The organism is Saccharophagus degradans 2-40, from assembly GCF_000013665.1.
Lineage (GTDB): Bacteria > Pseudomonadota > Gammaproteobacteria > Pseudomonadales > Cellvibrionaceae > Saccharophagus > Saccharophagus degradans.
Window position 1 is genome coordinate 4,947,646 of record NC_007912.1, and the last position, 109,886, is coordinate 5,057,531.

The window sequence follows — 109,886 nt, forward strand, 5'->3', positions numbered from 1 at the left end:
GAGAATTTTTTCGCTAACAACGGCGTGCAACTAGAGAATACAACCGATAGCGGTGGCGGCCAAAACGTAGGTTGGATTGATGCTAACGATTGGATGGCTTTCAGCAACATTACCATTCCAACCACCGGTAACTACCGTATCGAATACCGCGTTGCAGGTTTTGGTGGCACGCTTTCGCTCGACTTAAATGGCGGCGCTATAGTGCTAGGCCAAATTAATTTACCCAATACCAATGGCTGGCAGAATTGGCAAACCGCATCGCACACTGTACACATTAATGCTGGCACTTATAATTTCGGTATTTTTGCTAACGCACCCGGCTGGAATATCAATTGGTTCCGTATAGTACAGCTTTAATATTTTTTAAATTCGTGAACGTTATTTTATGTAAATAGTTCATAGCGTGGCGATATACAATGCGTATACCGCCACTTTTATTTATTAAAAATATTTTTAAATAGAGAATAAAAATGAAAAAACTACCTATATACTTAGGCGGAGCTTTATTCGTTACAGCTTCTCTTGTTTATATCACCCAACTAAAAAGTAGTGAGCAACAAGTAGAGGTTGCAGAGCCGACTATGAGCTTCAATCCAGAAAAATTGCCAACTAATGTACCCGTAAATGCAGCGCCTAAACAAAAAGAAAAAAACAACACTGTGGATAATAATTTTAATCGCGAAAAGTATGCGCATATTGCAGACCGTTTAGATGCAATGATTACCCGCAGGCCAAATAAAAGCTTTAACCCAGAATTAGTAGCCGCCGCGGTTAAACGCGATACAGCTTGGCAAACCACCGAAGATATTCCCACGAGCTTACCGCTCGACAAAGAACGCCTAAACGATGGTCGACAATTTATAAAACTAGATGATTTAAAAATTGAAACACTCATACCCGGCGATACTGTAAATATTGATATTAGTGAAGCAAACGAAAACTACCAAATAATTGTAGATAGCGTTGAGAAACACGATTACGCCAGCATAAGTTGGTACGGGCATATAGAGGGCAGCGATGGCCAGACCTACGATGTACACTTCACTCGCGGCGAAAGCCTCACGGTGGGCGGCATAAACACGCCAGAAGGACACTTCGTATTACAAGGCCACAACAAAGACGGCTGGGTAGCCTCCAGCGGCAAACTTTTCAAAATAGACCCAGATCAACCAGATGCTATTTATCCGGAAGACATTTAGGCTTTAGTTAATAGGGGACAGTTTACAACTATAGAATCGGTAACAACGTACAAATACACCACACCAGTGAACGGCGCTAGTTTAACTGTAGGTTGTTCCCTGTTCCCAGTTCGCTATCCCCTAACCCTTGTATCTATCTCTGTTTGCCAATAGCATAGCCGCACTTTTATGGTGCATACATTCTATAACAAGGGCAAAATATGAGTTCTCACTCGCTGTTAGGTGTTTTACGCCAGTACATTGGCTTAGGTCATAACACTACTAGCCATGGCGAAAAGCTTATTTCCACGCTGGGCGGGTGTTTTGGGGTTGCCGCTGTATTTATTATTACTTCCGCCATTGTGGCTGCAGGCCTTCTGCAATCTACTACCGGCTACTTGGTCGTATCCTCCATGGGGGCAAGTGCGGTGCTGTTGTTTGCGGTACCTCACGGCGCACTGTCGCAACCTTGGGCTGTGTGTGGTGGCCACCTAATTTCTGCGTTTATTGGCGTTACTATTGCTCAGTTTTTAGGTACTAGCGCTATTTTTGCAGGCCTTGCTGTAGGCTTGGCTATTGGCGCGATGTATTACGCACGCTGCATTCACCCCCCTGGCGGCGCAACCGCACTTACAGCGGTTGTTGGCGGCAGCAGCGTTACCCAACTGGGCTACGACTTTTTGCTCGTTCCCATTTTTATTAATGTGCTCGCCATATTATTTATAGCGGTTTTATTTAATAGTGTTTTTCGTTGGCGGCGCTACCCAGCGCACTGGGCGCACATTACTAAACCAGCCGCTGCAACATCATCTAATGCAAGTGATAGACAATTTGAACTTACACAAGAAGATTTTGCCGCAGCCATGCAGCAACTCGATTCTTTTGTAGATATCACCACCGATGGCCTAATCGATTTATTAGAACTTGCGAAAATTCACGCAGAAAAAAATATCACGCACCCCGATCAAATTATTGCAGGCCACATTTATAGCAACGGCAAACTCGGCCAACTTTGGAGCATCCGCCAAGTAGTAGACGCCGGCGATGAAACCGACCCAGCTAAAGATCGCATTATTTATAAAGTACTCGCCGGAGCCGGCAACTACGAAACCGGTATTTGCCTGCGCAGTGAATTTAAACAATGGGCGAGGTTTGAAGTTGAGAAGAAAAATAATCAATGGGTGAAAGTTAGCGACTAGTTACTAGGCATTGAGCGCTAGCTTAGGGGCGATAAGAAAGGTTTTTTAGGGAGAATGAACAGTAGCCAACCCACAGTTTACAGCTAAGCGAAAAACACAATGTTAAATTTACCATCTGTAAGCTGTGGGCTATCTACTGTTAGCTATTCCTCAAACCTTAACCAGTTCTCAAATATGGGCAAAATTACTTTTACATGGCGCCTTAGCAAACATACACCCATGATTCATATTGTTTTCTAGTTTAACATCCCGCGCTCATATGGATTTTTATCATTACTAAAAGGATATTGTAATGACCCCCGACTACAAACCCCTCATCATAGCTGGCCAAAATTCAGGCACTCCTGTACAACTTAATAGAGTTTACGCGCAGTTTTACAACAACCTAGAGCCCATGGCTCGGGCCGGTAACTACTGGGCTAATTTAATAATCAAAGAATTGCAATCGCTCTCATCCGGGCATATTAAACGCAATGTATTTGTTAGTAATACACCAAAAAACGCAAACTTTACTCACTTCCAAATGCTCTTACCGGGCTGCCGAGCATATGTGCTTAAATGTAGTAGTGGTAAGTATTTAGTGTATAAAATGAAGTTAGATGAGAAATTTCCTTTACTACAAGGAAAAGGTGAAAAGCCTGGCTTACATCATATTTCAAACAGCAGAGGAGAGTGGGAAGCAAGTTTTAGGAGCAGCGGTCAAATAACTCGTAGCCCCAATCCCGTCGTAGCCGTTAGCGATGGTATAGACGATATTGCAGCGGCTATAGACAGTTGTTCAAATCATATTTCAGATTCCCCTTTATTCAGTAGTTACATTCTCAAGCGCCAAGGATTTGATATGCATTATACTCCTGGGCGAAAGATTGGAGGGTTAACTCAAATCAATCAAGCAATCAATGCTGCAACAGATCGTTCTCTAATTGAGTCTGCCACGCTCCTTGCTAAAACGATGGAATTGTCTAAAGATACAAAAGATGTTGTTTGGTTAACGCAAAGGGGCGGAGTAGGGATTTTTACACAAGCCATGAGTATTTTGAAATCGCGCGGCATAGACTTTGATGGACAAAAACACCACGTTTTCTTTAGCCATCCAACCACGAATTTTGCAAAGGCCCAAACGCTTGCAATGGAAATAGGTATGAATTTTGAGCGCGATAATCTCAGTATCCAACCGCTGAACCCTAACGAATTGGTTGGTGGATTAAATTTCGGTGGAGATTTTATTGCAGGATACCAAAGAGTACGACACGATCCAGAGTATACCGCGCTGAATTACGGAGTAGACGCCCTTAAAGGTATAAATCGTAATTGGAAAGCAATTAGTGTCTCCGCAGGGTGCGGTGTAGCTGTATCAGCGGCAGTAGGATTGGGAGCGCCAACTATCGCGATACCAGCCGTAATCACTGTTGCTAGTGCTATGACGGGCTTAGGCAATACATTATTTCAGTCTTGGCTACCAGAAAAGCATAGACGACTTAAAAACAAACTTTAGCAGGCTACAACAAAAATGTTCTCATTGAATGCTTTAAAGCTTCGCCAAATTAATACTAAATGTAGTCTAGTTGGCCCAACAATATCTAAAAGTAGGCGATATAGCTTTAACGTAGACAATTCTCAGATTAGTCTACGTATTCCGGATCATAAATCTACTAGAAGTTCGCCAACTGCGTGTAACCCCGAAAAACACTATTCTATTGAAAATACCTCATTACCAAATACCTCACTCTCAAAAGACGGATGGGGAAGCAGAATTTGCGCCGCACGTGCTTGGGATTTTTATGGACCTATTTTTACCGGAAAATTGGGTACTACAACAATGGTAATCACCATTGATCGCCCCGATGAAATAAACCCCAATATTTCACTTTTTCATCCACGTGCTTTTGAACAAACTATAGGCGACTTTCTTACCTTTCTTAGGGGTGATGTGGTAAGCAGCGATATGCAGGAATGGCACGCGCCGGTACAGTGGCAACCAATACCTAGAATAAATAATATTTGCGCGAAATTTCAAATACGCTCTGCCTATAATGCTAACAGATACGAACGCTGGATAGTAACGCCAATTTCCAGCACGCATCTTTTATCCATTAGTTTTAAATTAAGCTGGAGTCACGTACACCATAAAATGGGTGGAATAAATAGTGAAGAGCAACACGACATATCCAACATGGAGAAACTCTGCGACGACATAATGGATAGCCTAGAGGTCAAACTCTCAACTAAAGCATTGGCGCAACAACAAGCAGCGTTGCGTGGGCTTGAGGACACGTCTTTGGTTTCCGAGTACCCGCCTTTAAAGTGGGAGCAAAACAAAGAACTAACGCTATAAATAGAAAAGAAAGCAAATATCAATACAACCAGCCCACAGCCAACAGCTCACAAAGCTTTTTAACAAACATAGCTCATCACAAACTGTCAGCTGTGAACTGTAGACTGTAGGCTGTTAGCTGTTATCTGTTATCTATCAACCAACATTATTCAACACCCATGCCACCGCAATTACCTGCGGTACAGTAAACAGCGGTAAGTACAACGCCATCTTCCACGATTTAGTGGTGTCTTTTATTACCATTATTTCTGTGTAATCTGTGGATACACCCGTCATAAGAAATGCAAAGCTATTGCCCGGTGCACCTGCGCGGGTGAGTAGGTCGGCAGCGATTGGGGTGGAGCCTTCTGAGCACACTTCTATTATTGTTGCGGCAATAATTGTTAAGCCTAAGCCAATTAAACTTGGGCCGAAGTAGGTGCCGAAATGTTCGGGCGATACAAACGCGCGAATGGCGCTTGCCAACAGCACGCCAAAAAATATCCAGCGCAGCACCATGCGCGACTCGACAACACTGCCTACCAATATTTCTTTTATCCAAGTGGGTGTAATTTTTATTGCGCTTAATTGCTTTTTGGCTTCGGGGAAAAATTTAAAATCTTCTGGTAAGTCTTCTTGATTGGGGTTCGCAGGTAACACACCTTTTGCTACGCAGTGATCAAATATCACGCCCACAATAATGGCGACGATGGCCGACAACACAATAAAGGCGAGCGTCCACGGCAAGCCTATTAGTGCCACCAAAATAAAAGTAAGCGATAGCGAATTCCACGGGCTAGCAATAAGGAACGCCATAAGCTGGCCGGCGCTGGCACCGCGTTCATATAGCTTTGCTCCCACCATTAAAATGCCGTGGTTACATAAATCGAGTAATACGCCCGCTGCAGTAGCCCTTAAAATACCCACAAAACCACTGCGGGTACCCAAAATACTCATTACGAATTCGCGCGGCACTTTCACTAATACCGCAACCATTAATAACCCCAGTAACAAGCCCCACCACATGGTGTTCATTAATTCGAATACACCGGTTGCGAGGTGCTGGTACCAAGCATAAGCGGGTGTTAACTGCTCTAAAAATAAACCTTGTACATAGAGCAATGCACACAGAAATAAAGACCCCCAAAGCATCCAGTCGGGTCGGCCTTTGGCTGTGCTACAACTGCCCCCTTGGCTGGGCGCAGGGCCACAACAACTGCTACTCGCAGCGGCACTGGCTTCATTTTCGCTGCAACTTGGTTTGGGCTCTGGCGTGCCGCAACAACTGGACATATAAAACCTATACTTAAATTTACTTGCTTATGATGCTATTTAATGTGAAGCACTGACAAAGCGCTATCTGTAAAACTGCTGTTAAATACCTACCAAAAGTGCATGCTCTAAGGGGCAAGCTTACAACACTCTGTAGCGCTCAATGCTACTCTCACAATTAACTAAATAACAGGCGAGCGCAGCACCAACAGCATCCGGTATTGGTTAATTTGCCGGCATTTTCATATTTATTGCAAATTTCGCCTATTTAAACAGTTCACAATAGAGTGTTTATCAGCTGTTATTTATACATACGCCGCACCACGCTTCCGCCCAGTTACTCACCACGTACCATAAATGTTCATAAATTGGGCAATCTGTGTTAGCGTCCGAAGATCTTTGGTTATACACATTGGTTAATCATTCGGCTTTAAACATAAAGGATTGGTAATTTTGAATACTACCTTACAACGCCCCTTACCCGCGCTTTCTACACTGTTAATTTGTGCTGCAATAGTGGCCGCCAGCGCCTTAGTTGTATTTTTAATTAATAGTACAGAACCCAAAGCAGAGCGCGAAGCCGCTACCCGTAATGCCGCCATGCCGGTTGAAGTAATCCAAGCAGACTACGGCACCTTTCAACCCACAATTATTGCCATGGGCACGGTAAAGGCAGATGAAGACTTGCTTTTGCGGCCTCGCGTTAGCGGCCAAGTCATTGAACGCGCACCGCAGTTCGTACCCGGCGGCTATGTTAAAAAGGGGGATGTGCTGCTGCGCATAGACCCTACCGACTATAAACACGCGCTGGATTTGCGTCACAGCGAGCTCATAAAAGCGCAAAGTACCTACCAGTTAGAGCAAGGTGAGCAATCCATAGCCGAGCGCGACTACAAACAATTGAACAAGAATCTCGACCCGATGCAGCGCTCGCTGGTTTTGCGCGAACCGCAATTAAAAGCTGCCGAAGCCGCAGTTAAAGCTGCGCAGGCAAATTTGGCACAGGCGCAGTTGGACCTAGACCGCACCACAATCCGCGCCCCATTCGATGCCCAAATACTCTCGCGCGAGGTGAGCGTAGGTAGCGAGGTTTCCCCAAGCGACACGCTAGCACACCTTATAGGCCTGCGAAGCTATTGGGTGGAAGCATCTGTACCCAGCGATAAAGTGCGTTGGTTGCCGCCCGCTAATGCCACCAAAGTAAACGTTCGCCGTCGCGACTGGCCAACACCACGGGTTGGCGAGCTGCGCAGTGTTATAGGTGCGCTGGAAGAAAATACGCGCATGGCACGGGTGTTAATAGAAGTTGCCGACCCCTTGGCCCTTACCAATAGTAACGAGCTAGCACTTGCAGTAGGCACCTATGTTGAATGTGAGCTGCCCGCGCGCACATTAACCGGAGTGGTAAGGCTTAACCGCGATTATTTGCGCAAAGGCGACACCACCTGGGTATTCGAAAACAACACGTTAAGCATCCGCAAACTGGAAATACTCTTTCTCGATGCCGAATTCGCCTATGTAGGCGATGGTCTAGCCGAAGGCGACATGATCGTCACCACCTCGCTTTCCAGCATAAAGGAAGGCGCTGAACTGCAACTAAAAAGTAACGCAGACGCAGTAGGTGCAACTAGCCATGAGTAATTCAGAACCCACCAATAACCCTTTGCGCGAAGGCCCAGTCGCATGGATGGCGCGCAACGATATTGCCGCAAATTTATTAATGATTATTTTGCTGGTGGGCGGCGTCGCTATGGCGCTGAACATGCAAAAACAAGTGTTTCCCGAATTTGAGCTAGACGTAGTTGAAGTTTACGTAAGTTACCCAGGCGCCTCACCGGAAGAAGTTGAGCAGGGGATATTACAACCCGTAGAGGATGCCGTGCGCGGGGTACAAGGTATTAAAGAAATGACTTCGTCGGCGCGCGAAGGGGGCGGCAGTGTTAGCCTAGAGCTAGTCACCGGCACCGATCGCATGAAAGCCTTTCAGGAAATAGACCAAGCGGTAAACCGCGTGCGCACCTTCCCGATTGATGCCGAAGACCCAGAAGTAAGTATTCGCGCAAACCAACGCCAAGTAATGGAAATTGGTTTATATGGCGACGTAGATGTATGGACCCTTCGCCGCTTGGCAGAGCAACTGCGCGACCGCTTGCTTGTAGAAGACAATATCACCCAAGTGTCGCTGGGCAACACCCCTGCTTACATTACCCACGTAGAAGTCCCACAGGAACAGCTGCGACGTTATAACCTAACACTTGGCGATATAGCCCAACGTATAGAAGCATCTGCACGCGATGTGCCCGCAGGCGCAATAGAAACCAGCCGCGGCGAAATTTTGCTGCGCTTGAATGAGCGCAAACAGTGGGCGAACGAGTTTGCCAATATCCCCATTGTTACAGGTGACAACGGCGCACGTGTGTTATTAGGTGAAATAGCCACACTGCGCGACGGCTTCGAAGAGGCGCGCTTCCACTCGCGCTTTAATCGCTACCCCTCGGTAGAGGTAGAAATATTCCGCGTAGGTAAACAATCGCCTTTAGATATAGCCAAAGCGGTAGACACCGTATTAGCGGAACTCGACAACACCCTGCCAGAGGGCGTTAAGTACCGCATAGATAGCAACGACGCAGAAAACTTTAGCGATCGCTTAATGCTGCTACTAGAAAACGGCGGCGTTGCAATTTTAATTGTGCTGGGCATATTGGCTATTTTCTTAGAGCTGCGCCTAGCATTTTGGATAATGATGGGCATGTGCATATCGTTTGTTGGGGGCATTTTATTTTTACCCTTCCTCGATATAAGCATCAACATGATTTCTATGTTTGCGTTTTTGGTGGTGCTTGGCATAGTTGTAGACGATGCCATTGTAGTGGGCGAAAACGTGCACGAATACCGGCAACGCGGTTACAACGATCTCGATGCCGCCATTAAAGGTACACAAGATATTGCCGCACCGGTTACCTTCACCATATTAACAACCATTGTTGCTTTTGTGCCGGTGATGTTTATCCCGGGTACTACCGGCAACTTTTGGTGGCCTTTTCCCGTAGTGGTTATTGTTGTATTGCTGCTTTCGCTGGTAGAAGCCCTATTTATTCTGCCTGCTCACTTAGCTCACAACACCGTGCGCAAGCGTTCCAAATTAAGTGCAGCCATTCACGCTCGCCAGCAAAAAGTAGCAGCGCGTTTTAATAAGTTTGTAAACGTTACTTACAAACCATTTATCGAAATGTGCCTTGTGCATCGCTACATTACTATTAGCTCTGCATTATCGCTGCTTATTATTGCTGGGGCATATGGCGTGAGTGATCATATGGGTATGATAATGATGCCGCGCGTCGCTGCCGACGAAATAGAAGCAGGTGTGCGCCTGCCCGTGGGTACCACCCAAGAGCAAGCGGCGCGCGTAGCTAACGAAGTTACCGAAGCCACTCACAAAATGTTTGAAGAATACAACCTGCACGAAGTTGCCGAAGGCATAAAAACCAATGTGCGCGGCAAAAATTTTGTGGATGTTGAAATAGTGATGCGCCCACCGGACGAGCGCGATATGAGTGCCGCACAGGTCATTGAGCTGTGGCGTCAACAGATAGGTGATATTGACGGTGTAGACCAAATTACCTTCGAAGCTGAACGCGGCCCAGGCGGCTGGCGCGACGATATTAGCGTGGACCTAAGCCACACCAACACCGACATGCTGGCTGAAGCAAGCCAAGTATTTAAAGCGCGCATGGCGGAGTTTTCCAACACGCGCAACCTTAACGACAATTTTAACAAGGGCAAACTGCAATACAATTTTACCCTGTTACCCGAAGGCGAATTGCAGGGCTTAACCCCACAGGATTTAGGCAGGCAAGTACGCGATGCTTTTTACGGCGCGGTGGCCATGCGCCAATTGCGTGGCACCAACGAAATTGAAGTGCGGGTGAAATTACCGCTTGAAGAACGCCAAGATCAACACACCCTCGACGAACTCATAGTGCGCACGCCCAGCAATAACGAAGTGCCACTTAAAGATGTAGCCAATTACGAATTAAGCGAAGCGTTCAGTTCCCTTAGCCGGCGCAACGGTAGACGCGTAATAAACGTGGGCATGGATGTAGAACCACAAAGCGCCATCAATCGGGTTGCTGCAGTTATGGATAACGAAGTGCTGCCGCAATTGCGCACAGAGTTTCCCGGTTTAACCTGGAGCAAGCGCGGCAGCGAATCCGAAATGCGCGAATCTACGCGTGTGCTTTGGGGCGGATTTACCATGGCCATGTTTGTTATTTATTCACTGTTGGCGGTGGCATTTAAAAGCTATACCCAACCGCTTATTGTGATGATATCAATTCCGTTCGGCATTATAGGCGTAGTAATTGGGCACCTAATAATAGGCTACGATTTATCTATTGTGAGCTTAATGGGAGTTGTGGCTCTATCGGGGGTTGTGGTTAACGGCGCACTTATTATGGTGGACTACGCCAACAAACGGCGCGGCGAATTAAGCGCACTAGATGCCATACGCGACGCAAGTGTACGCCGCTTTAGACCAATATTTTTAACCACGCTCACCACCTTTGGTGGCTTGGCACCCATTATTTTAGAAACCTCTCGCCAAGCGGCACAACTTATACCAATGGCCATATCACTTGGCTTTGGTATTGTGTTTGCCAGTACCATTATTTTAATCATTGTGCCGTGTTTTTATATGGTGCTAGAAGATATAAAACAGGGTAAGCGCGCAACCGGCGATGGCTGGGGCGCTAGAACCCAATAGCAATAAATAGAAATAGAGCAATTAAGAAAACTATAAATAGCGCTAAGCATTAATGAGTATTTAATAACAGCTTAGTTCTAACTCAAGGCGAGCATTTATGTCGCCTTGAGTTATTACTCGTTTACACCTCATTCTTTTGCTGCGCAACCACCATAAAATATAGTGCGGGCAATACCAGCAGCGTTAGCAATACAGCACTCACCATGCCACCCACCATGGGTGCGGCGAGCCTGCTCATAATTTCCGAGCCGGTACCATCGCCTAGCATAATAGGTACCAAGCCAATAATAGTTGCACCGGCGGTCATTACTACTGGTCTTACACGCTTAGCTGCGCCTTGTAGCAGGGCCTGTTGTAATTGCAGTTTGGTTGGCGCTTTGTGGGCAATCAATAAATCCCTATAGGCGTGATCTAAATACACCAACATAATAACCCCTGTTTCGGCGGCAACCCCAGCCAGTGCAATAAAGCCCACACCCACCGCAATAGAAAAATCAAAATTCAGCCAATACATTAGCCACACACTGCCAACTAACGAAAGCGGCAGCGTAACAACCAGCATAGCAACCGGTGCTACTCGCCTAAAATTTAAATACAACAGCACAATAATTATGGCGAGCGTAAGTGGAATTACGTAACTTAGCTTCTCTTTAGCGCGCTCCATATATTCATATTGGCCAGCCCATGTAATGGTATAGCCCGCGGGTAAATCTAACTGCTGCGTCACTATTTTTTTTGCTTGCGCAACGTAACTTCCCACATCTACTTTTTCTATATCTACATATACCCAACCGTTTATGCGCGCGTTTTCACTTTTAATGCTGGGTGCGCCATCCTCTATTTTTACGTGCGCTACATCGCCCAGGGCAATACGCTGGCCATTAGGTGTAACAATTGGCAATAGCGCAAGCTGCTCGGGGGATGCACGATAGGATTGCGGGTAGCGGATATTTACGGGGTAACGCTCCAACCCTTCTACCGTATAAGTCACATTGGTGCCGCCAATAGCGGACGCTATCACCTGTTGTACATCGGCAATATTTAAACCAAAGCGCGCGGCTTTTTCACGCTGTATATCCACTTTTATATAACGCCCACCAGCAACCCGCTCGGAATACACCGAAGCGGTACCCTGTACTTGTGGCAATATATTTTCTAGTTGCTCACCAATACTTTGTATAGTTGCAAGCTTAGGCCCTGCCACTTTAATACCCACTGGGGTTTTAATGCCTGTTGCTAACATATCTATGCGCGTTTTTATTGGCATAACCCATGTATTACTTACACCCGGCAGCGTTACCAAACTATTTAGCTCTTTCTGCAAACTTTCTGGGGTTACACCTGCGCGCCATTCACTGCGGGGCTTTAACTGAATAAAGGTTTCTATCATAGATAGCGGCGCAGGATCGGTGGCAGTTTCTGCACGACCTATTTTGCCAAATACATTTTTTACTTCTGGTACGGTGGCAATAAGCTTGTCGGTTTGTTGTAGTATTTCGCGCGCTTTACCAATAGAAATACCGGGGTAGGTAGTAGGCATATACATCATATCGCCTTCGTCCAACTGCGGCATAAACTCACTGCCAATACGCTGCACAGGGTACCAACTGCTTACCAATACTATTAGCGCCACCAACAAGGTGCTTTTAGGAAAGCGCAATACGCCCGATAAAAGTGGCGTATAGGCAGCAATTAATAACCGATTAACCGGGTTTTTATTCTCGGCAATAATATTACCGCGTATAAAATACCCCATTAACACCGGCACAAGTGTAATGGCTAAGCCAGCAGCAGCAGCCATTGCGTAGGTTTTGGTGTAGGCCAAGGGCGAAAACATACGCCCCTCTTGGGCCTCTAAGGTAAATACTGGAATAAAGCTTACGGTAATAATTAACAAACTAAAAAATAAAGCGGGGCCAACTTCAGTGGCAGCGGCGCCCACAACATGCCAGCGATTTTTATCGGTTAGCTCACCGCCTTCGGCTTTGAGTTTTTCTATATGCTTGTGCATATTTTCTATCAGTACTATGGCCCCATCTACCATTGCGCCAATGGCAATAGCTATACCACCCAAGCTCATTATGTTGGCATTTAAACCCTGAAAATACATAACGCTAAATGCGGCTAAAATACCGATGGGTAAACTTACTATGGCCACTAGAGAAGAGCGAATGTGAAATAGAAATACAATACATACCAACGCTACCATCACCAGCTCTTCGACTAGCTTGTGCCATAAATTATTAATAGCGCGCTCTATTAAACCCGAGCGATCGTAAACGGTAACTATTTCTACCCCATCGGGCAGGCCTTGTTTAATACTGGTTAATTTTTCTTTTACTGCGCGAATGGTAGATTGCGCGTTTTCTCCAAAACGCATTACCACCACGCCACCCACGGTTTCGCCTTGGCCATTTAGCTCGCCAATACCGCGACGCATTTGAGGGCCAAAACCTATATTGGCAACATCTTTTAACAAAATAGGCGTGCCACTTACGTTCACACCTAGAGGAATGGTTTCTAGATCTTTTTGGCTTTTAATGTAGCCCGTGGCGCGTACCATATATTCCGCTTCGGCCATTTCAATTACCGATGCGCCCACTTCTTGGTTTGCGCGCTTTATAGCATTTTGTATATGCGCAAGGGGTATTCCAAAGGCGCGCAATTTTTCTGGGTTAACTGTTACTTGATACTGTTTTACCATGCCGCCAATAGCGGCTACTTCACTTACACCCTCTACGGTTTGCAGTTCATATTTTAAAAACCAATCCTGCAGGCTGCGCAGCTGGCTAATATCGTGCTTACCGGTTTTATCTACCAGCGCATATACATACACCCAACCAACGCCTGTAGCATCTGGCCCCAATTGCGGTGTAGCTTCTGCAGGTAATGAAGGCGCCACTTGGCTTAAGTATTCCAATACGCGACTGCGCGCCCAATACAAATCGGTTTTTTCGTTAAAAATTACGTAAACGTAAGAATCGCCAAAAAATGAATAACCCCGCACTGTGCGCGCACCGGGTACAGAAAGCATGGCAGTAGTAAGCGGGTAGGTCACTTGGTCTTCTACTACTTGCGGTGCTTGGCCAGGGTAGCTGGTTTTTATTATTACTTGCACATCGGATAAATCGGGTATGGCATCGACCGGTGTGTTGCGAATAGAAAAAATACCAACCCCCACCAGTATTGCAGTGGCGAGTAAAACAAAAAAGCGGTTGTGTATAGCCCAACGAATAATGGCAACAATCATGTTGTTATTTTGCACCTCCGCTTGCATGCGGCGCGGTGCCATTGGGTATATGCACCTGGGTAATTACATAATCTTCATCGGCATCTTTTTCTATTTGTACATGCAGCGTTAAGCCTGTTTCAAATTGGCCCATGTCTATGCTGTCGTCTACAAAAAACATCATGGTCATTACCGGCCAGTCCCATTCAGGAATAGGCTCATGGGTAAGCTTAACCATATTCATGACCGCCATTACTTGCTCTACTTTTGCCTCTACCCAGACTGGCGCCAATAAATTTTGGCTGTGATCCATACGTTTAAAATCGGAGGTTTTGCTCGATTCGGAATCAAGTAAAAACTGGGCGGATGTAACAATGCGTTCGTTTTCTTCTAGGCCTTCCAATATTTCGACAAAGTTGTCGTCCATGCGGCCCAATTCGACGGCTACGGATTTAAATTGTCCGTCACCCAAAGCCAGCACTACACGGTCTTGGCTGCCGGTGCGAATAACCGCCTCGCGCGGTATTACTAAAGCGTTTTCAGCATTTGCTACATGAATAATCACTTCGGCAAACATATTTGGCTTGAGTAAATGGTCGGCATTTTTAAAGCGTAAACGCACACGGGCTGTGCGCGTTTTGGCATCGAGTGATGGGTACACATAATCTACTTTGCCTGCCCACTGTTTATTTGGCAGGTAATCTAAATACATGGTTACCGGCTGGCCCACTTGTACCAGCGACGCCTGACGTTCAAACACTTCCGCCACCACCCACACCTCGTCGAGCGTGCCAATAGACATTAACGTAGTGCCCGGTGTGACATAAAACCCTTCGCGAATATTTAAATTATCCACCACACCGTTTTGCGGCGAGGGGAACATTACCGCTTGCTGAACTTTGCGGGTATGGGTGAGCTCCGCAATTTCTTTAGCGGGAAAATGCAGCGCTTTTAAGCGGCTTTCTACCGATTTAACGAGCTTGGTGTTACCAGTATTTAATGCGAGGATAAGCTCCTCTTGAGCGCTTACAAGCTCTGGGGAATAAAGCGAGTAAAGGGGCTGCCCCTTTTGTACAGGGTCGCCGGCAGATTTAACGTATAGTTTTTCTATCCAACCGGAAACCCGCGGGTGAGCATGTACTAGGTTGTCTTGATCGTACTGCACATAGCCCACGGTTTTAATTTGGGTGTGCAATGGCTGCAATTGCACTTTGGCAGTACGCACGCCCAAATTATTTTCGACATTGGGCGAAATAATAACGGTACCCGCAGCACCACTGGATGCATCGTTGTTATACACGGGTATCAAATCCATACCCATGGGCGACTTACCCGGTTTATCGCGGCGATAGTTTGGGTCCATAGGCGCCACCCAATACAAAGGCTTTGCCTCCGCCGCTTCATTTATTTGCCCGCGGTCGGTTATTAAACTCGTTAAAGCCCATAGCGCCCCAGCACCCAAAGCAAACCCAACCACACCACCCAATACAACATTCTTCATCGACTTATCCACCCACTGTAACCTGCCAACTTACACCTGTAAGCTCCTCTAATATTGCTCTTTCGCTGCCTCTACCTTGGCATACACTTCGCTGCTGCCATCTTTTTTAAGCAAAATTACTTCATAGGCACTAAAGCGATCGCCTACTTCCATTCCGGGGCTGCCCATTGGCATACCTGGCACAGCTAAACCAAGCGCATCTTTTGGTGGGGAGTTTAAAAACTTCAACACAATATTGGCTGGAATATGGCCTTCAAACACGTAGCCTTCTTTAGATACACCGGTGTGACAGGATTGAAACTCGGGCGCTATGCCTAATTCCTTTTTAACCTGCGCGAGATCAGCCGGGTGGTTAACTGTGGCAGCAAAGCCACGCTCTTCAACGTGCTCTATCCACGCAGCGCAACAGCCGCAGGTAGGGCTTTTAAATACATCTAGTTGAATGGCATTAGCTGCTGGCGTAGCTTGCGCTACTGCCGGTGATTCTTCTGCATCTGCATGTTGGCCAAGTGCTAGTAGCCAAATAAACGACAGCAATAATGAAAACTGTTTCATGGAATAATCCTTAATGTAAATAATTGGTTACAACCGCACAGATAAAACTGTGCCTGCTGTATGCGAAATTAAAAGCCTAAAAATGCTCAAGTTATTGAGGCATAACTTTTAAAAGGCGTAACGTTATTACGACATAGCGTTGCCTTTTTACAGACGCAACTATGCTAGGGCGTTATACGATGGGAGGGCGGTAGAGGTTACTGGGGGAACTAGAAGGGCTGCGAATAGTTTCGCTGTTGCTATAAACGCTTGTTAACGGGAATAACGCGGTTAACAAGTAAGAGCCAACAAACAACACAGTGCCTATGCAATGATCCATGCTGCACTCGCCGCTTTCACAGCAAGTCATATCCATTAGCATATCTTGCTGCATCTCGGCCATAGCTGCCATATGCTTGCAGTGCTCTGTTTGCATTTGCACGGCGGTTTGGCAGTGGTCATTTACCATTGCTGTGTTTGCATTGGCATAGGCAAACGGCTGGCTAGCGGCTAATACCACCAGTACCGAAAACATATACGCAATGTAGTGTTTAACACGCAACATAAATGGGCCAATTGGTTGTTTTATTGCTAGCGTTTAATAGCTAGAGCTAGCTTCTATAGCAAAGATAACTGAGCAGCAATCGCTAATGTGTCGTTTAGCTAGTCTATAAACGTTCGGAGTAGTACAAAACTAGAACGCTAAAAAATAGTATGTCTTATCTAGCGTGAAAGCAAGGTAGCCAGCCGCAAAAGCAGAGGGTTGTCACAGGGGGTTGTCGTCCTTATACACCACAACTTTATCTCTGCCTGTCTTTTTAGCTTCGTACAGCGCAGTATCGGCATTATCGATAAAAGCGATTATTTGCTTAGTCGAATTGGGCACAGCCGTGTAACAGCCTATGCTACACGTTACATTAATAGTATTTGCTGCGGCGTAAATAGGCGTATTGCGCACCATGTCTAACAGCCTATTTGCTACGTGTAATGCGCCTTCTACATCTGTTTCGGGTAATACAATGCAAAACTCTTCACCACCGTAGCGGGCAACTAGGTCCGATGGCTGGCGGTTTGACTCCAACAATACTTTGGCAATAGCCTGAATACAGGTATCCCCAACGGTGTGCCCATAGTTATCGTTAATATGCTTAAATTTATCTATATCTACCAAAAGAATGCTCATGCGATGGCCATAACGGCAACTGCGCGCAAATTCGTCTTCTAGGTAGTGGTTTAAAAAGCGACGATTCTTTAAACCCGTAAGCTGGTCTGTATCGCTAAGTTCGCGCAGTTTTTCATTGGCTAGCTCCAATTCTTCGGTTCTATCTATTACACGCTTTTCTAATTCTATTTTGGCTTGATACTCAATATCGTAGGCGCGCTTTTGAGCGTCTAGCCGCAATGCACGCTCGATGTTCATACGCTCCGCCAATGCAAAACTAAGTAGCACAGCTTCTATTAGCGAACCGAACTGCAACGCATTTTCAGAAAAAATAGTTTGCTCAATAATTGCGAGCTTAGTAAGTGCCAACACTATGCCGCCACTGTAAAACAGCGCCCAAGCTACGGTGTAATATTTTGCCGAGGGGCGCCCTTCTAGCCATGCAATTATGCCTGCAGCAAACCCCAAACCGCATGCCAACACACCAAACAAAATTAGCAGTTTTATCATTATGTAATACGGGAAAATAAACACCCCGACGATAAGCAACGGCAAAACAACAAAGTAGAATTGGAAGCAGTAAATGACGAACTTTTGCCTAAATGTTTTTACATCTAAAAACACCCAACAAAATATACTGGCAAACAGCACCAAACCGGCAAGCGAAAACAAAATTGATATATCGTTCCACAGTGTTGCATTGGGCCATAGGTAACGAAAGCTCAAACCACTTAAACTCGCCGCAAACGCTGTTAGGCAAGTAATATAGGCCACATAGTAAATATAAGCGCGCTGGCGCAGTACCGTAAAAACTAGAAAGTTATAGAGCGCGATAACAAACAAACCACCAAATAAAAAACCATGCAGTAAGTATTCGTTGGAGTGAAATTCGGAAAAGCGCTTCGGCTCCCACAATACTAACGGAAACTGGACAGAGCTACTGGAAGCGACCCGAATATAAATAGTTACTGGCTCGCGCTTAGTTAAATCCAGCGGCACCAAAAAGTTGCGATGTTTAATTGGCCGAGAATCAAACGGCAGCTTATCGCCCATTTCTACTTTGGTGTATACCCCTTGCGGGTTGCCAACATATACGGTTACGTAATCTAGAATGGGGTAGGCCACCTCTAACAGCCAGATATTCGCCTGCTGAGTATTTAGCAATTCAAACTTAAGCCACCAAGCGGAACGGTTATACCCCTGCGAGAAATTCCCCGATGCTTGTAACTGCCAATCACCACGCGTTTGAACATCCTCAAAGCTTAGTGCGCCGCTTTTATCTTCTAAAAAAGCTAGCCCCTGCTGAATAACTAACTTGCCATCTGCCGGTGTTTTTACTTGAGCCACAGCCATTTGCACGCTAAAAAACATGAAAAGCGCTAAAATGTAGCGAAATAGGGCCAAAACGGCGGTTGAATACAAAAGCTAACCCCAATTAAATAATGCACACGACATTAGCTAACTATAGTCGTTTTTTGGGTTTTAACTTGCTTATTAGTCCTAATGGCAGGCCTTACCATATTTCTTTAAACGCCAGTAGTTATAAGGCCAAGGCGCTATAAAACCCGCGGCCAAGCTAGGCAGAACCGACCACCAAGTAAGCGCCGCCGCACCCACCAAGGCGTAGTCGGTAAGGTTCATGGCCAGCTCCATCGCAATCATGCTCACTAGGCTCATACCTATCGCCGTTTTAAACGCTATTCCCCAAGTCATGGAGCGACGCAATAATAGGGTTTCCAACATAATGCTGGTAAGCAGCCCGTTCATCATCGCTAAGCCCATCACCAAGATAGCGGGGGTTGTAGGTGACCACAGCTGAAAAGCTAATATGGTGCCAAAGTCACCAATAGCACAGCCAAGCAAACACCAACCTGTGTTGTATGCCGAGCGCTGCCAAACTTTTTTATCGCGCCAGAACCCGCCAGAAGGTTGCGTATTCTTGTTACAGCAAGGTGCTGTGGCACCTAAATGTTGAGTAGCCATAATGTTCTCCTGCTTGTTTTTAAGCAGTAAACACCTAGAGTCAACTCCAGAGGCACGCGGTGTGTTACAAACGGGGTTATTTTTTATTGAAATTATCGAGAATAGGGCAGTTGTCTTCCGTTATTTCACAGGCAGCAGTAAGCGCCGTTAGCTCATCGCGCAGGGCGCTTAGCTCTTGAAGCTGATGATTAATTTCTGTGACCTTTTCTGCCACCATATTGCGCACCATGGGTTTACTTTGCGCAGGCGCATCCCTAAAAGCCAGTAGGCTGGCTATATCGTCTAAACTAAAACCCATTTTCTGAGCGCGCTTTATAAACCTTACGCGCGCCATATCGGCAGCGGTATATTCGCGCTGCCCAGCCGCACCGCGCTTAATATTTGTTAGTAGATTTATTTTTTCGTAATAGCGTAATGTATCTACGCTTATACCTAGCTCTGCGGTTACTTCGCCAATTTTCATAACTAAACCTTTGTAGTAATAGAACAGGGCACTGATTTAGCCTTGGTAGTGTATAGCTTAACACCTAACAAAAATATTACTTATGTGGTTTATTACTTGCAACACCGCGACGCTCGTAAATTTACTATTCTTGTCTGCTTTAAAAATACTAGATGCTTCACACCTCTAAAAAAGTATTTGCTTTGGCAGCCAATGCGCTATATTAATGTAAGCGCTACCATAACATGTTAATAAGATAATAAAAAATGAATTAGCGCACCAGTTTTATACTTGGCGTCGCCACTGGCGCCTGCATCGTTTTTGCTGTTTTTTCGTTGAATACTACTTCTTCAACAAGTAAGCCCCTACCACAAAAAAATAACGCTGAGCTGCAACTAACAGACGCGTTAGCAAAAATAGCATTGCTAGAAAAACAGAATATCGCCCTACAAAACTCAGTAAATCAATTAGACATAAAAGCTGTTAGTCCTGCTTCAGATACCACAACTTACATTACCGAACAACCAGCTTCTAAAGCGGATACCCCTAATTTAGAGCGCCTACAAGCGATGGAAGCAGAGTATCAATTTAATCATGGCGAAAAGAAATTAGAGCGTCTTAAACAAAAACATCAGCTAGATACTAAAGCGGCTATTACTGCAGAGTTTGATGAAGAACCCGTAGACGAAAGCTGGGCTTATCAATGGCAAACAGAACTCGATAAGCAACTAGCCGAAAACGATGCACTTGCGCAGCTATCGGTTGTAGCCAGCGAATGCAAAACTACGCAGTGCAAAATTTCTTTATTGCACTCGCAAAGCTCAGATCAAACGCTTACCACTTACGAAATTTTTAGCAACCTAAACAACAACCAGCAGTGGGGCGCATATATCGTTACTGCCGACCCAGACACAGGCATAACCGACATCTATTTTCAGAAAGAGGAACACACGGCGGAACAATACTAACCATATCAATAGCCGCCAACAGAATTTTGGCTAACCCCAAAATACACCGAGTAATCGGACTATAACAATGAGTAATTAACTCTTACATGAAATACAAAAGGACTAAGAAATGAAAGTATTTGCTAAAAAAATATTAAAGCATTAGTTGCCGGTACATTAGCTTTAGCAGCTGTGAGTGCCAGCGCCGCTAGCTGGACCCTGTACTACAAAACACATTACAACTATGCGCCTTCGCCCTACGAATTTACCAATGTTCGTGGTTGTAGCTGGAACTACGTTACTTCCTATGGCGGCAGCTGGGGCGTTCAGCATTTGTATACCGCTAATGGTAGCTGCGCGTACGGCGAACAACAGGTTAATTACAGTACTAGCGGTGGGTATAACAACACTTCTGTTTATCATCGTTAGTCCTGCTAATCTTAGCTAGGCCAGTTCTCCGTGAACTGGCTCTAGCCAGTATAAATATGTGATTTAAATTGCTAACCACTGTTCTCCGCCCCGAATCTCCAATATTTAACCAACCCAACCCCCAATTACTTCACAAATTATTAATCCAAATAAATCTCTCCTGCGTATACTCTTGTTAGCAAGTTTTATCTTTCTGCCACTTAATTCCATTTGGAGCTTTCAATGCCACTAAAACTAACCGCAGCAGTTGCACTCGCCACCGCCAGTGTAAGTGCCAATGCGCTAGATATTAGCGATTTTAAATTCGGCGCAGAGGTTAGGGGGCATTATAGAATTAGCGACTCGAACCGCTTTGCTACTCAGTTTCCTTTTCCGCCAGAAGCACTACCAGAAGGGGAAACCAGCGCATTTGTCGAAACCGTAGATGCCGGCGAGCATGTCGAGTTGTCGATGATAGCCCTATTCGCACGCTGGAACATTAGCGAAGACTGGTTAGCTCAGGTACGCATAGAAGGCATAGATAAATACGAACGCAACCCAACCTCTACCGATCGCACTTTGAGTGTAGACACCGCATTTATTCGCTATGGCCAGCGCATACCCGCACTGCGATTAGCCGAGCGAAATACCTTTTACGCGCAAGTGGGAAAATTCGCCAAGATGGAGCGGCAAGTTGCGCGTCGCACAGAAAGCTATGGGCTTGTATCCACCGCCTTTAACCGCTTTGAAGATACAGGCTTAGAAGCAGGCTTCGACTTACAATCGGGCTGGTACGGCAAATTTAGCCATACCGTAGGTAACCCCGTATTTATGCGTGACCCCAATGTATTGGCGGGCGATAACGGCACCAACCCAACCCCGCCCCCAAACCATAACCCTGAGCTTAAAAGTGGTATTGTTATTTTGTACGATGCCGAAGTAGAAGGTTTGGATATTAGCGAAGCCCCCGAAACCGGCGCCGCTTTAGGATATCGCTGGAACAGTAAGGATCAAAATCAACGCTTTAGCGCAATGGCGTTTACTAACAAGCGCCAACTCACAACCGACAATAGCCTTCACGGTACATTTTACGGCACCGATATTGATTTGTTTGACCTAGGCGAAGTACCCGGCGCTGGAGGCATACGCTTGCCCTACGAGGGTGACAACAAAACGGAGACTGGTTTAAATATTTGGTACGAATACGGCAATTTTGCCGCATTTGGCCAGTGGGTAGAGCAAGACATGGCAAACCTAGGCCGTTCGGGGCAAGAAGTTGAATTGAGTTACGTATTTCAATCGACGTTTTTCTTCGACCAGCCTATTCATATTACACCGGTAATTCGCTACTCCCAAATTGATCACGATTTTGTTGGCACACCCAATTACCCAGCGCCGAGCGTATGGTGGGATTGGCAAAAAGTAGATTACGCTTTAAATGTAGATGTCACCAGTAACTGGCGCGTAACATTAGAATACACCGACAACCAATTCGAACGCGCGGGTAAAACAGAAAACAACAATGAAACACTTTTAAGCGTACGCTGGCTTTTTGACTAAAATATTTTAGTTTTTTCTTCTACGTTTCTTAATAGTCACGTCTAAATATATTGATTTAAAAAGCCCCTGTGAGCAATGCTGCACAGGGGCTTTTTAAAGACCGGAATTTTTAGCGCCGAGTATTTTAGCAATTAGGCCAGTATCGCTAAGTCATCAAGAATCTCGCGTACTGTTTGATAGCGTGTTTCTGGTTGTTTAGCTAAACACTTGTGAATAATTGCTCGCAAACCACCAGAAAGCTGCGCTCCTTTACCTTCCATTTCTGGGACAGGGCTATTAAAGTGCTGTTTCGCTAACGCCTCGTAACCCTTGTTATTGAACGGCGGCTTACCATTAAAAATGGCATATAAGATAATACCAATAGCATAAATATCTGTGCGTTGATCCAGCTCGCCATCGGTAAATTGTTCTGGCGCCATATAGCGCGGTGTGCCTGCTACCATTGTTTTCGTGTCTGCGGTATTGCCCTTACTCGGTTCACCGCTATCTTGCTTACCCACCTTCATCGCCAAACCAAAATCCATTATTTTTAACACACCTTGGCGATTTATAATCATATTGGTTGGTTTTAAATCGCGGTGGATAATGCCTTGCTCATGCGCGGCATTCATAGCCGAACAAATTTGCTTGGCCATAACTACACCCACATTACTTTCGAACGCGCCTTTTATTCTTAGTAAATCACTCAAATCGTAGCCAGAAATAAACTCCATAGTGATGTAGTAATAGTTCTTCCAGGCACCAAAATCGAAAATTCTTAAAATATTTCGGTGAGTGATTTGCCGCGCTAAGCGAATTTCTTCTTTGTAATTAATACCCGTGTGCTGATCAATTAATGATTTTGGCATCATTTTGATGGCAACTTTTTCATCTAGCTCTATATCTAACGCTAAAAACACTGTGCCCATCGCGCCCGCACCCAGTTTTTCAATAATTTTGTAGCGCTCATCAACAATAATATTTTGTAAGGGCGGCTTTGATTTTTTTGCGGTTAGCACTGGTGCTTGTTCAGACAGCTCCGTTACTTCGCCGTCTGCCTCTGCATCTAAATTAATTTTTTCGTTAACCGCTAACTCATCGGATACTAAAGCGAGGTAGTCTTCCAGCTCTGTTTTCTCCTGTAGCGATTTACCCATGGTGAATACGGCATCGTACAGCAACCCTACCTCGTCGTTGCCTATCGATTTGCGCCTAGCTGCGTCGAATTGGCCCTCACGAATACTGTTGGTAACGGTTACCAACTCCACTATTGGGCGGCTTAACCGCAGGGCAAACAACCAAGCCAACACACTAGCCAGTAGCAAACATATGCCGCCCACTATTAATACACGACGTTGTATTGCAACAAAGGGCTGCATTAGTTCTGAGCGAGAGCGCAACACCATAACAAAACCTAAGGGCTGGTCGGTGCTGTTACCTAATATTTGAGTTACCGCCAAGTATTCTTCTTCGCCAATAATTAATTGCGTTTCTTTAAAGTTTACCCCTGCGGTGGCAATGTTTTGCCACAGGTTATTATCTGCGGTTAACCTTTGTGCCAAAGCATTGCCCAGCACTAAGTTAGTGTTATAAGTACTGGATACCCCGTTAATTTCTCTTTGGTTGTTGCGGGTAAATACAAAAAAGCCAACTTCACTTGCGGTGAGTGCGTTAATTTCTTGCGCCAGCTCTTGCGAAAGCTCGTAGGCTAGGGCGATGGTGCCGCGAATGATATCTTGGGCTACGTTATCAAATACTGGCACTACCACCATTTGCATTAACTTACCCTGGCTTACAAAAATACCTGTGCTGGTTTCGCCAGTGAGGGCTTTGTCAAACAATTCGCCTTTGCCTGCTAAGTTTGCACCTATCGCTTCTGGCCTGTCTGACCTAGCTAAAATAGTGCCGCTAGCGTCGGTGAAAAATAAAATATTAAAGCCCAATGCACGCTGAAATTCTAAGCTTAAATCTTGTAGCGTAGCCGATTCACTTTCATACACTAATGGCAGTACGCGCCCATCTCGCGCTAGTCCTATTGCCACATCGCGAATTGTTTCGAAGCGACTAATAATTTTAGTATTTAAAATTACACTCGACTGCGCCAAAGATTTAGACACAGTTTGGGTGGAAACGCGCTTCGCTTGCTCACCAATTTGCCACGAAATGGCTACAATCATTACACTAAAAGCAATAAGCACTAAAAAGAATATTTTGTTGCGAATACTAAACGATATTTTTTGGCTTATTCGACTCATTAGTAAAACTCATCTTCAAAGAGGGCGGTATTTTGTTTGTAGCGATTGCCAAATTTGTTTTTTCGTTCGGCAGGCTGATAACTAGCCGTATCTAGAGTAAGTTGTATATTTCGATAATTACTGCTGGTAACCAGCACAGTGCGGGTAACTTCACCACGTATATTCCACACCCTAATTTCATATTTACCTAAGGGCATATCTGCAACCATAAAACGCCCCGTTTTACTATCGCTCACGGTAGAAATTGTGTTGTTATTAACGGCAATAAAAGAAGCCATTTCGGGGTGAATATTGCAGTAAACCTTTACAATACCCTCAGCTTGAAGCTGCACCTCTCGACGAAGCTTGGGGCCATAGGTACCCAAATCGAACGCATTTTTCCCCGTAGACGAAAATACGTTATGTTTAATTTCATCTTTGTTTACAAAACTCACACTATCGCGTGCGTTAATGGCTAAAAAACGCGGTTGGTAGGTTTTATCTTGCATACCTACTTCGTGGTATGCACTTTGAGCCATTGCAGGTAAACGCTGATCGTCCAACGGCTTAAATGTAACAATCGTGCCTTCTACCTCAATCGGTTCACCATTTTTACCCAGTACTTTTATGTTGCCTAGCAGGTTAAACCTTGGCGTCACCTTTGCCGGTGGCTGTTGATAATCGTCAATAATTTCTACTTCGGCCTTGAGCTTTAGCTCTTCTTTTAATAGTGAAGCTTGTTTAACGCTGATAATTTGCTGGGGGTTTGTTTGAACTGCTTGCTTGGCATTCTCTTGCGCACGAGGGACGGGCGGCGAGGTAATTTTGGTTGGTATCGTTTGTTCTACAGGGGTATCTACTTGCGGTGGGGTTGCAATATTCAATGCTAAGGGGGGTTCGTCTATTTTTAACAGCGGCCCTACATAAGCTAAGCTTTCTGGTGTAATAACACGCTGTTCTGGTGCGTTACTGGCGCAACCAAAACTTACTATCGCCACAACAATGCCAACAAGCTGCCATCGAAATTTTTTCGTCATATCGCTTCCATGTTCATTGTTTAGGCCCCTAGCTTCGGCCATAAGGCTAGCACGTTAGGCGAGAAGGTACAGAGCATTACCTCTAATGTGGTACTTACGCAACGTAACCGCAACTGGATGACAAAACGGCTCACTTGTAGCCGATAAAACAAAATGGGTTACTTTAGAAAAATGTTTTAGCTAGGCTACACATCAAATACGCTTTACTAACACCACTCTAAGTCAGTTCTACCCATAGCACACAACAACCACCCATAAAATTACCTACAAACTATTACTTTATATACAATTTGACTATATGATTGCAGTAAATACATATCTCTGGTGAATAATAATGCTCACATACACCATCACTACTAAGCGGTTGAAGCTTTACTTAGCTCTGCCTTTAGCTAGCCTTCTATTGTTAATACCACTGGCACGCGCCAATACCAATCAAACACAAGCCCTTGAATTAGGCTTCAAAGTAGCCGATTACCAACTGCAACAATTGGATTATTTAGAATCAAGTTCGCCTACTCCCGAGCCCAAATCTCATTCAAAATCGTGGGAGATAGGCGCATTTTGGCTAGGTTTAACCCAATTTACCGACCTAACTCAACACAAACCATACCAGCAAGCGCTTATAAAGCAGGGTGAAAATAACCAGTGGCAGCTAGGGCCATGGTTGGAATTCGCTGATGATCACATTATTGGGCAAAGCTACCTGTGGGCGGCAAAGAACGGTGTGAGTAAAACCACAGCCTTAAGCCCCATGCGTAAAAGCTTCGACAAAATATTGGCTAACCCGCCGAATGTACATTTGAGCTTTTATTTTGGTGAACAGGGCTATGGTTCGGCTGAGTGTTTAATGCGTTGGTGCTGGTGCGATGCGCTATTTATGGCGCCACAAGCGTTCATAGGGCTTAGCCAAGCCACTGGTGATATGCGCTATGCCAATTACGCCTTTAAGGAATTTTGGGCCACCACCGACTTTTTATACGACCCCGCAGAAAAGCTCTATTTTCGCGATAGCCGCTTTTTTGAAAAACGCGACCACAAGCAACGAAAACTATTTTGGAGCCGCGGAAATGGCTGGGTTTTTGGTGGCATAGTGAATATTTTAAAACTCCTGCCGCAAGATCACCCACAACGCCCTAGGTTAGAAACACTCTACTTAGAAATGGCAGCACGCTTAATTCAATTGCAAAAACCCGATGGTTACTGGCCCCCATCGTTGCTTGCACCCAAAAATTCACCGCCCGAAACCAGCGGCACAGCATTTTTTACTTACGGTTTAGCCTACGGAATAAACACAGGCCTGTTAGATAAAAAACGTTACTTGCCCGCCGTAACGCAAGGCTGGCAAGCACTTACTCAAGCGGTAAATAAAAACGGCGAACTCGGTTGGGTGCAGCAAGTTTCTGACCGCCCGGAGAGCGTAGCCAAAACCGATACACACTATTACGGCGTGGGGGCTTTTTTGCTTGCCGCCACAGAAGTGGCCCAATTAAATAATAAATAACAACCCGAAAGTAATTACCCCTACAAGTAAGGATAAATAATGAAAAGACGCGATTTTTTAAACGCCGCTGCATTGGGCGGTGCCGCATATATGACGGGTTTACCGCAATTTGCCAATGCTAAAACGCTTACTACCGGTCAACAGGATCACACCTACTTTGCAAATTTATTAGAGAAAATTTGTTCGCCTATTTTGCATTTAATGGCTAACGAACAATTCCATGCAAAGTTCCCATTAGAGGTAGGAGCCAACAGTGATGGACGCGACCATCGCGTTGCCTACCTTGAATGTTTTGGCCGCACCATTGCTGGCGCTGCACCTTGGTTAGCACTTGATACACCCGGCCCAGAAAAAGCCACACGCAGCAAGCTAAGAGACCAAGCCATTGCGGCCTATGAAAATTCCGTGAACCCCAAAAGCCCCGATTACCTCGACTGGCAAGTAGGCCACGGCCAAATGTTGGTGGACTCTGCCTACTACACCCAAGCACTTATACGTGCGCCTATTTTGTGGCAAAAGCTTACCCGTAAAACTCAGCAGCGTATTGTAAAAGAGATAAAGGCGTTGCGAAAAATTCCACCGCCCTACACCAATTGGCTGCTATTCGCCGCCATGAACGAAGCATTTTTAATGCAAGTAGGGGAAGAGTACGACCCCATTCGACTCGATCTAGCACTGCGAAAATTTTTAGAGTGGTACGTAGGCGACGGATGGTTTGCAGATGGCGAGCACTTCGCGTTTGACTACTACGGCTCTTACGTTATTCACCCCATGCTGTTAGATATATTAGAAGTGATGGCTGCCCACAACACCTACTTTTGGCACGGGGACATCAAAGACGTACTGGCAACTCATTTAAAACGCAATCAACGCTTCGCCGAACATTTAGAGCGCTTGATTTCACCTACGGGTACCTACCCACCTATAGGGCGCTCATTTACCTATCGCACCGCGGCTTTTCAACCACTCGCGCAACTAGCACTAAAACACAAGCTGCCCGATAGCTTACCGCAAGGCAGAGTGCGCGCAGCAATGCGCGCCGTTCACGAAGCCATTTTCAGCAACCCTTCAAACTTTAGCAAAGAGGGGTTTTTAAAAATTGGTTTTGCAGGCGCCGACCTTTCGCTTGCCGATTGGTATTCCAACAATGGCAGCATGTACATAACAACCGCAAGCTTTTTACCCCTTGGGCTACCACTTAGCGACCCCTACTGGCAGGTACCAGGCGAAGATTGGACACAAAAACTGGCGTTTAGCGGGCAGAAATTTAAGAAGGATTATTCAGTTTCTTATTAAACTAAATAAGACAACTTCGCGTTTCCGGTCTACATCGAGCTTACGTAGGTCGGATAAGCATAGCGCCATCCGACATGGCTATCTTATCGATTGCTTATAACTTAAATAAGAAATGTAAATTGGGTTTTCTATACGGCAGTGTTTATTCACGCTCGAACTTTTTTGCCACAGTGTATATCGTAATTGCCGGATGGCGCTTTGCTTATCCGGCCTACATTGACCACGCATAGGTTGTGTAAACTCGATGCTAACCTACTTGCTACAAAAAAGGCCGCTGGATAAATCCTAGCGGCCTTTTCATTAGTCGAATGATTAGTTTTATGAAAAACGATTATTCAACCGTAACAGATTTTGCCAAGTTGCGCGGTTGGTCTACATCTGTACCTTTAATAATTGCCACATAGTAAGACAACAACTGCAAAGGCAATGTGTATACGATTGGGGCTAGTAGGGGGTGTACGTGCGGTACGTTTATTACGCGCATGGTGTCGTCGCTTTCGAAGTGGGCGTTTACGTCGGCGAATACATAAAGTATACCCCCGCGTGCGCGTACTTCCTCTACGTTAGATTTTAATTTTTCTAACAGGTCGTTGTTTGGTGCAACAACAATGATTGGCATGTCGGCATCAATTAACGCAAGTGGGCCGTGCTTTAATTCACCGGCAGCATAGGCTTCTGCGTGTATGTAAGAAATTTCTTTCAGTTTTAGTGCGCCTTCCATTGCGATGGGGTATTGGTCGCCACGACCTAAAAACAATGCGTTGTGTTTATCGGCAAATTCTTCGGCTAGGCCTTCAATTTGACTGGCTAGCTCTAGGGTTTCTTCTAGTTTGCCTGGCAACAGTTTAAGCGCTTGCGTTAATTCTGCTTGGTCCGCTTCACTCATGCCGTTGTATTTGCCTAATGCCAATACCAACATGGCAAAGCCCACTAACTGGGTAGTAAATGCTTTGGTAGAAGCCACACCAATTTCGGCGCCCGCGCGGGTCATAAATGCGAGATCCGATTCGCGTACTAATGACGAGCCGGCAACGTTACAAATAGTTAAGCTACCCAAATAACCTAAATCTTTTGCTAAGCGCAATGCGGCAAGGGTATCGGCAGTTTCGCCAGATTGAGAAATAGTTACAAGCAAGCTATTAGGCTGGACAAACGATTTGCGATAGCGGAATTCGGAAGCGATTTCTACGTTACAAGATATTCCCGCAACGGATTCCAACCAGTAGCGCGCAACCATACCCGAGTGGTAACTGGTACCGCAGGCAACAATTTGTACGTGCTTCACTTTTTTAAATAATTCTGCCGCGCCGTTGCCGAAAGTTTCGTCCAATACGGTGCCACTGCCTAAACGACCATCTAAGGTGTTGGTAATGGCTGTTGGCTGCTCGTAAGTTTCTTTTAACATAAAGTGGCGATATTCGCCTTTGTCGCCGGCGTCGTAACTGGCGGTAGATTCGCTTACTTCGCGCTCTACGGCGTTGCCGTCTTTATCGAATACATTTACGGATGTGCGAGTAATTTCTGCTACGTCGCCTTCTTCTAAAAACATAAAGCGGCGCGTTACTGGCAATAACGCAAGTTGGTCGGATGCAATAAAGTTTTCACCAATACCTAAACCAATTACCAATGGGCTGCCAGAGCGCGCAACTATCACTCGACTTGGATCGCGGCTATCCATAATAACGGTACCGTAGGCACCTTCTAATTTGCTTACGGTGTTTTGCACTGCTTCTAGCAAGCTAGCATCGCCAGCGTCTAAACGAGTTTGTACAAAGTGGGCAATCACTTCGGTATCGGTATCGGAGCTGAATTCACAGCCTTCGCCTTTAAGCATGGTGCGCAACTCGGCGTGGTTTTCGATAATACCGTTGTGCACTACAGAGATAGTTTTGTTGGAAACGTGTGGGTGAGCGTTGCGCTCGCTTGGCTCGCCGTGGGTGGCCCAACGAGTGTGAGCAATACCGGTACCGCCCAATACGGGGCTTTCTGCTACGGCGTCGGCCAGCTCTTTTACTTTACCTAAACGACGCAAACGGCTTAGTTCGCCTTCGGCATTAAGTACGGCAACACCTGCCGAATCGTAACCGCGGTATTCTAAGCGGCGAAGGCCTTCTACTAATATATCTACTACATCTCGCTGCGCTACTGCACCAACAATGCCACACATAACTTTCTCCTTGAAAAATCTTTCTTAACTTAAGTTAAATTTGTAATTCGGTTTAATTTTTTATTTAGCTTAATTCGTAAGCTGGTTTAATTAGGTTCCTGCGCACACAACGCGTACGCCGTGGGATTCTATGGTCGCCTTTGCTTCTGCGGTGAGTGCGGCATCGGTTACTAGTACATCTACCATTTCCCACGGCAACTCTAAATTGTGAATTTTGCGGCCAAACTTTTCCGATTCCGCCATAACCACTACTTCGCGTGCAACCTCTGCCATTACGCGGCTTAAGCTGTAAAGTTCGTTGAACGTGGTGGTTCCGCGATCTAAATCTATGCCATCTGCGCCAATAAACAACTGGTCGAAGTCGTAAGCGCGCAGCACCTGCTCGGCTAGCTGGCCCTGAAAGGCTTCGGAATGGGGGTCCCATGTGCCGCCGGTCATCAACAGGGTAGGTTCGTTTTCTAGCTCGCGCAAAGCATTGGCAATGGATAGGGAATTTGTCATTACCACCAAGCCATTTTTATTGGAAAGCTCGGGTAGCAGGGCGGCAGTGGTGCGGCCACTGTCGATAATAATGCGGTTGTGGTCGCGGATAAGCGCAGCAGCGGCGTGGGCAAGGGCGAGTTTATTGGCAGATATTTTACTGGCTACAGGCTCTTGCAGAAGCTCCTGTGGCACAGACACTGCACCGCCGTAACGACGCAATAGCAGGCCGTTATCTTCTAGCGCGGCCAGGTCTTTGCGTATGGTCACCTCAGAGGTGGCCAGGGCGCTCGCTAACTCTTCTACGCTTACTTCGCCTTGGGCGGCGAGCGTATCTAGTATAAGGCGGCGTCTTTGCTGGGTATTTCGTTTGGTCATAAAACGAAAGCTATTGCTTATCCATAAGTTTCGAAACGAAAGGCATTTTAACGAATCGAAAGAGAAAGGCAAGGTTAATTGTGATTTAGGCGAAATTGGCAGCGTTGGGTGTGGGGTTGATCCATATAAAGACCTAAAGCCAAAGGGCTAAACCCTATGCGAAGTAGCTCTATTTCCGCCCAGAAAAGAGGTGTTTAGTGGACCATAGGGAAATGGCGCTTATGCTGAGCCATTACTACAGCAGTACTCAGTGATACACGTTTTAGAGGGCAGAAGCAGATAAAACCGAGGGAGCACTTGTATCAATTGCCTATATGCATTCGCCACTAAAAACGTAAGCCCGCCTCCAGCCTAATACTATGGTTGGAATCCCATTTGCTGTAGCTAGTGGCTGCATAAAGTTCAGTGCTAATGAAATGTTTAGCCCGTACAACGCCCTCGCTGTAATACGAACTTTCTCTTAGCTCCATGCCAACGCTGGTAGTATGGGTAAAATAAAAATCGGTCGCGAATGCCATGGCGTAGACCCCATCCTCGCCATCGTAGCCACTGGGGAACCTCTGATTAACCCCCCTCTAATGCATAGTACGAACGCGCATATAAATTAGTGGCTTTACTTAAAAACGCCGCTTCTGCCCACGGTTTATTTTCGGTGTTTACTTCATTTAAATAGAATTGAATACCTCAATTAAAAAGAGGGTCTGCTGCGTTGGCATCTGCTGCTCCAATCGTTATTTCGGTTTGATATGGAGTAGCAAATAATTTTGAACAGTAAAACCCCACGAGTAAGGTAACAATTAACACTCTAACCACTAAATAATTCCTATTGTGTTTACGTTGGGCCGCGATTATAGGTACATGGTTTGCGTCAGACTAGTTTCAAGTAGTTAATTTATTGCAGGGCGGAGGACACAAAGCAAAAAAGGGAGCCGAAGCTCCCTTTTTATAAACACTCAACAACTAACGATTAGAAACGTAGACCTGCTTCTAGCGCAATAGTGTCGTTGTTGTCTGCTGCAGTGAAGCTAGCACCAGCGAAAAACTCGTTGCTGAAGAAATGGCGGCCACGTACAGTCACATCTGTATCGTTACCGGTATAATCGGAAAAAGCTAAACCGAGGCTAGTATTGTTGCTTAGGTAGTAATCACCACCTAGAGACCACAAAACGTCCTCTTCACCGTCAATTACATTCGCTTCTAAATTAATTGCATGACCATTGCCCAACGTAGTCACGTACTTAGCATCTAAGTTAAGGTCGTAATCAACATCTTCTTCATAAGAAGTGGTAACCAATAAACCATCAATAGGTGTTACACCTAATGTTGCAGTCCAAGAAGTGTTGTCGTCAGTTTTAGTTACATCGAAACCACCGTAGAACATGGTGTTTGGTAAGTAAAACTCAACACCAGCTGTAGTTGCTGTATCGCCATCACCTGCAATATTGGCAGTTTTGGCGTAAACATTTGATGATTTATTTAAAAATGCTGCTTCGGCTAAGGGCTTACCTGAAGTGTCTACTTCTTGAAAGTGGTAGCGAATACCTAAGTCCAAGCTTGTATCAGTTGCATCGCTGTCGGTAGCGCCAGCAGTAATTTCTGTTCTGTATGAGTCAGCAATAGCGGCATTAGAAACAACCAAAGCAACCGCTACGCCAAGAATTTTTTTAATCATGTGTATTACTCCATTAAGATTATGTATAGAAGGAAAATTGGTTAGGCCGTTTGCCGTTAACTGTTTATTTTCCTGTGCACTTCAATTGTGCGGCGCGCATTGTAGGCAGAGTTGAATAAAAATTCACTCTTTTTACCTAATAAATGTTGCGCCAGTTCTCGTTTAGTTGTGGTAAGTACTCCTTAGAACAACATAAAAAAGATGTTACGTTCAAATTGGGTGAGTTGAATGCAAATTAACTCGTTATTGTGTGCCGCTTTAATGGCCGAGTTAACGCGTTTAATACGTCTGTTATTCTCAAATCGCTGTGCTATACGCACCATGCGTTGTTTGCGCGTTTGTGTACTACCTTGTGCCTTAACTTTTTTAATCAAGTGCTTGTTGTATAAATTTGCGCCTTTAATCGGGTCGTCTGTTAGCGCGCCAGGCAAGGCAAAATATTTGCCCGATAAAACAAAACGACTGCCATAAGCAACGTAATCTTTTGGTGTAGCCAGTTGTAGTGCTGTCATCGCTGTTCTCCTTGTTTGGCTGTATGGGGCTATTTAAACCCCGCGAACCTGAACAGCGTATTAATGTTTAGCAAGCAACCCGTTTTACCAGCAATTCGTGACATTTATTCCAAAGAGTTAAACTATTTAGCCTGTTTTTTAAACAACCGAATGCACAGATACTTCCTTCGCCAAATAACAACCCGCAAGGAAATACCTATGAATGTTTTTACTGCGCTAGAAACCCGCCGCTCGATTCGCCAATACACATCGAATAACCCCATACCGCAAGCGCATTTCGATGCACTCATTAACGCGGTACGTGTTTCGCCCACCTCTTTTAATATTCAACACTGGCGTATTGTAAGGGTGCTAGACAGCGCCTTGCGCCACCAACTGCAAGAAGCAGCATGGGGGCAAGAACAAATAACAGGTGCCCAAGAGCTACTTATTCTGTGCGGCGACATAGACGCTTGGCAGAAAAATCCTGAGCGCTATTGGCGAAATTTAGAAACCGATAAACAGAACTATATAGTGAATATGCTAAAAGATTTTTACAGCAGTAAGAGCCAGCTACAACGAGACGAAGCCATTCGCAGTTGCGCCATAGCAGCACAAAGTTTAATGCTGGCCGCCAAAGCGCTAGGTTACGACAGCAACCCGATGATTGGATTCGACGCCGACGACGTTGGCAAAATTATAAACCTGCCCAACCAACACGTTGTAACCATGATGATTACCCTAGGCAAGGCAAATGAAGCAGCAGGTGTTAGAGGAGGGGATATCCCTTTAAATGAATTGCTTGTAATGAATACATTTAGCTAAGCCGCTAACATACCTTATGCCTTTAGCCCTTCATGCTCTGCCAGCTAAACACAACCTTGTTTAGTGAGTAAAAATCTCTGCGCTGTTTTGTAATACACTGTATGGAATTAGCCTTTAAGTTCGCAAACATTATCAGGTGCACTCGGCGTACATTGGTTGCCAAGGAGGACAGCGCATGAACAAAACCCTAACACTAGCCATTTATCGCGACCGTATTTTAGCGGTAGTAGATTACATATGGCGCAATATTGAACGCGATGTAGAGCTAAACACCTTAGCCGACGTTGCGCACTTTTCGCCTTATCATTTTCATCGCATCTACCGTGAAATGATGCATGAAACGGTAAGTACTACTGTTAGACGCTTGCGATTGCACTATGCCGCCTGCCAACTGCTGCGCACCAATCACAGCGTAGAAACCATTGCCACTACTTTAGGGTATGGCAGCGGTGAGGCTTTTAGCCGCGCGTTTAGTCGCGCCTACACTGTTACCCCCTCGGCCTACCGCCAACAGCGCAGCCCTTTACCCGAAGCCAAGATGGCTTTACCCAGTAGGAGGTTTTACGCAATGAAACACACTGTAGACATTGAAAAGTTTAATAAAGTTGAACTCGGCGGCTTAGCACACCAAGGCGACTACTTGGATATTGGCGCTGTTTTCGAGAAGGTATTTGTATCTGCTGGCAGCAAGCAATTTTTAAATGAGCATTCGCGCTCGTTTGGAATTTATTACGACGACCCAACCAGTAAAGATAAAAGCGCACTGCGCTCGCACGCTTGCGTAACCCTTAACCCGCAACAGGTAAAAGAAGCCGGCTTAGACTATTTAACTTTAGAAGCGGGCAACCATGCAGTACTTACGTTTACGGGGCCCTATTCCGAATTAGAACAAGCCTATGAATGGTTTTACGGTGAATGGTTACCGCAATCGGGGTATCAACTTGCCGACCGCCCACCATTCGAAGAATACTTAAACGACCCCAAAACTGTGCCGCCCAGTGAATTACTAACAAAAATATATTTACCCCTAGCAGAATAAATACTGTTTAGTTAAGCGGCACATATAGTGTGCCGCTTTAATTATTTGCCAAGCTTAGAATGCTTTACTAGAAAAACGACTGTATTGTAAAACGTCGGCCACTTCTTTCGCTTTGCTTTCCGAGCTCAATAATTTAAGCAGTGTTAACGCGGCTTGGTAACTCACTAAACTGCCGTTAGAGGTAACGATGTTGCCGTCGACCACAACGTTAGTGTCTACCTGAACGTTTACTTTTGGGAATTGCTTCTGCAAGTCTTTTTCACCACCTGCCCACGTGGTTGCTTTTTTGCCATCTAACACACCCGCCTGCGCCAATAAAAAAGCGCCTGAGCAATTGCTTGCCAAATACCCGCCTTTAGCCGCGGTTTTTTGTATAAGCGTCATCAGCGCTTGGCTGGCATTGGGGGCATCCATATCGTAGGCCGAGGTGGTAATTATTGCATCTAGCTCTGGGGTTGCCCCCACCCAGGTATCTACCCCCAACACCAAACCTTCTTCTGTTTTAATGGTTTTGGCGGGGGTTAAGCCAATGGTTATTACTTGGTAATCGGTAAACCACGATTTGCGGCTAGCAATGCCAAATACCTCTAGCGGCGCAGTCACATCCGACGTTAGCACCCCGTCGTACACCAAAATACCTATACGCTTATCGGCATGGGCGCTGCCTGCCCATGTAAGTAACACTAAACACAATGCTGCTAATGGCTTAAACATATTGCTCTCCTTAATACACGTTTAAAAAATAGGCTAAACAGAGTATATAACGGAATCTATGGCCACATTCAGGCGATATGTTCTGTATATTAATGAATACTATTCACGAATAAATATGCGAATCTAGTTAAATGGATAAACTAACCGCTCTTAAATTTTTTATAGCGACTGCCGATTGCGGTAGCTTTTCGGGTGCAGCCAAGCAATTTGGCAGCGACCCTTCCACCATAAGTAAAGCCGTAAGGCGTTTAGAAACCGAACTGGGCGTACTGCTTTTTCACCGCACCACACGTTCATTAGCGCTTACCGAAGCGGGCCACCAATATTTAGGTACGGCAAAATCAGTAACCGAAAGTTTAAATAACACTGAGTTTGAACTGGCCGACAAAAGCAACGAGCCGCGCGGTACTTTGCGCATAAACGCGCCTTTTACCTATGGCCGCCGCTACTTAGTGCCAGCCATTCAAAGCTTTAGGGAGAAATACCCCCAAGTAAAATTCGACCTGCAATTTAACGATGCCTATATAGACATAATTGAAAACCGGTTTGATATAGCCCTGCGCAGTGGCTCGCTTAAAGATAGCCGCCTAATTGCCCGCCAGTTAAGCCCAATGGACTTTGTTGTGTGCGCCTCGCCCGACGTGGCGGCTTCCCTGCCCGCCGACTTTAGCCCCATGCATTTTAATCAGGTACCTTGGGTGCGCTTTCGCTTTAAGCAAACGGGCAAACTTATGCCCATATTATTCAAAGTGGACGGCATAATCGCCGAAATGGAATGCAACGCAGACTTAGTTGTAGACGATGGTGAATCCATGACTGAACTGTGCGTGCAAGGTGCAGGGCTGGCGCAACTACCCCACTTTGCCCTCAAAGCCGATTTAGACGCTGGCAGATTAGTGCCACTGTTCCCAAGCTGCACCTATAGCAGCTTTGGTATTCACATAATTTACCCCAAACGCGAATACCTGCCCCTAAAAACACGCTTGTTTATAGATCATATGCAACGTTTTGTGGAAGACCTAGGGGAGACACCGCAGAGTACCTGGGCGAGAGAGCTTAGAAGATAGCTGAAGGCATAGCTTCCAGTTAACAGTGGACAGGTTACAGTAAGTTCTTACTGTTCACTGAGAGCTGTTAACTGCGAGCTCCTAATTACTAGACACTTTTTTACATTACTTGTTTGTTAATACAATGCGGTAATGGGCTTTACCTTCGCGCAATTTAGTGAGAGCTTCATTTATTTGATCGAAACGAAAATATTCAGTAACGGGCTGAATATTGTGGAGCGCAGCAAAATCTAACATTTGGCTTATGGTACCCGGGCTGCCAACCGGCGAGCCTGAGATTTCGCGCTGGCTGCCGATAAGCTGAAATACATTAATATCCAGCGGCGCCAAGGTTGCGCCTACAAAATGTAAACGCCCTTTGGGCGCAAGGGTAGCTAAATATTCGTTCCAATCTAGCTTTACGTTAACAGTAGAAATAATAAAATCAAAACGCCCAGCAGCTGCTTCTAGTTGTGCAGCATCGCTGCTGTTTAGCACATGGTGCGCGCCTAACTTTAGCGCTTCTTCTTTTTTGCTTTCACTGGAGGTAAACGCCGTTACCTCGCAGCCCCACGCATTTAAAAATTGCAGTGCAATATGCCCTAAACCACCAATACCTATTACGCCCACTTTCGATGTAGGTTTAATACCAAACTGCACTAACGGGTTAAATACGGTAATGCCACCGCAAAACAATGGCCCAGCGGAGTCTGGGTTTACCCCCTCTGGCAAGGCCACAACCGCATTTGCATCTGCGCGTACCTTATCGGCAAAACCACCATGGTGGCCAGCAATAGTAGGCTGGGCAGAATTGCATAGGTTTTGATCCCCCGATTGACACGAAGCGCAGGTATTACAGTAACCCGAATGCCAACCAAGGCCCACGCGTTGGCCCACTGCCACGTTATTTACGCTGCTACCCACCGCCTCCACTATGCCTATCACTTCGTGGCCACCCACAAAGGGGTACTGGGTAAAACCCCATTCGTTATCGAGCATACTTAAGTCGCTGTGACATATGCCGCACGACTCTACCTTAAGTTCTACCTCGTTATTCGCCAACGGGCCTGGTTCGTATTCAAAAGGCACAAGGGCTGCACCCGGCTCCATGGCGGCATAAGCTTTAATCATGATTCACTCCAAAAAGTAGATAGGTAAGTGGCAACGGGCTAACGCGTTGTTTATTAATGCTTGTTAAATTATCAAGAAAGCGCAAAACTAAAACAATAAGCACATTTGAAACCGATTGTTATGCAAAAAGAAACAATAGACCTGAAGTTACTCCACTATTTTGTCACCATTGCCGAATCACTCAGCTTTACCGCTGCGAGTGAATCCCTAAATATTGCTAAATCTGCGCTTAGCAAAGGCATTAGCAAGCTGGAGGATGAACTCGGCACAAAGGTGTTTGAACGCTCTTCAAGGGTAGTACGGTTAACCGAGGCGGGTCAGATTTTGTACCACCGCGCTGAGGTGTTACTTGAAGACGCAGACCACCTAGTAAGCGATATTAAAACACTGCAAAACAGTGTATCCGGCCATTTAAAAATTGCCGCACCGCCCACGTTGGGCCGCATGCTGGCGGCAGAAATTATTCCGCCTTTTTTAAAACAATGGCCCGACGTGTCTATATCGTTAAAGCTCTCTTACGATTACGAAGACCTGTTTAAAGAAGGGTTGGATTTAGCCTTTCGCATGGGCGTTAATCGCGACCAAAACTTAATTGAGCGCCCGTTAGGCCGAGCAAACCGTGTAGTGGTAGCAGCGCCCGATTACCTCGCACAACACGCCCCCATCCGCACACCCCACGATTTACTACCACACAAAAGCTTGCAGTTTAGTAACCACATACCGCAGGAGTGGACACTACAAAACCGGGCTAAGGTTGAGCATGTAACGCTTAGCGTGGCACTGCAATGCTCAGATTTAGCCGCCTTACGCAACGCCGCCCGCGCAGGCCTAGGTGTAGCCCAATTGCCCTGGATGCTAGTAAGAGACGATATTAACAACGGCCACCTAACACACGTACTGCCACAATGGCTAAGCACGGGTTTACCCATAGCGCTGGTGTATAAAGAAGGGCACAGAAAAGCCGCAAAGCTAGCGGAATTTTTGAAGTTTGTGGAAGCTTATAAACAATTATTTGAGCTTAGATTTGGCGAATAGGTTTTTGTAATTACTAAGTGGTAACTGCTATATTCTGGTGGTGAATTAGTTGCTTTGTGGCAGCGAATCAAGAGGGGAATTGCAATAAGGCTAGGTTTATTTCTAGCCTTATTGCATTGTGTTTGTAACCGTTGGACGTTATTTTTGGTTACTCGAAATATGCAATATCTTCACATTGCGCTTCAAAGCAGTGTAATAACACAAATGCTCTCAGCGCAGCATAGTCATACACTTCACTATTGCTTGCATGAAGCCTTATATTAAAGTCTATACCAGCACTAAAATCCGGTTGAATAATATTTGGGAAGTAGGGGATAGTAATAGCTCCTGTATTAGGGGCATATATCTCCCAGCGAAAGTGCTCACCACTTAGTGTTTCACCAGCAATAGTTATATTCACACTATCATAACCATCTAACTCTTCGCCAAGCCAAACCACATCCATTTGTTCGCCATAATTTATTACAATATCCGTAAACGCACCTGTTGCTACTTTTACGTCCATCTCTGTTGGTATAGTTTCCGAGGCAATATTAGCAAAATACCACTGAAATCGATCATAAGAGTCACCAACTTGAAACCAGGACACATTGGAATTATATTTATCCGCTTCCAAGTTAATTACATTCATATTAGTAGTCTGGTCAGCCTCACTTTGATAACCACCGATTCTAAATGATGACCTCAAGGGATCGTTATTAATCGCCCAAATATCAAAGACGACACTACGAGAAGTTGGATTTATAATCGATACTTGAATAAATTCGGTAAGCAAAGACTCTAAGTAAATTCTCGTATTGTCTAAGTAGTCATCACTGGTTAGAAACGTATAACCAATTGTATGCCCATCTCTACCTTCAACTACAGCCAGAATATTGTCGTTGGCCCCTACATAATCAGGGTACGTTCTACTAATACTGTTATAGCTAGTAGAACGAGACCAACTTCGATCGCATGCACTTAAGCCTGAAACTCCAACACCCTCTACATCGTCGCCATAATTGATTTCGCCAGTTAATTGCGAAGCATCAAATGTAAGCTCCTTACACCCCTCAGACTCGTCTCGGGTATAATAATCAATAGGTGAAGAATCGAGGTATATTTTTTCCTCAGAACCCACAAAAAAAGAGGTGAATATATTTATGAAAACATGGTCTTCTACTATGGTTTCAAATGACGCTGTATAAGCTTCGGGTTCCTCCTCTGGGAATTCAAAGCGATTTCCTTCGAAGCCTGAAATTGAAGCAACGTTTTCGCCGCTAACGCTATGAGTATAAAATTCAGCTATAGGCGCGACAACATCGTCTTCTGTCTGCTCAAAGTCTTCACCTATGTAGAAAAATTCTACACTGGATAATACTGGCGAACTGATTGGAGGGTCAGATGGGTCTATAACTGGGTTGCTTACCGGATCGGTTTTGGTGCTATTACCGCCACCGCAAGCAGCTACAATTAACGCTGGCAGTATTATCGTTAAGTTTTTTATATTCATTTATATTTCCCTATTCTAAGTAACACAGACTGTTGTGTTTAACTCATCCGTGTAAATACTATTTACTTTATAGTTAATAAACACTTAATTAAATAAGCATTGATTATGAATTTAGATGGTAATACCTAGCTCACAAGTAGGATGAACGTTAGCGAATTTTGGTTACCAACGCACACCCAACGTTTACTTGCGAAAAATTGTAGATATTAACTAGTTACTAGCGATTAGCATTTCCCAACTATTTTTTTACCGGCCTAGCCCAACCTTTAATATTACTTTGTTTTGCGCGGGCAATAATTAAATCACCTTCTTCAGAGTTTTTGGTCACAATCGACCCTGCACCCACAGTCGCATTTTTACCTACGGTTACAGGCGCGACTAAAGCAGAGTTACTGCCTATAAATGCGCCGTCTTCGATTGTTGTTTTAGATTTGTTTACGCCATCGTAATTACAAGTAATGGTACCGGCGCCGATATTTACACCTGCACCAATTTCCGCATCGCCTACGTAGCTTAAATGGTTAACTTTACTGCCTTCGCCTATAACTGCCTTTTTGGTTTCTACAAAGTTGCCAATTTTGGCTTTGCTGGCAAGTTGGCTGCCAGGGCGCAAGCGCGCGAAGGGGCCGATGTTACAGTTTTCCGCTAGAGTAGATTCTTCTAGAATACTGTTAGCTAAAATAACGGTGCCATCGCCAATGGTGCTATCGCTTATTACGCAATTAGGGCCGATGTGTACGTTGTTGCCCAACACCACTTTACCTTCAAAAACACAGTTCACATCTATTACGCAATCGCGACCTACTTCGATACTGCCGCGACAATCTAAGCGGGCGGGGTCGAGTAGGGTAGCGCCGGCCACCATTAATTCTTCGGCAACTTGGCGTTGAAAAATGCGCTCTAGCTCGGCTTGTTGCAGGCGGTTATTTACACCTAATACTTCGTATTCGTCTTTTGGTTGGGCGGTTTCTATTGCAATGTCATCTGCACTGCTCATAGCAATAATATCGGTTAGGTAGTACTCACCCTGGGCATTGTCATTCGACAGTGCCGGTAGCCATTTGGCTAAGTGGGCGCTTTTTACTGCCATTACGCCGGTGTTTACTTCGTCTATTTTAAGCTGCTCTGGGTTAGCGTCTTTTTGCTCAACAATTGCTGTTACGCTGCCGTTAGTGCGCACAATGCGGCCATAGCCATTAGGGTCGGCTAGGTTAACCGTTAACAAACCCATAGAGCTGTCACTTACTTTAGCGCGCAGCTCTGCAAGGGTATCTGTTTTGGTAAGCGGTACATCGCCATACAGTATTAGCGTGTCTGACTCTGGGTTAAGGTGAGGCAGCACCTGCAAAACCGCGTGGCCAGTGCCCAATTGTTCGGTTTGCTCCACAAAGTTTACATCGCGGCCTGCCAATGCCTCACGCACCATATCGGCACCGTGGCCAATAATTACGTGTACCTTATCGGCGTTAAGCTCTGCAGATCGATCTAGCACATGCTCTAGGAAAGGTTTACCCGCTAAGGTGTGCAGTACTTTGGGTTTATCTGAACGCATGCGCGTGCCTTTACCGGCCGCAAGAATGATGATTTCTAGCATAGTGCCCTCTAAGCGAAGAAGTTATCCATTGTTTAGGGGCGTAAGTATACAGGGTTCGCTTTGCAGTTCTGCGAATTTTTAGCTCACAATATTGTCTATTTGCCGCTATCTAGTAGAAACTACCAATGTGTTTGTGCTGCAGCAAGGAAGGCGTATTTGCAACAATTGCGGTCTTATGCGCTCATTCAGCCACATGGTAATAGATCTTGTTATACTCAGTAATATACTTCGATTTCGACAGCAGAAGGTTTCCTCGTGTCTAAGCCAACCAAAAAGCCCACACCACAAATGTCTGATATTGCTCGCCTTGCCGGTGTATCTAAATCGACAGTATCGCGGGCGCTGGCTAATTCACCACTGGTAAATCAAGAAACAAAAGACTTAGTACAAAAAATTGCTCGCGAGCAGAATTATCGCCTGAACACAGTAGCGCGTAACTTTAGGCTGAAAGAGTCGCTTACCATTGCTGTACTTATTCCCTCCGCAGGTAACGCTGGCTGGCGCCTATCAGACCCATTCTTTCTTGAGTTACTTGGCTCAATTGCAGAAGCGGTAGATCGCCACGACCATCAACTACTACTTTCGCGTACATCTGCGCAAGATAGCGATTGGATTGAAGACTTTGTTAATAAACGCAGGGCCGACGGCATAATATTGATTGGTCAGGGCTCGCAACACGAGGCAATTAATAAGCTAGCCGCAACATTTAAAGCTATTTCAGTTTGGGGCGCTAAAATAGATGAGCACCAGCACTACCCGGTAGTGGGTAGCGATAATGTATTGGGCGGCCATAGGGCTACCGCACATTTAATTGAGCGCGGGCGTAAGCGTATTTTATTTTTAGGCTATAACACGCTGCCCGAAGTATCGCAGCGTTATAGAGGCTATTGCGATGCTCATGCCAGCGCAAATCTCGCCATTGACCCTAAACTGCAAGTAGCGACGGGTTCAGACGAATCTGATGGCTACCTCGCGGTTATCAACGCTATTGAATCCAATATTGACTTTGACGGCGTGTTTGCTGTGAGTGATGTACTGGCTATGTCGGCAATTCGGGCACTGCAGGAACGAAAAATATCAGTCCCTAAAGATGTTTCTGTTGTGGGTTACGATGATATTGCCTTAGCAAGCTACTACAACCCGCCAATTACCACCATCCACCAGAACCGCTCTGCGGGCGGAAAAATTTTAGTGGATAACTTACTAGAAGCAATAGAAGGGCATAAGCCAGAAATGATAAGCTTGAACCCTGAACTTATTATTCGGGGCTCAAGCTAAGTGCTTATTAAAACTAAATTGTTTGTAAGCCTTTTAGTAAACAGGTTTGGCAGAAATTTTTTGCAACCTGCCTATCTCATTCAAATCTATTTTAACTATTGGCGCAAAAGATAATATCTGCTCGGGGGCTGTCGCTTCAGTGTACGGAGCCATGCAGTAGAGTGTATCGTTTTCGAAATCCGCTTTTAAAACAGTCATACCAAATAAACTCTCTAAGCCGTCCACTTCGCTAGTTTGCGTACCGGCCTTTTGCCAAGGGCCAGTTAAACTTGGCGCAGTATATAAGCGTATACGTTTATCCACTTCACTTTCGCTTTGCGCTTCGCTTGTTCGCGTAGTAGTCGCTGCGATGAGAACATAGCGTTTGTTTAGTTCGTCCACATAGATTTGCGGTAACTCTAATTGAGTAAACTCGTCATCATCTGGCAATGTTGTAGGGCCAAACAACTGGGTTGCCGATATATCTTCGTTACTTAGATTTATACTCGCAGCACCAAAAGCGCATTGAGTGGCGGATTTTTTTGCCGCCCACACGAGTTTATATGGTTGCTTTTCATCGAGTGTATCTGCAATTAAAAATGGATCGCGCCACGCTGTAATTGGGCCATTATTTTCGCCACCAGCCAAACCGATTTTGTCTTTTTCAGCAAAGAAATAACCCGCTGCTCGTAGAGAAGCTTCGTGTAACTCTGGGCAAAACAACACCTTACCGCTTTTATCCCCCATTGTTTGCGCGCTATCTGCAATTCCAATTGCTAAGTTTTGTACAAAAGGTTTTTCTTTACCGCGCTCACGTATACCGGTATACGCTACTGCTAGTCTACCATCAGAAAGGGGCAATACAGACCCACTCCATACATTGCGAGCATCGTGTCCGTCACTAGCATTGTTAGGCTGTTGAAAAACGCCTTTATCTAACCACGTTTTGCCTAAATTTTCTGAATAAAAATGGCGAACATGAAAGGGATAATTATTTCTCTGGCTTGCAGCAACAGGTGAGCCATCTATCGCTTTTTTAGGCACAGCTAAACAGTACAAGTGCAACTCGTCGGCAACACTAAAACCCCAGGCATCCCACAGGTAAAGTTCTGGATGGATAATTTCACCATCGAATGCTTCTGGCCAAGGAGCCGGTGCCTCTATTAATTTACTCATTAATATTTTCCCTTGCTAGTAGAAATGCGCCAGCTAAGCCAGCACCAGTGGAATAGGAAGACGCCTTAATAAAACTATCTAAATTCTGTGGCACTGCTTTCGCTGGCAGGTATCCACCTGCAAGATGAGCAAAATATTTATGTACCATCGGAATAATAAAAGTATTTTGCAGCACCCCACCGCCAAGAATAATGTTGTTGGGTGAGTAGGCTAAAGTAGCCGTATAACAAAGGCGCGCCAAATGAAAACCGACCGATTCCCACATAATGTGATCGCTCTCGGCCTCTTCTGGTAATATTTTCCATCGCTGCTTTAACGCTGGGCCAGAGATTAACCCTTCAACACAATCGCCGTGCCTAATGCAAACTCCTTTTGGTTCTATTGCCAATCGTTCGCTGTAGCAATGGCCTAGCTCTGGGTGTAACTCACCCGTAAGCGTTGCGCCATTTATAACCACGCCTACACCTACGCCTGTACCTACCGTAATATATACAGAATTGCAGTTACTCTTTTCTAATCGCTGATGCTCTGCGTAAGCTGCCGCGTTTACGTCGGTGTCCAATGCTATGGGGCAATCAAATACGTTAAATGCTTCTAGAATATTCTGATCGCACCATGCTAATTTCGGGCTATTTAAAATGGTGCCATAGCTAGCTGATTGCTTGTCTATATCTACCGGCCCAAAGCTTGCTATACCCAATGCTTTAATAGCACCTAATTTGTTCTGTGCCGTTTGTAAAAAATCGACACAAGCTGGCAAAGTATCACTTGGTGTATGGGTAGGAATACGGGTAGCCATAAGTGGTTCATCTACCGTATAACCAACGCTTATATTAATTTTTGTACCGCCCGCTTCTATGGCAGCAATTAAAGTATTACTCATAATCTTTACCGTATAAAAAAGACCGCTACTACATACGTAACAACATTTATAACAACTATGTAGTAGCGGTTAAGATTCGCCTAGAACTGATACTTGACTGACAAGCTAGTAGAGCGTCCGGCGATGGATCTAGCGCGTACATAGTCTGCACCGCTAATAGAGATAGGAGTATTTTCTTCAGCTTCGGTCACGCCAATTTGATCAAAAATATTGTTAACCGCTAGCGAAACCGTAAAGCCGTCTGCAAGGCCAAAATTAACGTAACCATTAACATAGTTGTAACCATCAAGCGTGTAGTCGTTGGCGTCTTGCGCGTAGGAATCGGTGGTGCCTATGAGTGTCAAGCCAGCGCTGTGATCACTCCAAGCATAGGATGCTGTTGTTGAATAAACTAAATCGGCTTGGCGGCGAGGAGTATTACCAATTAACGATGCATCGTTACTGCTCACAATTTCTGCTTGAGTCCAAGTCGCGTTTGCAAGTAGCGTAACTGCACCAAGATTCGCAAACGTTTCTAGCTCTAGCCCAGTAGATTCATATTCACGAACACGCGCGGTTAATGTGCTGCCATTGGTACCTTCAGAGTTTACATCGTCGGTTTGAACATAAAATGCTGTGGCAAAAATACCGGCGTAGTCACCTTCGCGCTTATAACCAAATTCGTATTGGCGCACTCGGTTTTCCACCGCACCATCCACAACGGTACCATCTACAATAAAGCCACCGTCACCTAAGCGGTCTGTGTTCGCGCGGCCGCCATCACTGATGTTGGCAAAAATAGCGGAGTAATCGTTAAGTAAATAGTTTGCACCCAAAGCATAGGAGGTATATGCCCAATCGTATTTATATTGGCTGCCTGCAATTGACGCCTGGCTGATAGTTTGAGCTTGGCTTTCTGCGAGAGAGATTTCTCCATTGCCATCAAAATCAACACTGTTATTCGCACCAAACGCGTAATGACCAATTGCATCGCCGCTATCGCTGCGAACACTAGCGCTTACACTTAAGTCGTCATTAATATTTGCATTTAAAGCAATGTAGACCGCGTCTAAGTTTGTTTCTAGCGCGGTATCGCGATAACAACAGTAACCCCAGTCAGGCGCGCCGTAAGCAACTAAGCCACCTGTTGTTAGTTGGGCGTCGTCTTCATAAGCATTTAGTAGGCGCGTTTCATCCGCTACATCTGCAATATAGGTTTGCCAATACCAGTTTATATCTATGGCTTGGCTTGCTGTGTAATAGCCAGCGGTAATATCCCAGCTATCAAATTGTTTGGTTAAGCTAATATCGTTACTAAAATTATTTAAACTATTAATATCGTTATCAAACGTACGAATATTTTGAATTAAGCCGTTGCCATTAAGGTTTGCCAAGTCGCTTGCACTTAGTAGTTCTCCCGCGTTTTTACCAGAAGCATAGGCCAAGCCGTTTGCGCTACCTAAACCAGAAGCAATACCTGAAGGGTCTGACGCCGCGCCAATATTTGCGCTGAACGCACCAACAAATTTACCTGAATTCTGGGCAACTCGAAATTTTTCACTAAGAATTAGGTCGTCAGTTATATCAAACTGAATTTGACCGCCGATCACTTGTGATTTTACTGAGCTACCATCACCAATACTTGAATGGCGTACACCTGTTCCGCCATCACCGGTTTGTATTGCAAGCAGTTCACTTGGAATATTAGAAGATTTGAGGGCATCGAAACCAGTAATGCTATCGCCACCCGCGCGCATAGGCATGGGCAAGTAGGTGGTGGTTTTGTCATCTAGCACTTTGCCGTATACACGCACATAGCCGCGATCAAATTCTTTTTTAATACTCAGCTTTAATTGGCCACCTTTGTTACCATTAAACCCTGTGTCTCGCACACCTTCACCGGTGCGATAGTAGCCGCCAACGTGGAACATCCAACCGTCAGAAAATGGACTGCCGTACTCAAAGTCCATGCGGTTTGAGTCGTAATCAACGCCGGTGCTAAAGCCAACACTACCGCCTTCCTCCTCACCTGTTTTACTTACAAAGTTAATAACAGCAGCAGGGGAGTTACTTGCCAATGTAGCTGAAGTACCGCCTTTGACGGCCTGAATTTGGCTAACTGTCCAGTCATAACTAAGATAGTTATCGGCGTTACCTACAATTACATCGCCGTATTGCATTACAGGCAAACCATCTTCATGCAGTTGCATAAACTTGCCACCACCGGATGCTACGGGTATGCCGCGAATAGAAAGGTTGGTATTACTCTCACCGGCTGACGCTTCTGAGCGCACACCAGGAATGGCTAAGAAAATTTCTGTGGTACTGCGGGCCACACTGTTTTCTACCCGCTCGGGTGACAAGGTGGTAGAGGACACACTTGCATCCATTTTTGTTTGTTGGGTAGGTAAGCCCGTCACTAATACTTCTTCCAGCGCGAGTCCCGTCGACTCTGCATGGGCAAAACCCGCGATCGCCGAAGCAACCATGAAACTTAAGACATTCTTAGCTAATACTTGGTTAGTGTTTTGTGTGCTCATCGACTTTCACCTGTATATGTACTTAGTATTTATAGTTAAAAACGGGCTCTTTGGCCGCAGTTTGATTTGGCTACATTTCAACCATAGATCAATTACAAACGATTGCAAAATAAATTGCAACCGATTGCAATAAACTTTTTTTGGTCATAAACTAGCTATATGGTTTAAAACATAAACAATTGACTAGAGCGTACTAAGCGCCAGAGGCCTACAAATGACGAATCAAATATTGAGCGAGAGGGAGAAAAAGTCTGTTAAGTGGCTGACTTTTATCATGTTTTTAATATTCGCTATGACCACAGATGCAGTAGGGGTAATTATCCCAGAGGTGATTAAAACCTTTGGTCTAACCCTTACCCAAGCCGCAACTTTTCACTATGCAACGATGATAGCCATAGCAGTGTCTGGTATTTGTTTAGGCTATTTAGGCGACAGGTTCGGCAGAAAGCTAACCATTGTAGGCGGCCTAGCCTTGTTCGCTTTGGCGAGTTTTCTTTTCGCAGTAGGTTCGAGTTTCGGCTTCTTTTTATTACTTCTCGTAGCCATTGGCACCGCCGTTGGCATATTTAAAACAGCCGCACTCGCGCTTATAGGCGATATCTCTTCAACACCTGCTGAACATACTAAAACAATGAATCTGGTTGAGGGGTTTTTCGGTATTGGCGCCATAATTGGGCCAGCATTAGTCGTTTATCTGCTCGCGCAAGGTATTTCTTGGACATACCTTTATGTTGTGGCTGGTGGGCTGGCCGTTTTACTCATTGTTTTAGCTTCTGTTAGCCGCTACCCAGAACAAGCTAAAGAAGTGGATTTATCGGTAAATTGGAAGGCAGCGTTTAGCTTAGCAAAAGATTGGTATGCGCTTTTCTTCTCTAGCGGTATAGCTTTGTACGTAATTGTTGAGTGTGCGATTTATGTATGGATGCCAACTTGGTTTTTAGAATACGACGGCAACTACCCTCTATTGGCTACTTACGCCTTATCTGTGTTTTTTATATTGCGCGCAGCGGGGCGGTTTTTAGCCGTTTTAGTGCTTAATTTAATGAGCTGGCAAATGGCAATGGTGGTTTGTACTGGTGCTATTTTTGTTTGCTACCTAGGAAGCATCGTTCTTGGCGTAAACTATGCTGTTTGGCTCTTACCTGCTTCAGGTTTATTTATGTCGCTAATTTACCCTACATTAAACTCCAAGGGCATAAGCGGTTTCGAGCCCCATAAACACAGCTCGGCTGCCGGTTTAATATTGTTTTTTACTGCCGTAGCAGCCGCCGTTGGGCCGTTACTAATGGGAGTTATTGGTGACTTCTTTGGTCATTTAATTTTTGGTTTTGTTTTCTGTGCCGCTTGTGCTGGTGCACTGTTTTTAGGTTGCATATTCAACTTTATAAAAGACCCATCCTCTCAAAGGCTTAGTGCAATCTCTTTAAAACATAGTTGAAAAAACTAAAAACCATAAAAAAGGGAGCCATTGGCTCCCTTTGGTATTCACTAATAATCGATCTATTAACGCTGTAGCTTTTTGCGGATAGCTTGCAAGGTGCGGAGCTGTGCAGCAGATTCTGCCAATTGTGCGGCGGCTTTGGAGTAGTCCAAACCTTCGCTAGATTGGATAGCCTGCTCGGCTTCTTTCATTGCAGCTTCAGCGGCGGCTTCATCCATGTCGCCTGCGCGTAAAGCGGTATCTGCAAGAACGGTTACTACGTGTGGCTGTACTTCTAAGTAACCGCCAGATACGTAGAAGATTTCCTCTTCACCGTCTAATTTTTTAACTCTTACTGGGCCGGGCTTAAGCGCGGTTAGCAGTGGAGCGTGACCGTAGTTTATACCTACGTCACCCTCTACTGATGCGGCAACTAAAAGCTCGATTGCCCCAGAAAAAATTTCTTGCTCGGCGCTAACAATGTCGCAATGTACTGTCATTGCCATAGTTCCTGCCTCGATTAGCAGCTTACGCTGCTTTCTCTTTCATTTTCTTGGCTTTTTCGATTGCTTCATCGATAGAGCCAACCATGTAGAACGCCTGCTCAGGTAAGTCGTCGTATTGCCCGCTCAACAAGCCCTGGAAGCCAGAGATGGTGTCTTTAAGCGATACGATTTTACCGTCTTGACCGGTAAATACTTTTGCAACGTTAAATGGCTGAGATAAGAAACGTTCGATTTTACGTGCACGAGATACGGTTAATTTATCTTCTTCAGACAATTCATCCATACCCAAAATGGCAATAATATCTTTCAGTTCTTTGTAGCGCTGAAGAACAGACTGTACGCCACGCGCAGTATCGTAGTGCTCTTGACCGATGATTAATGGGTCTAGCTGACGTGAGCTAGAATCCAATGGGTCGATAGCAGGGTAGATACCTTTTGCTGCAATATCACGACTCAATACAACGGTTGAATCCAAGTGAGCAAAGGTGGTAGCTGGCGATGGGTCAGTCAAGTCATCCGCAGGTACGTATACCGCTTGGATAGAAGTAATAGAACCAGTCTTGGTTGAAGTAATACGCTCCTGAAGCACACCCATTTCTTCAGCAAGAGTAGGCTGGTAGCCCACCGCTGAAGGCATACGGCCCAACAGTGCAGATACTTCGGTCCCCGCCAAGGTGTAACGGTAGATGTTGTCTACGAACAACAGTACGTCTTTACCTTCGTCACGGAATTTTTCAGCCATGGTCAAACCAGTCAATGCTACGCGCAAACGGTTTCCAGGTGGCTCGTTCATCTGACCATAAACCATGGCCACTTTAGATTCGTCGAATTTATCAACGTTTACAACGCCGGCTTCCTGCATCTCGAAGTAGAAGTCGTTACCTTCACGAGTACGCTCACCCACACCAGCAAATACGGATAAACCGCTGTGCTCGGTTGCGATGTTGTTGATCAATTCCATCATGTTTACGGTTTTACCCACACCGGCACCACCGAACAGACCAACTTTACCACCCTTAGCGAAAGGACATACTAGGTCGATAACTTTAATACCGGTTGCTAGTAGTTCTTCAGATGCCGCAAGCTCGTCATATTTTGGTGCTTTGCGGTGGATAGAAGCACGTTCTGTTTCGTTGATTGGGCCCTTTTCATCGATAGGGTTACCCAATACGTCCATGATGCGGCCAAGAGTCGCAGTACCAACAGGTACGTTGATTGGTGCACCAGTGTTTTCTACGGCTAGGCCGCGGCTAACACCCTCAGAACCACCCATTGCAATTGCACGAACAACGCCGTCGCCGAGCTGTTGCTGTACTTCAAGGGTGAGGCCTTTGTCTGCGACGGTTAAAGCGTCGTAAACCTTTGGCACTGAGTCGCGTGGGAATTCCACGTCAATTACAGCGCCGATGATTTGTACGATACGTCCGCTACTCATTTTCGCTTCCTCGTATATTTAAATTAAAAATCAAATGTCAGGGTAGGCCGTATTACACCGCGGCTGCGCCGCTTACGATTTCTGACAGTTCTTGTGTAATAGCTGCTTGGCGCGCTTTGTTGTAAACCAACTGCAAACCGTCGATTAAGTCACCGGCATTATCGGTGGCGTTTTTCATCGCGATCATTCGTGCAGCTTGCTCACATGCGCCGTTTTCTACTACGGCCTGGTACACCTGAGATTCGATGTAACGCACCAATAAACCGTCTAGCAATTCGCGTGCTTCGGGCTCATAGATGTAATCCCATTGGTGCTGTAATTTTTTGTCTTCATCTGGCTGTAAAGGCAGAAGTTGCTCTACCGATGGTAATTGAGTCATAGTGTTCACGAACTCGTTACCTACCAAGTAAAGCTTGTCGATTTTCTGCTCGGCAAACGCATCTAGCATAACTTTAACGCTGCCAATCAAATCGGATACCTTGGGTTTTTCGCCTATATCACGCACGCTTGCAACGATGTTGCCGCCCACGGAATTAAAGAACGAAGTACCTTTTGCGCCGATCATGCACAGGTCTACACCAACGCCTTTATCGGCCCACGCTTTACTGTGGACGATAACTTGCTTAAACACGTTAACGTTTAAGCCACCACACAGACCGCGGTCTGAGGATACGATGATGTAACCGACTCGTTTAACTTCACGCTCTTGCAGATAAAGGTGCTTATACTCTGGATTACCATTGGCTAAGTGGCCAACAACAGCGCGCATGCGGCTGGCGTAGGGCTTACCTAGTTCCATGCGGTCCTGGGCGCGACGCATTTTACTGGCCGCTACCATTTCCATTGCACTGGTAATCTTTTGCGTATTTTTGATACTACCTATTTGGGTACGTATTTCTTTACCGCTTGCCATGATGCTTTACCAAGTTTGCGTGGCTTTAAAGGTATCCAAAGCAGACTTCAGTTGCCCAGCGATTTCATCGCTGTAGCTTCCGCCGTTCATGGTGTTCATCAAATCGGCGTGCGAGCTGTTCATGTAAGACAGCAATGCAGATTCGAAATCACCAATTTTGGAAACTTCTACGTCTTTCAAGTAGCCTTCGTTCGCAGCGTAAACAACAACAGCCATTTCACCCACGCTTTGTGGAGAGTACTGCTTTTGCTTCATCAATTCGGTTACGCGCTCACCGTGCTCTAACTGAGCTTTGGTTGCTTCGTCCAAATCGGATGCAAACTGAGAGAAAGCCGCCAATTCGCGGTACTGCGCAAGTGCGGTACGAATACCACCAGACAATTTCTTAATTACTTTAGTCTGAGCAGAACCACCAACACGAGAAACCGAGATACCTGCGTTCATTGCAGGACGGATGCCGGCGTTGAATAGGTCTGTTTCAAGGAAGATCTGACCATCGGTAATAGAAATTACGTTGGTAGGTACGAATGCAGAAACGTCACCAGCTTGAGTTTCGATGATTGGCAATGCGGTTAAAGAACCGGTTTTACCTTTCACTTCACCGTTGGTGAGTTGCTCTACGTAGTCAGCGTTTACACGTGCAGCGCGCTCAAGTAAGCGTGAGTGCAAGTAGAAAACGTCACCTGGGTAGGCTTCACGGCCTGGTGGACGACGTAGTAACAAAGAAATTTGACGGTAAGCCCAAGCTTGTTTAGTCAAATCATCATAAATAATAAGTGCGTCTTCGCCGCGATCGCGGAAGTATTCACCCATAGTACAGCCCGCAAAAGGAGCCAAGAACTGCATAGATGCTGGGTCAGAAGCGGTAGCAGCAACAACAATGGTGTGATCCATTGCGCCGTGCTCTTCTAATTTACGCACAACAGATGCAACAGACGATGCTTTTTGACCAATAGCCACATAGATACATTTAATACCTGTACCTTTTTGGTTAATGATGGCATCGACAGCAACAGCTGTTTTACCTGTTTGGCGGTCACCAATAATCAATTCGCGCTGACCACGGCCGATTGGCACCATGGTATCAACTGCTTTCAAACCAATTTGCACTGGCTGATCAACGGACTGACGAGCAATTACGCCCGGTGCAATTTTTTCGATTGCGTCAGTTTTCTTGGCGTTAATAGGGCCTTTACCGTCGATTGGGTTACCTAGTGCATCGACAACGCGACCACAAAGCTCTTCACCAACAGGCACTTCCAAGATACGACCTGTACACTTACAGGACTGACCTTCGGCAACGCCTTGGTAATCACCCAATACAACTGCACCTACTGAATCGCGCTCTAAGTTAAGCGCAATACCGTAAACACCGCCTTCAAATTCAATCATCTCACCGTACATAACATCGGCAAGACCGTGGATACGAATAATACCGTCGGTTACAGAAACCACGGTGCCTTCGTTTTGCGCTTCGGTAGAAACCGCTAGGTTGTCTATCCGTTGCTTAATAATTTCGCTAATTTCGGAAGGATTCAGCTGTTGCATACTGTAATTCCTTAAATTCTGAATTTCGGACCCAGAGTCAAACGTTCATAGCTTCAGCAAGCTTTGCTAAACGTCCGCGCACAGAACCATCTATTACGGTGTCACCCGCTCGGATGAGCGCACCACCTAGCAGGGCTTTATCTACCGCCGTGCTTAGGGTGACTTCTCGATCCAGTTTTTTGCTAAGCGCTTCAACCAGTTTTTTCTCTGTCGCTGCGTCTATTTCAAACGCGGTCTCTACGGTCACATCAAGTGATTTTTCTTGATTAGCTTTGTAAAGATCAAACAAAACAGAAATTTCTGGGAGTAGGGCTAAACGTCGATTATCCGCCAATACGTGTATAAAGTTTTGTTGCTTTTCAGCAAGCTCTTCGCCACATAGCGCAACAAAAGCATCGGCTTTTTGTTGCGCAGTTAAGCCAGGAGCAGACAAAACAGTTTTTACACGGTCGACTTGAGAAACTGCAGCTGCTGTCGCCAACGCTTTGGACCAACCACCTAGGTCGCTGGCATCGCGTGCGGCAATAAAAGCAGCTTTAGCGTAGGGTCGAGCTAATGTCGTAAATTCTGCCATGACGTTTTCTCAGCCCCCGATTAAAGCTCTGCAGCTAGTTTGTCCAGCATTTCGCTGTGCGCTTTGGCATCTACTGTAGTGCCAAGCACTTTTTCAGCACCTTGAATGGCCAATGCTGCAACCTTGCCACGCAATTCTTCGCGCGCTTGGGCAACTTGACGTTCAATTTCTGCCTGGGCAGCAGCTTTAATACGCTCGCCTTCTGCGACTGCAGCTTCTTTAGCTTCTTCAACAATTTGGTTACCGCGCTTGTTAGCTTGCTCCACAATAGTGGCCGCTTGCTCTTTTGCTTCGGTTAATTGTTTGCCCGCTTTTTTCTGAGCCAATTCTAAATCTTTATCGGCGCGATCTGCTGCTTCTAAGCCTTCTGCAATACGTTTTTCGCGCTCTTCCATCATAGCGATGAGCTGAGGCCATACGTACTTCATGCAGAAAAGAATAAAAGCAATAAACGTTAATGATTGCCCGATAAGTGTTAGGTTGATATTCACACCTACACCTCTCTAATTAGTTGCTGGAAGGGTGATAGCAAAATTAAGCTGCTAAACCAGGTGCAACAGCAAAGATCAAGTACATGCCGATACCAACACCGATCATAGGAACCGCATCAAGTAGACCAGCCATCAAGAACATTTTGCCTTGAAGAGCAGGACCTTGCTCTGGTTGACGAGCAGAACCTTCTAATAATTTGCCACCCAAAGTACCGAAACCAATTGCAGTACCTAGTGCGCCCAAACCGATCAAAAGAGCTGCTGCGATATAAACCAATGCTTGTGCCATTGTTGTTTTCTCCTGTTATTAAGATAAAAAAGTAAAAGTTAAAAATGTAAAACGTAAAACTAAAAAAACTAGTGCTCGTCGTGGTTATCGTGTGCCATGGCCATATAAACCGTGGTGAGAACCATGAAGATAAATGCTTGCAACGTAATGACAAGAATGTGGAATACCGCCCACGCCCACTGCAATACACCGCCAACAAAACCCATTACCAAACCAACACTGAATAGAAGTGCGATAAGGATAAAGATCATTTCACCTGCGTACATGTTGCCGAACAAACGCAAGCCAAGCGAGATAGGCTTAGCAATAAGCGCAACGGTTTCCAAAATGGTGTTTACAGGTATAAGAAGTATGTTGAGGTACCACAATTTCTTTGGTGCAAAGAAGGGGTGGCAAGTTAGCTCTTTTACAAACCCTAAAGCGCCTTTTTCTTTAATGCTGAACATAATCATCAAAGCAAAAACAGTAAACGCCATACCCAATGTGGCATTGGGGTCGGTTGTGGGAACTACTTTGAAGAAGGTATGGGAATCGCCAGTAACAACTTGCGCCAGCATAGGCAGCCAGTCTACGGGGATTAAATCCATAAGGTTCATCATAAATACCCAGCTAAAGATCGTTAAACCCATTGGTGCGATCAAGCGGTTTTTATGATGGAAAATATCTTTAACAACGCTGTTAATGCCTTCAACCAAAAACTCAACAAAGCTGAGTAGGCCGCTTGGCTTGCCGGTGTGCGCTTTTTTAACCGCTGAGCGGAAAATAAAACCCAACAACAGCGCCAAGAAAATACCCCAACCCAGGGTATCTACATGCACTGCCATAAAGCCCATATCTTTGGCTTCTTGTGCAGTGTGGGCAAATGTCCACGTATTAGCCGCTAGCTCGGTATGGGTACCGTCGGCATTGTGACGCACATAACCGGCAGGAAGTTTGCCGTAAGTAAGGTTTTGCAAATGGTGCTGAATATAGCCCGTTGCTGTTAACTCTTCGCTACTCGCCATAATTTGCTTCTTGCGTATCCGTTAAAGTCTAAAGTTTTTGGCTACCTGCAGGCCGATAAACCACTGCAGAACCACCATGAAACCAAAGCCGATAAATAAAAACTCTACCTGCAGTGGCTGAACAAATCGAAATACTAAGGCAAACCCTACTGCCGCTAGAGCCAGTTTGCCCGATTGCCCCCAACTAAACGAGCGGGCTATCCAACGCGCTGCTTGAGCGCCTCGGTATCGAAAAGCGTAATAGGTAAAATAAAGATTGGGGAGCATATAAACAATTGCCCCAAGCAGGAATGATTTAGCCGCAAGCGGGTGCACCAAAAACCCAATGAGGGACAGTGGTATCACACATGCGAGCTGAACCAGTATGCTAAACCGAACCGGGTGAAATGTTCTTTTAGTAATAATCTTACCTTCCGCGTTTTAACCTAGCTAAGCCCTTACTGCTTCACCAACCGAACTACATACCAAAAAGTGGCCACAGCATTTTGCCGAGGTCACGAAATGTTAAATATGTGGAACGAGGGCAAAGTAGGGAAGCATGGATTCGAGGGGTAAGATACCCGCGATTTGCCTACTTGATAGTTACCTTAGAAAGCGCGACTTTTGCGCCCCGGCACCACCTTATCCTCTTTATACACCAGTTACGCCCAATCGAGTTTTAAAGCCGTCATTTGGGCGCTTGGGATTATAGGGAGTAAGTAGTGCACTATCAAGGGCGGCAACGCCTGCGGGCAAATCTAACGTGAAATAGTTGCTTGTGGCGGCGAATAGAACAGATTTAAAGCCAATTTTGGCCTGACCAAAACAAAATTCACGGCTTTTAAGAAGCAATCCACACGTAGTATGCTTTCACCCGCACTAAACATTTCACCCACACCTATGGAAACAAACTTCATACAATCGGGACGCTAATAATGACAAGCCACAACCTTACTGCACCCAACGCAATTACCCGTATTTTAGCGCTGCTGTTTTTACTGTTTACAACCACCCAGGCTGCGTATGCCGCCCCAAAGAAAAGCTTCGCCGAAGAGCTAGATGCTTTGGGCGCAAACTTTAGCGAATACATGAACCAGCAGGACTTCGTTGCCGTACTCAACCTATTCGATACCCAGCAGCTTGCTTCTAGCGTAAGCGACCAACTGGAACTGACTGGAAAATTCAGAAAAGACTTCGAAACAGGTATGTTGCAATCCCTTAATTCACCCCAGTGGTTGCGCAACTTTTTGCAGCAGGGTACCCCAACGTTTATTTCGAAAGGCGCCCGCAAAATAGACGGTAAATATCGCGCAATAGTACGCATAGATTACGAAACAGGCGGCCACAACTTTTTAGAATTACAGTGTAAACGCAACCAAGCCGGTGAGTTAAAAATAGTCGATTTCTTTATAGCGACTACAGGGCAAAATGTTGTGGCCACACTGGTGGATACCTCCGCCCTGTTACTTAAGCAACAATCCGGCGTTGTGGCTAAGCTGATAGCCGCCTACCAAGGTGAGGAAAACCTCCAACAAAAAATTAAACAAATCAATGAATTACGCAGCCAAGGCAAATTCGCAGAAGCCCACAATATCCTACAAAGCTTGCCGGATTCCGTGCGAGACAGCGAAATAATTGTGTCGATGTCCATCATGTTATCTAGCAACATTAGCGACGAGCTATACAGAGCAGACTTAAACAGGCTGGCCAAGCTATACGGCGACAAACCAAGATTCAGCTTTATGCTGATAGATCACTATTTTTACGAAGAAGATTTTACCAACGCCCTTAAGGCAACCGGTATTATGCAGAAGCGCTACGGCACCGATGCTGCACTGCTAAATCTCCAAGGCCGACTTTTGCATTTAGATGGCAAAGGTAAAAAGGGCAACAAAGCGTTAGAAGCCGCTATTAAGGCCGAACCCTATACCATTGATGCCTACTGGTCGTTAATGGAGTTTTACGCAGCCGATAAGCAATTTCAGCTGGCAGTAGACACGATGTCCCGCATGGAGAATCAGTTTGACTACACTTTTAGTACTGACGATTTCGATACATCAGACCCGACAATGGCTTCGCTTGTAAACAGCGATGCCTTTAAGCAAAAAGTAGGAACACCTTAAGCGCCAGCAGCGCCTTATTAGGTTCACCAATAGGGCGCGATCTTTCCTTCCGAGTAATCGCTCACTAATCACAGCCCTCAAACAACCCAGCCTCCATAACCACGCTACATAGCGTAGTACCAATGGTTACGCAACCACAATCACCTTATGCACACCACCACCTGTTATATGATTGCGCTACCTAACAATAAAGAAGAGTGCCCATCATGTTTGTAATTAAACGACTTTTTCTATTTTTACTGCTTACCGGCCTGTACGCATGTGGCGGGGGAAGTAGCACCGACACCAAAACAACTCCCACGGACACCCCACAAACTCAACCTGAGCCGGAGCCCAATCCAGAGCAAGAACAAGAGCAAGAGCAGGAACCCGAACAGGAGCCAGAAGCTGAGCCCGTAGTAGTGGAAGGCAACGAAACCTTTACTATCTTGTTGGATAGCGATGCCATCAAAATTTACGAGATAGGTAATTGCGGCGACACCCCTGGGTCCAACACTAGCCACCGCGTTTATATTGATAACAGCAACACCATTAATGGTGACATTTGGAACTGGGTAGATAACGCAGCTGCCGCATGGGATGGCATAAGCAAAGCCAATACGGCTTATGCCATTAGCCGAACTAGCAACGCTAACGACGCTAACTGCTCTAATGTAGCTACCTACAACCATATATTGGTTAAAAAGCTAGGTGATTGGACCAACCAGCACGCGAATGGCTTTTGGGTAACGAGTAAGAGTGACGAAACTATCGGCCAGCTTGGCACGGTTATCTTCGACATGTATTACGACTCTGCCAACACCATATTACCCAGCGCAGCCGCTATAGAAGCAGCCTATGGAGCAGGTATGACTGGCGAACAATTAGCCGCATGGGAAGACAGCCTGTTCCACTTAGATATTCGCGTAGATGGTGTAGAGGAAACTTCAGACAACGGCAGTATTTATAAAGCCGCTTACAACTTGGCCCTAACACCCGAATATGCCGATAAATGGCTGCGCATAGAAATACCATTAACCAGCTTTGAATTTATTCGCTCGGTAGGTTACGACAATTTCACTTCTGACCAAGCCACCGTTGGCACTAAATCTTTGCGCGCTATTGGCTTTGTAGCCGAGACTAAGAATAGATTGGTGTACAGAAATTACGATCAACAGGGCTTTAGCGAAGAGACCACTGCAAAGCTGTTTAAAGAGATAGGGTTGCGCATTAAGCGCTTCGAAATTACACCAGCCGAATAATAAACAATTTAAAAAGTGTGGTTAGCCCCTCTTGCAGTAATTATTACCTGTTCCCCTACAGGCAATAATTACTGCTTTTTTAGTTAGAGGCCGCTATTAAGCGGTAAGCATTTAGTCGATAAAAATTTGCTTATAGGCCGCAAGGGTCATACACGAAATGACCGGAATCGCTACCAGCAAACCAACAAACAGCAAAATCCCGCCCACCGCAAAAAATATTGACGCCATAATACCGTAAATAATAAGCGGCAAAATATTCTTTACGCAGCCTAAAAAACTCATGCGCATAGCGCTTATAACATTGATGTTATTTAGAACAATTAATGCAGGAGCGAATAATAGCGACATAGAGAGTGCAATCATACCCACTACTATAAATAGCATCATGGGCGCACTAAAAGCGCTTGGATCAAAATTATCTGCGCCACTAAAAGCAGCATAACCGTAATAAAATATCGGCGAGAAAATAACTAACGAGAGCACAATAGCTATAACACTTAATAAAATTAAACTGCCAAAATTGCGTTTAAACCCCTCAAACAAGTCGCTTACTTCTACTTGTTCACCGTCGTGGTTTTTCTTAAGTGCAACCCAAATGCCACCCACCCAAACATAGCTAAACAGCATGTTTATATAATTTACAAACGGCACCGCATTCAAAACAATATACAGAATGCCGCCAACAAGCATAAACAACACCCAACCACCGGCACTGCGCCCAAAATACTCAAACGCCGCACCCACCCAATTAAACGCGCTGCCCACAGGTACCATACGCGGCTCGTGCGCCACAAAATCACCCAGCGTTGCTGCATCCACTACTTCCGCTTCGGGGGCCGAGTAGGGGTTTAGTTCTTCGCTCATATTTATTCCCTTTTGTTATTGTTGGTTACCACCAATCATGTTTACTTTGATTACTACTATGTTGAATTTTGCATTTAACTACTTTTTTACGAGTATTGCGACCACTTGTAGGTAGCCCCTAACTCGATGAGTAATCACCGTTTACACGCTTACCCATCTCGCCCTCAAACAGCGGTCTAAGTATTTGCAACCTTTCGATTAAAAACTGTTTAAACGCGCGTACGCGGGCGGTTTCTCGCAAGTCTGCGTGGTGCAACACCCAAATACCCCAATCGGATGGGGTAAGCGCTAAATCGAGCTTAAAAATATCCGCATCCAACACGCTATCGGGCAGGTAGCAGGGCATGCGCGCAATTCCAATGCCTACTTTTACTGCGGCATACATCGAGGCGAGGTCGTCCACTTTTAACACCACTTTGGCATTGGGGAAGTGCTGCTGCGCCCACGCGGGCGGGTTGGTATCTTGGCGCCAAATAATGATTTTTTGCTCGGCTAGCACCTGAGGGTGCTGCTTAGAAAAGTACACGGCGTGGCGCAAATTTGCGAGCTTTTGGCCCACGAGCGTTTCTGGCGGGGCAGGGGTGACCCGCACGGCAATATCGGCTTCGCGGGCGGATAGGTTTTTTAAGCCAGGGCTTACCACTAGCTCGAGATCCACATCTGGGTATTTGCCTGTGAAGTCTTGTAGGTAGGGAATAATACAGTGGTTGGCCAGTTCGTGCGGCATCGTCACCACAAGCTTGCCGGATAAACGTGTATCCCCAGCGTAAAGTAAGCGCTCAACCGTTTGATTTTGCTGTTCAATTTCCAACGCGTGCTGATAAATAACATCGCCCGCTTCAGTTAACTGGTAACCATTTGGCTGGCGATTAAACAGCTTCACGCCGTGCTTTTTTTCCAGCGCGGCAATGCGCCGCGCAACGGTGGAATGGTTTACTCCCAGTTCCCGCGATGCACCCGATAAGCTGCCACAACGGGCCAACTCTAAGAAATAGCGCAAATCATCCCAATTATTCATCTGTGCATTTTTGCATATCAATTTTGCAAATGTCGAGAATTTACGCACACTGCAGCTAACCCTATTATTTGCCCACTTACGGCAGGTTCTGATTTTTCTCAGGCCCACATCACACTAAAGAGCAAGTAATGACAGCCTACGCAATTGGTCTACTTACCATTCACAACGACAACTGGTTAGAAGAGTACTCCAGCAAAATTTTACCGCTAATAGAAAAGCATGGCGGTAACAGGCTGGTAAAAGGCACACCCGAACGGTTAGAGGGCGCAAGCAACTTACCCACAATAGCGTTTTGTATCGCCTTCCCTAGTAGTGCCGCAGCGCATAACTGGTACAACGACCCAGAAAACAAACCGCTAATTACCCTGCGCAATAGCGGCTCCACATTAGACATGTTGTTAGTAGAAAACCCAGCTTAAAAGGAGCAACAAATGTTAGATAAAATTCAGAAAGCGAATGTGCCAGTTTTAGTAAGTTTTTCTATTTGCCCTTTTGTACAGCGCTCGGCCATTTTGTTGGAAGAGAAGCTGCAAGCCTATGAGCGCATAAATATCGATTTGGCGAACAAGCCCGAATGGTTTTTGCAGCTTTCACCCACAGGTAGGGTACCGGCTTTGGTAGTGAAAGATGACAATGCAAACCCAACAACGCTTTTCGAGTCTGCCGTTATCAATGAATACTTAGATGAAGCGTTTGGCACGCCGCTGCTGGCGGGTACAAGCTTAGAAAAAGCCTCTATGCGCGCCTGGATAAGCTACAGCGAAACGCTTATTGGCTTGCAGTATAAGCTAATGCTCGCCACACAAAGCGATGATTTTGCAGACAAACTAACCCAGTTTGTGAGCGCGCTTAAAAAACTAAAACCGGCACCCGGCAAGCCCTTTTTTAATGGCGTGGCATTTAGCTTGGTTGACGCAGCGGTAGCCCCCGTGTTTACCCGCCTTAAATGGTTGCCGCATGTAACGCTGCAATTACAGCAAGAAGCAAAAACTCAACCAGACAGTGCCGCATTGCTAAACTGGATAAATCACCTAAGCAACTACCCGGCCGTTAAACAAAGTGTTTCCCAAAGCTTTGACAACGACTTTGTAAATTACTTTAAGCAGCGCAATAGCTTTGCACTCAAATAAACCTGTGCCGCAATAACTACAATGGTAGTTACTGCGGTATAGCTTAATTAACTGCAGTGTTGAATATTCCGCTGCGAAACAAACTACAGCCCCTAAATTATTTGGCGCACCGGCGCAAAATACACCTGTATTTACTCCTCAATGCTTTTGCCAAAGGTTTAACCTCTATTCGCCCCTATAATGCTTCAATCATGCCCAACCCTTGCTCGCAACCAGCAAGGTAACTATCGCCAAACAGGTTGTAATGATTAAGATAATGGTAGGCATTGTAAATGCGCTTTTTAATGGGGTACTGCGCAGTGAATGGCCGCACCGTTTGATAGGCTTGATAAAACGCAGCATCAAAACCGCCAAACATTTCCGTCATGGCTATATCTACTTCGCTATCGGCGTAATACACCGCGGGGTCGATAAGCCACACGCGTTGTTTATCAAACAAAACATTCCCGCTCCATAAATCGCCGTGCACTAAACTTGGCGAGCTACAACTGTTGTTTAAAAACTCCATTAGTTTTGCTTGGTGTGTATTTAGCAGCGTTTGAAAGCGTTGTTTAACGTGGCTATCGGCAATAAGCGACACCTGATACTGCAATCGGTACTGATAAAAAAACTGCCCCCAATTATAACTAATGCAATTTGGCTGCGGGTTAAGGCCTATGTAGTTATCGTGTTCTAAGCCAAAGTGGGGTTGTTGGATGGTGTGTAGTTTTGCTAAGCCAACACCAAGGGTTTTAAAATGACTATCGCTTGGGCGCTGCGATTGAATATATTCAATTTCTAGCTGGTTTTTATTAACGGCTAATACTTTAGGGATACACAACTCACTACCCAGAATGGAATTATCCAAAAGCGTTTTACTAAGCAGCGCTAATCCACTGGCCTCCACCAATAAAGCATTAGAATTGACCTGCGAGTTATGTTTGATAAAAGATTGATTCGCCGCCATGGCAGTTATCCAGTTTTTTAATGTGTAACCACTTTAACCGTTCGCTGCGCCGCATTATCTGCTTTTAGGGTTAGCTCTATTACTTCGCCACCCGATTTAGCCATAGCGGCTTTGGCTTTTTTTGCTGGGCAGCCAGGTATGGCGCAGCCGTCGATAGCAATAATATTGTCACCAACCGCTACACCTGCAGCAGAAGCCGGGGAGCCACTGACCACCTCGGCAACTTTGGCACTATCGATTGTAGGTTTAAAAAAGCCGCTGGCTTTCACATCCACTTTTAACCCTATGCCGCCACTATCGCTGGCTAACAGGGTAGCGCAGTTAAACGCCACTGCTAGAGCAAGCAATAGCGTTAATCGCTTCAAGGTTGAGCTATCTATCGTTAATCTATTCATAGTGAACCCTCGCACTAATCCTTAAATAACTAACCCACAAATAACTAACCCAAATTAGCTAAGTTTGAGTTAGCTCCGTTTAATAGCAGCTACGACTGGGTATTTAGCCACAAAGTTCCATCAGGCCTAACTGGCGCCAACTCACTCACTTCTAGATTCAACCTTAAATACTAGATACCCGCTGTAGACTTGGTTCAAATATTCCAAAACCGCATTTGACAACGTTGTCTATAAGCATTTAACCTAGATACAACGTTGTCATTTGTGTTTAGACGCTTTTTACGTATACGTTTTTCTACTAACCATTGCCGTATACGCTAGAAGACAACAATAACAAGCTAAACACCCTCTCTACCTCGACGCGTTATCACCGATCCTTGCTACAGGCCCCTAAGGCTCCTGTCGGTTGTCTTGGATTGTAAGTACCTAACTTACAAACAATTAACTACCCAACGCCAAACACTGGCGAATACAACAGTTAATAACAATAACGGGGAATATCATGAAAAATAAGCACTGCCTAGCCGCTTTGGCGCTGGCGATTTCTACCCATGCGTATGCCGCACCTGGCACGCCCAATATTGCGTGGCTGCCCGCTACCCACGAAAGTGGCGAAGCCATAAACGTACATTGGGATATGTGGTGGGGTGAAAACGGCACCGAGTGGCAATTAACCGATAACGGCGACCTGCGCTGCAGCGGCAGCCTAACAGCCAACGGCCAAAACCAACAAAGCGCGGAATGCGCCGCTAACTACAGCAGCGGCAGCCATGCACTGCAGGTTAGCTTGTGTAATACCAGCGGCTGTAGCGAAAGTAATGTTGTTACTATTAACGTTAACCAAGGCGCAAGTAGCAACGTGCCACCTCAAGTATCCATTAGCGCACCGGCAAGTGCAGGGGAGGGGGACTCGATAACCCTTAGCGCTACGGCCAGCGACAGCGACGGCACGATTACCTCTGTAACCTTTTTAGTCGATGGTATTGCCATAGCTACCGATACCACCAGCCCATACAGCACAAACTGGATAGCGAAAGCGGGTACTCACTCACTTACCGCGCAAGCGCTAGATAACCAAAATGCCACAGGCGATGATTCTGTAAGTATTAGCGTTACCAGCGCCCCTAACCAATTGCCCAGCGTGAGCTTGGTTGCTCCCAATGCAAACTTAATGGCGGGCAGCGAGACCAGCTTTGAAATAAACGCTAGCGACGCCGGTGGCAGTATTAGCAGTGTTGAATTGTACTTAAACGGCAATTTACTCGGCACCGATACCAGCGCGCCTTACAACGTTAGCTGGACAGCAGAAGCGGGCGATCACAGCATTTACGCCGTAGCAAGCGACGATCGCGGCGGTGTGAGTCAATCGGACACGGTATTTTTAACCGTAGCGGAAGACACAAATGCAGCGCCTAGCGTAAGCCTTTCAACCGTACCAACAGACGCAATGGAAGGTGATGCACTCACACTTGAGGCAGCAGCAAGCGACAGCGATGGCAGTGTTGCGCAGGTGGACTTTTACCTAAACAACCAACTACTAGGCAGCGCCACAAGCGCACCCTACAGTTTGCAATGGACAGCCACGCGCGGCAGCCACACCTTGCGCGCAACCGCTGTGGATAACCAAGGTAAAACAGCCAGCGCGATTAGCACCTTTAGCGTTGCTGCAGACACAAGCGCCAGCCACGAAGACTGCCGACCAGACGGGCTTTACGCCACGCCAGAAGTGCAATCGCCTTACTGTACTGTTTACGACATACAAGGCCGCGAGCTAATGGGCAGCGCAACGCGCCGCGTGATTGGTTACTTCACTAGCTGGCGTACTGGTGGTAACGGCCCGGCCTACCTTGCACACCAAATTCCCTGGGACAAGCTAACCCACATTAACTACGCCTTTGCCCATGTGGATGGCAACAACCACGTTTCAATTGGCGCCAATACCCCAACCAATGCAGCAACGGGTATGGAATGGCCAGACGTAGCCGGTGCCGAAATGGACCCAAGCTTTAGTTACAAAGGCCACTTCAACCTGCTTAACAAATACAAAAAGCAGTACCCACACGTTAAAACGCTTATCTCTATTGGCGGTTGGGCAGAAACAGGCGGCTACTTTGATAGCAATGGCGACCGCGTAAATTCTGGCGGCTTCTACACCATGACCACCAATGCAGACGGTTCGGTTAACACCGCCGGTATCAACACCTTTGCCGACTCGGTAGTGGAGTTTTTACGCACCTACAGCTTTGATGGCGCAGATATAGATTACGAATACCCCACATCGATGAACGATGCCGGCAACCCTTCAGATTTCGCCATCGCCAATGCGCGTCGAAAAGGCTTAAACGCTTCGTACAACGTGTTGATGAAAACCCTGCGCCAAAAGCTGGATATAGCAGGGGAGCAAGATGGCAAGCACTACATGCTTACCATCGCCTCGCCATCGTCAGGCTATTTGTTGCGCGGCATGGAAGCATTTGAAGCAACCCAGTACTTGGACTACGTCAATATCATGTCCTACGACTTACACGGTGCATGGAACCAGTTTGTAGGCCCCAATGCGGCACTGTTTGATAACGGCCAAGATGCAGAGCTTATTCAGTGGAACGCTTACGGCGGCCAGTACAAAAATATTGGCTACCTCAACACCGACTGGGCTTACCACTACTTCCGCGGCGCCATGCCGGCGGGCCGCATTAACATTGGTGTACCTTACTACACCCGCGGCTGGCAGGGCGTAACCGGTGGCACCAACGGTTTATGGGGCCAAGCATCCCTGCCAAATCAAAGCGAATGCCCTGTGGGTACCGGCGGCAGCGCCACCAGTAAATGCGGCAACGGCGCGGTGGGTATAGATAACCTATGGCACGACAAGGATGAAAACGGCAACGAAATGGGCGCGGGTTCTAATCCCATGTGGCACGCTAAAAACCTAGAAAACAATATTCTAGGGGATTACCTAACAGCCTACGGCTTAGACCCAATCAACAACCCAGATCACCAACTTAGCGGTAACTACCAGCGTTATTACGACGATGTATTAGTCGCCCCGTGGTTGTGGAACGCCGCTAAGCAGGTATTTATCTCTACCGAAGACGAGCAATCCATCAACCGCAAAGCCGATTACGTAGTAGAAAACGGCATAGGCGGCATTATGTTTTGGGAACTAGCCGGCGATTACCAATTCAATGCGGCCAAGGGCCAATACGAAATGGGCCACACGCTAACCACCGCCATTGCAGATAAATTTGCCAACGCGCCAGCCTACGGCAACCAGCGTGCAGAAATTGATATGCCCCAGCAAACGTTAGATATAGGCATAAAGCTAACTAACTTTGCCTTGGGTGATAACAACTTCCCCATTACGCCAGACCTAATAATTACTAACAACACAGGCCAAAACTTGCCCGGCGGCACCGAGTTCTATTTCGATATCGCCACCTCTACCCCAGATAACATGGGCGACCAAAGCGCAGCGAGCTTAACCATTGTTAGCAACGGGTCTAACGCGGCGGGTAACAATGTGGGCGGTTTAGAAAACAACTTCCACCGCGTAAAAATAAGCACCCCAAGCTACCTCACCCTTGCCGACGGCGAAGAATGGAAAGTAGTACTTAAATACTACCTACCAGTTTCTATGCCTTCTAACTGGGTGGTTAACGTAGCTGGCGAAGAGTTTGCGCTTAGCAGCGAGTACCCTAACTTGCCGATGGGCAGCATTAGTTCTGGTGGCGGCAATAACGGCGGTGGCAACACCGGTGGCGATTGCAGCAACGCAAGCGACTACCCAGCTTACCCTAACTTTCCACAAAAAGACTGGGCCGGAAACCCCAGCCACGCCAACGCCGGTGACCGCATGACCCACAACAACGCGCTGTATGAAGCCAAATGGTGGACAAGTGCAACCCCAGGTACATCCGATTGGGACTTGGTATGTACGTTTTAATAAATGCACATGAAACAACAGGACATAAAAACAATGTGTAAAAACAATGTGTAAAAACAATAAAACGTTACGCGCTAACAGGCTAAACCAAAAACAACAAGCTTAACCCCCAAATACATGTTTGCACATTTATGCCCCAGCTTTGCTGGGGTTTTTTTTAAGTATATAAATACCGTAGATCGAAAAATGGCGCTGCCGCCTTCCAACAAAAGCGGGTACAACCTGAAACCCCTTTAATCTATTTCACATTTGTTACAAGTTTTTATTCCATTTTAATTATTAAATGTACTTTTAAAGACAGTGGTGCGGGATACTTGCGCGGAATGGTATCAAAACCGCTATAATCCAACGCTTTTTAATTACGCATCAATTAAAAAGGGAATTTATGTCTCGCCTACGGCTTCTCACACTCTTAATAATTGTTTTTACACTCGTTGCTTGCGGAGGCAGCTCCGACGGCGCCAAAAGCGGTAACCGTTACTCTGGCTCTCACAATACCTACTTTGAAGATAGTTTGTATTCAGATATTGAGTTCACCAACCGCAGTATTGAACTCTACAACCCCAACAATTACACCTCTCCGCTTGGGTCATCGCCGAACGGGCTAGAAGGTACATGGCTAGTCATTGAGCAAGCAATTTATACCAATTCGCCCACCTATCACGGCACTGTGGCTGAAGTAAAAACTTTAAAAAGAAAAGTATCTAGTATTATTCAAGCAGATAATGGCGAATTCTGGCTAATTGATTCTTCTAATGAAGCTAACGGCTATATATTTTTCGAAGAAAACAATAAGTTGTTTTTTCAGCATCAAATATACGGCAACATCGCCATCGCTGAAGTTACCTCTCAAAGTGACACTAGAATTGTAGCCACGTTAGAACAATCCAATTATGTAGATGTAACGGATAGCCAAATTACCTTTATAAAACTCAGCCATACACCTTCTTTAGGTGGTGTTTATAAAGACAACACACAGTTTATTGGCTCTTATTCATATGAAGAGTTCGATACAATAAACGGTACCACTGGAGATAAATTTGAAGATAAGCCTATCCACAGTTATCAGGATGGTTTTATCGATGTGCGATTAACAGAGGAGGGCAAGGAACCCAGACACTATAGAAACGAATATCTTTCTGTAAGCACAATTAAAGAGGATATGAACTTGTTTGCCGAAGCTCCCTCCGCCGGCAGTAATTGGCAAATGTATTGGAGTGAAAACTATATGCTAGCAAATGAGTTTGAAACAATTACCACAGCAAACCGCCTTTATTATCGTGCATTGATCGATAGCTACCTTAGTAAATTTGTTTTAGATCCAGATTATGTGTATACCGATATAGAAGAAAGATCGATCAATATTTATTACGAAAATTATGTCGCGTTAAGTACAGGCAGCGAAATAGGTGCCGAGCCACGTACAGCTGTTAGTTTAGATATCAAGGTTGATTTAAATCTTAGAGACTAACCTCAAGCACTGATTTTTAATTCGCTAGCAACGGCTGTTAACGCACAAATGTTGTCACTAACAGCCGCTTAGCTTCGCTTTTTATTGCAAGCTAGAAAAATTCACCTCTATATCCATACTCGCTGTAAATAGCGGTGTTTCATCATCGGTATAATCCGATTGATCGGCGAGTTGATTTTGGTAGAAAATGCTAAGGCCGTTAACGCTTGTTTGTTGGCTTACTAAACTCGCATCAAAGTAATATCGATGTAAATCACCACGAATAAAAGCATTATGTTGAGAGGTTAATTCGTTGGAAATTATCGAGTAATCATTCCAGTAGTAATAGGTATTACTCCACATCTTCTGCCAGTCGTCGTTATCTGATGGGTTTGCTATAAACTCGTCAAAATTCTCTGCCATTGCACTAACAATTACTAGCTCTGTTTCTAGGTGCCTAACTATTTCACCATCGTTATAGTAAATAGCTTCTTCAAAACCATCTTCAAAGTAATGAACAGGCGCGGCACTTATTTCGCCTCTTACTTCGTTCAAAAAATTATTTATAAAGTTAAAGCTCATTTCACCCACAGTTTGCGTATTACCGGTTAGCAGCCCACCTAAAGTAGGTGTATTGCTTATTTTAATAAAGCTAATGTCACTCGCCGTAACGGCTAGAGGGTCATAACTGCGCAAACTCGCGTTTATGCGATTATTATCCACAAGTTCGCCTTCAGCATATCCATTCATACCGTAAACAGGGTATTGCATATATATTGCTGAATTTTCGCGCACTATGGTAAACACCTCGGCTTCTCTGTTTGACGTTACCATCCAGTAGCTATCGTCGTCAGCCTGAATAATACTTACCAATTTGCGCGTTAAATTACGCACATCTAACTGGTCGTAAATCCAATAGCCATCAATAGTGTAAATGCTTTGGTCAACCACCAACCAAGTGCCAACTAAACTATTCGAACTCGCCGCTACTGGTTGGTAGGTATCTGCATCGTAATAGGAGAGCTCGCTGTTAGTTAAAACAACATCGTCAAATAATGGGTATTTTTCGGCAAAGGTTAAATCCCTTGTATTGTCGTTATAGCGTGGCGACGGGTTAGAATTACTCCCGCCGCATGCACTTAACATTAGCGCAACTAGGGCGAGACAAAAAATAAAATGTGTTTTCACGGGTGATCCTTAATATATCTATCCATTATTGGCTAAAAACAGCTTGGTAAACTCATTAACAGCTGTTAGCGCCGTTAGTAAAGTAGGCCTGATAAGCAAAGCGCCATCAGGCTTTTTTAAACAATTATACGCGCAATTAAAAATTATAACCCACCCCTAAATTAAAGCCATCGTAACTGCCTGCATCATCGTTTTTATTTAATAATCGGCTTTGAATACTACGCCATCTAACAGATAAAAAATCACCCCGAAATCAGTTTGGCTAGCGCTTTTCGCTTCTATTTCACGCCAAGTACTTTGGCGAAACGAATTTGAGACACGCTTAGTTACTATAGCTAGCCAAATGGTTAACAGTGCAAGAAAAGTTGATACGGCGTTTACGCCGATACATAGTGCGGTTAAACGGGGTTGTAAGTGTATAGCGCCAATAGCTACGCACATAAAAAGATAAAACTACATTAAATTTATATCCAAGTTGCGCTAAACCTAAGTTGTAGCTCTATTGTTACGATCGAGTAACACAACTTGGTTAGAAAGGGAGGGTAGATGAAAGTGCCGCCGAGAGATGCCTAAACGCTGGCCTAGGCTTTGTGGCGCTTTAACCTTCTTTTCCCGAACTCCCCGATAGATTTACCAACTAAATATACCCATAATGGCCATAATTAAACATATGGCTGTATATGCCAGCGACATATATTAAAATTGTTAAATTTCTAGGAGAGATATGAAAGCTTTATATATCGCAATAATTTTTCTTACATTATCTGGCTGTGCTTCACTTGGTCCAGCTTTTACGCAGCAAGAGTTTTCGTCTGCGGATAAAGCTCTAGTATATTTTTACAGGCCCTCTCGGTTCTTTCAAGGTGGGGGAGGCCCTGATGTATATATTAATGGCGTAAAGGCGTTCAGAATGCATAATGGATCTTATAGCCACATATCTCTCTCGCCGGGTACGCATTTGATTAGTCCTAAGAAACATTTTAATTGGGGCTTGGATGTGATGGACAAAAATATAAATGTTGTTGCAGGTAAAGTTTACTATCTTAGGATGGATTTTTCTGATGCAGGAGCTTCTCCAATTATAATAGGCGGGGTCGGTACCGCAGATATCTCTGGCACAACGGTATTCAATATCGTCGATAGTAGTGTGGCTGAAGAAGAGATTGTAAAAACAAAGCTTGTTCCGTAGTAATTTAACAAAAATCTGCACCTGACATTTTTTGCTACGCTCAATTGTGTATGTCGCGTAGCTCCATTTTACACAATTGCTCTCCGCAAAAACTGCAGGTGAGCTTGGTGTTAAGCATCCAAGTTCCCCAAGAAAAGTAGACACTTTGAGGTACGCTTTTGGCCGGATAAAGTCAAAAGCGCTACAGACACTGGCCATCTTGGGAATGTCTACTTTCTATGGGGAAGAGCAGCTTCGTCGCAATTTTTTCGAACTCAAGGAGTCCTTTGTCATGCGTATCCGCAATCGCTTTTCTTTATTGTTTGTCAGTGCTTGCTTGGTGTTGAGCGCCTGTGCGGAGCAGGAGTCTTACACCTCTTCCACATCCGACAGAACACAGCAGGTGGCAGGTACTGCGTATAGGGCCTGCGACAATTGCCCGGAAATGATCGTGGTGCCGGCGGGCAGTTTTCTGATGGGCAGCCCAGCTTCCGAAGAGGGGCGCAGCGAAGCCGAGGGCCCGCAGCTTAAGGTGACCCTGGCCAAGGTCTTTGCCATGGGCAAACATGAAGTCACGCGTGGCCAATTCAGAGCATTTGTGGATGCGACGGGTTACCTCACTCAAGCAGAGGTGGAGGCGGACAGGGGCTGCCTTACTCTCGATGTGCGTGATGATGGCAACGGTAATTGGGGCTGGTCGGCGAACCAGAACTGGCGCAACGCGACACTTTATGGGTTGGAGCAGGGCAGCGACGCGCATCCGGTACTGTGTGTGAGCCAGCAGGATGCCTTGGCCTACATCACTTGGTTCAACGAAACCCACTTGCCGCCCGATGAGCGGGCATATCGCCTGCCTACGGAAGCGGAATGGGAGTACGCCGCACGGGCCGGAAGCAGCACCACATACAGCCATGGCACCGATGTGACCGCCATGTGCCGCTATGGAAATATCGGCGACCAGACTGCTCTGCCAAAGGGTCACGCGTGGCCCGAATGGGTCACCTGCGATGATGGTTATGTGTTCACGGCCCCTGTCGGCAGCTTTCAAGCCAATGCCTTTGGTTTACACGATATGCACGGCAATGTCTGGGAGTGGACAGAAGACTGCTGGCATGACAATTACATTGACGCACCGGTGAACGGAGAGGCGTGGGAGGAAGAAAATGGAGGTGATTGTGCCAACCGGGTTGCGCGCGGGGGTTCCTGGTACTTCCACAGAGGGGATCTGCGTGTCGCTTTCCGTTTTATCAACAACCCAGCCATGCGCTATAGTCTGATGGGTTTTCGGCTTGCACAGGATTTGCCTTAAAGCCAAAGAGATCTGGCTTTTCGGAAAAGTTAATACGGCGCAAAATCAACAACTCTGGCCTTATTGATCTTTTCCGAGTATCCCTAGAAGAGTAGACACTTCGCCAGTCCTAAGTGTTGACTTAGTGTTCTGGATACCGCATTGCTCCAATGTCCGTGCTTGGCCGGTTAAAGTCGCAAGCGCGCTAGATCTGGCGAGGAAAACGTGACAGTCATGTTATAAATACGTTCCGGCGCTTGTTTTGTGCTTTTCGCTACGCTTGCACAAAACATTCACCTCCACTACGGCCCCTGTGGGCGGCGTTAGCCAACACGGAGAAATCATGACACAGAGAGTCATCGGATATTTTGAGGCAGATGTTCTATCTCTATATAGCTCGAACCCTCATAAATACACCATAGACACTGACTACTTTGAAGGTGAGCTAAAAACATCCGCAGAATATTTTGAAGAGCTTGATACTTCTGGGAAGCTTGATGAGTACATCCGTATTAGATTCGGGTATCACGCAAAGTCTGATGGAGGACTGTGCTTGGCTGTTTTTATCCCAGACTTGGCTAACGCTGCGCCCTTAGAGCAAAAGAAATGGTCACCATTTATTGTTAAAGATGATGCTTTAGCAGATTCAGACGAGCGGTTTACCATGTGGTTTGATAGAAATATTCAGGGTAGCTGGGGAGTGAAAAATGGGGCTAGAAAGCGCCTTACAGCAGTAATCGAGAAAATCAATGCTTGCTGTAAAGCTCTCACTGGACATCCTTTATATTCCAAAGTCCCAAATAGTTCTGTTACATACCCTAGTTCTCAGAATACTCACTCTTATGAGGATTCACATAAGAATTTATACGGTTTTCTCGTTGATGGTTTGTCTAAAAGATGTTTACTCGCTCTGGCTGAAAAACGTCAAAGAAATATACTAGAAGCAGAAAATATGAAACCACCGACTTTGTTGCGTCATGTATTCACAGAGTTCGATAAAGAATCTCAGTTGCACAAACTTTTAAGTCTAATAAGCACTGAGCGTGGCAATAGTAGTCACGGTGTAAGAATTTCTGCAAAATCATGTGATGCCTTCGGCCTCTTTAATCGTGATTTAGAGCGGGCCGTCGAGTCATTTGAACTGTTGCTAAATCTTATCGAGCAAGAATTCAATGTTTCTGCAACACATGAACTAAGCAGGCAGGAAATGATGCAGTATTTACCAAAGATTGTTGATGGCGGCATAGAATCCGATTACTCGATCTGCCAAGCTACCCAAATGGTTGGTAAAACAGTTGAAAAAGTGTGGTTTGGCTTGCGAGAGGATCACGTACAGATTCACCAAAGTGAAGCGTTATTCATTCAATTTACAAACGGTGAACTACTCGCAATTGATACAGGTTCCAATGTTTTGAATATAGCAGACCAAGCAAAAATAAGGCCCAACGAATTCCATGTTGATCTGAATTTAACTTGGGTTCCAGCACCATCAAATGGCTAACAAGTTGCTGCATGCCGACACATATTGCTACGTTCGTTTTTGTGTGTCGCTGCGCTCCATTTTACACAAATGCTCTCCGCAAAGGTTGCAAGTGAGCTAGGCTATTAAATACCCGTAATTGCGAAGTCCAAGGCATTGATAATTTGTTCTCTAAAATGCGAAAGAGAGCCAACGGGATTGCTTAAAATATTTACTGGAATGGAAGAAATTTGTGGTGTTAATAGAAGAAGCTGTTCGTCTTCAAAGGAAATTTCTGGTGTAAGGTTTGTCATTGCCTCATTTTTAAATGAAGCAGCATAACTCAAGGGAATAACTATCCGAGTTGCAATTTCCGAAATGTAGGGGCTTTGAATATCAAGCAGGTACGGGTAGTGTTTTTTGCTCTGCTTGCTGGGGTTACGGTATACGTCATATTGAGCCATTAAAAAGCCCTGTATTCGTCAGCAAAGCAGCCATTCTCCTCTACGAAGGAGTTGTATGCTTTAATGGCCGCTTTGTTCTTTTTTGCCCATTTTGTGGCTTCGGCTTGAGCCAACTGCTGCTTTAAGGCTTGTTCTAATGTGGCTGAAAGGTTTATGTTTAAGGCGCGCGTTTTTGCCAGCAAGTCACTGTTTACACTGAGGTTTGTTGGCTTTTTGGGGGCTTCGGTATCGTACAGGGGGTCCATATAAACACCTCATTTATGCGTATATCTATGCGCATAGTAAAACATTTAACACCTATATGACCAGACCTGTCAAAGAACAATAACTCACCACAACCCTTGGTTTAACCCATAGAGCTAAAAAAACTATTTTGAATGTTTTTACTGACGATAATTTGATGAGGGGCTTAGCGGTAACTGTACTAAACACCTATTGAGAGTCAGCCCAAATTAACGTTCGACGCTTTCATTCGCTGATGTATTTTGGATGCCTTAGCTTTGCTAAGGCGCTACTAGAAATTTATCGGTTACCTTTGGGTCTGCCGCTTTAAAGCATCAGGCTTACGGTGTTTTGTAACCAGTTATAAATCACTCAGTTTGAGGGCTGTAAAACATCAAAATATTTAGGGCGGGTTGCATGTTCTGTCTAATCAAAGCGAAGTAGATGCGATGTAATTGATTATAGTAACCTTTGATTAAATAATATTTTAGTGGTGTGCGCCCGATAGCGCGTGGCTTATCGGGCTTTTGCTAGGGTGTTACTCTTGTTACTCTGCTTCTACTACCGTAATAGATACGCGAGGCACATAGGCCTGCTGATATGAGCTATCACGATTCGCAGTATGATTTATTACTATTTCATACACGCCGGGTTGAGCAATACCAGGATGGGTAAGTATTACACTTTCTTGCGTTAGCGTAGCTTCATCTACCGTGAAATAGGCTTCATACAAATATTGATTATCGCCTTCGCGCAACCCAACCCCTTCGTGGGCAATTATTCCTAAGTTAATACCTTGCGCGGTTAAACTAAAAGGTTGCCCCGCTACAACTTGCGTTTGGGAAAGCGCTGTTATTTGGGGAAATTCTTTTACGTAGTTTATTTCGATACTTTTATCTGGGAAGCGCGCATCTTCGCTAGAGAACGTTATAGTACCTGTACCAGTGCTATTATTGGGCAACGCCGCAATACCTTCTACGTTAAAAGTGTATTCAACAGAGCTATCCCCCCAGTAGTTTTCTCGTTCTTCGGGGGTAAGAAAATTACCGCTCGTATTTAGCAGTGTTATCCAAGGAGTAGTGGTGCTTGCTGTCCATTCACCTTGTGCTTGGCGGCTATTGTCTACATATGCAGATCTAGTTTCATTGCTATATAAGTATTGGTCGAATCGTACTTCGTTAAACTGATTAAAAATATCAAAGCCATCTACCACATTAACAATTACATCAACGCTACCCGTAACTTGCGTGTAAAAAGTAGACCCGTGAATGCGCGCTCGATATGTGCCTAAAGGTAAATTTTCGGTACTGAGATCTAAATGTAAATAATCGTCAGAGCCACTCGGCCAACCTAACCAATCGGCACCATCTATATATTCAACTGTAAATTCTTTGTAATCTAAAATATCGCGATTTTCACCAGTAATTAAATAACGCGTAGAATGATTATTATTTGGTGAGCCGTACAAAGCATCTATTTCTATTGGGTCTTCAAAGAAAATAAATTGGTTATTCGCACCACCTTCTCTACCCACTAAATAGTAAACGGTAAAAGGAATGGTGTTTTCAGAATTTGTAAAACCCAACGTGTAATTAAACGTATAAGATCCGTCCGCTAGGGTAGGGGTTGTTAATGTAAAACCTTCTTCACTGGCATTGGTAATTTGGAAGTCAGCTAACATTTGATCTGGGAATACTAATTCACCAAGCGACGCCGAAAGCTCAGTTTTATACTGCACAGCAACACCTGCCGTACCCGATTCCGCGTTAATCGCCACAAACTCTCTATCGTAGTCTACTACTGTGGTGTTGCTGTAGTTTATCGGTTCCATACGGAAACCTGATTTCGGAATAACAATGTTATACGGCAAGGTTAAGGGCGAATTTGCTAAATGGTTGTTACAGTTGGCGTCGCTACAAAGATATATAGAAATGTTGCCCGTATATGTGCCGCCCCACAGGGTTTCGTGGGTTTCTATTTGAGCACTCACACTATCGGTGTCTTGATAGAAGGTAATAGACCTAAATGTTTCAACATCCGCATCTGCACCAACATATAGGGTTGATACACCGAGATCACCGCTGGCAGTGCCCGTAACAAACAATACTTGAACCTCACCTGCAACTGAAGCTTGATGATTAATACTGCTTGGGCTGAGCGAAACCGTTAGCGAACTATTAGAGTTGCCACCACTAGTGGAGCTGGAACTGGAACCAGTGCTTGAACCACCGCCGCTCGAAGTGGCTGTGCCTCCGCCGCCTCCACAGCCGGATAAAACACACGCCACTACAAATATGGCAATTTTTCTAAACACACTCTGTTTGTACACTTTGGTTCACCTTGGATGATTTGTTTTTTTATAGACAACCCAGAAGGCTGTTACCTCCAAATGCCTAAAAAACATACAATATATAGGAACCTCTGATTAACCCCAACCGCTTTTTGGCTTTCAGGCATTTTTGTCCTCTAGGCATTTTATCGAGGCATAGTGGTTGTCTGTCGAAATACAATAACAACGAGGACGAGAATGCCTGAAAGCCCCGTAGGGCGTGGCAAAAACGTCCATCCGCTTCGTTGTTGTTCTTACTAAGGACTAAGACCATTAGCCGCGAAGAACGCCTTGCGACTGGACGTTTTGGCTCTCGCAAAAAGCAATTGGGGTTAATCAGAGTTTCCTATAATTAATTTATTCTACGCGAACACTATTTACTGTATTTCACCTTGTTTAGACCATCCCCACGCCCAACTCAACCTATAACATTTTCATAACATTTGGCTTAATTAGGGCGCTAAAGTTGGGCCGATGCGGTCAAATACCCTAAGATGAAAGACAACACAGCACGTTTCAATAACTGATTAGACCGGTATTTAAAGATGGCTAACAAAAACTTGGGTTTGCTAGGCGAGCAATTCGTAACAGATGAAAGTACCTACCTTAATCGCCGCGGGTTATTAAAGGCGCTGGGGTTTGGTGGCGCGATGGCAGCTATGCCTGCTCAGGCGGGTGTTTTTGATTTATTTGGCGGTGACGACGAGGCAAAAAGCCCTATCTTCCAGCGCAAGCCGCTGGCCTATAAAACCCAACACCCCAAGCCAGATTTAATACTCACCCCAGAACAAAAGGTGATGACCCACAATAACTTCTACGAATTTGGCACCGCCAAAACCGACCCAGCCAACAACGGGCAGGGCATGCAAGTAGAGCCTTGGACCTTAAAGGTAGAGGGCGAAGTGGGTAAACCCGGCACGGTAGATGTGTGGCAGTGGATGCAAAAAGCCGGCTTGGAAGAGCGTATCTACCGCATGCGCTGCGTTGAAGCCTGGTCGATGGTGATTCCGTGGATTGGTTTCGAGTTAGGCAAGTTTTTACAGCAGTTCGAGCCAACCAGCCGCGCCAAATACGTTGCTTTCGAAACCCTGTACGACCCGGAACAGTTTCCCGGCCAAAAAAGTCGCAGGCTTGGCGGCGGTATAGATTACCCCTATGTAGAGGGCTTGCGCATGGATGAAGCCATGCACCCTTTAACCCTGTTAAGTGTGGGCTTATACGGCAAAACACTCGCCCCGCAAAACGGCGCCCCCATCCGCTTAGTCGTGCCTTGGAAATACGGCTTTAAGGGTATTAAATCCATAGTAAAAATTAAATTAGTAGAGAAAATGCCACCAACTACGTGGAATTTACTCGCCAGCGGCGAATACGGCTTTTACGCCAACGTTAACCCCGCCGTAGATCACCCGCGCTGGTCGCAAGCTACTGAGCGGTTTATAGGTGCAGGCGCGCTTAGCGTTAAACGCCAACCAACCTTGCCTTTTAACGGCTATGGCGAGCAGGTTGCCTCGTTATACACAGGTATGGATTTAAAGAAATTCTACTAATGCAAAGCAAACTAAAGCGCCTTGCTCCTTTTTTACAAATGTGCGTGCACATCTTCGCGTTACTACCACTGTTGTGGTTGTTTTACGCCGTGCCCAAGGGCTTGTTAGGGGGCGACCCGGTAAAAGAACTTATCCACTATTTAGGTTTGGGTGGGCTACGCTTATTACTGCTTTCGCTGCTAATTACACCATTGGTGAAAAAATTTAAGCTCGGCCCGCTTATAAAATTGCGTCGCCCACTGGGGCTGTGGTGCTTTACTTGGGTGAGCTTACATTTTGCCGCGTGGATGGGCTTAGATTTAGCGTTAATGTGGGGCCTAATAGGCGAAGAGCTGGTTAAACGCACCTATATTGTGGTGGGTTTTATTGCATGGCTTATATTGCTAGCGCTGGCGATTACCTCTATACCTGTATTAATGCGCACAATGGGTAAACGCTGGCGCCAACTGCACCGCGGCGTATATTGGGTTGCCGTGCTGGCCTGTTTACACTTTTATTGGTCGGTAAAAAGCGGCTGGGTAGAGCCCGCAGTATACGCAGCCATAGCATTAGTGCTTTTATGGCCTAGAAAGCGCAATATGGTGCCTTGGTAAGTAGGCCTGCACACTAAGGTTTGAGAACTCTAATTTGCAACTAAAATTTACAACTATAACTAGCAAATAAAACCGGCAAACATAACCACCTAAGCCAAACCCAAAAGCCGCTATACTTCATCTACATATCTGTTCACCAATTATAGATAACTCGCTAATATAGATTAGCTATTAACAATTGAAAGCAAGATCAACAACCAGAGAAGGGATACTCACACAACAAGGTATCTACAATGCTAAAACCCTTCTTTTTAGGCGCAAGCCTTACACTTTCCCTAATAGCTGGCTGCGGCAGCGCACCGGTAAAAATGGCAGACCCAGCTACGCGCAATACCACCTTTCCAGAGTATGTAACCACACCGCGCATAATGATTGTGGGCGACTCTATTTCTGCAGGGCCGGGCTGTTACAAAAAACACCTCAAAGCCAACTTAACCAACGCGGGCATAACCAACTACCAATTTGTAGGCAGCTATAGCGACGATTGCGGCGGTAATGTTATGCACAGCGCGGTAAGTTGCTCTACCACTGCAAACTTTTTGGACCACGAATTTTCGCTACCCAATTGCTTTGCCGACAAAAAATTCGCCGGTATTACCAAGCTAATGCAAGATAACAAACCCGATATGGTTATGCTGCAGCTAGGCGTGAACGATGTATGGGGCGGCAGCACATCGGTAAGTTACGTAACCGACAACTACACCAAGCTTGTAAAAAAAATGCGCGCGCAAAACCCGCATGTGGTAATAGTTGTGGCGCAAATTCATAAAATTATTACCGACAACTGCGACAATATGGGCAGCTACCGCAACGCCGAAATGCTTGTACAAGCCGTACCCGCTTGGGCGCGCGCAAATAGCACACAGCAATCGCCCATTTACGTGGCCGATTTATGGACCAATTCGGACCCCAAACAGGCGCCCGATTGTGTTCACCCAGGCGAAGCCGGTGCCGAGCGTATGGGGCTAAATTGGTTTAACGCGCTCAAACCTTTGCTGCAATAAACAACACAACGTATTATTGGCGCACGCCCTAGTAAATCTGCTAGGGCGCTGTACACTAACAAACCCACTAAAAACCTATTAATTATTTAGATTACAATGGCAATAAGTGAATTCGAAATAAAACGCTGCGAAAAAGTGATTTAAAATGGCACAAGTACCCACCACAACCCGAGGTGAAAAGCCTAGAAGCATTTACCGAACTAGTTATTAAAGATGAAAATGCTTACTTCTTTGGCTAACCACAAACAGCAAGCCCTAAGCCAACTTAAAACGGCAATAGAGGCTTACCAGCCGCTTAGCCAAAGTACGTGGCTAGCTATGCAACAGCTTTGCAGTTTAGCTCGGCTAGATAAAAACCAAACTCTTTACCCTGTGGGGACTATTCCTAAAAGTTTTGCGTTTGTGGTGAGTGGTTTGGTGCGCGTATTTATTACCGATGAAAAGGGCAGTGAATACAATAAGCACTTTTTTACCGAAGCCATGTTCCCCGGCGCCATGACATCGCTGTTAACCCAAACGCCTTCGCTTTATTGTTATCAAGCCATTGAGCAAAGCGTAGTTATAGAAATAGATTTTAAAGGCTACCGCGAGCTATTGCTGCAAGCCGATGACCTAAAACTATTTCATATTTACTACTTAGAAAAAAATTGGCTGCTCGCCAAAGATGCCCGCGAAGTAGAAATAGTGCAACAGGATGCGAGCGAACGCTATGCACAGTTTGTAGAAAATAATAACGCACTGGCGCAGCGCTTACCGCAGTACCATATTGCCTCCCACCTTGGTATAACCCCCACCCAATTAAGCCGCATACGTAAAAAATTATTGGTTTAACGCTTTTTATCAACCACTTTATCGAACTATTTTTCACGCTATTTATCAACCTATGTAAATGCTTTAGTGGTGAACACCTTGTATTTTGGTGTTTGTGTTCACAACTGAAGGCAACCTTATGCAACATACCATCGCTATTTTACCCGCCATGCTTGCGCTGTTAGCTGGGGCTGCTATTGCTGTGCAAGCCAGCCTTAACGCCAAGCTTGGGGTACTTATTCACCACCCACTTATAGCTACCAGCGTAGCCTTTAGTTGCGCTGCTTTGTGTGCCGTTGCAATGGTACTTATTACCACACGGTATTATCCGCCCTTACACCTCATTAAAAGCGTGCCCATTTATATGTGGTTTAGTGGCGGGTTACTTAGCGCATTTGGTGTGGGTATGTTTTATTTTTTAATCCCAAAAATGGGAGTAGGGTCGTTAATGAGCTACGCCCTTACAGGGCAAATAGTTATTGCTATTGTTGCTAGCCATTTCGGTTGGTTTGGTTTACCGCAAGCCACTATTACCGCCACCAAAGCTTGCGGCATGTTCGCCCTTGTGGGCGGCATAGTGCTAATTAATTGGGTGTAGATAAATGCAAACACACAATGCGGTAGCTACACCCAATGCTCTTTTACTGGAAGAAGCCAATTTACATAACCTTAAAACCCTGTGGCACACTTACGGCAGTAAGCTTGTGCACAAACAAAATGGGTTGACGCTTTGGCGCAATACGGGCTGGCCGCACCGCGCTTGGTTTGACATAAATGAGCCACACCCATCGCCAAATACAACAAGCGATAGTAACGGCGAACTCGTTGCAGCCATACAACAGTTACCAAAAGGCACTGTGCTGCCGCTATACCCACATTTATTGCACAATAGCCCAGTCGCGACGGCGTTAGCAACGTGCACGTTTAATGGGCCAGAGTTTATGCAACAGGCCATGGTGTTGGCCTTAGAGAATTTTAAACCAAACACAAAAGGTTACCCGCCCGAGCTTAATTTTAAAACGGTAACCACTCAACCCAGCCTTAAAGCATGGTGCGCAGTAGCCAGCGCGGCGTTTGGCTACAACGTGGCTATAGCGAATGCACAACAGCTTTTAGAGCAGCCCAATGCGTTGCTTATTCTTGCGTACAAAAACGCTGTGCCAGTTGCTACTGCACTGGTACTGTTAACAGGGCATACCGCTGGTATTCATCAGGTAGGGGTGTTGCCCACACAACAGGGGCAAGGGTGGGCAAAGGCTATCATGCAGTTTGTATTAAGCTATGCGGTGCAACAAAAAGCTCGGCACGCGGTGTTGCAAGCATCTGCCGCGGGCGAGCCGCTATATAAGCAACTTGGTTTTAACGCGCAGTTTTTAATAAAAAACGTCGTATTAAGCTAAATGGCCGAGAAAACACGGCAATGCTCTGCCTGCAGCGGCCCGTTGTATTTACGTTCTAATATTGTGCTCTAAATTTGGTCTATTATTAAGCAATAACCCTATTTAGAGACTCTTCATGCGTGCCGTTTTATCTTACTTATTGGTTGTTTGCCCGCTAATACTCACTTGCTTGTGTGGCGGGGTTAGCGCGCAGCAAACGACCGTGTTTTATACTCCAGCCAAAGAAAAAAACGAAGATGGGCGTCGCACCTATGCCCACAACCTGTTGAAAATGGCACTAGATAAAACCGTTGCCGAATATGGCCCTTACCAACTTATAGAAATACCCAATTTATCTATCAAGCGCATGCATTTAATTGCTAATAGTGATGAGTATAAAAATTTTATTGTTAAGTTTACCTATAGCGACAGCTACCAAGAAGACCTTATATACGCGCCATACCCCGCTGAGTTTGGCGGCATGGGCTATAGGGTGTGCTTTGTAGCGCCGGAGTTTTTACAAGAAAGCAATAAGGTTACTACGCTTGCAGAATTGCAAAAATACACCATAGGGCAGGGGATAAATTGGCCTGATATAAAAATTATTCGTGCAAACAACATTAACGTAACCGAAGTGCAATACAATAAAAGTTTATTTAGCATGACCGATAAAGGCAGGTTCGACTTTTTTTGCCGAGGTATTACCGAGCCAGGTTGGGAAATGAAAAAATTTGGTCGCGACTTTCCTTTGGCACTAAATACGAGTTTTGTATTGCGCTACAACTTACCTCGATTTTTCTACACCAATAAAAAAAATAAAGCGGCAATTAAGCGTATTGCGTTGGGCTTAAAGCGCGCCCTTGAAGATGGATCGGCGCACGCTTACTACCAATCGCTGTATAAAGACTATATCGATTACGTTCAATTAGAAAAACGTACCATTATTGATTTAGAAAACCCCGATTTACGTTTTATAGATAGCACTTACCAAAACTATATAATTCCCATTAATAAAATATAGCTCTCGCTAGGTTAACCTTACTCCATTGCGCCGATTTATATGGGGCTACTACTTATATTGGGCCTACTATATCGTAGGCCCGTTTAGTGCTGCTGCTATTTAGCCAACTCGGTGATTACATCTTGCCAACTTACATATTTAAAGTTTTGCGGCTGACTAGGCATTAGGTTAAAGCCATCTTGAATAACTAATAGGCCCTGCGGGTAGTGTTCCCCTAATGCTGCACCGGTTATAGCTATGCCGTCGGTTTCCGATGTGCCATCTATTTGGTTGTCACTGTTTAAGCCCACGCGGAAGGAACCTACGTAATTGTAAGGCGCCTCTGCTTGGTAAATAGCGTAGCTATTATCACCTTGGCTAGAAACAACCAAATAATTACCCAATGCATTGTTTATTAAACCTAAGCCTTCTACATCGGCCACCAACACATCACCCACCGCGGCTATTAAGCGGCCGCTAATACTTGCTGTTGGGTTGGCGTCGAATAACCACACACCGGCATCTTCTTCACCGATAAATAGCTCGCCGGTTGCATCGTTGGCAACACACGCTTCTGGCTGACTATCTAAATGGAATTCACGCACCAAGTTTGCATCTATACCCGCCGTATTTTCGATTAATTGGTACTGCTTAAAGCGGCCGTCTTTATCGTTAATAAACGCATACAATGCTTGCTTGTTAGGTGCATATAAACACACGCCGTAGACATCATTTAACCCAGTGGCAATATTTGCCACTTGTTTTACATGGCCGTTGTTAAGCGTATATACCGTTAACGTGTTGTCGCTACGGTTGCTGGCAATGGCAATATCTTGCGCTTTTTGGTTAGGCGCTAAACGTACGCCTTGGCGAATATCAACATTATTAATATGGCCGGTAGCTATAGCCTGTGTTTCGTTGCCTTGTAAGTCGTAAACAAATAAACCCCATTTTTTATTGGTACCCAAAACCAAGCTTTTTTCTGGATGGGTTGGGTGCACCCATATAGCTGGGTCATCTGCTGCATCACCGCGCCTTTGCATTGCGGGGGTTTGCGCTTTGGCTGTTACTGTGGGGTAAACCGCAGGTAGTGGGGCCAATTGCTGTTTAGCAGTGGCAATAGACTTTTCTATTTTTTTAGCGGCTAAGGGTGCGCTAACAATAGCATCTTCCGCTTCATCGAGTAGGAGTAGTTTATCGTTTAGCCATACTACATCTGCTATTTCTTGCGCGTTTAATTTACCCAGAGCAACTACTTCCGCATGCGTACCTTTATTATTTAAACGATACACTGCCGCACCTTGCTCACTAAACAAGGCAAAGTGGTAGGGCGCAATGGCTTTTACACCTATAGGGCTTGCTTGTACTTTGCCCCAAGGTTTTACTGCAGCAACTAAGTGGCGCTGCCAAGCGCCTTCTGGCTCTGCGGGGTATTGCCACACACCAAACTCTTCTTCCGCAACCAATAGCGCTGCGCTTGCATCATCTACGGCACAAGATTCAGACCCCGGCGGCAAACTAAGCTGTTTAACGGTAATATCTACCAGTGAATCTTTGCGTGCATCCCACAACCAGCGCATTTCGCCACCGCCGTAGCCATCGAGCATAAATGCGAACAAATTATTTTGCTTATCTAAATACAAACACAGCGCATCGGTTTGAAAACGCGTCTCTCGCAGTGCTGTTGCAGTTGCAGACATTAAATCGCTATCTTGTGTTGCACTGAATATTACCGGCTGCCCAGTTTGCGCATCGGCTGTAATTAGCCATTGGCGCTGACTTGTTTGCCTGCTATCAAGTAGCTCATAGCTGCCTTTTAATTGGCTAATTACCTGTGTGTTAAGTGCTTGGCTATCGCTATTAATAGCCGCAAGGATTATACCTGTTTTTTCTGATGCTATCGCCATTACTTGGCGGCCCTTGTGGGTTACTACCGCTAGCCCACTAAGTTTATTACCCGCTTTAATATTACTAACCGATACGCTGGCGTTCTGCGCATACAAGGGTTGGTTATCCGTTGTATCGTAAAGTGTTTTTTGGCTTGTGCTGTTGCAACCCAATAGGCCAGTAATTGCACATATAAGTGCAATGGAAGTACTGCGGCGCACTAAGTTCTTTGTAGTTGTATGGTTTTTATTGTGTTGATGGTTCACTGTTTTCTCCCAATCGTTCACGCTTATAAAGCAAGAACACATTGTTTAAGCGATGTAGCAAAAAGCACCCTCGTACTTACAGGGCGCCTTTTAGCAATGTGATTAATTAATTTGCTGGTTATGTTTTATTAACTATTGTTTATAAACAGCCACTTAAAAATCAGTAATTGTTACGCCTAGTCTAAAACTTGGGCCATACTCTTCGTATTGGAAGTTGTAATCTTTTTGGCCTTCGCCGCTATACACATAGTAACCTTGGTCGCCTAGGTTAACACCCTGCACAAATACCTGTACTTTTTCGCTGGCATACCAACGCGCTAGAAAGTCGATACCTGTTTGTGCATCTACCCAAGCATCGCCCTGTGCATCGGCGGGGTCACTTACTTCTAACAGATATTCACTTTTATAGTTTGCCGCTACACGTAAGCTGAATTTTTCTGTTTCATAACCAATAGCAAAGTTACCGGAAAAATCAGATTGCGATGGCAAGTGTATGTCGCGCTGCGCAAACAGTTCGTCATCTAAATACTCGATAGTCGCTTCAGAGCTGGTCCAAGTAGCGTTGGCGCTTACTAAAAAGCCATCCCACGGGGCGGGTAGTTCCGAAAATTGTTTACTCGCGGCTAGCTCCAAACCTGTAAGGGTGGCGCTATCGCCATTTTTAAAAGTGTTAGCTTCAGATATTTCGCCAGGGCCTACAAGGCTTGCATCTGCAGTGGCGCCTAGGTCTATGGCGTACGCAAAGTTTTCTATATCTTTACTGAATACAAACGCAGAAAAGTAGCTAGCAAAACCGCCGTAGTATTCAATACCAATATCTAGGTTCGAGGCTTCTAGTGGTTTAAGTAGTGGGTTGCCAAATTCCACTTCGTCGCCTTCGCGCACTTTTGCTGGGCTTAGTTGTTCGAAGGTTGGCCGCACAACGGCATTGGTCCAAGCTGCGCGCAATTGTACTTTTTCGCCAATTAGATAGCGTAGGTGCAGTGAAGGTAATGTATGGCTGTAATCGTTGTTAAAAGAGGCTGCCGTTAGCTCTTCAATTTCAGCGCCTTCATCTTCGTATTCATTGTAGTGCATACCGGCGGCGGTAAAATCTGTTTGCTCTACACGCACACCAGCAAGAATACGCAGTTTATCTACATCTAGGGTACCCATTACATACGCGGCTGAAATATCTTCGTTAACGGTAAAATCCGCTATGGCTGAATCTATTTCTTCGTGATATTCGCTTTTATCCAGTGGGCTAATGGCATTTAGCAGGGGGCGACTTGCAATAGCTTGGCCCATAGGCCCAAACTGGTAGTCTATTTGGGCTTCGCCACTATTAGTTGCTACGTAGTTACTTAACAATAGTTGCTCATCGGTAAAGCCTACTTCGTCTAGGTTTGAATATGCCCATACTTCTTCGTCACTGGTTTTTTCGCGCTGGCTTAGTTTTGCCCCCCACTTTAATGCAAGGGGGTTGCCTGCCAACTGTAAGCGCTTAGTAATATCTAGCTGAATATTGTTTTCTTTGTCTTTGGTAATTTGTTGTGCGGTAGCTATTTCATCTAGCTCGTAGTTCTCTGCAGCATATACTTCGGCAGGCGCATGCAAGTAAATTTGTTTAGCCGCGCTGTAACCTATACCTTCTTCGAAGTCGGCTTCAAATACCGCACCATCAATATGAAATGGCGTGTGCTCGCTAGATTGGCTTGCACCCAGCTTGTAATCTATTACCCACGTATCCCACTCGCTTTTACCGCCTAACACCAACGATTTAATTTTCATGGTTTCGGTGCGATCTTTTAGCTCTCTGGCAATGGTCGCTGCGCCGGTTTCACTAGCAGGTATACCGTCGTTGGTTTCTTCATCGCCTTCGTCATCCAGCACAATGTCGCCCAAGTCGTCGCGCTCGAACTGATACATTTCTATCACGTTGGCTTGGCGCTCTTCGGCATCGGTATATTCGGAGTAAAGGGTGCGTAAGAATAAGTTAGTTACATCGTTAGCTTGGTAATCGAAATTAAGCGATGCGCCTAGGCGTTCGCGGCTAATGGTGTAATCTCTTTGTTCGAATTCTTCTAGGCGGGTGTCTGCGGCATTGTCGGCAACGTCCCACGCGCCGCCTGTTTCTACGTTGTCGGAACCGAACTTGCGTTCATACCAGCTAAGCGCACCCGCAACACCAAAATTATCTGCGCCATCGCCAATACTAAAAAGGTCGCTAGCGGTTAACGATAATTTGGGGCTGGCTTGTGATGTGTGTTCATCAAAGTTGGTTTCTAGCGTTGCTTTATAAAAGCGGCCATCGCGATCGAATGCGCTTAAGCTTTTTACGTTAATGGTGCCGCCTAACGAGTCGGCATCCATATCTGGTGTGAGGGTTTTTGTTACCTCGAGCGATTCCAACAACTCTGACGGTACGGTATCTAACGCTACTGCGCGCTCACCCGCATTAGGGGAGGGCACCTTGCTACCGTTAATGGTTACCGAGTTAAAATTGGCTCCCAAGCCGCGAATGCGCACGTAGCGGCCTTCGCCTTGATCGTTTTCTACTGATACACCGGGCAAGCGCTGCAAGGCTTCAGAGGTGTTTGCATCTGGGTAATTACCTATCGCATCGGCATTTACAATGCTAACAATATTGTTAGACGCACGCTGTTTGTTAAGCGCTTTGTTTAAACTCGCCGCTTCACCAATTACCAATACGTGCTCGGTAGCGTTTGAAGACAGAGTAAAGTGTTCCACCAAAATGGCGTTATCGGTAATGGCAATGGCGCGTGTTTGAGTATCGGCACCCACATAACTTAACTCTAGGGTGTACTCGCCATTGGGCAGTGAAGGCAAGTTGTATCGACCATCGCGGTTAGTACTGGTTTGTACATTCAATTCTTTAACTGTAACTAACGCACCTTCTATACCGTAGCTGCCACTTTTATCGGACAACTTACCGCTAACACTGCCATCGGCAAACGCCGTTTGGCTTAATAACGTTACAGCACCTATGGCTGCTGCGTGTGTGGTGGTTGCATTAAGTTTTTGTAAGGAAGCTTGTAAAAAGCTAGCCAAAGGCGTTTTTTTAGCGCGCATCTGTAGACCCTATTCGGTGAGCGATTAAATGATTTGCGCAGACCTTAGTGGGTATATGTGGCAGTTTTGTTAACACTGCGGCGCACAATAACGCCATTTAGCGTTTATTAAACGCCTTTGAGCTTTGCAGACTGGGGCAGAGAAGTTCGCAATTCTAATGCTGCAACGGTGTTTTAACGCGAGGTAGTTGCAACCGCGCTTTATCGTTGGCTTTATTGAGCTAAAAAGACCTGCTGTTATTTTTCTGTCATTTATTGCTGTCACAATCTCTTCATAAGTTTGCAACAAAGGCTCTTGCCATAGGTTAATTATGCTTCGCACCCAAATGCATTATCACAAGCACTGGCTTATTGCGGGTACCACTTGGATCTACCTGCAAATACTTACATTGGCAATGCTTGCCCCCCTTAAACCCTTCGCGCAGTTCGAATGGCTAGATATAGTAGGCGAGGGCGCAGCTGCGGCCGTGATTTTATTTTGGTCAGTTTTAGTATTGGCCAGCCGCCCAAAGGGTAGGGTAACCAACTTATTAGTTGCGGGGTTACTGGCTGTATTTTCAGCAATGCTACAGGACTTTCTCGATGAGATTTTTAATATGCATGCTATGCCGTTTTGGCAAAGCTTAATCGAATCGGCCTGCTTACCCTTAGGTATGACACTGCTCACAGTGGGGATTTTTTACTGGCGCCAAGAGCAAATAGTAGTAAACCAACAACTGCGCAAGCGCGAAAAACTGTTCCGCCACCACCAATGGGTGGATGCTATTACCTCGTTAGCATCTATTACCTATTTAAAGGAATATTTACACAATGCCTTGCAGCACACCCATCAACGCAACGTACCCGTCACTCTTTTACTATTAGATTTAAACGAGTTTAATCAAGTAAACAAACGCTACGGTAATAGCGAAGGCGATCGCGCTTTATATGCTGTATCTGAATTGCTTATGTTGAACTTGCGTGACGACGATTTAATTTGCCGTTACGCGGGCGATAGGTTCGCCATACTGCTTGCGAATACACGTGAACACGAAGCAGAGATTATTGCTATTGAGTTAGTGAATGCCATATTACACTTTGCCCACCGCACAAAGGGCGGCGAACGGGTGTATTTAAATGCAACAGCCGGTATTGCCTATGCGCGCGATACTAATTTAGAAAAACTTATAGACCGCGCTAAGCACGCGCTGCGCATAGCAAAAGATGCCAATGCCACAACCTATGTTGCCCTTTAGCATAGCTATTACTATATGGCGGTACTGTAATGTTAAATGCAGCTAATACGGTTAATAGCAAGATGGCTTATACACAGGCGGCCTATTCGCAGGCGCTAAGCTCTAGCGCTCAAACGCACTACCTGTTACCCAGCGATAAAACCATCGTCGCGCATTGGCAGCCAGCCATATTGTTAAATTTAATGTGCAATAGTTTGGCTAATGAAGAAGCTATTGCGCTTTCTAATAAGCTTTTAAAGGGCACGCGCCTTTTTTATAGTGATTTTAGTAAAACAAACCTGTTTATTAGCCCGGAGCAGTTTCAACGTTTTATTGTAAATTGCAATGCTACCCCCAACCAATCCGATTTGGCATTTAGGTTTGGCCAACGTTTATTGCCCGGTCATTACGGTGATTTTTCCCACGGCTTAAACCAAGTAAACAGCGTATTCGCTGCCGCAGAATTAATTCAAAAGTGCGCACATGTTTTCTCCCCATTGCTTACACCTAAGGTTAATGTGTATGCAACAGAATTAACAATTAGCTTTTATTCAAGCTATGGCTGCGGCAATAGCCACAGGTTTGTGTGCGAAGCATTTATTTTTGCAATTAAAAACTGGCTAGAGCAACAACTGGGCAGGCACTTGCCTTGGCAATTTGAGTTTAACTACACCGCACCAGAAGCCATAGAAAATTACGAAGTGTACCTAGGGGATAACCTTAAGTTTAACCGACCCGTTACCGCTATTCGCTTACCCATTGAATATGCCCATAGCAGCTGGCAAGTAAGCGAGAATTTTACTTTACCCTGCGCAGCCACCCCAGTTAGCTTGCTAAATTTAGTGCGCCAATTACTAAGAAACAACATACAAGCCAACCCGAGTTTAGAGTGGCTTGCACAACAGTTAGACATTAGCCCCGCCACATTAAAACGACGCCTTAAAGCCTGCAATACGCAGTTTCGCGATTTACTGAGCGAAATTCGATTAGAAGTAGCGGTAGAACTTTATCAGCAACAACATTTTAGCAGCGATGCCATTTGCCAATACTTGGGCTTTTACGACGAATCTAATTTGCGCCGATTTTTTAAGCGCACCACCGGCCAAACACATACCCAGTATTTGGCCTTAACCTAGCTGTAATTAAAACCGGTTGTAATTAAGCCACTTAGCTAATTATGTTTCTATCCCAGATTACTCAGCCCTAGCCCCCACCCTTAATCATGCGCGTTAATGTGGTGTCTCTATCCACAAAGTGATGTTTTAACGCACCTGCTGTATGTACACACACAATACCCATAAATGCGTAGGTGATTACCCAATGGCTGGTTTGCGCTCGCGTTTCCCATATAGTGCTGTAAGCTTGCACTTGTTGCTCTGGCCCCGCTAGATTTGTTGGCACTATATCTAAGCCTAATAAATATACACCGTGGCCGCTTAAACCCGAGTAAGCAATTCCCGATAGGGGAACCAGTAATACCAATACAAGCAACGCCCAATGGGTGAGTGTCGCTAGTCTTTGTTGCCACGGTTTATATTGGTTTGCATGCGCCGGCCAGCCCTGTTTTAAGCGATAAGCTGCGCGTATAACCATAAGCATTAACAGCACGACACCAGCTTGTTTATGTAGGGAATATATCGCGTAATCTTGATTACTCACCATGTAATAACCGGCGGCCCAAATACATAAAAATGCTAGTGCAATTAACCAGTGTAAGCTGCGACTAAAAACAGTGTAGGTAAGGGGAGAAGTAGATTTCATAGCGACCTCGCGATGTGATAAGTAGGTAACTATCACACCGCGTTAGCGGTCGATTTTCTAAGGGTTTGGGGCGAATTGTCTAAATATGGGATAAAGAGTGGGTTGTGCTTACTAGCAATCGGCTGTATTTATAACGCTTTGTTTAAATTGCGTGCGATAGCTTTTAGCCAAAGGCACAAGCCGGCCACACTCCAGTTCTAGCTCGCCTTTACCTGTGGCAAAAGAATGCAGTTGCTTTACGTAGTTAATATTTACAACCGCAGAGCGATGGCAGCGCACAAATTGGGCTTGGGGCAGTTGCTCTAAAAGGTGCTTAAGGGTTGCGCGTAAAATATAACTACTATTAGCCGTATGGATATCTACATAGTTACCGGCAGCTTGCACCGCGGTTATATCTTGTACATGTATAAACGCCTCTGCGCTGCCAGTGCTTACCAATAAGCGCGACGCGTTATTCTTAGGTGAATCTGGTTCTGTTGTGGGGTTTTTATTCGCGTAGTAAACCTGCTCGCCTTTAAGCAGTACATACCAGCCCAAACTAATCACCAACAAAACCTGTAAATATTTAGGGGAATAACTAACCAATGTGGCCAGCACATCACTTCTACCGCTATAAAGGTTAACGGCCACTTTATATAACAAGGCCACAATTAACGCCGCGCCTAAAATATGCAGCTTAGCCTTTAACGGCTTTTCGTAATGTTCTGTTTTACTAAGCAGGCTTACAAGGGTAGGGGTAATTAACATCCAAAAGCCCCATTCGCGCAGGGTCCACAGTATGGAGCTAACTACATTAACGCCGGAATCCATAATAACCATTTGATGGATAACACAAAACACTACTAGCCACGCCATATAGCCCAGCCAAAAAATAAGCGCTAAGCGACCTTCAAACCCGTACCAATTTATTATTTTTCGCATAAACGACCCGTTACGGTTGGTATGTAGTAGCCCGTAGTCTAAAAAAATATCGGAAGCTTTTAAACAGTCTTAACCGGACTTAGGTGCCTATTAGCTTAGAAGGTTCCCAGAATGCAGCCATTATTTAATCAGATACGCTGCATGTATTTGTACGCTTGGCTGGCCAACACCTATTTAGAGGGTTTTAAAGTGCTGCATACACTCTAGCTGAGACAGTGCCGACCCCGCAATTGCTTGCATTTTAGTACAGCTTGGCGCCACTGCGTTTGCTTGATAAATAGCCTCGGGAAACATACCCATTCCAGCCAATAAGCAATACCAAGATACAACGGGGTAGTATTTTTGAATATTTTGACGCTGAATCTCCGCAGATAAATCGGCGCCGCTAATCCAGCATTTGAATATTTGTTGCAAAGAGGGGGATAACTTATCTAAGTGAGCGCGATTGTCGCACCAGTATTTAGTGTGAGTAAGTGAATTGGTTTTGTAGTGGGCCACAATGTAATCTTTAATACCATCAAATTGATTATTAATAACTCTGTTATAGTCGTCTCGTTTAGTGTTATCAATATTGGATTCTATTGAGTAATAGTCTACTAGCTTAGCCGCACTGAATTGTACAAGCGCAAGGGCTGTGGCTTCTAACGGCTCTATAAAGCCTTGCGATAAACCTATTGCTACACAGTTTTTTATCCAATGCTTGTCTCTGCGCCCAACGCGCATTGTTAGGTGCTTGGCCTCCACTGCTGAATCCATTAGGCCTAACTTTGTACGTAATTCTTGCTCCGCTTGTTCGGCGCTACAATATTGACTGCTATATACATAGCCATTGCCCACTCTGTTTTGCAGGGGTATCTGCCAGGCCCAACCGTTTTCCATTGCGGTAGCCACAGTCTCGCTACTAATTAAGGTTTCATTTTCGCAATGCAAACTTGGTATTGCCACTGCAGCATCGTTGTAAAGGTGGTCGGCGTAACTTATAAATTTGGCGCCAAGTGTTTTCTCTATTAATTTAGCAGAAAAGCCTGTGCAATCTATATACAGGTCGGCACTATGGCTTTCTCCATTACTCAAATGAATTTTGGCTATACCCTGTTCGCCTTGCGTAACCCCTTGCACAGCAGCAACCGTATGTATTACACCAAGATTTGTGGCCTGTTGCTGAAGAAATTCGGCGAGCTTAGCTGCATCGAAATGGTAGCCGTAGTTTACCTCGCTTTTCAATTTACCTAGGTTATCTATTACATATGGCGATTTTTTTTCTGCGGCTAATTTTGCCGCTAAAAAATAATTTTCAGATTGTGTAGCGTTTGCGTAACCCGCTCGACGGGAAGCAATGTGGTTAAAATACTCGGGTAAATACGTGTAATCTAATGCCGAGGGAAATGGATGAAAGTAGCTTTTAAAATCTGGTTTATTTGTCCAACCATTAAAACGTATTCCATTTTTATATGTGGCATTACATTTGTTCATCCACTCACTTTCTTGTATTTCTAGAAAGTCAAAAAAGCCTTTGAGGGCCGGTGTTGAACCTTCACCTACACCAATGGTTGGAATAGTGGGGGACTCGATTACCGTAATATTTACATTCTGGTGGGCCCAGCTCTTGGCTAGTATATTTGCAGTAATCCAACCCGCCGTGCCGCCACCAACAATAGTAATATTACGCATAATTATTTAATCTTCTTATTATTTGGCATTTGTAGGTATTTGCTTATTTATTTTTTTATCTGTATTTTTTTATCGACAGAGATTAACTATATAAAGTAACTAAATAAACTAACTACCTAAGGTAACCACATACTCTCACTATATTGTATTCGAGTAAAAACAATAGAATTTAAAACAGAAAAAGGGGAATTGCTTCCCCTATTATTTGCCAACTATATTTTAATTGTGCTCTTACTATTTAGCTTAGAATCTAGCTCGCACACCTAGGTTGTAACGTGCTTCAAACACGTTCTGGTTTACCACTACATCCTGCCACTGCATATAGGTTTCTTCGTATTCTTCGGTAATATTGGTTCCCTGTAGGAATACGGTTATACCATCGGTAATATCGTAACTTACCGATGCATCAACATACGTGGTTGGTGCAGACCACCAAGCTGCTGGGTGGCCATCGTTCCACGCGCGACCAATATAACGTTCGCTGCGATAGTTCATTGCAACACGCGCTTGCCACCCATCCATTTCGTACCACAATATTGCATTAAACTGGTGCTCGGAGTTATCTCCCATTGGCATGGTTGCGCCGTAGAAGTCTTTATCGCCACCTTCACCATCTGCCCATGTGTAGTTTAACGTGGTACCTAAACCGCTAAATGCACCAGGCAAAAAATCGAACGCCTGTTGATAGCCAAGCTCTATACCTTGCACAACGCCACCGTCGGTATTGTCGCGAATGGTTAATCCTATCTCGCCATCTTCATCGCGAATTACGCCATCGGAATCTGGCACTGCGGCTGTAGTCGTACCTGTTGTGGTTATAGAAGTGGCAACATCTAAGCGATATAAACCAATACTTGCCATACTCGATTCAGCAAAATACCACTCGAAGGTTGCGTCGTAGTTTTCTGCACGCCATGGCTCCATATAGGGGTTGCCATCTTGCGAGGCGCTTACAGCTTGGAATACGCCAAGGTCGGCGTTGTTGTTAACGGTGTAAACTAAACCCAAGCCTAAATCATTGGCATCTAATTGAGTCATAGTTTTGGTGTAAGCCAAACGCAATTTTGTATTTTCGCTAGTATCAAAGCCGATATTAAAACGCGGTAGAAAGTCGGTAAAACTACGCTCTACGGTAGAGTCACCTAAATCCTGTGGCGGTGTTCCGCTTAAAGTAGGGTACTCAACGCCATCAACCTCAACGATAGGTTCCACACCCGGTACATTGGTCGTTACATCCAAAAACGTGCGAATGTACTGCACACCAAAGTTCGCTTGATAAGGTACACCAAACTCGCCTTCAAAATTGGCCTGTGCATAAAGGGTATGCGTTTTGTCGTCTAGCTCGTAGCTTCTACCTGGGTCTTTAATAGCAACATTGCCAGGGTAGAGCGTATTGTGAAAGCCAAGTGCGTCGTCCATGGCTTTAGGGTCAATAAAGTAAAAGCTGCGACCGTCACTAGGTGCTGGGCCAAAATCGCTTACTTCGGTAATCCACCCCATTGCATCTAGCTCTGTAAACGGAATTGTGCGAGCAATGGTGTCACCAAACACACCTGCACCTGGGTCACCATTTACCGGTAAACCAGAATCCTTCCATTTTGAATACACTGTAATTTGCTCGTCATCCATGCCGCGACGAGTAAAAGGCGCAACGTAATCGTACTGGTAGCGAGTGACTTCTCGCTTGCCGTAACGATAGCCAAACTCGAGTGAGTTGTTATCGTTTAGATCTAAAATGCCGTCAAAGCGCAACACATCTAATTTTGATTCTTCATCGCGATTTTGATGAGAGAACGATGACACCAAGCCGTATTTTTCGATGCTATCGCCAAAACCTTCTGGGTAAGTAAACGAAGGGTGCGTACCAGACATATCCCCACGTATGACAATGCGATCTGGGCCTTCACCATTAGGGTTAACGGTTTCTGTTACGTTATCTACACGCGTTTGCAGGCCGTGCTGTTCACCGGTAGTAATAAACGCATCGGCAAAATTACCTGTGTGTTTATTTTCTGCCGAGCCATGAATATATCGCACACTTGCTCGGAAGCTGTCGGTAAAATCGATATTTGTTTGCAGGTTAATATTGGTAGATTCTCTTTTATCTACAAAACTTTCTGCTTTCGCTGTTACGCGCAATGCATGCAGATCGAATACAGACGCAGTATAAAAATCTTTATCTGTGTTGCCGTCTGCACTCGGGCCACGATTAACGGGGTTTTGTGGGTATACCCAATCATATTGCGCCCAAGCGTTATCTGCTACTAAGCCATTGGTGTGCTCGTATTGATCCATAGATGTATAGAAAACATCGCCCAATACTTCTACTTTGTCGTTCACACGATATTGCACAGTTGCTGAAATACCTGTTCTATCTCGCTCAGATGTGCGATTAGTTACACCATAATCAATTGTGCCGAATATCGCGTCGTTAGTGTCTCCATCGCCGGTTACATCTGTGGGTGTAGACCAGCCCGGCCAGTTACCATCTTCTTGGTAGCCGCGGAACCACCAATCGTTATACATACCGTAGCGGAAGTTTGCGAGGGTAGCACTAGAAGTAGATACACTTAATAACGCACCAAAATCATCTGAATGATAACCGGCAAAACCAGAAAGTTTGGTGCCGTTATCATCAGTGTAAGAACCATCGGAAAGCTCACCGGCACCTACAAAAGTCCAACCTTCTGCAAGATCTAATGGTCGCTGCGTACGAAGATCGATTGTGCCTGCAACACCGCCAGATAAAGTAGAAGCCTCTGACGATTTAATAACATCCACACGCGATAAAAGCTCTGCGGGAATATCTGTAAAGTTTGGCTGCAAAGTTGTAATAGAACCGGCACTTAAAAATTGCTCGCCGTTAAGTAAGGTATTAACCTGCGGCATACCGCGAACGTTTACAGTGGAGCCTTCACCAGCACTGCGACGAATTTGTATACCTGTTACACGCTGGAGCGAGTCCGCAATGGTGGCATCGGGTAATTTACCAATATCTTCCGCGCTAATAGCATCCACAACAGACCCAGCATCGCGCTTAACATCAATGGCTCTGGTTAATGCGCCACGAATACCGGTAACAATTACTTCTTCGTAATTCTCTTCTTGGGCAATAGTGCTAGATGTAATACCACTAAATGCCACAGCAGAAATGCATATAGGCAACAATCTGCGTTTAAAGGTTATTGATCGAGACATAATTCCTTTCCCCCTAATTATTAGATTTTTACTTTCTGTACTCTCAACACCGCTAAGCGCTTGTGCTTTTGCGGCTTTCTGCAACACGTGCTGCAAAACCTTTTGAATAAAAGAACCGTACCCAAAGCTGTATTTGCACCTCATACACCCGGAGAAAACCAATCAACCCACAAATACAGGGGGAGGTTGGGTACGGCTATAAAACTGAATGGGTAACACCTAAAAAACATCTCTTGCCGAGGAAAAACATGTTACCGGTTACATTGTTGTTTAAAAATAATGCGCTTGTTAACGTTCTACTCGGCTTTATTTCATTTTTATATAGGTTACTAGCCAGCGAACATTTGGTCGCGCAGGGTTTATGTTAGTCTCAATATAACTAACAATTCAAGTAACCGATTACATTATATTTAATAAAAAGCCGTGTTATTTCATTAACTCATTGAAATATAAGTACTTTATACATTATATTTTTATGTAACCGACGCGCAAATCATCCATAAAAATTAAACAATGTTTTATATATGGTATTAAATAAGATTTCAATTAGACTTTTGTAATATTGCGCGCCATCTAGAGCAGCTAATTGATTTACACCTATTTAAGAAACTAACTACACTAAAGAGAGTATTGATTAAAAAACAATCTAGGCACCATGGCGATGCGAAACACTTTAGTTCTTATTATTTTACTCATAGCGCCTCTAGTCGTTCAGGCAGAAAGACAAATACATACCACTGTCTTTCACACCCCCTCTGCTGAAGTGGAATCGGACGCTAGGCGCATTTATACCGTTGAACTGCTGCGCCTTGCCCTAGATAAAACCGTAGAAGATTATGGCCCTTACGAGTTGCGTCTCGTTTCAGGGTTATCTGTACGCCGCATGCAGCAGGTGGCGCAGCTAAACAAATACGAGAATTTCTTTTTTAAGGTGAGCTATACCGATCAAGTAGCCGAACAATTTACTTACGCGCCATTTCCTATCGAATTCGGCATAGTGGGCTATAGGGTATGTTTTGTTGCGCCAAGCTTTTTACAAGAGAGCAACCAGGTAATCACTCTGCAGCAATTGCAGCAACACACAGTAGGGCAGGGCTTAGGCTGGTTAGACTTAGATATTTTACAAGCTAACGAAGTGCCCACGGTTACGGTGTCGCAATACTTAAGCTTGTTTCCAATGGTAAACAAAAACCGGTTTGATTTTTTATGCCGGGGCATTAACGAAATTAAATTAGAAATGGAGCAGTTTGCGCAAAGCGAGCCGTTAACCTTAAACACCAGTTTTATTATTCGCTACCCACTACCAAGGTTTTTCTTTACCAACAATAGCAACCCTATGGCTACAGCACGCATTAATAAAGGGTTACATCGCGCCTATACTGACGGCAGCGCGCAGGCATTAATGCTTAGTTTCTATAAAGAAAATATTGAATTTGTGGACGTAAAAAAACGTGCGATTATCCCAATGACTAACCCATTAATAGAAAACATTGATAAGAGTTACGAGCAATATGTGTGGGGGATTGAGGATTTAGTTTTTGATAAATAGACAAGCATCAAATTCAGAAAATTAGTTTTTTCGTTTCTTTGCAGAATAAAGCGCAACTAACGCAAATATAAACAACCAAAAGGTAGTCGGTTCATCTACGGAGTAACCCTCTGTTCGCACTAGGGCAATGCCCATATTGGTATGAGCATGTGAAGAACTCACAACATCGGCGCTTATCATTGCTAAACCAAACGATGGGGTGCCCTTATTTACAAAATCATCCACAACACGCGCATCGTTATATTTGCCATCACCATCTGCATCATCACCAAAGTAGGCTGCAGACATTTCGAAAGGGTCGTCGCCAGGATTGATACCTGGGTTGGTGACAGTTATTCCAAACATAGCGAAAAATATTCGGTCTAGTTCGTCGGCGCCTTCATCGTCCGTTTTTTCTGTCCAACCATAAGAACCCGTGTTTTCGTCGGTATCAAAGCTCATACCAAAATTAAAGGTGTTAAATAAATTGGCCATGTCTACATTATTGGCAAGACGCCAGCCATCTGAGCCAAAAGTAGAGAGCGCCTGATCTATAGATTGACCATCTGTCACATCCCAGCGCAACCACTCTAAACCACCGCCAACAACAACATTGCCTGTATCGTCATAGCTATAACCTGCGTGCTCTATAAGAGCGCTATTAGCTATAGGAGATAAAATAAATAGAAAAAATACGCTGATAATTTTTTTCATTTTTAATTTTGGCCGTTGAAAAAAAACAATTTATTTAAAGGTGTTTTTAGTGCTCGTATTTTAAATGCGCCAATATGCCATCTAGCTCATCTAGATTATTGTATTTTAAAACCAACCTACCTTTACCCTTGGCGGAGTGCTGCACTATTACCGGCACACCTACATGCTCGGCAAGTTTTTCTTCTAGCTTTTGAATATCTGGGTCAATTTTGGTTTTGGTTTCTGATTTTTCTTGTTCAGCTTCTTGCTGTAAGCGGCGAACTAATGCTTCTGCTTGGCGAACCGATAGGCCTTTTGCCACAATTTCTCGCGCGGCAGTGCGTTGCTGGCCTTCGTTTAAGCTAAGCAAGCTGCGGGCGTGGCCCATTTCTAAATCGCCGTGCTCAAGTAGGGTGCGTACATCTTCGGTTAAGTTAATTAAACGCAGCAGGTTAGTGACTGCAGTGCGCGATTTACCTACCGCGTCGGCCACTTCTTGGTGGGTTAGCTCAAACTCGTCTTGTAAACGCTTTAACGCAAATGCCTCTTCCATGGGGTTGAGGTCTTCGCGTTGAATGTTTTCGATAAGCGCCATCGCTATGGCGGTTTCATCGGGTACTTCGCGAATAACAGCGGGAATGGTATCTAACCCAGCTAACTGAGTGGCGCGCCAGCGGCGTTCACCGGCAATAATTTCGTATTTGTTGTCGCCAATAGGGCGCACAACAATAGGTTGCATTACACCCTGCGATTTTATCGATTCGGCAAGCTCTTCTAATGCTTCTTGATGCATATCGCGACGCGGCTGGTATTTACCGCGCTGCAAAAACTCGATGGGTAGATTTTTTAGTATGCCATCCACATTGGTGGTTACATCTGCGGCTGCGCTGGTGGCGGCTTTAATTGCCTCGGCGGGGGTAGCAGCTGCGCCGCTGCTTAATAGCGCGTCGAGCCCTCGGCCCAATCCCTTTCTTTTTGCCATGGGGGGTGTTACCTCAAATATTGTGTAATGCCCTAGCTTGCGGTTGCTAGCTCAGGGGTAGGGGTGGGGGTATCGTTGCGGCGAATAATTTCACCGGCCAATGCGATATACGCCATGGCCCCTTTAGATGTTTTATCGTACGCCAACACTGGCTTGCCAAAACTTGGCGCTTCGGCCAAGCGCACATTGCGCGGTACGCAGGTACGGTATACGCGGTCGCCAAAGTGATGAGAAAGCTCTGCAGATACATCGCCCGTTAGGCTGTTGCGCGGGTCGTACATGGTGCGCAATACCCCTTCAATGCGCAAATTGGGGTTGAGCGCATTTTGAATGGTATTAATGGTATTCACCAACGCCGATACCCCTTCCAGTGCATAGTATTCACACTGCATAGGAATAATCACGCCATCGCACGCGGCAAGCGCGTTTACGGTAAGCATGTTAAGTGAGGGGGGGCAGTCGATAAGAATGTAGTCAAAACTGTTGCGAATAGAGCTTAATGCCGTTTTAAGGCGGTATTCTTTGTTGTCGAGCGTTAGCATTTCTACTTCGGCTGCGGTTAGGTCGCCGTTGGCTGGCAATACCATGTAGTGGCCGTCGGGGGATTTTTGCAGTGCGTTTTCGCAGCGGGTAAGCCCAACAAGCACATCGTAAATAGTGAATTCTTGCGAGTTTTTATCTACGCCGCTGCCCATGGTGGCGTTACCTTGCGGGTCTAAATCTATTAACAGAACACGTTTTTTGGTGGCCGCTAGCGATGCAGCAAGGTTTACACAGGTGGTTGTTTTACCCACGCCGCCTTTCTGGTTTGCAATTGCGTATACGTTGCCCACAACTTTGCCTTTAGGTGTTAGTTATTAAGATTTAGGCTGAAACTGGTTAAATAACACACACAAACGTGCTTTAGCCCCATTGGAACCGCCTATTATGCCTTCGAGTTTGACTCTTGAGCCAGTGCTAATTCGATTAAACAGCGTTCACCTTCCAAATTGGGTACGTGCAACGCGTGCGAAGCTTTGACGATATATTTTTTTGGCAATTCGCTCAACTCACTATTTGGCATAACGCCTTTCATAGCCCAAAAGCGACCGTCGTCGTGAATAAGGTGATTACACCAGGTAAGCATATAGGTAATAGACGCAAAAGCGCGGCTAATCACACCGTCAAATTGGGGTTGGGGTTGAAAGGTTTCTACACGGCGATTTTGGGTGTCTACATTGCTTAACCCCAGTGCTTGCTTCACTTGAAACAAAAACCGCACCTTTTTGCCGGCCGAATCTAGCAGGGTAAAGTGGCGCTGCGGGAAGCAAATAGCCATGGGGATACCGGGTAAACCGCCACCAGTGCCCACATCGATAAATCGCTCGCCGGTTAAGTGCGGGGCAATGCTTAGGCTGTCTAGCAGGTGTTTGGTGAACATACCTTCGGCATCGCGTATTGCCGAGAGGTTGTAGGCTTTGTTCCACTTTTCAAACAATTCGAGGTAATCGAGCAGTTGGTTTACCTGCTGTTCGCTTAATGTTAACTCGATAGATGCGGCGTATTCCTGCAGGCGGCGTGCAAAGGGGCCGCGCTGTTGTGCTATAGATTCCCCCACCAATACAACCCTTATGCCAGCGCAGCTTTGTTTTTAAGCAAGCCGCGTTTTTTAAGGTAAATAAGAATTAGTGATACAGCGGCAGGGGTAACACCCGGTATACGCGATGCGCGCGACAATGTTTCTGGACGCGCCTCGGACAATTTTTGCTTAAGCTCGTTAGAGAGGCCTTCCACGCTCATGTAGTCGAATTCCACCGGGATTACGGTGTTTTCGTGCTGACGCATACGCTCAATATCGTCGGTTTGGCGATTGATGTAGCCGGCATACTTGGTATTAATTTCTACCTGCTCAGCCACTTGCGGGTCGCTTACCGCTTCGCCTTTAAGGCTGCCTAGGTCGTCGTAGGTAAGCTCTGGACGCTTGAGCAAATCTAGAAGTGAGTACTCACGTGCTAGCTCGGCAGGCATTTTTGCGGCTAGGGCATTCGCCTCGGCGCTATTGGGTTGAATCCACGTGGTGCGCATACGCTGGGTTTCCAACTCGATGGCTTCGCGTTTTTTGCAGAACGCTTGCCAGCGGGCATCATCTACCAAGCCTAATTCGCGGCCTTTTTCGGTTAAGCGCATATCGGCGTTATCTTCGCGCAGCAATAGGCGGTATTCGGCGCGGCTGGTAAACATGCGGTAGGGCTCGCGGGTGCCCATAGAAATAAGATCGTCTGCCAGTACACCTATGTAGGCTTCGTCGCGACGCGGGCACCAGGCTTCTTTGCCCTGGGCTTTAAGCGCCGCATTTAAGCCAGCCAACAAACCTTGGGCGCCAGCTTCTTCGTAGCCGGTGGTGCCGTTAATTTGGCCAGCAAAGAACAAACCTTCGATGTGCTTTGTTTCAAAGCTGTACTTCAGATCGCGTGGGTCGAAAAAATCGTACTCAATAGCATAGCCTGGACGGGTGATATGGGCGTTTTCAAAGCCCTTTATCGAGCGCACAAAGGCCATTTGCACATCAAACGGCAAACTGGTGGATATACCGTTAGGGTAGAGCTCGTGGGTTTTAAGGCCTTCTGGCTCAATAAATATTTGGTGGCTGTCTTTATCGGCAAAGCGGTTCACTTTGTCTTCGATAGAGGGGCAGTAACGCGGGCCAACCCCTTCAATAACGCCGGTAAACATGGGCGAGCGATCGAAACCGCTGCGAATAAAATCGTGGGTTTGAGCGTTGGTGTGGGTTATCCAGCAACAGGTTTGCTCGGGGTGATCTGCCAGCGAGCCCATATAGCTCATCACTGGGGTTTTTTCTTCGCCCCACTGCTTTTCTAGCCCGTCAAAATTCACACTGCGCGCGTCAATACGCGGTGGGGTGCCGGTTTTTAACCTGTCTACGCGCAGCGGTAGTTCGCGCAAACGGCTTGCTAGTGCGATGGAGGGCGGGTCGCCTGCACGGCCACCTGAGTGGTTCTCCATACCTATGTGAATTTTACCGCCCAAAAAGGTACCGGCTGTAAGCACAACGGTGGGCGCTTTGAAGGTGACACCCATTTGGGTGGTAACGCCGGTAACGCGCTCGCCTTCAACCACTAAGTCGTCGGCAGCCTGTTGGAATATATCGAGATTGGGCTGGTTTTCTAATATTTCGCGTACAGCCGCTTTGTAAAGTGCGCGGTCTGCTTGAGCGCGGGTTGCGCGCACGGCAGGGCCTTTGCGGCTGTTGAGAATGCGGAATTGGATGCCGCCTTTGTCGGTTGCCAGCGCCATGGCGCCGCCAAGGGCATCAATTTCTTTTACCAAATGGCTTTTGCCAATGCCGCCTATGGCGGGGTTACAGCTCATTTGCCCCAGAGTTTCTATGTTGTGGGTGAGCAGAAGGGTTTTACATCCCATACGCGCTGCAGCTAGGCAGGCTTCGGTGCCAGCGTGGCCGCCGCCAATAACGATCACATCGTACTGAGTGGGGTAAATCATCTAGTCAAAATCCAACAAGCATTAGGCCGAAAACATCGGCTTGGGTAAGAGGGCGGCCATTATAGGGATACTTGCCCAAAAAAAGAACAGTTTTCTTTGGAGTTGCTGGGTTAGCTAGGTGGGATTATGCGGTTTGAAAATTAAATTTTTGGTTTTTTGAATTTTAAGAAATTTATATATAAAGAAAATATATAAAAAAGAATATATGAATGTATATGTATATATAAGGATTATTCTTAATGTAATTATATAGGCGAGCTGTTTCTGTGGAAAACTATAAAAAACGTATATAAAACAAAAACATACAGCTTTGATAGCTTTGGGTTAACCCCTTAACTAACGGGGGTGAAAGGGTACTTAAGCCTGTGGTCAAAAGTAGCGGTTATACACACTGGTTATAACTTGTTCAATTTTAGAAATTTTAATCCATAAACAGTTTTCAGCTTACCCAAGTTCTATACCGGATTTATCCACACCCCCTTGGTTGACTCCCCTGTTTTTTGAACAACTACGCGGGTTAAATGTGAATAACTTGTACGCTAATGTGATTAACCTGTGTGTATCAAGTGCGAAAGGGGCATGTAAAGTGTGCGCAGAAATTATCGCTCAATAAGCAAGCAACCAAAAACACGCAGCAACAAGCAGCAAAAAATAATTAGAAATAATTTCAAAAACCCCAAAAAATTTTTTCTAAAACAGCCTTAATACCCAAATTCCACCCAAAAAAAATGCCGCAGAGCAAAAAAACTCAACGGCATTTCTATTAATCACGTACTTAAACAGCGGCCACCAACCCAAAAGCCCCTGTAACCTGTCTACTGAAAGCTGTCCCCTATCACTACTTACCTATACAAAAACTACTAAAAATCTTGCCTAGCAAGTCATCGGGCGTAAAGGCACCGGTAATCTCGCTTAGGTGGTTCTGTGCTGCACGTAGGTCTTCAGCTAATAGTTCGCCCGCAGTGTGCAATTGCAATTGCTCACGGCCGGTTAGCAGGTAGTTTTGGGCTTGCTCGATGGCGTGGATATGACGGCGGCGGGCGCTAAACCCGCCTTCGGTGGTGGACTGAAACCCCATTACGCTTTTCAGGTGGGCTTTTAGGGTATCTAGGCCAGCTCCGGTTTTTGCAGATAGTGGCAGTGTTTGATAGGGGGCGTCACTGGTGTGATTGGTTGTACTAAAGCCGGATTCATCTATTTTGTTATAGATAACGGTAAGCTTTTTGGCGTAAGCGGCATTGCTGGTAAATTCGGGCCAGTGGACGTTTACATCCAGCTGGCTGTTATCGGTAGTGTCTATTAATAGCAGTATGCGATCGGCGCTTTCTATTTCGCCCCAGGCGCGTTCTATACCTATTTGTTCTACGTGGTCTGGGCTGTCGCGCAGGCCCGCGGTGTCGATAATATGCAAAGGCATACCATCTATATGTATATGTTCGCGCAACACATCGCGGGTGGTGCCTGCAATGTTGGTAACAATGGCGATATCTTTTTCGGCTAGCGCGTTAAGTAGGCTAGATTTACCAGCATTCGGCCGGCCGGCAATTACTACCTTCATACCATCGCGCAGCAGGGCGCCTTGTTGCGCTTGGGCTAAAACTGCGTCGGTTTGATCAATCACATCGTTGAGCTTGCCCTCTACAATGCCATCGCTTAAAAAGTCTATTTCTTCTTCGGGGAAGTCGATTGCGCTTTCTACATACATGCGCAAATGGATCAGTTGCTCCACCAGCTCATGTATTTTGTTAGAAAACTCACCTTTTAAAGAATTTAATGCCTGTTTGGCGGCTTGCTGCGAGCTGGCTTCTATTAAGTCGGCTATGGCTTCTGCTTGGGCTAAATCGAGTTTGTCGTTTAAAAACGCGCGTTCAGAGAATTCGCCTGGTCGCGCTAATCGTGCGCCAGCTTGCACCACGGCATCCAACAGCATATCCAAAATTACCGGGCCGCCGTGGCCTTGTAGCTCAAGTACGTCTTCGCCGGTAAAAGAATGCGGGTTAGGAAAATACAGCGCTATACCTTGGTCGAGTATATCGCCGTTAGCGTTACAAAAGTCGCCGTAGTGGGCGTAGCGTGGTTTTGGGGTAATGCCGAGGATATGTTGCGCAATGGGGAGGGCTTTGGGGCCGGAGACTCTAATAATGCCTACACCGCCACGACCAGGGGCCGTGGCGATGGCGGCAATTGTCTCATTAGTTTGAGTTGTCATTAACCAGCTTTTTCAATATTACGAGTAATAACATACTGCTGGCTTATAGATAGGGTGTTGTTAACTACCCAGTACAAAACCAAACCGGCAGGGAAGAACATAAATAAGAAGGTAAAGCCAATAGGCATCATCTGCATTACTTTTGCTTGCATTGGGTCGGGTGGAGTTGGGTTCAGCTTTTGCTGAATATACATGGTTACACCCATCAACAACGGTAAGATAAACAGTGGGTCTTTAACGCTTAAGTCTTGTATCCATAAAAAGAATGGTTGGTGGCGTAATTCCACGCTTTCCATAATCATCCAGTAAAGCGATATAAATACCGGCATTTGTAAAAGAATAGGTAAGCAACCGCCAAAGGGGTTCACTTTTTCTTTCTTATACAGCTTCATTAGCTCGCCAGACATTTTTTGTTTGTCTTCGCCGTAACGCTCTTTTAGCTCGGCCATCATTGGTTGCAGTTTTCTCATCTTGGCCATAGAGCGGTAACTCATGGCAGATGGGTAGAAAAATACCGCTTTAATTAAAACCGTTAGCAAAATAATGGCTACACCCCAGTTGCCTACTAAACCGTGAATAAAATCCAAGGCGAAGAACAACGGCTTAGCGATAAACCACAAAAAGCTGTAGTCGATGGTTAAATCTAAGTGCGGGCTTATTTCTTCTAAGCGGCGAATATTTTTAGGGCCAGCGTAGAAACCTGCTTTTACAGTACCAACAGAGTGAGGGGCAACGGTGGTGGTTTCGCTAATAAAGCGCAAAACGTAATTGCCTTTAGACGATTTAGAAAGCTCGTAGCTGTTGGTTGCGTCTTTTGGTGGAATCCAAGCACTAATAAAGTAGTGTTGAATTAAAGATACCCAGCCGCCTTTTTGTTCAACTTTAAACGGGCCGTCATCCATATCGTCGAAGCTAACTTTTTCGTAGTTAACTTCTGGTGTTGTTATAGCTGCACCTAGGTAAGGGCGCATGCCCATATACCCGTAGCTTGGCTCAGAGCCGTCGCGAATAATTTGGCCGTATAGTTTTGCAGCCCAAGGAGTATCGGCGCGGTTGGTAATAATGTATTCAACATCAATCAAGTAAGAGCTTTTGGTAAAGGTAAAGCGCTTGGTAATTTGTGCGTTTTCTTGGTCTAAGGTGAGATCCACTACAACTTGGTCATCGCTATTTAAGCTGTAATTGGTTTTTGCAACACTGTATTTAGCGCGACCTTTTTTAGCACCATCTGGGCCATTACCGCCAGCTAAGCCAGAGCGAGCTACATAGGTGTGGGCGCTGTTTTGCGTCATCAACACAAACGGTTGGTTATCGTCGGCTTTATCTGCCAAGTGCTTTAGCAGTACTACCTGTAAAACATCACCACCGTTGGTGTCTATTTGTACTTCAAGCACATCGGTTTTAACGGTAACCAGTTTAGGCTGGTAAACCGCTTTTGGTGCGGCTACTGGCTCTGCGCTTACGCTCACTTCCGGTACGTCGCTTTCCTCGGTTGCACTAGAGGCAACTGCGTCATCGGAAGGGACTGCCTCATAGGCCGGGGTAGTTACTGCGGCGGGTTGGTTTGCAATAGTTGGTACTTGTTGACGTTCGCTAAATTCATTCCAACGAATAAATAGAACGTAGGTAATAACAAGGATGGCCGCTATAAGCGAGTTTCTTAGCCAATTCATGGTTAGGAGTTACCGTAAGTAAATGTAAATTAGGTTATTTTTTAGGAACGGGATCATACCCGCCAGCGTGCCAAGGGTGGCATTTGCTCAGTCTTGATAGGGCGAGCATTGTACCTTTAAACGGCCCGTGTTCAATCAGCGCTTGTTCGGCATAGCTGGAACAGGTGGGTTCGAATCGACAGCGCGGGCCCAACAATGGGCTAATGGCGTAGCGGTACACTTTAATTAGGGCAAGCAGGGGAAGGTTTAACCAGTTTTTTCTGGTTGGGTCGCTGTTAGCTTTTCGGCTTTTTTTACAACACGCTTCCATAGGCCATCAAACATTCGCCGCAATTCAACTTTACTGAGGCTGTCTGCGCCCCGTCGGGCCAGCACTATAGCATCTATTGGTGGAAGTTTGTGCTGTTTCAAACGGAAAGATTCGCGTGCAATTCGTTTGAATTGGTTGCGCTTATTGGCGTGTTTTATATTCTTTTTAGCGACGACTAACCCCAAGCGAGCTTTGCCTGTGGTGGATAGTTTACAAAGAATGAGGATTTCTGAATTAGATGCCCGAATAGGCGCGTCATTAAAGACGGGAGTGAAGTCACTGGAGTTTAGAAGCCGTTGATCTTTTCCGAAGGAAAAACAGCGCTCTTTAGGGGAAGCGCTCAACACTCCAGCAACCTACTTATATATAGAAAGATTATGCGCTTAAACGAGCACGACCTTTAGCACGACGACGCGAAAGAACTTTACGGCCGTTAGCAGTAGCCATACGAGCACGGAAGCCGTGAGTGCGCTTGCGCTTTAAAACACTAGGTTGGAATGTACGTTTCATGTCATTTACCTTTACTTCGGGAGACGGAGACGAACACCGTCTCTCTCTAAAATTTGTTTGCTTACTGGCTTGTCTATATAAGCTATAGGCCAAGAAAGACGCGGGATTCTATAGAACTTACTGTACAAAATCAAATCTCATTTGCTGTTATATGCATGTTTTTAAAGGTTTTGTATAAAAGTGAGTATTTTACTGGTTGGTTGCTAGCCAATTTTTATGTCTTTTAACCACTTATCACTGCATTAGCACATATTACGTACAAGATATGTACAGACTTATCCACAGATTTGTTCGTTTTACAATAAAATGAATAAATGTGAATTATTTTTGA

92 protein-coding genes (1 of these 92 running past the window's edge) are annotated in these 109,886 nt (G+C 45.4%); 38 read left to right on the top strand and 54 right to left on the bottom strand.

Annotated elements, in window-relative coordinates; all coding sequences use genetic code 11:
- The 5 genes from SDE_RS20525 to SDE_RS20545 all read left to right on the top strand — a co-directional run.
- Positions 1-357 carry the 3' portion of a carbohydrate-binding protein gene (locus SDE_RS20525; RefSeq protein ID WP_011470397.1) on the top strand. The gene continues 1,041 nt to the left of window position 1, outside the view, so 357 of the gene's 1,398 nt are visible here — the last part of the coding sequence; its start codon lies beyond the left edge, outside the window; it ends in the stop codon at positions 355-357.
- 113 nt (positions 358-470) lie between these two features.
- Positions 471-1,199, top strand: a complete 729-nt coding sequence (locus SDE_RS20530) for a hypothetical protein (protein WP_011470398.1) — start codon at positions 471-473, stop codon at positions 1,197-1,199.
- A 200-nt stretch (positions 1,200-1,399) separates the two neighbouring features.
- Positions 1,400-2,377 (top strand): HPP family protein, encoded by a 978-nt coding sequence (locus SDE_RS20535; RefSeq protein ID WP_011470399.1) that lies wholly within the window; start codon positions 1,400-1,402, stop codon positions 2,375-2,377.
- Positions 2,378-2,669: 292 nt separating this feature from the next.
- Positions 2,670-3,872: a hypothetical protein gene (locus SDE_RS20540; protein WP_011470400.1), complete on the top strand. Its 1,203-nt coding sequence runs from the start codon at positions 2,670-2,672 to the stop codon at positions 3,870-3,872.
- A gap of 324 nt (positions 3,873-4,196) precedes the next feature.
- Positions 4,197-4,712 carry a hypothetical protein gene (locus SDE_RS20545; protein WP_011470401.1) on the top strand — a complete coding sequence of 172 codons (516 nt, stop codon included), beginning with the start codon at positions 4,197-4,199 and terminating at the stop codon, positions 4,710-4,712.
- Positions 4,713-4,847: 135 nt separating this feature from the next.
- Here SDE_RS20545 and SDE_RS20550 read toward each other — a convergent pair whose 3' ends face one another.
- Entirely contained in the window at positions 4,848-5,984 is a 1,137-nt protein-coding gene (locus tag SDE_RS20550; protein WP_011470402.1) for a permease, read from the bottom strand.
- 432 nt (positions 5,985-6,416) lie between these two features.
- On the opposite strand from SDE_RS20550, the gene SDE_RS20555 reads away from it, so the two are divergent.
- Positions 6,417-7,604 carry an efflux RND transporter periplasmic adaptor subunit gene (locus SDE_RS20555; protein WP_011470403.1) on the top strand — a complete coding sequence of 396 codons (1,188 nt, stop codon included), beginning with the start codon at positions 6,417-6,419 and terminating at the stop codon, positions 7,602-7,604.
- On the top strand, positions 7,597-10,725 hold the full coding sequence (locus SDE_RS20560; RefSeq protein WP_011470404.1) for an efflux RND transporter permease subunit: 3,129 nt from the start codon (positions 7,597-7,599) through the stop codon (positions 10,723-10,725). Before SDE_RS20555 ends, SDE_RS20560 begins: the two co-directional genes overlap by 8 nt.
- Positions 10,726-10,846: 121 nt before the next feature.
- On the opposite strand, the gene SDE_RS20565 is transcribed toward SDE_RS20560, so the two are convergent.
- The 7 genes from SDE_RS20565 to SDE_RS20595 all read right to left on the bottom strand — a co-directional run bounded on the left by SDE_RS20565 (position 10,847) and on the right by SDE_RS20595 (position 19,597).
- On the bottom strand, positions 10,847-13,975 hold the full coding sequence (locus SDE_RS20565; RefSeq protein ID WP_011470405.1) for an efflux RND transporter permease subunit: 3,129 nt from the start codon (positions 13,973-13,975) through the stop codon (positions 10,847-10,849).
- Positions 13,976-13,979: 4 nt separating this feature from the next.
- Positions 13,980-15,455, bottom strand: a complete 1,476-nt coding sequence (locus SDE_RS20570) for an efflux RND transporter periplasmic adaptor subunit (RefSeq protein WP_011470406.1) — start codon at positions 15,453-15,455, stop codon at positions 13,980-13,982.
- Between the two features lie 48 nt (positions 15,456-15,503).
- A complete protein-coding gene (locus tag SDE_RS20575) occupies positions 15,504-16,010 on the bottom strand; it encodes a DUF411 domain-containing protein (protein WP_011470407.1) in 507 nt (168 codons plus the stop codon).
- Positions 16,011-16,182: 172 nt separating this feature from the next.
- Positions 16,183-16,554, bottom strand: a complete 372-nt coding sequence (locus tag SDE_RS20580; protein WP_011470408.1) for a hypothetical protein — start codon at positions 16,552-16,554, stop codon at positions 16,183-16,185.
- A 201-nt stretch (positions 16,555-16,755) separates the two neighbouring features.
- Positions 16,756-18,522, bottom strand: coding sequence for a sensor domain-containing diguanylate cyclase (locus SDE_RS20585; protein WP_011470409.1), 1,767 nt, complete (start codon positions 18,520-18,522; stop codon positions 16,756-16,758).
- Positions 18,523-18,651: 129 nt separating this feature from the next.
- Positions 18,652-19,134, bottom strand: a complete 483-nt coding sequence (locus SDE_RS20590; RefSeq protein ID WP_011470410.1) for a DUF4396 domain-containing protein — start codon at positions 19,132-19,134, stop codon at positions 18,652-18,654.
- 76 nt (positions 19,135-19,210) lie between these two features.
- Positions 19,211-19,597, bottom strand: a complete 387-nt coding sequence (locus SDE_RS20595; RefSeq protein WP_011470411.1) for a heavy metal-responsive transcriptional regulator — start codon at positions 19,595-19,597, stop codon at positions 19,211-19,213.
- A 314-nt stretch (positions 19,598-19,911) separates the two neighbouring features.
- Here SDE_RS20595 and SDE_RS20600 point away from each other — a divergent pair, with 314 nt between their 5' ends.
- From SDE_RS20600 to SDE_RS20610, 3 genes are all read left to right on the top strand, one after another.
- On the top strand, positions 19,912-20,544 hold the full coding sequence (locus SDE_RS20600; protein ID WP_011470412.1) for a hypothetical protein: 633 nt from the start codon (positions 19,912-19,914) through the stop codon (positions 20,542-20,544).
- A 171-nt stretch (positions 20,545-20,715) separates the two neighbouring features.
- Positions 20,716-20,952 (top strand): hypothetical protein, encoded by a 237-nt coding sequence (locus SDE_RS22780; protein WP_143710934.1) that lies wholly within the window; start codon positions 20,716-20,718, stop codon positions 20,950-20,952.
- A gap of 222 nt (positions 20,953-21,174) precedes the next feature.
- Positions 21,175-22,491 carry a hypothetical protein gene (locus SDE_RS20610; RefSeq protein WP_011470413.1) on the top strand — a complete coding sequence of 439 codons (1,317 nt, stop codon included), beginning with the start codon at positions 21,175-21,177 and terminating at the stop codon, positions 22,489-22,491.
- A 131-nt stretch (positions 22,492-22,622) separates the two neighbouring features.
- Here SDE_RS20610 and SDE_RS20615 read toward each other — a convergent pair whose 3' ends face one another.
- Both SDE_RS20615 and SDE_RS20620 read right to left on the bottom strand, forming a co-directional pair.
- Entirely contained in the window at positions 22,623-24,725 is a 2,103-nt protein-coding gene (locus SDE_RS20615; protein ID WP_011470414.1) for a serine/threonine protein kinase, read from the bottom strand.
- A complete protein-coding gene (locus SDE_RS20620; RefSeq protein ID WP_041324963.1) occupies positions 24,725-25,741 on the bottom strand; it encodes a hypothetical protein in 1,017 nt (338 codons plus the stop codon). Before SDE_RS20620 ends, SDE_RS20615 begins: the two co-directional genes overlap by 1 nt.
- 334 nt (positions 25,742-26,075) lie before the next feature.
- Here SDE_RS20620 and SDE_RS20625 point away from each other — a divergent pair, with 334 nt between their 5' ends.
- Together SDE_RS20625 and SDE_RS20630 are read left to right on the top strand one after the other, a co-directional pair.
- On the top strand, positions 26,076-27,245 hold the full coding sequence (locus SDE_RS20625; protein ID WP_011470416.1) for a glycoside hydrolase family 88/105 protein: 1,170 nt from the start codon (positions 26,076-26,078) through the stop codon (positions 27,243-27,245).
- Between the two features lie 39 nt (positions 27,246-27,284).
- Positions 27,285-28,541 carry a DUF2264 domain-containing protein gene (locus tag SDE_RS20630; RefSeq protein WP_011470417.1) on the top strand — a complete coding sequence of 419 codons (1,257 nt, stop codon included), beginning with the start codon at positions 27,285-27,287 and terminating at the stop codon, positions 28,539-28,541.
- Positions 28,542-28,872: 331 nt separating this feature from the next.
- On the opposite strand, the gene glmS is transcribed toward SDE_RS20630, so the two are convergent.
- The 4 genes from glmS to SDE_RS20655 form a co-directional block, all read right to left on the bottom strand.
- Positions 28,873-30,708 carry a glutamine--fructose-6-phosphate transaminase (isomerizing) gene (glmS, locus tag SDE_RS20635; protein ID WP_011470418.1) on the bottom strand — a complete coding sequence of 612 codons (1,836 nt, stop codon included), beginning with the start codon at positions 30,706-30,708 and terminating at the stop codon, positions 28,873-28,875.
- Between the two features lie 90 nt (positions 30,709-30,798).
- Positions 30,799-31,566, bottom strand: coding sequence for a DeoR/GlpR family DNA-binding transcription regulator (locus SDE_RS20640; RefSeq protein ID WP_011470419.1), 768 nt, complete (start codon positions 31,564-31,566; stop codon positions 30,799-30,801).
- A 967-nt stretch (positions 31,567-32,533) separates the two neighbouring features.
- Positions 32,534-33,238 carry a putative porin gene (locus tag SDE_RS20650; protein WP_011470420.1) on the bottom strand — a complete coding sequence of 235 codons (705 nt, stop codon included), beginning with the start codon at positions 33,236-33,238 and terminating at the stop codon, positions 32,534-32,536.
- Between the two features lie 182 nt (positions 33,239-33,420).
- Positions 33,421-33,750, bottom strand: a complete 330-nt coding sequence (locus tag SDE_RS20655) for a hypothetical protein (RefSeq protein WP_011470421.1) — start codon at positions 33,748-33,750, stop codon at positions 33,421-33,423.
- A 198-nt stretch (positions 33,751-33,948) separates the two neighbouring features.
- On the opposite strand from SDE_RS20655, the gene SDE_RS20660 reads away from it, so the two are divergent.
- The gene (locus SDE_RS20660; RefSeq protein WP_011470422.1) at positions 33,949-34,554 is read left to right on the top strand and encodes a nitroreductase family protein; all 606 of its coding nucleotides are present in this window, start codon (positions 33,949-33,951) and stop codon (positions 34,552-34,554) included.
- Between the two features lie 175 nt (positions 34,555-34,729).
- The gene (locus tag SDE_RS20665; protein WP_011470423.1) at positions 34,730-35,593 is read left to right on the top strand and encodes an AraC family transcriptional regulator; all 864 of its coding nucleotides are present in this window, start codon (positions 34,730-34,732) and stop codon (positions 35,591-35,593) included.
- A gap of 54 nt (positions 35,594-35,647) precedes the next feature.
- Here the strand turns inward: SDE_RS20665 and SDE_RS20670 are convergent, their stop codons facing one another.
- Complete coding sequence (locus tag SDE_RS20670; RefSeq protein ID WP_011470424.1) at positions 35,648-36,307, bottom strand: DJ-1/PfpI family protein; 660 nt, start codon at positions 36,305-36,307, stop codon at positions 35,648-35,650.
- A 131-nt stretch (positions 36,308-36,438) separates the two neighbouring features.
- Here SDE_RS20670 and SDE_RS20675 point away from each other — a divergent pair, with 131 nt between their 5' ends.
- Positions 36,439-37,374 (top strand): LysR substrate-binding domain-containing protein, encoded by a 936-nt coding sequence (locus SDE_RS20675; protein ID WP_011470425.1) that lies wholly within the window; start codon positions 36,439-36,441, stop codon positions 37,372-37,374.
- Between the two features lie 105 nt (positions 37,375-37,479).
- Here the strand turns inward: SDE_RS20675 and ahr are convergent, their stop codons facing one another.
- Complete coding sequence (gene ahr / locus SDE_RS20680; protein WP_011470426.1) at positions 37,480-38,484, bottom strand: NADPH-dependent aldehyde reductase Ahr; 1,005 nt, start codon at positions 38,482-38,484, stop codon at positions 37,480-37,482.
- A gap of 120 nt (positions 38,485-38,604) precedes the next feature.
- Between ahr and SDE_RS20685 the strand changes: the two genes are divergently transcribed.
- Positions 38,605-39,519, top strand: a complete 915-nt coding sequence (locus tag SDE_RS20685; RefSeq protein ID WP_011470427.1) for a LysR family transcriptional regulator — start codon at positions 38,605-38,607, stop codon at positions 39,517-39,519.
- 148 nt (positions 39,520-39,667) lie between these two features.
- Here SDE_RS20685 and SDE_RS20690 read toward each other — a convergent pair whose 3' ends face one another.
- Entirely contained in the window at positions 39,668-41,011 is a 1,344-nt protein-coding gene (locus SDE_RS20690) for a hypothetical protein (protein ID WP_011470428.1), read from the bottom strand.
- A gap of 238 nt (positions 41,012-41,249) precedes the next feature.
- Positions 41,250-42,605: a bifunctional UDP-N-acetylglucosamine diphosphorylase/glucosamine-1-phosphate N-acetyltransferase GlmU gene (glmU, locus tag SDE_RS20695; RefSeq protein ID WP_011470429.1), complete on the bottom strand. Its 1,356-nt coding sequence runs from the start codon at positions 42,603-42,605 to the stop codon at positions 41,250-41,252.
- A 255-nt stretch (positions 42,606-42,860) separates the two neighbouring features.
- On the opposite strand from glmU, the gene SDE_RS20700 reads away from it, so the two are divergent.
- Positions 42,861-43,883, top strand: coding sequence for a LacI family DNA-binding transcriptional regulator (locus SDE_RS20700; protein WP_011470430.1), 1,023 nt, complete (start codon positions 42,861-42,863; stop codon positions 43,881-43,883).
- A 33-nt stretch (positions 43,884-43,916) separates the two neighbouring features.
- Here the strand turns inward: SDE_RS20700 and SDE_RS20705 are convergent, their stop codons facing one another.
- From SDE_RS20705 to SDE_RS20715, 3 genes are all read right to left on the bottom strand, one after another.
- Positions 43,917-45,038, bottom strand: a complete 1,122-nt coding sequence (locus SDE_RS20705; protein WP_011470431.1) for a hypothetical protein — start codon at positions 45,036-45,038, stop codon at positions 43,917-43,919.
- Entirely contained in the window at positions 45,031-45,921 is an 891-nt protein-coding gene (locus tag SDE_RS20710; protein WP_011470432.1) for an ROK family protein, read from the bottom strand. Before SDE_RS20710 ends, SDE_RS20705 begins: the two co-directional genes overlap by 8 nt.
- Positions 45,922-46,001: 80 nt before the next feature.
- A complete protein-coding gene (locus tag SDE_RS20715; protein WP_011470433.1) occupies positions 46,002-48,440 on the bottom strand; it encodes a TonB-dependent receptor domain-containing protein in 2,439 nt (812 codons plus the stop codon).
- Positions 48,441-48,654: 214 nt separating this feature from the next.
- Between SDE_RS20715 and SDE_RS20720 the strand changes: the two genes are divergently transcribed.
- Positions 48,655-49,878, top strand: a complete 1,224-nt coding sequence (locus SDE_RS20720) for an MFS transporter (RefSeq protein ID WP_011470434.1) — start codon at positions 48,655-48,657, stop codon at positions 49,876-49,878.
- A gap of 65 nt (positions 49,879-49,943) precedes the next feature.
- Here SDE_RS20720 and SDE_RS20725 read toward each other — a convergent pair whose 3' ends face one another.
- The 9 genes from SDE_RS20725 to SDE_RS20765 all read right to left on the bottom strand — a co-directional run bounded on the left by SDE_RS20725 (position 49,944) and on the right by SDE_RS20765 (position 57,025).
- Positions 49,944-50,366, bottom strand: coding sequence for a F0F1 ATP synthase subunit epsilon (locus SDE_RS20725; RefSeq protein WP_011470435.1), 423 nt, complete (start codon positions 50,364-50,366; stop codon positions 49,944-49,946).
- A gap of 22 nt (positions 50,367-50,388) precedes the next feature.
- Positions 50,389-51,801 (bottom strand): F0F1 ATP synthase subunit beta, encoded by a 1,413-nt coding sequence (gene atpD, locus SDE_RS20730; protein ID WP_011470436.1) that lies wholly within the window; start codon positions 51,799-51,801, stop codon positions 50,389-50,391.
- 52 nt (positions 51,802-51,853) lie between these two features.
- Positions 51,854-52,714 (bottom strand): F0F1 ATP synthase subunit gamma, encoded by an 861-nt coding sequence (atpG, locus tag SDE_RS20735; RefSeq protein ID WP_011470437.1) that lies wholly within the window; start codon positions 52,712-52,714, stop codon positions 51,854-51,856.
- Positions 52,715-52,720: 6 nt separating this feature from the next.
- On the bottom strand, positions 52,721-54,262 hold the full coding sequence (gene atpA, locus SDE_RS20740; protein WP_011470438.1) for a F0F1 ATP synthase subunit alpha: 1,542 nt from the start codon (positions 54,260-54,262) through the stop codon (positions 52,721-52,723).
- 37 nt (positions 54,263-54,299) lie between these two features.
- On the bottom strand, positions 54,300-54,836 hold the full coding sequence (locus SDE_RS20745; RefSeq protein WP_011470439.1) for a F0F1 ATP synthase subunit delta: 537 nt from the start codon (positions 54,834-54,836) through the stop codon (positions 54,300-54,302).
- Positions 54,837-54,856: 20 nt separating this feature from the next.
- Complete coding sequence (locus tag SDE_RS20750; RefSeq protein ID WP_011470440.1) at positions 54,857-55,327, bottom strand: F0F1 ATP synthase subunit B; 471 nt, start codon at positions 55,325-55,327, stop codon at positions 54,857-54,859.
- A 43-nt stretch (positions 55,328-55,370) separates the two neighbouring features.
- A complete protein-coding gene (gene atpE / locus SDE_RS20755; protein ID WP_011470441.1) occupies positions 55,371-55,616 on the bottom strand; it encodes a F0F1 ATP synthase subunit C in 246 nt (81 codons plus the stop codon).
- Between the two features lie 68 nt (positions 55,617-55,684).
- Complete coding sequence (gene atpB, locus SDE_RS20760; protein WP_011470442.1) at positions 55,685-56,620, bottom strand: F0F1 ATP synthase subunit A; 936 nt, start codon at positions 56,618-56,620, stop codon at positions 55,685-55,687.
- A gap of 21 nt (positions 56,621-56,641) precedes the next feature.
- Positions 56,642-57,025, bottom strand: a complete 384-nt coding sequence (locus tag SDE_RS20765) for an ATP synthase subunit I (protein ID WP_336622900.1) — start codon at positions 57,023-57,025, stop codon at positions 56,642-56,644.
- Positions 57,026-57,534: 509 nt separating this feature from the next.
- Here SDE_RS20765 and SDE_RS20775 point away from each other — a divergent pair.
- On the top strand, positions 57,535-58,722 hold the full coding sequence (locus SDE_RS20775; RefSeq protein ID WP_011470444.1) for a tetratricopeptide repeat protein: 1,188 nt from the start codon (positions 57,535-57,537) through the stop codon (positions 58,720-58,722).
- A gap of 206 nt (positions 58,723-58,928) precedes the next feature.
- On the top strand, positions 58,929-59,963 hold the full coding sequence (locus tag SDE_RS20780; protein ID WP_011470445.1) for a hypothetical protein: 1,035 nt from the start codon (positions 58,929-58,931) through the stop codon (positions 59,961-59,963).
- A gap of 111 nt (positions 59,964-60,074) precedes the next feature.
- Here SDE_RS20780 and SDE_RS20785 read toward each other — a convergent pair whose 3' ends face one another.
- Positions 60,075-60,827 carry a BPSS1780 family membrane protein gene (locus tag SDE_RS20785; protein ID WP_011470446.1) on the bottom strand — a complete coding sequence of 251 codons (753 nt, stop codon included), beginning with the start codon at positions 60,825-60,827 and terminating at the stop codon, positions 60,075-60,077.
- Between the two features lie 118 nt (positions 60,828-60,945).
- Positions 60,946-61,845 (bottom strand): LysR family transcriptional regulator, encoded by a 900-nt coding sequence (locus tag SDE_RS20790; protein WP_143710935.1) that lies wholly within the window; start codon positions 61,843-61,845, stop codon positions 60,946-60,948.
- Between the two features lie 128 nt (positions 61,846-61,973).
- On the opposite strand from SDE_RS20790, the gene SDE_RS20795 reads away from it, so the two are divergent.
- Both SDE_RS20795 and SDE_RS20800 read left to right on the top strand, forming a co-directional pair.
- Entirely contained in the window at positions 61,974-62,264 is a 291-nt protein-coding gene (locus tag SDE_RS20795) for a DUF1330 domain-containing protein (RefSeq protein ID WP_011470448.1), read from the top strand.
- Positions 62,265-62,276: 12 nt separating this feature from the next.
- Complete coding sequence (locus tag SDE_RS20800) at positions 62,277-62,975, top strand: glutathione S-transferase family protein (protein WP_011470449.1); 699 nt, start codon at positions 62,277-62,279, stop codon at positions 62,973-62,975.
- A gap of 175 nt (positions 62,976-63,150) precedes the next feature.
- Here the strand turns inward: SDE_RS20800 and SDE_RS20805 are convergent, their stop codons facing one another.
- Together SDE_RS20805 and SDE_RS20810 are read right to left on the bottom strand one after the other, a co-directional pair.
- Positions 63,151-63,930: a fructosamine kinase family protein gene (locus tag SDE_RS20805; protein WP_338056770.1), complete on the bottom strand. Its 780-nt coding sequence runs from the start codon at positions 63,928-63,930 to the stop codon at positions 63,151-63,153.
- Between the two features lie 8 nt (positions 63,931-63,938).
- On the bottom strand, positions 63,939-64,316 hold the full coding sequence (locus tag SDE_RS20810) for a PDZ domain-containing protein (RefSeq protein ID WP_011470451.1): 378 nt from the start codon (positions 64,314-64,316) through the stop codon (positions 63,939-63,941).
- A gap of 502 nt (positions 64,317-64,818) precedes the next feature.
- On the opposite strand from SDE_RS20810, the gene SDE_RS20815 reads away from it, so the two are divergent.
- Positions 64,819-68,259 (top strand): chitinase C-terminal domain-containing protein, encoded by a 3,441-nt coding sequence (locus tag SDE_RS20815; RefSeq protein ID WP_011470452.1) that lies wholly within the window; start codon positions 64,819-64,821, stop codon positions 68,257-68,259.
- 385 nt (positions 68,260-68,644) lie between these two features.
- Positions 68,645-69,730: a hypothetical protein gene (locus SDE_RS20820; protein WP_011470453.1), complete on the top strand. Its 1,086-nt coding sequence runs from the start codon at positions 68,645-68,647 to the stop codon at positions 69,728-69,730.
- Between the two features lie 81 nt (positions 69,731-69,811).
- Here SDE_RS20820 and SDE_RS20825 read toward each other — a convergent pair whose 3' ends face one another.
- A complete protein-coding gene (locus SDE_RS20825; protein WP_041324970.1) occupies positions 69,812-70,897 on the bottom strand; it encodes a hypothetical protein in 1,086 nt (361 codons plus the stop codon).
- Between the two features lie 724 nt (positions 70,898-71,621).
- Between SDE_RS20825 and SDE_RS20835 the strand changes: the two genes are divergently transcribed.
- From SDE_RS20835 to SDE_RS23160, 3 genes are all read left to right on the top strand, one after another.
- Positions 71,622-72,086, top strand: coding sequence for a DUF2846 domain-containing protein (locus tag SDE_RS20835; RefSeq protein WP_011470456.1), 465 nt, complete (start codon positions 71,622-71,624; stop codon positions 72,084-72,086).
- A 205-nt stretch (positions 72,087-72,291) separates the two neighbouring features.
- Positions 72,292-73,374, top strand: coding sequence for a formylglycine-generating enzyme family protein (locus SDE_RS20840; RefSeq protein ID WP_049762743.1), 1,083 nt, complete (start codon positions 72,292-72,294; stop codon positions 73,372-73,374).
- 322 nt (positions 73,375-73,696) lie between these two features.
- On the top strand, positions 73,697-74,854 hold the full coding sequence (locus SDE_RS23160) for a hypothetical protein (protein ID WP_011470458.1): 1,158 nt from the start codon (positions 73,697-73,699) through the stop codon (positions 74,852-74,854).
- A gap of 104 nt (positions 74,855-74,958) precedes the next feature.
- Here the strand turns inward: SDE_RS23160 and SDE_RS20850 are convergent, their stop codons facing one another.
- The 3 genes from SDE_RS20850 to SDE_RS20860 form a co-directional block, all read right to left on the bottom strand.
- On the bottom strand, positions 74,959-75,276 hold the full coding sequence (locus SDE_RS20850; RefSeq protein WP_011470459.1) for a CcdB family protein: 318 nt from the start codon (positions 75,274-75,276) through the stop codon (positions 74,959-74,961).
- Positions 75,276-75,521: a type II toxin-antitoxin system CcdA family antitoxin gene (locus SDE_RS20855; RefSeq protein ID WP_011470460.1), complete on the bottom strand. Its 246-nt coding sequence runs from the start codon at positions 75,519-75,521 to the stop codon at positions 75,276-75,278. The genes SDE_RS20850 and SDE_RS20855 overlap by 1 nt, the downstream gene beginning before the upstream one ends.
- A gap of 524 nt (positions 75,522-76,045) precedes the next feature.
- A complete protein-coding gene (locus SDE_RS20860; protein ID WP_011470461.1) occupies positions 76,046-77,827 on the bottom strand; it encodes a hypothetical protein in 1,782 nt (593 codons plus the stop codon).
- Between the two features lie 545 nt (positions 77,828-78,372).
- Here SDE_RS20860 and msrP point away from each other — a divergent pair.
- From msrP to SDE_RS20895, 8 genes are all read left to right on the top strand, one after another.
- Complete coding sequence (msrP, locus tag SDE_RS20865; protein ID WP_011470462.1) at positions 78,373-79,374, top strand: protein-methionine-sulfoxide reductase catalytic subunit MsrP; 1,002 nt, start codon at positions 78,373-78,375, stop codon at positions 79,372-79,374.
- The gene (gene msrQ, locus SDE_RS20870; RefSeq protein ID WP_041324972.1) at positions 79,374-79,967 is read left to right on the top strand and encodes a protein-methionine-sulfoxide reductase heme-binding subunit MsrQ; all 594 of its coding nucleotides are present in this window, start codon (positions 79,374-79,376) and stop codon (positions 79,965-79,967) included. Before msrP ends, msrQ begins: the two co-directional genes overlap by 1 nt.
- 233 nt (positions 79,968-80,200) lie before the next feature.
- The gene (locus SDE_RS20875) at positions 80,201-80,971 is read left to right on the top strand and encodes an SGNH/GDSL hydrolase family protein (RefSeq protein WP_011470464.1); all 771 of its coding nucleotides are present in this window, start codon (positions 80,201-80,203) and stop codon (positions 80,969-80,971) included.
- A gap of 173 nt (positions 80,972-81,144) precedes the next feature.
- Positions 81,145-81,210 carry a hypothetical protein gene (locus SDE_RS23250; RefSeq protein ID WP_369126226.1) on the top strand — a complete coding sequence of 22 codons (66 nt, stop codon included), beginning with the start codon at positions 81,145-81,147 and terminating at the stop codon, positions 81,208-81,210.
- Complete coding sequence (locus tag SDE_RS20880; RefSeq protein WP_011470465.1) at positions 81,185-81,802, top strand: Crp/Fnr family transcriptional regulator; 618 nt, start codon at positions 81,185-81,187, stop codon at positions 81,800-81,802. Before SDE_RS23250 ends, SDE_RS20880 begins: the two co-directional genes overlap by 26 nt.
- A 118-nt stretch (positions 81,803-81,920) precedes the next feature.
- On the top strand, positions 81,921-82,379 hold the full coding sequence (locus tag SDE_RS20885; protein WP_041324974.1) for a DMT family transporter: 459 nt from the start codon (positions 81,921-81,923) through the stop codon (positions 82,377-82,379).
- 4 nt (positions 82,380-82,383) lie between these two features.
- Positions 82,384-83,181, top strand: a complete 798-nt coding sequence (locus SDE_RS20890; RefSeq protein ID WP_011470467.1) for a GNAT family N-acetyltransferase — start codon at positions 82,384-82,386, stop codon at positions 83,179-83,181.
- A gap of 115 nt (positions 83,182-83,296) precedes the next feature.
- A complete protein-coding gene (locus tag SDE_RS20895) occupies positions 83,297-84,181 on the top strand; it encodes a hypothetical protein (RefSeq protein WP_011470468.1) in 885 nt (294 codons plus the stop codon).
- A 95-nt stretch (positions 84,182-84,276) separates the two neighbouring features.
- On the opposite strand, the gene SDE_RS20900 is transcribed toward SDE_RS20895, so the two are convergent.
- Together SDE_RS20900 and SDE_RS20905 are read right to left on the bottom strand one after the other, a co-directional pair.
- Positions 84,277-86,313 (bottom strand): phytase, encoded by a 2,037-nt coding sequence (locus tag SDE_RS20900; RefSeq protein ID WP_049762744.1) that lies wholly within the window; start codon positions 86,311-86,313, stop codon positions 84,277-84,279.
- 153 nt (positions 86,314-86,466) lie between these two features.
- The gene (locus SDE_RS20905; protein ID WP_011470470.1) at positions 86,467-89,385 is read right to left on the bottom strand and encodes a TonB-dependent receptor; all 2,919 of its coding nucleotides are present in this window, start codon (positions 89,383-89,385) and stop codon (positions 86,467-86,469) included.
- A 310-nt stretch (positions 89,386-89,695) separates the two neighbouring features.
- On the opposite strand from SDE_RS20905, the gene SDE_RS20910 reads away from it, so the two are divergent.
- Together SDE_RS20910 and SDE_RS20915 are read left to right on the top strand one after the other, a co-directional pair.
- Complete coding sequence (locus SDE_RS20910) at positions 89,696-90,619, top strand: GGDEF domain-containing protein (RefSeq protein WP_011470471.1); 924 nt, start codon at positions 89,696-89,698, stop codon at positions 90,617-90,619.
- 29 nt (positions 90,620-90,648) lie between these two features.
- The gene (locus SDE_RS20915; protein ID WP_011470472.1) at positions 90,649-91,734 is read left to right on the top strand and encodes an AraC family transcriptional regulator; all 1,086 of its coding nucleotides are present in this window, start codon (positions 90,649-90,651) and stop codon (positions 91,732-91,734) included.
- Between the two features lie 67 nt (positions 91,735-91,801).
- Here SDE_RS20915 and SDE_RS20920 read toward each other — a convergent pair whose 3' ends face one another.
- From SDE_RS20920 to SDE_RS20935, 4 genes are all read right to left on the bottom strand, one after another.
- Complete coding sequence (locus SDE_RS20920) at positions 91,802-92,359, bottom strand: cytochrome b (protein WP_011470473.1); 558 nt, start codon at positions 92,357-92,359, stop codon at positions 91,802-91,804.
- A gap of 111 nt (positions 92,360-92,470) precedes the next feature.
- Positions 92,471-93,280 carry a LytR/AlgR family response regulator transcription factor gene (locus SDE_RS20925; protein WP_011470474.1) on the bottom strand — a complete coding sequence of 270 codons (810 nt, stop codon included), beginning with the start codon at positions 93,278-93,280 and terminating at the stop codon, positions 92,471-92,473.
- Between the two features lie 174 nt (positions 93,281-93,454).
- Complete coding sequence (locus SDE_RS20930) at positions 93,455-94,951, bottom strand: tryptophan halogenase family protein (RefSeq protein ID WP_011470475.1); 1,497 nt, start codon at positions 94,949-94,951, stop codon at positions 93,455-93,457.
- Positions 94,952-95,194: 243 nt separating this feature from the next.
- Positions 95,195-98,149, bottom strand: a complete 2,955-nt coding sequence (locus SDE_RS20935) for a TonB-dependent receptor (protein ID WP_011470476.1) — start codon at positions 98,147-98,149, stop codon at positions 95,195-95,197.
- 661 nt (positions 98,150-98,810) lie between these two features.
- Between SDE_RS20935 and SDE_RS20940 the strand changes: the two genes are divergently transcribed.
- The gene (locus SDE_RS20940; protein ID WP_143710937.1) at positions 98,811-99,698 is read left to right on the top strand and encodes a hypothetical protein; all 888 of its coding nucleotides are present in this window, start codon (positions 98,811-98,813) and stop codon (positions 99,696-99,698) included.
- Between the two features lie 21 nt (positions 99,699-99,719).
- Here SDE_RS20940 and SDE_RS20945 read toward each other — a convergent pair whose 3' ends face one another.
- The 10 genes from SDE_RS20945 to rpmH all read right to left on the bottom strand — a co-directional run bounded on the left by SDE_RS20945 (position 99,720) and on the right by rpmH (position 109,555).
- Positions 99,720-100,391: a hypothetical protein gene (locus SDE_RS20945; protein ID WP_011470478.1), complete on the bottom strand. Its 672-nt coding sequence runs from the start codon at positions 100,389-100,391 to the stop codon at positions 99,720-99,722.
- A gap of 46 nt (positions 100,392-100,437) precedes the next feature.
- Positions 100,438-101,352 carry a ParB/RepB/Spo0J family partition protein gene (locus SDE_RS20950; protein WP_011470479.1) on the bottom strand — a complete coding sequence of 305 codons (915 nt, stop codon included), beginning with the start codon at positions 101,350-101,352 and terminating at the stop codon, positions 100,438-100,440.
- Between the two features lie 32 nt (positions 101,353-101,384).
- On the bottom strand, positions 101,385-102,185 hold the full coding sequence (locus SDE_RS20955) for a ParA family protein (RefSeq protein ID WP_011470480.1): 801 nt from the start codon (positions 102,183-102,185) through the stop codon (positions 101,385-101,387).
- A gap of 92 nt (positions 102,186-102,277) precedes the next feature.
- Complete coding sequence (rsmG, locus tag SDE_RS20960) at positions 102,278-102,949, bottom strand: 16S rRNA (guanine(527)-N(7))-methyltransferase RsmG (RefSeq protein WP_011470481.1); 672 nt, start codon at positions 102,947-102,949, stop codon at positions 102,278-102,280.
- 11 nt (positions 102,950-102,960) lie between these two features.
- Positions 102,961-104,853, bottom strand: coding sequence for a tRNA uridine-5-carboxymethylaminomethyl(34) synthesis enzyme MnmG (gene mnmG / locus SDE_RS20965; protein WP_011470482.1), 1,893 nt, complete (start codon positions 104,851-104,853; stop codon positions 102,961-102,963).
- Between the two features lie 838 nt (positions 104,854-105,691).
- A complete protein-coding gene (gene mnmE / locus SDE_RS20970) occupies positions 105,692-107,062 on the bottom strand; it encodes a tRNA uridine-5-carboxymethylaminomethyl(34) synthesis GTPase MnmE (RefSeq protein ID WP_011470483.1) in 1,371 nt (456 codons plus the stop codon).
- A complete protein-coding gene (gene yidC, locus SDE_RS20975) occupies positions 107,062-108,735 on the bottom strand; it encodes a membrane protein insertase YidC (RefSeq protein ID WP_011470484.1) in 1,674 nt (557 codons plus the stop codon). Before yidC ends, mnmE begins: the two co-directional genes overlap by 1 nt.
- Before the next feature lie 34 nt (positions 108,736-108,769).
- Entirely contained in the window at positions 108,770-109,045 is a 276-nt protein-coding gene (gene yidD, locus SDE_RS22150) for a membrane protein insertion efficiency factor YidD (RefSeq protein WP_011470485.1), read from the bottom strand.
- Positions 108,982-109,392: a ribonuclease P protein component gene (gene rnpA, locus SDE_RS20980; RefSeq protein WP_226986455.1), complete on the bottom strand. Its 411-nt coding sequence runs from the start codon at positions 109,390-109,392 to the stop codon at positions 108,982-108,984. The genes yidD and rnpA overlap by 64 nt, the downstream gene beginning before the upstream one ends.
- A gap of 28 nt (positions 109,393-109,420) precedes the next feature.
- Entirely contained in the window at positions 109,421-109,555 is a 135-nt protein-coding gene (gene rpmH / locus SDE_RS22155) for a 50S ribosomal protein L34 (RefSeq protein ID WP_011470487.1), read from the bottom strand.
- Positions 109,556-109,886: the final 331 nt, after the last annotated feature.

Bases quoted from the DNA above. Each gene is read 5' to 3' on its own strand.
- SDE_RS20530 (WP_011470398.1), top strand. From the start codon at position 471: ATGAAAAAACTACCTATATACTTAGGCGGAGCTTTATTCGTTACAGCT.
- SDE_RS20535 (WP_011470399.1), top strand. From the start codon at position 1,400: ATGAGTTCTCACTCGCTGTTAGGTGTTTTACGCCAGTACATTGGCTTA.
- SDE_RS20540 (WP_011470400.1), top strand. From the start codon at position 2,670: ATGACCCCCGACTACAAACCCCTCATCATAGCTGGCCAAAATTCAGGC.
- SDE_RS20545 (WP_011470401.1), top strand. From the start codon at position 4,197: ATGGTAATCACCATTGATCGCCCCGATGAAATAAACCCCAATATTTCA.
- SDE_RS20550 (WP_011470402.1), bottom strand. From the start codon at position 5,984: ATGTCCAGTTGTTGCGGCACGCCAGAGCCCAAACCAAGTTGCAGCGAA.
- SDE_RS20560 (WP_011470404.1), top strand. From the start codon at position 7,597: ATGAGTAATTCAGAACCCACCAATAACCCTTTGCGCGAAGGCCCAGTC.
- SDE_RS20565 (WP_011470405.1), bottom strand. From the start codon at position 13,975: ATGATTGTTGCCATTATTCGTTGGGCTATACACAACCGCTTTTTTGTT.
- SDE_RS20570 (WP_011470406.1), bottom strand. From the start codon at position 15,455: ATGAAGAATGTTGTATTGGGTGGTGTGGTTGGGTTTGCTTTGGGTGCT.
- SDE_RS20575 (WP_011470407.1), bottom strand. From the start codon at position 16,010: ATGAAACAGTTTTCATTATTGCTGTCGTTTATTTGGCTACTAGCACTT.
- SDE_RS20580 (WP_011470408.1), bottom strand. From the start codon at position 16,554: ATGTTGCGTGTTAAACACTACATTGCGTATATGTTTTCGGTACTGGTG.
- SDE_RS20585 (WP_011470409.1), bottom strand. From the start codon at position 18,522: ATGTTTTTTAGCGTGCAAATGGCTGTGGCTCAAGTAAAAACACCGGCA.
- SDE_RS20590 (WP_011470410.1), bottom strand. From the start codon at position 19,134: ATGGCTACTCAACATTTAGGTGCCACAGCACCTTGCTGTAACAAGAAT.
- SDE_RS20595 (WP_011470411.1), bottom strand. From the start codon at position 19,597: ATGAAAATTGGCGAAGTAACCGCAGAGCTAGGTATAAGCGTAGATACA.
- SDE_RS20610 (WP_011470413.1), top strand. From the start codon at position 21,175: ATGCCACTAAAACTAACCGCAGCAGTTGCACTCGCCACCGCCAGTGTA.
- SDE_RS20615 (WP_011470414.1), bottom strand. From the start codon at position 24,725: ATGAGTCGAATAAGCCAAAAAATATCGTTTAGTATTCGCAACAAAATA.
- SDE_RS20620 (WP_041324963.1), bottom strand. From the start codon at position 25,741: ATGACGAAAAAATTTCGATGGCAGCTTGTTGGCATTGTTGTGGCGATA.
- SDE_RS20625 (WP_011470416.1), top strand. From the start codon at position 26,076: ATGCTCACATACACCATCACTACTAAGCGGTTGAAGCTTTACTTAGCT.
- SDE_RS20630 (WP_011470417.1), top strand. From the start codon at position 27,285: ATGAAAAGACGCGATTTTTTAAACGCCGCTGCATTGGGCGGTGCCGCA.
- glmS (WP_011470418.1), bottom strand. From the start codon at position 30,708: ATGTGTGGCATTGTTGGTGCAGTAGCGCAGCGAGATGTAGTAGATATA.
- SDE_RS20640 (WP_011470419.1), bottom strand. From the start codon at position 31,566: ATGACCAAACGAAATACCCAGCAAAGACGCCGCCTTATACTAGATACG.
- SDE_RS20650 (WP_011470420.1), bottom strand. From the start codon at position 33,238: ATGATTAAAAAAATTCTTGGCGTAGCGGTTGCTTTGGTTGTTTCTAAT.
- SDE_RS20655 (WP_011470421.1), bottom strand. From the start codon at position 33,750: ATGACAGCACTACAACTGGCTACACCAAAAGATTACGTTGCTTATGGC.
- SDE_RS20660 (WP_011470422.1), top strand. From the start codon at position 33,949: ATGAATGTTTTTACTGCGCTAGAAACCCGCCGCTCGATTCGCCAATAC.
- SDE_RS20665 (WP_011470423.1), top strand. From the start codon at position 34,730: ATGAACAAAACCCTAACACTAGCCATTTATCGCGACCGTATTTTAGCG.
- SDE_RS20670 (WP_011470424.1), bottom strand. From the start codon at position 36,307: ATGTTTAAGCCATTAGCAGCATTGTGTTTAGTGTTACTTACATGGGCA.
- SDE_RS20675 (WP_011470425.1), top strand. From the start codon at position 36,439: ATGGATAAACTAACCGCTCTTAAATTTTTTATAGCGACTGCCGATTGC.
- ahr (WP_011470426.1), bottom strand. From the start codon at position 38,484: ATGATTAAAGCTTATGCCGCCATGGAGCCGGGTGCAGCCCTTGTGCCT.
- SDE_RS20685 (WP_011470427.1), top strand. From the start codon at position 38,605: ATGCAAAAAGAAACAATAGACCTGAAGTTACTCCACTATTTTGTCACC.
- SDE_RS20690 (WP_011470428.1), bottom strand. From the start codon at position 41,011: ATGAATATAAAAAACTTAACGATAATACTGCCAGCGTTAATTGTAGCT.
- glmU (WP_011470429.1), bottom strand. From the start codon at position 42,605: ATGCTAGAAATCATCATTCTTGCGGCCGGTAAAGGCACGCGCATGCGT.
- SDE_RS20705 (WP_011470431.1), bottom strand. From the start codon at position 45,038: ATGAGTAAATTAATAGAGGCACCGGCTCCTTGGCCAGAAGCATTCGAT.
- SDE_RS20710 (WP_011470432.1), bottom strand. From the start codon at position 45,921: ATGAGTAATACTTTAATTGCTGCCATAGAAGCGGGCGGTACAAAAATT.
- SDE_RS20715 (WP_011470433.1), bottom strand. From the start codon at position 48,440: ATGAGCACACAAAACACTAACCAAGTATTAGCTAAGAATGTCTTAAGT.
- SDE_RS20720 (WP_011470434.1), top strand. From the start codon at position 48,655: ATGACGAATCAAATATTGAGCGAGAGGGAGAAAAAGTCTGTTAAGTGG.
- SDE_RS20725 (WP_011470435.1), bottom strand. From the start codon at position 50,366: ATGGCAATGACAGTACATTGCGACATTGTTAGCGCCGAGCAAGAAATT.
- atpD (WP_011470436.1), bottom strand. From the start codon at position 51,801: ATGAGTAGCGGACGTATCGTACAAATCATCGGCGCTGTAATTGACGTG.
- atpG (WP_011470437.1), bottom strand. From the start codon at position 52,714: ATGGCAAGCGGTAAAGAAATACGTACCCAAATAGGTAGTATCAAAAAT.
- atpA (WP_011470438.1), bottom strand. From the start codon at position 54,262: ATGCAACAGCTGAATCCTTCCGAAATTAGCGAAATTATTAAGCAACGG.
- SDE_RS20745 (WP_011470439.1), bottom strand. From the start codon at position 54,836: ATGGCAGAATTTACGACATTAGCTCGACCCTACGCTAAAGCTGCTTTT.
- atpE (WP_011470441.1), bottom strand. From the start codon at position 55,616: ATGGCACAAGCATTGGTTTATATCGCAGCAGCTCTTTTGATCGGTTTG.
- atpB (WP_011470442.1), bottom strand. From the start codon at position 56,620: ATGGCGAGTAGCGAAGAGTTAACAGCAACGGGCTATATTCAGCACCAT.
- SDE_RS20775 (WP_011470444.1), top strand. From the start codon at position 57,535: ATGACAAGCCACAACCTTACTGCACCCAACGCAATTACCCGTATTTTA.
- SDE_RS20780 (WP_011470445.1), top strand. From the start codon at position 58,929: ATGTTTGTAATTAAACGACTTTTTCTATTTTTACTGCTTACCGGCCTG.
- SDE_RS20785 (WP_011470446.1), bottom strand. From the start codon at position 60,827: ATGAGCGAAGAACTAAACCCCTACTCGGCCCCCGAAGCGGAAGTAGTG.
- SDE_RS20790 (WP_143710935.1), bottom strand. From the start codon at position 61,845: ATGAATAATTGGGATGATTTGCGCTATTTCTTAGAGTTGGCCCGTTGT.
- SDE_RS20795 (WP_011470448.1), top strand. From the start codon at position 61,974: ATGACAGCCTACGCAATTGGTCTACTTACCATTCACAACGACAACTGG.
- SDE_RS20800 (WP_011470449.1), top strand. From the start codon at position 62,277: ATGTTAGATAAAATTCAGAAAGCGAATGTGCCAGTTTTAGTAAGTTTT.
- SDE_RS20810 (WP_011470451.1), bottom strand. From the start codon at position 64,316: ATGAATAGATTAACGATAGATAGCTCAACCTTGAAGCGATTAACGCTA.
- SDE_RS20815 (WP_011470452.1), top strand. From the start codon at position 64,819: ATGAAAAATAAGCACTGCCTAGCCGCTTTGGCGCTGGCGATTTCTACC.
- SDE_RS20820 (WP_011470453.1), top strand. From the start codon at position 68,645: ATGTCTCGCCTACGGCTTCTCACACTCTTAATAATTGTTTTTACACTC.
- SDE_RS20835 (WP_011470456.1), top strand. From the start codon at position 71,622: ATGAAAGCTTTATATATCGCAATAATTTTTCTTACATTATCTGGCTGT.
- SDE_RS20840 (WP_049762743.1), top strand. From the start codon at position 72,292: ATGTCTACTTTCTATGGGGAAGAGCAGCTTCGTCGCAATTTTTTCGAA.
- SDE_RS23160 (WP_011470458.1), top strand. From the start codon at position 73,697: ATGACACAGAGAGTCATCGGATATTTTGAGGCAGATGTTCTATCTCTA.
- SDE_RS20850 (WP_011470459.1), bottom strand. From the start codon at position 75,276: ATGGCTCAATATGACGTATACCGTAACCCCAGCAAGCAGAGCAAAAAA.
- SDE_RS20855 (WP_011470460.1), bottom strand. From the start codon at position 75,521: ATGGACCCCCTGTACGATACCGAAGCCCCCAAAAAGCCAACAAACCTC.
- msrP (WP_011470462.1), top strand. From the start codon at position 78,373: ATGGCTAACAAAAACTTGGGTTTGCTAGGCGAGCAATTCGTAACAGAT.
- msrQ (WP_041324972.1), top strand. From the start codon at position 79,374: ATGCAAAGCAAACTAAAGCGCCTTGCTCCTTTTTTACAAATGTGCGTG.
- SDE_RS20875 (WP_011470464.1), top strand. From the start codon at position 80,201: ATGCTAAAACCCTTCTTTTTAGGCGCAAGCCTTACACTTTCCCTAATA.
- SDE_RS20880 (WP_011470465.1), top strand. From the start codon at position 81,185: ATGAAAATGCTTACTTCTTTGGCTAACCACAAACAGCAAGCCCTAAGC.
- SDE_RS20885 (WP_041324974.1), top strand. From the start codon at position 81,921: ATGCAACATACCATCGCTATTTTACCCGCCATGCTTGCGCTGTTAGCT.
- SDE_RS20890 (WP_011470467.1), top strand. From the start codon at position 82,384: ATGCAAACACACAATGCGGTAGCTACACCCAATGCTCTTTTACTGGAA.
- SDE_RS20895 (WP_011470468.1), top strand. From the start codon at position 83,297: ATGCGTGCCGTTTTATCTTACTTATTGGTTGTTTGCCCGCTAATACTC.
- SDE_RS20905 (WP_011470470.1), bottom strand. From the start codon at position 89,385: ATGCGCGCTAAAAAAACGCCTTTGGCTAGCTTTTTACAAGCTTCCTTA.
- SDE_RS20910 (WP_011470471.1), top strand. From the start codon at position 89,696: ATGCTTCGCACCCAAATGCATTATCACAAGCACTGGCTTATTGCGGGT.
- SDE_RS20915 (WP_011470472.1), top strand. From the start codon at position 90,649: ATGTTAAATGCAGCTAATACGGTTAATAGCAAGATGGCTTATACACAG.
- SDE_RS20920 (WP_011470473.1), bottom strand. From the start codon at position 92,359: ATGAAATCTACTTCTCCCCTTACCTACACTGTTTTTAGTCGCAGCTTA.
- SDE_RS20925 (WP_011470474.1), bottom strand. From the start codon at position 93,280: ATGCGAAAAATAATAAATTGGTACGGGTTTGAAGGTCGCTTAGCGCTT.
- SDE_RS20930 (WP_011470475.1), bottom strand. From the start codon at position 94,951: ATGCGTAATATTACTATTGTTGGTGGCGGCACGGCGGGTTGGATTACT.
- SDE_RS20935 (WP_011470476.1), bottom strand. From the start codon at position 98,149: ATGTCTCGATCAATAACCTTTAAACGCAGATTGTTGCCTATATGCATT.
- SDE_RS20940 (WP_143710937.1), top strand. From the start codon at position 98,811: ATGCGAAACACTTTAGTTCTTATTATTTTACTCATAGCGCCTCTAGTC.
- SDE_RS20945 (WP_011470478.1), bottom strand. From the start codon at position 100,391: ATGAAAAAAATTATCAGCGTATTTTTTCTATTTATTTTATCTCCTATA.
- SDE_RS20950 (WP_011470479.1), bottom strand. From the start codon at position 101,352: ATGGCAAAAAGAAAGGGATTGGGCCGAGGGCTCGACGCGCTATTAAGC.
- mnmG (WP_011470482.1), bottom strand. From the start codon at position 104,853: ATGATTTACCCCACTCAGTACGATGTGATCGTTATTGGCGGCGGCCAC.
- mnmE (WP_011470483.1), bottom strand. From the start codon at position 107,062: ATGACAACTCAAACTAATGAGACAATTGCCGCCATCGCCACGGCCCCT.
- yidC (WP_011470484.1), bottom strand. From the start codon at position 108,735: ATGAATTGGCTAAGAAACTCGCTTATAGCGGCCATCCTTGTTATTACC.
- yidD (WP_011470485.1), bottom strand. From the start codon at position 109,045: ATGGAAGCGTGTTGTAAAAAAAGCCGAAAAGCTAACAGCGACCCAACC.
- rpmH (WP_011470487.1), bottom strand. From the start codon at position 109,555: ATGAAACGTACATTCCAACCTAGTGTTTTAAAGCGCAAGCGCACTCAC.